Origin of the sequence: Scardovia inopinata JCM 12537, from assembly GCF_001042695.1 — a bacterium.
GTDB classification, from domain to species: domain Bacteria; phylum Actinomycetota; class Actinomycetes; order Actinomycetales; family Bifidobacteriaceae; genus Scardovia; species Scardovia inopinata.
The window spans coordinates 57,672-173,014 of record NZ_AP012334.1 but is presented as its reverse complement, the minus strand read 5'-3'; the positions used below and the strand labels follow the sequence as shown (position 1 = coordinate 173,014).

Here is a 115,343-nt window from a genome sequence, read left to right as displayed (position 1 = left end):
CCAACTCTTCCAGAGCCATGCGGAGTTTAGCCGGAGTCATACTTCGGGGAATATCATACTTATGAGTTATTCCCGCGATTTGCGCCAGCCTTTTGGCTCTTCCCTGACGGCGGTTCTGAGACCAGGCAGCGGACGATATGTCTGCTGCCTGATCATCCGAAACCGGCTTATCCGCCATCTGAGCATCCGTCTGCCCGGCATCAGCAGAATCAGAAGGCTGCTGAGAATCTAACTGCTCGGAAGTCATCTTTTACTTATCTGCTCCTGCTGCCTGATCATCAGTAGCAGAGTCATGAGCCTTATCTGTTGTCTTTCCATCAGCTGCCTGACGGCCGGATTCTTTATTGTCGGCAGATTCCTGAGAATCTTTCTTTTTACTCAGATCCACAGCAAGACGGGATACCTTAGCAACATATTCCTGCCGCTCTTGATCACTCATGGCAGCCAGCCGTACCCGCAGAAGGCGATCCTGGGCATCAGAAATAGCATCTGTTGCCTTGTCTTTTGCTTTGCGGGACAGCTCCGTATTCAGATTTTTCCCCTGCTCTACCGTAATTTCACCTTTTTTCACCAGAGCATCAATAATTTCCTTACTCTTGTCCACTCCCGTAGCCGCTAGGCCGACTCCCGCTAAGAAAATATCACGGGCACCCTGAGCGAGGGAATCAAGATTCACGTCTGCCATAATTGCCTCCTTCGGCTATCATCTTAGGCTTTTTTCCTGCGGGTTTACTCCCCCGCAGACGTATACACGATTCTAGTCCTATAAGTAGAGGACCGGACCAGAAAAGAAGAATTTCGCTTTGTGAGACAAGGACATCGTGGGCATGTTGCATATACAACATAAGTGTTACAGTTATCATTGTACACATCACGACTAGGGAAGGAACCATGTCATTGCCCCCCACAGGCATGCCGGAATACAAGGCATATCCGCCGACTGCCGTTGAGACAAAAACAACCAGTTTTGTCTTTGCGGTTCATGTGCTGAACCATGTCCTTAACCGGACCTTGGATAAAGCAACAGGAGAGGTGTCCGGGGTCAATGCCCGCATCATCCTGTTCATTGCCCATAACAATGAACACGGCTTGGAAACGTACCAGTCAGATATAAAAAGCAAGTTCTCCATCACTCGCTCAACCTGTAGCAGGGTCATCACCCTCATGGAGGAAAAAGGTCTCCTGACCAGGGACAGCGAAACGAGAGACGGGCGCAGCAATGCTCTTCATCTGACAAAAAAATCACAGGCTTTTGTAGCCCATTTCACTGAGGTCGCTCAGGAAATTGAGGATCAGATGATGAAGGGAATTGATGACGGCACCAGCTCTCTGGCAGCGCAAACTATGCAAAAGATGCTTGACAACCTCAAGGAAATAGACAAGAAGAATTAAAAGAGTACACACAAGACAGAGGTGAATTCATGGCAGTCAGCCAGTATGATCCTGCACAAACAGCCCTTGATGAGGCTGAAAAAGCAGATTCAGCAGCCGGCAGCGACGTTCAAGGGCACATGCTCTCACAGAAGCAGCAAGCTGAATACAACGACATTACCCAAACTGAGGAACGGCTGGAAGAGGAAGAGGAACACCGTTATGGTAGCGACGAAGGCGGCTCGCTGAAAGATTTTAAGGTGGTTTTCAGCAGTATTCGGGACTACAAAAAGTACAGTTGGGCAACCCCTCTCCTGGTGGCAGGAGAAGTAGCCATGGAACTGCTCATCCCTACTCTCATGGCCGTTTTGATAGACCGTGGCATTCAGGGAAAAAATATGGGCGAAGTATGGAAATGGGGCTCCTTACTGATAGTTGTAGCCTTGATTTCTCTGACCTTTGGAGTCGGAGCAGGCCGTACCGCAGCCGTGGCATCTTCAGGCCTGGCGAAGAATTTACGTCACGATCTTTTTACCAAGGTGCAGAGTTTCTCCTTCACCAACATCGACCATTTCTCTACCGGCAGCCTGGTCACCAGATTGACTACCGATGTGACCAATGTTCAGAACGCTTACCAAATGTTGATCAGGATAGCCTTCCGAGCTCCTCTGATGATTATTTTTGCCTGGATTTTCGCCTTCCGCATCAGCCACAGCATCTCCTTTATCTTTCTGGTAGTCGCTCCTCTTCTTGGCTTTATACTGATAGCCATTGGACTCACTGTCCACCCCATATTTGTTAAGGTTTTTCACACATATGACAGGCTGAACAGCGATGTGGAAGAAAATCTGTTGGGGGTCAGGGTAGTGAAGTCCTTCACCCGCGAAAACTATGAAGAGACTAAGTTTAAGAGCGTTTCTCAGCGTATCTACAATTATTTTGTTAAAGCTGAGCTGAAACTTGCCTGGAACATGCCGGTCATGCAGCTAGCGATTTACGGGACCGTTCTTCTGCTCAGCTGGATGGCAGCCCACCAGATTGTGGCTTCGGGAAATAATGAAGCACTAGGTTTAACAACCGGAGACCTGACCAGTTTGTTTACCTATACTCTTCAAATCCTGATGGCGCTGATGATGCTGTCTATGATCTTCATCATGGTGGTAATATCTCGTGCTTCAGCCGGCCGTATTGCTGCTGTTCTTAAGGAAGAAAGCACTGTTACCAACCCTGAGAATCCGGTACCTGCTGTAGCAGATGGTTCTATCAGCTTCAACCATGTCACCTTCCGCTATAACAAGGAATCAGAAAAACCTGTTCTTTCCGATATTAACCTGACCATTCCTTCCGGGTCTACACTGGGAATTGTGGGAGGAACAGGTTCATCCAAGTCTTCCCTGGTCCAGCTTATCCCCCGTTTGTACGACTCTTCGGAAGGAAATGTACAGGTAGGCGGAGTAGATGTCAAAGGCTATTCGCTCGATACCCTGAGGAAGGAAGTCGCCATGGTCCTGCAGAAAAATATTCTTTTCAGCGGAACCATTAAAGAAAACCTCAAGTGGGGCAACCCTCAAGCAAGCGATGAAGAGGTCATCCACGCAGCCAAACTGGCTCAAGCCGATGAGTTTATTCAAGGATTCCCCGACAAATACGACACCTATCTGGAACAGGGAGGAAGCAATGTTTCCGGCGGCCAGAAGCAACGCCTGTGCATAGCCCGGGCCCTGCTGAAGAAGCCTAAGATTCTCATTCTTGATGATTCCACTTCAGCTGTGGACACTAAAACAGATGCCCTGATCCGCAAGGCTTTTGCTACAGAAATTCCCGATACCACCATCATTATCATTGCTCAGCGCCTGTCTTCCGTTGAAAATGCAGACAAAATCATCATGATGGAGGGTGGATCCATAGCCGCTCAGGGGTCTCACGAAGAGCTTATGCGCACATCAGACGAATACCGCAGCATCTACAAATCTCAAAATCAGTCCGGGGTGATTGATGATGGAGAATAAAACACATACAAAGACTAATCAAGAAAAGAACGAGAAAAACATGTCAGCTCCTCAAACAAAAGAATTAGGGGAAAAAGCCCCGGGAAGAGGGCGAGTCAAAGTCCGGAAAGGGACTCTGAGCCGTCTTCTCAAGTACGTCTTTGCTTATAACTGGCAAATAATAATGGTGATTGTCTGCATAATCATCAGTGCGGCAGCCAATGCTGCCATGGGTTTGTTCCTCCAGAAACTGATTGATTCTTACATCCTGCCGCTGATTGGCAAAGATCACCCCAACTTCATGCCCCTGGTCCAGGGACTGTCAGTAATGGCTGCCATTTTCCTGGTGGGCGCTTTTTGTACCCTCTTCTATAACCGGATCCTGGTTAAGGTTGAGCAGGGAGTTCTCAAAACTATTCGCGATGATATGTTTACCCATCAGCAGACATTGCCCATCAAATATTTTGACACTCACCTTCACGGTGATGTCATGAGCTTCTACACCAACGATACGGATGCTCTGCGCCAGGCTATTTCCCAGAGCCTGCCCCAAATGTTTTCCTCAATCATGAGCGTAGCAGCTGCCTTTGTTGCCATGTTGATTATCAGCGTTCCCCTCACCGCTTTCGTCGTTCTCTTTGCCCTCCTCCTCCTGGTTGTTATTCGCCAGCTCGCTGTTGCCAGCGGAAAATTCTTCGTCAAACAGCAGCAGGAACTGGGTGATGTTAATGGATTCATTGAGGAAGCAATTAATGGGCAGAAGGTCATCAAGGTCTTTACCCATGAAGAAGCTACTCAAAAAACCTTTGATCAGAAAAATTCAACCCTGTATGATGCCTCATCCCAGGCCAATTACTTTGGCAATATCACTATGCCTGTGGTGGGTAACATGGGGTATCTCCTTTATGTTCTAGTAGCTATTGTGGGAGCAGGGGCAGCCCTGAGCAATTTCCATAATTTCAGTTTGACCGGGTCCTCAGCCCTGACTATTGGAGGAATTGTTTCTTTCCTCACCCTGTCCCGGAGCTTCATCAACCCCATCGGGCAGATTTCCAACCAGTTCTCCTTTGTCCTCATGGCCCTGGCAGGAGCCTCACGAATCTTCGATTTTCTGGATGAAAAGCCTGAGTCCAACTCTGGTGAGGTCACCCTCATCAAAGCTCATGTTGCAGAGGATGGAACTATCACCCAGGCTGCTCACCACACTGATAAGTGGGCCTGGAGAGTTCCTGCGGGAGTCCGTGTCAATAAAGATGTGGCAAATGTTACCGTAGCTGCCAACAAGTCTAGCCGTATCGATGAAGCTCGGGCCAGCTCCATAGCAGCCCTGGCCGGAGGGTCTTCCAGGAAAGAAGCCTCTGCCTACACGTTGCTGCGGGGAGATATTCGCTTTAATGATGTCAGATTCTCCTATGAGCCTGGTCACGAGGTCCTTCATGATATTTCCCTCTACGCCAAACCTGGTCAAAAGGTTGCCCTGGTTGGGGCGACAGGAGCAGGGAAAACAACCATCACTAATCTCATCAATCGTTTCTACGATATTGACAGCGGGTCTATTCTCTATGACGGGATCAATATTAAAGATATCAATAAGCGTGATCTGCGCCAATCTCTGGGGATTGTCCTTCAGGACGTCAATCTTTTTACTGGAACCGTTATAGACAACATTCGGTACGGAAAGCTGGATGCCACCGATGATGAGTGCATTTCTGCGGCTAAACTGGCCAATGCAGATAGCTTTATACGCATGCTCCCTCATGGTTATAATACCGTTCTCCAGGGGGATGGAAGCGGACTGTCTCAAGGGCAGAGACAGCTGATTTCCATTGCTCGTGCAGCGGTTGCCGATCCTCCGGTTATGATTCTGGACGAAGCCACCAGCTCGATTGATACCCGAACTGAACAGATTGTGCAGGCAGGCATGGATGCCCTCATGGAAGGACGGACCGTATTCGTCATTGCCCACCGCCTATCTACCGTTCGTAATTCAGATGTCATTATGGTGATGGATCACGGCAGGATTATTGAACGTGGAACACACGACCAGCTCTTGGAAGAAAAGGGCGAGTACTACCAGCTGTATACCGGTGCCTTTGAGCTGGAGTAAAGGCAGAAGAACGATGGCCGCCGGCCAGCAGCCTAGAAAGAACCTAGTTTTGCCAGCCAGCGGCCATATGCTCAGCGGCCTTATGCACACTTCTCGCCAGGAGATGCTTATGTCAGGAAGTGCTTGTGCTAAGAGATGCCTACTGCCGGCCAGCAATCAGCCGGATAATATTTTCTGTAGTCCTAGACACATTCGTCTTCGCACAGACAAGTGCTTCCTGAAGGGTGCATGCCCCGGGGAGGATTCCAAAAATGGCATCGATCCCCAGGCCATACAACTGGTCGATCCCTTCTCCTACAGAACCAGCAATAGCCACTACCATACAGTCGGGCGAGACCTCTTTTACCGCCTGGGCTGTTCCCATGGGAGTCTTTCCATATTGAGTCTGATAATCAATACCGCCCTCGCCAGTGATGCAGATATCGGCCCCAACTGCCTTATCTTTTAATCGTGTCGCCTCAACAACAATTGCGACTCCTGGCTGCATAACCGCATCAGTAAAAGCCAGGAAACCAGCTCCCAATCCACCGGCAGCTCCAGCCCCAGGAACTGTCTGAACATCCCTGCCCAACTGATCATGAATAATCTGCGCATAATGGCTTAATGCGCGGTCCAGTTGTTCCACCATGTGAGGAGTCGCCCCTTTTTGAGGTCCAAAAACAGCTGAAGCTCCCCGAACCCCGGTCAGAGGGTTGGTCACATCACTGGCCAGTCGAATACGAACATCCTTGAGACGGGGGTCAATACCGGAACAGTCCACCGAAGCTAAATCAGCCAAAGCCGCACCGCCAAAAGGAAGCTCCCTGCCGGCTGCATCCAAGAGGTGGACCCCCAGAGCTTGAGCCATTCCAGCACCACCATCATTGGTCGCCGACCCACCCAGACCTACAATAATTTCTGTGACTCCCCTGTCCAGGGCATCTGTAATCAGTTGGCCAGTCCCGTAGGTCGTGGTAATCAGTGGATTCTTGGTTTCAGAATTTACAAACTGAATACCGCTGGCAGCCGCCATCTCAATCACAGCGCTGGTCCCATCCCCCAGAATGCCATAAGCTGCTTCCGCTTCAACACCCAAGGGATTGGTGACAGGGGCAGTAATAATCTGGCCCCCGGTAGCATCAACCAGGGATTGCACCGTCCCCTCTCCCCCATCTGCCATAGGAACTTTGATAATCTCAGCGTCGGGAAGGGCTTTGCGTACCCCCTCCTCCATAGCATCAGCAGCTTCCTGAGCTGTCATACTCCCCTTAAAAGAATCAGGGGCAATAATGATTTTCATAATAGGTCCTTTATTGTTACTTCATTTACAGCGCATCGTACTTTCTCTGAAAAACAAGCCTTCCAGAGTGATCCTTCTAGATTTTTCAGAAGACGATATACATCAGTGTGGCCACAATAGTCATTGTCAGACCTACCAAGGCTTCAAAAGGAACTACAGACATACGTTCCTTCAAATCCATATTCATCGCATTGCCGGTCACATGGAAGTAGTTGCCCTGGGGAAGCCCATCAATGACAGTCGCTCCGGCCTGCATGGTAATAGCAGCAGCCAGGCGGCTAGTGCCAAAGGAGAGGATAGACCCGCCAAAAGCTTGACTTCCCAGAATGACACCAGTAGAAGTGGAAGCCGTGGCAGCGGCCATGAGAATACCAGCAATGGGGGCAAGCAGGGTACCGGGAACGCCCATGTGGTTGATCAGCCAGACAATCTGCTGGGGGAGGTTGGAATTGGTAATGAGGGCACCAATAGCACCGGCACCAATAAGAATCAGAACTACATCAACCATCCGGCCAAGGCCTGCTTTGGTATAAGCAAGAACGTGCTTGGCCTGACCCATGGCTACCATACCCACCAAGGCCGCAAAGGGAAGAATGTACATGGCATCCACCTGGAATTTTTCCAGCAGAGAGATGTGCAGCAGTGAGCCAACAGGGTTAATCAACAGAAGAACAACGGCAACAATAGGAGCAACCAGGGAGGTACCAATCGAGGGCAGTTTTTCGGCAGAATCGGAAGACTGCGAGCTACCTGCCTGAGAAGTTCCACCTTTGCCGGTTTTCTCCTGAAGATCCGACATCTGCACAATTGTTCCCCTCTTCTTCATCAGGGTTGCCAGAAAAACAGCCATTATTAGGCCGCAGAGGGCAGGCAGCAGGCTCCCTACCATGACTTGAGAAGGCTGAATAGTTACTGATTTTGAGCTGAATCCGGATGCAGCTGCAATGGTGTTAGGGTTGGGAGAGATGATATTCCCAGCTTTACCGCCGCCTGACAGAGCTATCAAAAGAGCCAGCTTGGAAATTCCCAACCGGGAACCGACTTCGATGGCTATGGGAGCCACAATCAAAACAGCTACAGGGATAAAAACACCCACAGCACAAATAATCATGGTTGCGAAAGCCAGGGAAAAAATAGCCAGCTTCTCCCCAAATTTGGAAACAATGGTTCGGGCAATCTGCGTAGCTGCCCCGGATTCCATCATGACACCGGCCAGGACTCCGGCAGCCAGGACGCGAATGATAGTTCCCATCACGCTCTGACCACCCTGGACAACAATGGTGACGGTTCCCGTGAAGCCAGCCCCGCCAATCAAGCAGCCTATTACCGTTCCCAACAGAAGGGAATAGGTGGGATTAAGTTTCATCAAAATGAGGACAATGGCTAGAGCCAGACCTATCAGGGCGGCCCACCAGGCTAAAGTAATGGTCATAGTACATGTACCCTTTCCGCCGAAACATCTTCGAATCGGCACTAGGCGAAAAATCAAGGAAAAGAACGGAAAGAAGAAAATCATTTACAGATTCCTCTGTCTTTTCCTTACAATTATTCCCTTTGCTCTCCTATTATGACTCATGTGGCATGGATCACACAATGTTCCTGAGAACGATAATCTATACCTGGCTCTAGTAAAAATTGTTATGTATACTATTTTTTATGGAAATTGATGCCAGAATAGCCCAGACTATAGTAGAGAATATCAAGGATGCCGTCAGCCACAACATCAACTTTTTCAATACAAACGGGATTTGCATTGCCAGCACTGACCCTTCACGGGTAGGAAGCAAACATGAGGCTGCCCTTCTTGCTGCCAAGGAGAACCGGGCAATAGCGGTTGACGACAATCACCAGTACCGGGGCGCGAGGAATGGGATCAATGTACCTGTCATCTTCAACCAGGAAGTCGTTGCTGTTATTGGTATCACTGGGAAAAGGCAGGAGGTGGAACCGTTTGGGACCGTTCTCAAAAAGATGACTGAAATCCTGGTGATGGAAAATTATGAGCGCCTGGCCAGATACGATCGCCGTCTGCTTATGGCAAGCCTGACAACAGCCATTGTGCAGTCGCCTCCCGATAAGGCTCTAATCACCTATTTGGCCGGTAATCTGAATGTGGATGTGCAGCAAGACTACATCTGCATCCTAGGCCTATGTAGCACGACCGGTTCCAGAAGCCTGCAGGATCAGGCCTTTCAGGCCATTGACCTCTGCTTGTCTCAGGATTTTCCCCATCTGCACAAACAGTATTTTTTTACCTTAGCCGCCCAGGAGTTTGACCTTTTCCTTCAATACCGAGAGGAGGACACGAGCAGCGGTGCGGAGGAGCTTGCTTCAGCCTTGGCAAACCGCCTGAAGCAGGCCCTTCTTCCGGGCGACTCGAGGCCGGTGATTGGCATCAGCCAGCCCTTTTGCGGGCTTGATAACTTCCCTATAGCTTACCGCCAAGCAGAGGATGCAGCACGGTGGGCGCAGTTCAAAGGGCAGGGAAACAGGCTCTGGTATGATCAACTGGATCTGGGCCTGGTAGCTTCCCACCTATCCAGGCGGGAGGCGGATCGTCTGATTAGCCGGGTACTGGGGAATCTCATGCCTGACCGCATTAAGGCAGCCCAGCGCCTGTTTTCAGAATATACTAAAAACAATGGGAGCATTATTCATACTGCGGACAGTCTCTTTCTGCATAAAAATACAGTTCAGAATCAGCTAAACCGTCTAGCCAGATTGACCGGCTATAATCCCCGGAATCTCAACGATTATGCAGTTCTCTATCTGGCTTTCACTCTTCTCCAGTTTAGGGATTCCCAGGGCATAGAGACAGACATATCTGGTCCCAGCAGTATATGAAGTCAATAAGATATGATGGCAATAGATTAACTTTAAGGAGGAATCATGACCGACCCGGCCCCCGACGGACATCAGACCGATTCTGGACAGGAAGACAGCCACCGCCCTTCTGCCCAGCGAACTGTTTTCAGCCTGCCCACGTGGATGTATTATTTTTTCTGGGCTTTCCTCTGGCTTCTGGGCTTTGGCATTCTGGCTTTTTCCACCGATAATTATGGGCACCCGGCAAGTTGGGGATATGTTTTATGCATTATCTGCATTTCCCTGTCGGTTATTTTTTCCATCATTATTGGCTATGGGGTCAGTCAGTCACACAGATTCCGTGACGATCCCCGCCTGGCTCATCATATTATTCATGGATCGAGAATTTGGGCCCTAACCTGGGCAGTGGCCTTCCTTTTCTGCGAGCTCGCATTCAATACAGTAGCAGCCCAGTACAATTTCAACAGCTATGGAACCGGCATAATGAACTGCCTGCTCATCAGCGCCTTAGTGGGAATAATGTATTTGAGCGGAAGCGCTATTTTTGCCGATACCCCCATGTTTATTGTCGGGCTAGTCCTTCTGGTGGAAACCTTAATCATCCCCGCATTCCGAGTGCCCAGGGGGTATTGGATTACAGCTGTGATCAGTGGAGCGGCTCTTCTTATTGCAGGCATTGTGGACTACCTGACTCAAACGAAGACCGGCCACAGGGCAAAAGCTGACTATAAAGGCACCGTTCCTGACTCACAGACCAAGACCCCGTCATCAAAGAAAAAACACCGCTCTTGGGCCGGCTTCTTTAAGAAAAAATCCAAAGGCCAGTCCCCACAATCCCCACAAGATCAGGATTCTGCTCCTTCTCAGCCTGATACGTCGGTCACCACGTCATCTACCTCAGTTCCAAAGTCATCTTCGGCCTCTACCAGATCTACCAGCCGACCGACTTCCCGTACCAGCAACTGGGATTAGAATCGGGGCTAGGGCGAGGAATTAGCTGGGTTAGCGGGGCCGGGCCATGGCTGATTTCCTTGCCTTCTGAGCAAGATTATTCAGTCTTTCCAACTCTTCAGCCTGAGCCTGATCTCCCGATGGCTTGAAAGATCCATATCGATTAATGGCTGCCTGCCGAATGAGGAAATCGGCAACCCGTGGGTTCTTAGGAAGGAGGGATCCATGCAGATAAGTACCAATCACGTTCTTATACCGGGCCCCCTCGGTGCCATCCTCACCATTATTGCCCATGCCTTGTGAATCTACCCGGCCCCAAGCCAGGGAAGGATCATCCAGAATAGTCTGACCCGAATGGTTTTCGTAACCAATAACATCACCAAAATCCTGGGTATGCTCGGTAATATTGCCAATCATACGGACTTTCTGGCCCACAGTGTGAACACCCAGAATACCAATACCCTGAATTCTCTTGCCGTCAGCAGTATCAAAATAATGCCCAAAAAGCTGGTAGAGTCCGCAGATAACCAACATGGGGACCGCCCGGTCGGCCAGGGAATGCAAGGTCTGGTTGATGGAAAACAAGTCCTCTCCCACCCGGATCTGGCCATGATCCTGACCGCCTCCCCCCACTACCAGATCGCATTCCCCTGGCCAGGGATCGCCAACGTTATACATATGGATCTGAGGTTTGTATCCATAAAGGCTGGAGCGCAGCTGGAGAACCTTTAGATTGCCAAAATCCCCATAAATATTCATATCCTTGGGATAAAGGCAGACAATATCCAATGCCTTCCGTTCCTCTGTCATTATCGTCATCCTTTACAGTGATAAGTATTCTCTCGTATAAAGAGTATGTATGCATAATGCACTCTGACTGCCAGCCAGACACGTTCCAGGTCTACAAACGCATCTAGAGGCCAACATCTTCAACCTCAGTTAGAGAAGATAGGGTTTGACGAACCGTAAGCATAGCAGTATAAGTGCAGTAAATATGATGAGGCTTGCCCGGATCCAGACTGACAAATTGTTTTACTGCCTGGCTGATGCCGCTATTAACCTTACCCACAGGAACCTGATCGTAGGCAAGGCGCAGGGCCATGTCGTCCGCACGGATTCCGGAAACCAGGGAGACTCCGTCAGCTTGAAGACTGGAGAAATCTACATCCCAGAGCCAGCTCATATCGCGGCCATCGGCGTATTCATCGTTGATGGCAATCATAGTATCAGCACCCTGGCTGGGGAAGGACTTCAGGGCCAGCCGGAATCCCATAGGATTCTTGACCAGGATCATCTGAACAGGAGTATCTCCCACCATCACGCTTTCCCCCCGGCCAAAGGCTGGAGTAACCTCGGCCAAAGCATTAAGCATATCATCTGTCTGCGTGTGCCTTCCCCGGGCAGCATCCACATCTTTCATGACAGACCGAACCAGGCTGAGGGCAGCGGCACCATTAAAGAGGTTGTAGACTCCTTCCAGCCGGAGACTGCGGGAATAAGAAGAGCCGTCAATCTCATAGTCTGCCCGGTGCCCGTCCACTGCAGTCAGGACTACATCAGCCACCAGTCCATGAGCTTCGGGATGATTGCTATCTTCATCGTGCATGGCATCATCACTGGGGAAAAAGGAAAGAAGGGAATCAGCCAAACCAAAGTAGCGAATTTCCGTCCCCTGGGGAGCAACTAAGGCAAGCCTGGAAATTCTAGGATCTTCCCGGTTGAGGACCAGGACTTTTTCTGTTGCTCTGACAGCCTGGGAAAGCAGACGGGCAGTGGTATCAATCTCACCAAACCTGTCTAACTGATCCCGCATGACATTCAGGAGTAAAGTATACCGAGGCTTCACCTGGTGCACAAAATGAACGGCGTAGGCCTCATCCAGCTCCAAAACTGCAATATCTGCATCCAGGCGGCCGCGGAAATCTACCTTATCGATCAGGGCGGAGACCACTCCCCGGGTAAAATTCGAACCAGTGGGATTGGTGAATACTGTGAGCCCCAGGCTTCCCAGGAGAGAAGCCACTATCCTGGTGGTCGTGGTCTTTCCGTTTGTTCCCGATACCAGCACAACTCCACAAGGCAGCTGGGCCAGAGTATCGGGCAAAAAACGATGGTCGATAGTCTCTACCACTTTGCCAGGGAAAGCAGTGCCCCCACCCCTGATACGGGCCAAGGCCCGAGCGGCTTTCCCCAGGGCAACCGTTAAAACTCGTGAAGCCATGATACTCCTATACTCCTTGCTGATAATCCTTGGGCATATCATTGAACTTGGAATTGGCCCCTAGGAAGGCCAGATGGAAGGTATCTGTCGGACCGTTGCGGTGCTTGGCCATAATGATATCGGCTTCCCCCGGCCTGTCTTCCTTGTTATAAAAATCAGGCCTGTGAACCAGAAAAACTACGTCAGCATCCTGCTCGATTGAGCCGGATTCGCGCAGATCAGCCAGCTGGGGGATTTTATCCTGCCTCATTTCTGATCCACGGTTGAGCTGAGACAGAGCCACCACAGGGACAGCCAGCTCCTTGGCCAACAGTTTCAAAGCACGGGAAAACTCGGAAACTTCCTGCTGGCGGGATTCAACTTTTTTCCCTGAACTCATCAGCTGCAGGTAATCGATGACCACCAACTTCAAATTTTCGGTCTGCTTGAGCCGGCGGCATTTCGCCCTGATTTCCATCAGAGACATATTGGGAGAATCATCAATGAAGAGGGGAGCATCATGCAGTTTGTCAAAGGCATTGTTCAAGGTCCCCCACCGTTCAGGAGTGATTTCATCTGGCTTGCGCAGGGCGCTGAGAGGAATATTGGTTTCAGCAGAGAGAATACGCTGAGCCAGCTCATTGGAATTCATTTCTAAAGAAAAGATCACCGTGGTCAGTCCCTGATGGAGGGCAGCTGACCGGGCAAAATCTACTCCCAAGGTGGATTTGCCCATAGCCGGACGACCAGCAACCACAATCATCTGCCCAGGTTGCAGGCCCTGAGTAAGGTCATCAATATCTTTGAAACCAGTCTTGACTCCCTGAGGAAGATTCCCCTGCTGAATGTCATCCAGCTGTTTCAGGGTTTCATCAGCCACATCGCCAAAAGATCGGTAATCCTGGCGGACATTGCCAGCCCCCAACTCGTAAGCCTGAGCTTGAGCCATGTTGACAATATCTTCTGCCTGGGAACCGTCAGCCGAATACCCCAGCTGGGTAATTTTTGTCCCAGTTTGAATAACTTCCCTCAGTATGGCCTGCTCATGAATAATTGTTGCATAAAAAGTGGCATTGGCAGCCGTTGGCACCGATTCTACCAAATGATGCACATACTCAGATCCGCCTACTTTTTCGATTTGCCCGTTCCGGGTCAATTCGTTGACTGTCATAATAACATCGGTAGGCTGGGACGAACCATAAAGACTGATAATCGTATCAAAAATGGTCTGATTTTTAGGCTCATAGAAGTCTTCAGAAGTAATCAGCTCAGAAACTTCCCCAACAGCTTCCTTGCTCAGCAGCATTCCGCCCAGAACGGCCATTTCTGCATCAGAATCGTGAGGAGGCACGCGGTCAAAAAGGGACTGATTGCTTCCCACCCCCTCGGCTCCCGGTGCCGGCGATGGGGTCTTATAGGCAGCATAATTTGGGTAATTAGGATTCTGAGGCATACCTTGATTGTAATAGGCAGACAGTAAGAAAGAGGACAAAAAGAAGAATTCCTCTTCCCCATTCCCGAGTCAAGCCTGTGGAAACATACATGGATAATATTTTTTCTTATTCACATTTCAAGGCTAAGCTCGTGCATAATTTTCAGAGTTTTCCACATTTCGTGGATAAGTAGGTGGAAAACCTGTGTACAGAGCAGAAAAAAATAAGAACGACCCGAGAAAGAGAAAAATTCTGTCCATACGTTTTGCAATGCGAAGAAAAGAAAATAGTAAAGTTGCCCTTTAGCCTGAGAGTAGGCTGGATATCTGTATTCCTATTCATCTATTCATTTTTTCTTCCATCATGTGGACAGCTTCGGTAAATGCAGAGCCGTATAATGGAGGGTGTTCACCCACTCGGGGGCTTTGGGCCTGGAACGGCTGGCACCAATAATCGGGCAAGAGGTCCGTGAAGCTGGCAGACAGGCAACCCCACGAATCAGCGAAGGGAGCACCATAGCGATGAACATAGATAATAAAGAAAATGCAGAGAATGCAGACAGCAATGACGGCCAGGAAAAGACGGACGATACTCGCACTTTCGTAGCCATCAGTGCCAAACAGGTCGCTGAAGAAACTGCTTTGCCCCAGCCTCTCCAGGAAGATATGGACCTGGTCCTTAACATGTTGCGGGAAATTCTGAAGGAATATAACCCTAACATTCTACAAAAATTCGATTCCCTGCGCGAAGACGTGATTGTTGCCAGCGAAGAACAGCTGCACGTCAATGATACCGATTCCCAGGAACTCAGCCAGCTGCACACCGCTGCCCAGCGGGGTCTGCAGGAAGCGGTCAAGATGATCGACGATACCCCTATTGATGATGCTCAGGCCCTGGCACGAGCCTTTACCACCTACTTCCACCTAGCCAACCTCTGCGAAGAGAATTACCGGGTATCTGTTCTCACAAACCGCGAGAATGCGGCGGATTCTACAGCTCCGGTAGATCAAATGAATGCCCTGTCAGTAGCGTACAAACAGCTGCTGGATGAAGTCGGTCCTGCAGGAGCACAGGAGCTCCTAAACAAACTGGAGTTTCACCCGGTTTTCACCGCCCATCCTACCGAAGCTCGTCGCAAGGCAGTAGAAGGCAAAATCCGCAGAATATCCGATCTATTGGCTGGCCGCCGTCAGACGGGCGGCCCCCTGCGCCAGGAAACAGACCGCAAACTTTATAATGAGATAGATTCCCTCTACCGCACCTCCCCTATAGCTGTCAAGAAGCCGACCCCTGTGGAGGAAGCTGACACCATCCTGGATATTTTTGATAACACTCTTTTTCAGATGATTCCCCGGGTCTACCGCCGATTCGACAACTGGATCCTAGGAAAGAAATCAGGAACCGTTCCCCCGGCATGCCCAGCTTTTTTCCACCCTGGCAGCTGGATTGGCTCTGACCGAGATGGAAATCCTAATGTTACCGCCAGAGTCAGCAGGAAAGTAGCCAGAAAATTCTATGATCATATGCTGACCACCCTGGCAGAAACTACTCACACAGTTGGCCGGAACCTCACCTTAGGATCAAAAACTACACCCCCTAATGAGAGTCTCAGAGCCCTGTGGAGCAGACAGAAAGAATTGAGCGAAAAACTCACCTCTCATGCAGAAATTATTTCCGACAAAGAACCTCACCGAGCCTGTCTTTTTGTTATAGCCGACCGCCTGAAAGCTACCAGAGAACGCAATGCCGATCTCATGTATGCCAACGCAAACGAATTTCTTCAGGACCTGAAAACTGTCCAGACCTCTCTGGCCCAGGCTGGTGCTGTCCGCAGTGCTTACGGTCCTCTTCAGGATCTGATCTGGCAGGTGGAGACCTTTGGATTCCACATGGTAGAAATGGAATTCCGCCAGCATTCCCTGGTCCATGCCCGCGCCCTGGACGATATCCGAGAGCATGGCCTCCATGGGGAAAGAGGCAGTTTAAACCCCATGACTCAGGAAGTCCTCAGTACCTTCAGAGCCGTTGGAGCTATTCAAAAACACAACGGCCGCAAGGCTGCCGGCCGATATATTATTTCTTTTTGCAAGAGCGCTCAGCATGTAAAAGATGTTTATGAGCTCAACCGCCTGGCCTTCTCTAACCCCGCCGATGCCCCTGTCCTCGACGTCATTCCCCTCTTTGAACAACTGGAAGATTTGGAAAATTCTGTTGACGTCCTGGAGGAGATAATTAAGATTCCCGAAGTCAAGGCCCGCCTAAAGGAAACTGGGAATCATATGGAGGTCATGCTGGGGTATTCTGATTCCTCTAAGGATGCAGGCCCTACCTCAGCTACCTTGGCGCTGCATCGGGCTCAGGGACGAATTGCCCAATGGGCTCAAGATCATGACATTGTTCTTACTCTCTTCCACGGCCGTGGCGGGGCTGTAGGAAGAGGTGGCGGCCCAGCCAACAGGGCAGTTCTCGCACAGCCTGCAGGTTCAGTGAACTGTCGCTTCAAGGTTACCGAACAGGGAGAGATCATCTTTGCCCGCTACGGCAACCCTATCCTGGCTGCACGCCATGTGGAGGCTATAGCTTCTGCCACCCTTCTCCAGTCGGCTCCCAGTATGGAAAAAATCAACACTCAAATGACCCAGAAGTATTCTTCCATGGCAGACACTCTGGATGAGACTTCCCGTCAGAAATATGTTGACCTGCTGAATACCGAAGATTTCACTCCCTGGTTCTCCATCGTTACCCCTCTGACAGAAATCGGACTCCTGCCTATAGGCTCTCGTCCGGCCAAGAGAGGGCTGGGAGCTAAGTCTCTAGATGATCTGCGCACCATCCCCTGGGTCTTTTCCTGGGCTCAAGCACGGATTAATTTGGCTGCCTGGTATGGTCTGGGGACGGCATGCGAAAAATTCGGAGATTTGGCACAGCTCCAGGCTGCCTACAAAGAATGGCCCCTCTTCACGACCTTCATTGACAACATAGAAATGTCTCTCGCTAAAACAGATGAACGGATTGCCCTCATGTATTTGGACCTGGGCGATAGGGAGGATCTGAAAAAGCTGGTTCTCGATGAAATGCGCCTGACCCGAAGCTGGGTTCTCAGAATCGTTGGCGATCAGTGGCCTCTGGAGCATAGGCACATTCTCGGCCAGGCTATCCGAATCCGCTCCCCTTATGTGGACGCCCTATCCCTGACTCAGGTACGAGCTCTGCGCAAAATCCGCTGGCTCAATGATACATCGGAACTGAGCACCTCTCAGACGGCTGATTATATTTATTTGATTTTATGCACCGTCTCCGGGGTAGCTGCCGGCCTGCAGAATACGGGCTGAGCTTCCCTCTTCTGCATGCTGCTCCTTACCGCATAATCCTACAGCATGCTCCCACTCCCACTATATGTTCCTTATCTTACTGCCTACTCCTGGCTGAGCGGACAGTAAGATAAGGGTATGAAAATAGTTATTCAAAAAGTCACTTCCGCTCAGGTCAGATTATCTCAGGACGTCCCAGCCCAAGACAATCCTCGCACTCCGGAATCTGCTGTTGCTTCTTCAGACAGCAGAAGGATCAGTCTGGGCTTTGTTCTACTGGTTGCTGTTGCAGATTCGGATGGAAGGGCAGAAGCAGCTTGGGCAGCAAAGAAAATCGCCCACCTGAGAGTTTTTGAAGATAATCACGGAAAGATGAATCTCAGTATCCTCGACGTTGTTGGCCAGATTCTTTCTATTTCACAGTTTACCCTTTTTGCCGATATAAGTCGGGGAAACCGTCCCAGTTTTGTTAAAGCTGGTCATAAAGAACATGCTGAAAAAATGTGGCAGGAAGTGAATCAGATCTTGCAGTCAGACTACCACATACCCGTAAAAACTGGATGGTTTGGGGCTCATATGGAGGTGGATCTGGTCAATGATGGGCCGGTGACTATTCTTCTGGATACCGAGCAGGATATGCCCCACTAAGATAGGCCCAACCTGGTCATATCTGGCAATGCAATTCCTGCGCTTTTCTGCCCTATTCATGCCCCACTTCTGCCCTATTCGGGCCTTACTTCTGCCTTGCTGTTTGTGCGATAGCTCTCTGAGCTGGCTGAAAAATCAGAGAGCCAAAAGCAGGCAGCAGGAAAAACAGAGGGATTGCATACCATATCAATGAAGCTGGCGACAGGTAGAGCTGGAGAAGAAAAAGACCCGCGAACGACCAGGAAGCAAGGGCTGCCCATCGCCGGCGCAGTAAGAGGAAGAGTCCCAGTGCCAGAGGAATCAGGGTTACGGTTATTCCCATTGATCTGCTCAGACTATCCAATACCTGCAACGGGCCTAGGCGCCGGGGCAGTTTCTCTGCAGGACCAGCCTGGCACAGCACCTTAATCGTGGCATCCGATAGTCCCTTGACCGGCTGTCTTTTGAGATGATATTCTGTATCCACTCTTTCTTCCTGATCTCTTCTGGCTTTCATCTGGTTCCCCTGCTCCTGAATGCAGCTCCTTATCCGCTTTCTGGATTGATCTTTTTCAGAATCAGCCACATCTTCCCTGTAATCCTTGACAAGTTCCCTGCATGCAACCAGCTTCTCAGTCAGATTTCTCCCTCCTCTGCTCATCTGATCTGCAGTCCCCCAGGAAGTAGCTCCAGCCGCCAGACACACTTCTACTTTCCTTGCCCTCTCTTCCGCCTGCCTGCGTTCTTTCAGACCTCCCGCTACCTGGCTGGCCCAGAAGGTCCTGCTTTCCATTCCCCTGTAGATTCCAGCCCTCAGGTGGGCAGTTGATAAGAAAGCTTTATCTGGTCCTTCTACTTCTCTCCCCCACTGTTGCATGTAAGATGGAGTGAATATATATGCAGATTCTGTTGGATATCCCTCATCATTCTGAAGGGAAAACCAGCCCCTCCAGACAGACAGATAGGCCTTCAGGTACTGGCTGGAGTTAGCCCTGCTGCTCAGCCCAATCTTAGCCCAAAGTTTAATGAAATCCACTATTTTTCCAGAGAGGACCCGACGGCGGGACGTATACATGGTTTCGTCCATCCTGCTAGGGTTATAAGCCTCAGCAGCTATAGAAAGATCCATGTATCTGTTGATTTCTTTGCGCTGGCCGGCAGACACAGATTGAGGATTCGCCTTATAAAGCCTTGCCAGAGGTTGGGTGAAAAGTCCGTAAAATTCTACCGGTTCCCAGCTGGAAGCCTGGACAGCTTTAATTGACAAAGGATTCCAGATTCCCGCGGTCACCAGGGCAGGCAGAAGAAAGGCAAGAAGGACCCTGGCCGCAAGCAGGATCTTGCCCCGGGTGGTCCGAACAGCTGATTGTCTGCCGGAAAAAACCACCAAGAGAAAGAGGAAGAAGCCAGAGGCAAGCACCAGTATCTGTCCCGTTCGCTTGATTGTCATCACCAAAAAGGCCAGAATGATGAAGGAAATCAAGACTGGCCTCCGCTTCAGGATCCGCCCCCTGGTTTGGCAGGCTTCAATAAAAATCAAGGCAAAGGGAGTCATCACAATGGCCCAGAGAGAATCTTTACTCATGGTAGGCACGGCAGCAGAAGTCTGATAGGAAGCCGCAAAATACAGAAGAGACAGCCAGATGAAGAAGAGAGGAGTTCCACATTTGCGCATATAAGACAGGACCAGGGCAGAGCACAAAGACAAGGCCACAGCCTGCACGATTATATAGAAAACAAGACCTAGGGTAATATTCCCCAACGCTTCTCCTGCTTTCCAGAAGAGCCCAAAAATAAAAGTTCCCATCAGGGGATGACGGGTATAGTACCCTCGGACGTTCTGTGACTGAAAGAACTGGGCCAAGGTGTCATCTCTCAGAGCGCCAGGCCAGGCAGTCATGAGAACAGGAACCCAGGAAATTAGGATTGACAGCCAGAAAATCCAGCCATACCGTCTGAAAGCTCTGCCAAAGGTCATGGGAGAACTGGGGCCGAAAATAAAAGACAGTTTAGATGACCGCGACCTATTGCTGAGCCGATCGGTATTACTGGTGCTTCCGGGATTTCTGGGCCGGAAAGGTCGGCTGACTCTGCCGGCCCACAGAAGAACAACCATAGTCAGGACAAAAGCAACGATACCAGCCTGCAGGCCTGTCCGCCTCAAATAGGCAATCAAGGCTGGAGGCAAACCGAAGAGCCGTCCAAAACCCAATCCCGACTCCTGTAAAGCTCCAATATCAATAACCCCAGAGGCAATAACCGCCAGAGCGGCGACCAAAGCAATCACCAGGCTTGTTATCAGGGCAGGGAGCACAGCAGGAGCTGAGGATAATTTCCCCTTTCCTCCTGTTATCTCTTCAGATTTCATCTCGCGCCTTCCTTCTTTATCCTTTAATTCTATCCTCAGTACTTTATCTCTTATTTTTTGTTTCCTGCTCTTCTATCTTTTCCATCATACCTTCTCCGTCAGCAGCATCTCAGATCAATTCTTATTATCCTCGACCGCTGGGTTTGCTGCAAAGATCTTTTCCCAGACATCACACGATGCCATATCATAATTCCTATAAAGTCTCGAGAGTTTCTTCCAGTTTTTCATAATGGTGACAGTCAGTCGAGCATTTTCAGTCATTCCTCGCCTGGCCAGATCATCATCTCTTTTTACCCAGGAAACTCCCTGCCCGTCAGGGGTTGTCATCAATGCTGAGTTCAGTTTACTTAGAACAATGCCCGACCAGGAAGCATCTTTCGCCGGGACAGCTATATCAGGCCGACTTACAGCTGCCTGCTTGTGCGCATCGTGCGCCGGAGCCGCATCTGCTCCTCCCTTTTTTCTCCTTAACGGCATTGTTATGCGTCGGCCAAGAACCCCACCAGCAGCTTTAATTCCGCTGACTGCGCACCGGCCCATGAGACCTACTACTGCCCGATAGTAATCTTTCATGGTCAGATCTTCCCGAGCTTTGCCCGCCTCAGACATCTGCCGGGATGGTTGAGGGAAGTCCTCAAAACTCGCCTGGGCCTGGGCATCGCTGAAAGTAGAGCGGAAGGCGCGGATCTGAGCTAATTTAGTGGGCAAGGAGTCCACAATATACTGCGGCCCTTTAAGGATATCTTTCAGAGCTATGGTATGCAGAGCCAGAGCCGAGTAGAGAAAACGAAGATTGACGCTGGCATCCCACCGTAGATTCTCCAACCACATCCGGGGCGGTTGGTCGGGATAAGTTAGAAGGGCAGAAATCCACCGATTCCTCTGGATGAAGTATTCTTCCCACCCTCGGGTTGGATCCTTGTCGTGCCAAGCCTGATGCCAAACAGCAACCCCGGGCAAGCAGACCGTGGGATACCCGTGCTTCCCCGCCCTGAGACAAAATTCCATGTCATCAAACTTAATGAAGAAGGGCTGGGAAAGGCCAATCGTTCTTATGACTTCCAGGGGAATCAGGCACATCCACCAGCCGTTGTAATCGCTGTCAACTCGTTGATGACGCTCAGGTGTATCTCTCAAAGTTTGAACGGCAAAATCAAAATTATAATCTAAGCCCAAAGCTGGAGTATTCCACATTCGACGGGGATCCATCCGTTCTCCCTGAGTATAGAGCATGGTGCGATTGTCCAGATGAAGCATTGCCCCTCCTACCAGGATGGGCTTAATAGCATAATCCTCAAATTGCAGGGCTCTAAGGATAGCTTCAGGTTCGCAGATGGCATCATCGTCCAAAAGGAGCAGGTAGTCACTTTTGCCAGCCTTAACTGCCTCGTACATACCGCGTGAGTAGCCGCCGGATCCACCCAGGTTCCCTTGACGCACATAGGTCAGCTGACTACCCAGACTGGCTGAGACAGAAGGAAAGTCGGGCTGATGACTGACCAGATCCGTCCCCTGATCTACGCAGTAGATAGTATCAATCCGCTGACGGAGATCATCAGCCTGGGCCAGTATTTTCAACTGATTCATGCAGTAAGAAGCCCGATTGAAAGTCGTCATAGCAAAAGACATATGCGACTGGGTTGGAGATTTCCTTCCAGATGGCACTTGCGATACGGCTGGAACTGACCAGGCAGCATTGCTGATAACTAGGTCAGATTCTGCCGCAGCCTGGGCATCAAACCAGAAATAACCCCCATCCATAAGCCCCTCAAAGGGAACCAGGCAGTTGATAATCTGCTCTCCGTCATAATCAGTACCGGCGGTATCGGCGGTATCGCCACTATCGGCAGTATCTCCGGTATCGGCAGCTGTGTCAATGGGAATATCAGCCCCTGCCTGGTAGATCAATCCACGGCCGGTAGACCTAAAAACCCTCAAAGTCCCCTTCCCCTTCACTCCCACAGTCAGCCGGGCAGAAGTGACTTGGGTCCAGCGACGCCAATAAGAAGCAGGGAAAGCGTTAAAGAAAGTACAGAGAGATATATGTCCACCGGGGATAATCCTGATGCTAGTCCTCGATTCCACAGTAAAATCCTGGCAGGTAACCGGCTTCGGCGCCGCCTGGGAAATCAGTTCCTTGAACTGTCCCCTATCCATACCTGACAAAGTAACCTTGGGCAAAATACCCGATGTTGCTACAGCAGCCTCGCTAACCCTGGGACGGGTCCAGTCGATGGCATAGAGGGGCATGACCTGCTCTGCATCAGACAGGGGGAAAACTATGCGGAAGACGGGCTCCCATTCATCTCTTTCTGCCATTATCGGCCCCTACTTTCTGTCGATATACTCTATTTGACTGGGATCAAGAGGAAGGATGCGAATTGCCCTTTGGCTCAGGAGGGCATAGTCGCTGTTGCGGTCATCTCTGACAACAAAATCACAGGCATTATCATCAATAGCAACGGCAACAAATTCGGCCTTCCCATCCGAATCCGGGGATTCCTTCCATAAAGAAGTTACCAGACGAAACTCGCCGTTATTGAAAATGTTCAAAGGCAGGCTGAACCTGGCTGTGTGCCGGCCATGCTGCAGGACTTTCATATTCCTGTTGCCGGTGTCGAAAGAGATTCCTCCCCGTCGAATATCATGCAGGGCTATAGCCAGGTAAAAATCTCCAGGCTCATCAAACTGGTAATCGACATCGAAAATAAAAGAGTCTGAGCTGGAACAAACCTGAGAAGAAACCGACGTGGTCTTAAGCACCGGACAGCGTTCATTGAGGCCGTTGGGATAGCCTCCATTCTCCTCTTGCCTGCGTCTGGCCTCCGCTTTTTCAGCTTCCAGATTGGCCAAGGTATACTGCTTGGAGACTGACTCGGGATCACCAATTGCCTGGATTTTACCGCCGGCAATCATCATGGCCCTGGTGCAGTATTTAGTTACCGAAGCCATATCATGAGTGACTAGGATGACCGTCTTGGTGGGATCCTGCTTGATTTGAGTAAAGAAGTCGTCGCACTTGCGCTGGAAAGCCTCATCTCCCACGGCCAGGACTTCATCCAGAACCAAAATATCACCCTGAGCTTTAATGGCAACAGAGAAAGCCAGGCGGACCTGCATACCGGAAGAATAGTTTTTTAGTTTTTGATCCATGAAGTCTTCCAGTTCAGCAAAGTCCACGATGTCGTCATACATAGCATCGACTTCTTCCTTGGAAAACCCCAGGAGGGCACCATTCAGATAGACATTTTCCCGACCGGTCAGCTCAGGATTGAAACCAACTCCGAGTTCAATAAAAGGGACCAGCTTCCCCTTAACAGACACCTGTCCGGTTTCCGGATAATAGATTTGGGAAATAATCTTCAGGAGGGTTGATTTTCCCCCTCCATTGCGGCCAACAATCCCAAAGAATTCACCCTGATGAACATCAAAAGTAATGTCCTGGAGTACTTTCTGCTCAGTATAACCTTTAATCCCCCGGGTCCAGTTGATAAAAGCCTGCTTGAGACCGGTCGCCTGCTCAGTGGGCAGGCGGAAGGATTTGGAAACATGATGAGCAGAGAGAACTACCGGAGCATCCTCAAAATTTCGCTTTTTTACTATCACATTGCGGTCCTGCCCCAACATATTTGTCATTACATCACCTCCGCAAAGCGGCGGCTGTTGCGTCTGAACAGCCAGATAGCAAACCAGAGAATCAATCCGGTCAAAACAATGGGTAAAAGTTTGCCGCACCAACCTTTGAAAGAGTTCCCATAAAGATTCCAGACTGTAGGCTGAGTTTCAGGTGCAATCAGATTATGCCGAATATCCTGAATCGCCTGGGCAAAAGGATTAAGCAGTTCCAATTTGCCCAACTTAGAAATCAAACCTCCCCGCTGCAGAACAAAGGACAGGGGGTAAATAATGGGCATGGCGTAAAAAATGACTTGGGAGAGCACTTCCCAAATATGGGCAATATCTCGAAAGTAAGCATACATGGTGGCCATAATCATAGTAAGAGCCAAAGTAATGGCATAGAGTTCAATGATGTTGACCGGAAGCCACAAAACTCGCCAGGTAAAGTTGACATGAGAAACGAAGGCAAAAACCAGAACCACTAACAGGTTGATCCCGTAACTGATTAAGGCTCCAACTGTAGCTGAGACCACCACAATATAGTTGGGGAAGTGAATTTTTCTCAGCAGATCCCCCCTGTCCACTATGGACCTCAAACCGGAATTAGTTGATTCCATTACGAATTGCCAGGAACAGGTTCCCAGCAGGAGGACAACCGGGTAAGTGGGGGTACCGTCAGTCATGCGCAGAAAGCGGGCAAAGACCAGGTACATGACCACAAAAAGCATCAGCGGCTTAAGTACCGACCACATAATACCCAGGAATGACCCCTGATAGCGCAGCTTAAAATCTGTTTTTACCAGTCCCTTCAGGACCGTCCAGGCATAGCCGTAGCGGGATTTGAGCTTGGTTTCCACTTGATTCACTCTGCCATTCTAGCAAAGCACCTACCAACAGCAGCAGTCCGGCAGCAATAAAGGCAGTCACGGTACTGCGACTGCCCCAATCTGTCTCCTAATCCATCTTCAAATAATTCTTCCAGAAGCTCAGAGACGTTACCTTTTTGCGTGAAGCGGCATACTCATAGCGCAGGCGATTAATGTTGGCCTTGTAGTAACGCAGATCCCTCTTGTAACGCTTCATAATCTGGTCGTACCGCTTGCTGTCTTTGACCCTGATAGCCCCCTTGCGGTTGTACCAGTCAATGGCAACCAGCTTCTTTTTGCCACGAATAACACCGGCCGGGTAAACCCATCCTGCCAGAGGAATAACAGCATAGCCGGAACCCTCACGCTTAATGAAACGCTGCCAGTTATCCGTGGTCACATCTTCAGCCCTGTCAATAAAACTGCGAGGCTTGTCTCCATCGATCAGCTGACGGTCAATATGGGAAATCTTGAGGCCAACCAAATCAGGATCAGCATCAATCTGCTTCTGCAAAGTCTTAAAATCGACCAACTTTTCCTTGTCTTTATTAGCTTTCATGAAGGTTTCTTCAGCGATGCCGGGCCTGCTGTAAAAATCTGGGCCTTTCATGAAATCCTCGAAAGCATCCAGGCAGAGCTCAGCATCAGCATAACCGAATTTTTTCAGCTCCAACTTCATATTTTTATGCATTTCCTTAAAAGGATCTGTATCAGGAGCAAGGCCGGATGTCATCTGGGCAATCATGGTATTACGAGTAGCCTGGTATCGTTCCACGGCTGAGTTATAGCGAACGTGGAAAGACATATGCCAGACGCAGAGGCTGTTCATGGTGATGAAGTCGGTCTTGCAGCGGATGCCGTATTCCACATCATCACAACGGACAAAATAGGGCAGGGGAAGGCCGTTCTTCTGGATCACAGAAATAGGAATGCAGCAGTACCACCAGGCTGCATACATGTTTTTCTTCATCCTCTTCGTGGGACGGAACACCTCGTTGTAGACTAGGTCTTCAAAGTGAGTAAGGTGCAGAGGAGGCTTGCAGGCAACAAAATTGCTGCCCGGATCAACAAAACCAATGTCTTCCCACTGATCTTCCCCAACTTCGTACGACAGCATGGCACCGCTGATAATTGATTCAGAATAAGCCGGCTTTACAATCCGCAGAAGGTTGTAGGTTCGCTTAATGCTTTCGGGAGAAACTGCCACGTCGTCATCCATGAGAAGGATGTTGGTGGCCTGTGGTGTCTGCTCCATGGCGTTAATCATGGCATGGGTAAAGCCGCCGGCTCCGCCCACATTGTCGTTGGGAACAACGGTCACTCGCCGGCTGCTAAGGGCTTGCGGGTCCAGGGTTCGGCCGTTGTCAATGACATACATGTGGAAATGACCGGCTATATCATCATCAGAATCAATAATATTCTTTTTTACCAGGTCCACATTATTGATGATGAAACTTTCTTTCTTAAAAGTGGTCGTTCCCAGGGCAAGCTCAACATTTCTGAGAGAACCCTCATAATCCAGGGCATAATAGCTGTTGCGGATGGCTACCCGACCCTGGGTACTGATGGTAAAACCAACAATAATCATGTCTTTGGTGACCGTCAGAGGAATGTCCACAACCTGCCAGTCATCAGATGCTCCAAGGTCAACTTTAACCTGGTCAAGGGGAAGAGGATGAGCGGCAAAGGCATCTCCATATGTCTCCTGGATGGTAGCAGCGGCTCCTTTGAGTTCCAGGTGAAGAGTGAAGCCTGAAGCGATAGTATATTTTCTCAACTTTATTACAGACAGAGAGTTGAAGTAGGTAGCGAAATCATAGTCGCCGGCAGCATACATCTGCCAGTCACCACTGTCGGGATCATGCACCACCGGCTGGTCTGACCGGCAATACAAGCCAGGATAAGCCACAGACCGGGGATTCGTCTCCAACAAAATATTCGCAAACTTCATGGTTGGCATAATCAGATACCTCTGCAATCACACAATTTAACTAGTCGGTTTTATTCTAGCAATACGCATGAAAAAGAAGTCATTACAGGAAACAGATGGCGCCATGCAACAGGAGTTGCCCCTTTTCTGCGGCCCGGCACTATAACTATAGGAGTGTTGTGGTTATTGTCGGGGGCTCAGACATATACAATGCTTTTAGAAGCACCAGTGAATATGAACGTTACGATATAGGCAGCCATGAACAACAAAACATCAGATAGATCCAGCCGGCAGATTCAGTTTATGAAGCAGCATCACCGGGGCGCGGTCATTTTCCTTCTTGGCTTGCTCATAGCCTTGCTGGTTGAGATCTTCCTTTTCAATGCTCCCTACTGGCAGTCCCGACAGGCACACACTCAACTGGTGGATTCTTCTTCTATCAGCCTGGGGTCTGGCCTGGAGCCTCAGAGCCCTTCTTCCGACAAACAAACACCATCTTTTATCATCAGGAATCAGCAGGAGGCCTTTATTCAGTATGTAGGGAAGGAACCAATCAACTATCTTCAGCTTATTCCCTCTGACTCGACAAAGGATCAGGTAATTAATTTTTCCGTTCTGGAGAAAACGATTGAGGGAGTCTGGTATACCAGATCTGGGAACGCGGCAATTTATGGTCCCAGCAAAGATTCTCAGCTGTTACATGTGGGATCAAACTACACCTGCGTTCGCTTTCTTTTCCTTGATCCGCCAGGAACACCCCTCCCCAATTTTTCTTTGATTCTCAATCCTCGAATCCCCCTGACTATAAGCGGAACCAGGCTGATGATCATGCTGCTGATTGCCCTCTTTCTGGCTTTACTCAGGCCAGGTTCCAGCCTCTACCGCCTTAAGCTGACCACAGGAAACCGAAGTCAGGCTTGGGGCCTTGTAGCTTTGACAGTTCTGCAACTGCTGGTGATCGCGGCCATTGGCCAGCTGACAGTCTCAAATTCTAAGGGGACTCCTTTTACCGGTTTGTATAACCGCTGGGAGTGGATAGATTATGATCTTTATGGCCGTCTTGGCGATGCCCTTCTTCATGGACATTTATGGTTGGATCTGCCTGTTCCCGAAGAATTAAAAAATCTGAAGAATGTATATAATCCTCAAGCTCGATATGATCTGATTCGTAACCATCAAACTCAAATCTTTTTTGATCATGTTTTCTACCATGGCAAGTATTACAGCTATTTTGGAGTTGTCCCTGCCATCCTTCTTTTTATTCCTTACCAGCTGGTCACTCACCAATGGCTACCTTCGCAAAATGCAGCCATTCTCCTGGGACTGATCATCACTGTCATGATTACCCTTTGCGCCGTGAGATTTGCCAAAACCTTCTTCCCCAAGACGGCAAGTTACGGCATGGTTGTCCTGGTCATCATCTGTGGAAACCTGGCTGCCTCCTACTATAGCGAGGTTATGCTGGGCTATTACTACTCCATTCCTCCTCTCAGTGCTCTGGCCTTCACCCTGGGCGGCCTCTACTGCTGGATGAGAGCCAAGGATGCTATGCATAAACGACCTATTAGAACAGTTCACTCCGCAGGAGCAGCCGAACCGGGCCATCTACAGGAACAGAAAGGAACACGACGATTTATGCATGGCCGGATTCTCGGCAGCCGGCAGACAAGTAGCGCCTTCGACAGTGTCAAAAGACTTATTTTTGCCGGTTGGACTCAAAGCACTACGGACGAATTCCCCCGGATTATGAGTAAAGTTCCCCATCCAGGAGCCCACAGCCGGGGAATAGGGTCTGAGGCAACCGCCCGCTCTGGAGGCCACCATAAATCTGTGTCCGGCCCTGCAGCTGGCTCTCGATCTTCAAGCAGGAAGTGGCTGGCTGCCGGATCTGTTTGTATGGCCCTCACCCTGGGCTGTCGTCCTCCCTTTATTGTGGCTTGTCTTTTGGCTGTTCCGCTTTTTTGGAAAGAGCTAGCTGAAGACCACCTCTTTCTGTCGAAGAAGGGACTGCCAAACGTGTGTGCTCTTATTCTTCCCTTCATCCTGGTCTTCATCCCCCTGCTCTGGTATAACTATGCACGCTTTGGTTCTGTCTGGAATTTCGGTCAAGATTACAATCTGACTGTAGTCAATATGACCGAGCCTGCCACTACCTGGTGGACCGTCCCTCAGCAGCTTTACTACTACTTCCTCCAGCCGCCGAATATTTTTGCTACTTTCCCCTTTGTAGGCTCTACCACAATCAGGACCTCAGTCTACTACTGGGCTGAACCTTTGTCAGGAGGCCTCTTCTTTACCATTCCCTTCCTCCTCATCCTGTTTGTTATGCATAATATCCTCAGCGTCAAGGCCGCAAATTGTGCAGCAGGCCAGCCTCTGTCTGCCAGCAGAATGTTAGCTATAAGACTTTCCCTTCGTCTCAGCATGATTTTCTGCCTGGCTGTTACCAGCTTGGCTGTTGTCTTGATGGCAATAGAAGGGCATAAAGCGGGCATTGGTTTCCGCTATCCAACGGATGTGGCCTACCTGCTGATGATCGTCGCCGTTTTCCTTCTCATGGTTATTGATTCCATCCGCATCCCCCTGGCTGAAGATCCTGGAGCCGCCCCCTCAGCAGGTCATCTGCAACCTTTTACTCAGTACAGTCGGCTGATGGTCCTCTTCCTCCTTATCTGCATATGTATTACTATTTTTATACAGTTCTTCTCTTTGATTACTCCTTTCAGAGCCAGCCGCAATCTGATAACGGTCAATCCTATGACCTATTTCGAGCTTTCCCGCTGGTTCCTCTTTATCTAGAACCCGCTATCCGGAGCTTACTGCCTACCTCTGCCTATCTTTCTGTTCTTTCTGTTTACTTTGGCAACTTGCAGATAGTATGTAGATTTTTTAGTGAAAGGCACCTTTCTTAACTTTCTTAATGAGGCTTGAGGACCGTGTTTTCTCTCGTAGGCGGATAGGATGAAAAGGAAGTTCATTTCTCTTTAAAATACAGGAGGACTCGGCTGTGGGGCATATATAAGCCTGCACAGGAGCTTCCTTATCTGCTCTGTGATTAATACGCTGCATTGCATTGTTGCTTACCGTGAGCACAACATTGTGACCCTTATCATCAATTCCTTCTAAACAAGGATAGCTGAAATAAGATTCGTAGGAAACCCACGGATATCTGACTTCCACTGTGGATGGAGTACTTAAATGCGGTAAATCCGCTAGGATCATCGGTCCGGGCGTAGCAGCAACGAGAAAGAATAAAGACAAACCAACAAACATGAAAACCAGCTTCCCTCGGCTTAATTTCTGGTTTTCTTCTTTCGCCTTCTTTACCTCCTCAAGCTGGTGTGAACCCAGTCGGCAGGCAATGCTGTGTCTGCGGAAAACCCACAGAAGAAGAATAAGCAAGAAAGGATTCACAATAAGAACCCATGTACACAGATCTTTAAGAAAAAAGAGGTAGGGATAATTTCCATAATCAGCCATGACATCTATAGCAACCATGGCTGCAATCAAAATCACAGCGAGGAGAATAACCCCCTTAATCAGCCAGTTGATACGATTTTTATTGTCATCCTTCATTAATTACACCCCCATGTGCTCTCGGATGCTGCTCATCTTTTCTGGAGACCACTTTTGGCCAGGAAAACAACGATTACGGCGATTCTTTAAATAATCTTAATGCTAGAATATCTTTATATATATTCCCAGCAATTGTAGGTGGAAATATACAAGATTTACACAGGAAAGAGGAAACGATGACTAATCCATCACACTCATCACAGAACCATAAAATACGAAATCTGCTCTGGGGAATCGTTGCTGTTCTCAGCTTGATTATCCCCGTATCGCAGGCTGCACTGGCACCCACAAGCTTAAGCGATACAGCTGCCGTATCTGCTACTCCTACCGCAAGCCAGCAGAAAGTAAAAGTATCGTCCTCTGCTCAGACCGATCAGATTGCAGCAACATCCACCAGGAATGAAAATACTGGATATCGTCTCGTGACCGTAGCAGCTCGCAGGCGGGTAGCGAGAAGAGTTACCCGAAGGGCCCCAGTTAGGCGCTCCAGGGTCAGGCGCTCCAGGGTCAGGCGTGCCCCAAGGCGTGCTCCAGTTCGCAGAACTCCTGTCCGCAGACCAGCTTCAAACAAACTGCGTCGCGAAGGATATTTCCACGGTGAATACTGCAGAGCAAGCCGCAGGGGAACCAAAACTATTGATGCCAAGAATGGTAATATTATTACTTGCAAAGTTGCTAGGGACGGCCGTCTCCGCTGGACTAAATAAAAATTCACCCCTTATTCATATTTTTTCCAAGGCCTGATTATCAAGGAAAAAATCAAGAGCATTAATCTGTTTATACCCTCGATCAAGCGCAGTATAAGGGTTATCATCCATGGTAATTAATATTTTTTTGTAGCCATCGTCAAGCAGATTAAAAGCCGACAGCTCTCTATCCCGAGTTTTTTCATCGATTACTGTATAAGAAACCTGTATGTAAAAATCCGTCTGCCCGTTAGAGACAAGAAAATCTATCTCCTTGTCTCTGTTTTTTCCAATGTCGACAATGTACCCTCTGCGGACAAGCTCGATATATACAAGATTTTCCAAGGAGTGAGTAATTTCTAATTGCCGAAAATTGAGCCTACTGTTACGAATCCCCAGATCTGTTACATAATATTTATTAAGGGTCTTTAAATACGCTTTCCCACGAATATCGTAACGCTGAGCTTTATACAGAAGAAAAGAATCACAGAAATATTCAAGATAATTGCCAATTGTCTCTGCGGAAACATGAGAATACCCATTACTTTTTAAGGTATTAGCAACTTTATTTGCACTGACATACGACCCAATCTGTGAACACAGTAAATCAAACACCGCTTTCAACAGATTTTCATTCCTGACCTTGTACCGATCGATAATATCTCGGAAAAGAACCAGATTACAAATATCATTAAGATAGGCATGTTTCTCTGGCATGGAAGGCAACGTAACCGAATACGGCATCCCCCCTTCTACCAGGTAATCGTTAAATATTTTTCTCGTATCAAGAAAGGCATTTCTGCCGGCTGGAGCACCGGTTACATTCTGTTCCTGCCGGTAAGAAAAATATTCTTGGAAAGAAAGCGGGAACGTCCTGATCTCAACACTTCTTCCCCTAAAACGGGTATTGATATCTTTCGACAGAAGCTGAGCATTGGATCCAGTTATATAGACATCGCAATTATCATCAATCCGCAGGCCATTGACAAGATCCTCAAAATTCGGAACCATCTGGATCTCATCCAGAAAAACATACGTTTTTTTGCTGCGGTCATATATTAAATTAGTGATATAAGAATATAATTTTTGAGCATCCCTATACTGCGCATTCTTTTGAGTCTCCAGATCAATTGCGATAATTCGATCTTCGGGAATACCCTGTTTTATTAGGTAGTCCCGAAAAATTGTGAATAGCAAAAATGATTTACCGGACCTTCATATTCCTGTAATAACTTTTGCCATATCACGGTCTTTTTCAGTTATTAATCGTTGAAGCAATAAGGGCCGTTGAATATATTCCTGAGAAGTCATACCAGTTACCTCCATCCTCTATTATACAAGATTTTCCTGCGGAAAATCTTGTACTTGAAAAACTTCAAAAAATAAGAAGTTTTACAGTTAGAAAGCCTCCTGGCAAAAAGTAAACTTATTAAGCAATATCCTTGTAATTACTAGGATTCTGAGGTGTAGCAATGAGACCCATATTTTTATTAAAAATCCTACTTGAAAAACTTCAAAAAATAGGAAGTTTTACGGTTAGAAAACCACCGTGGTATTTTTCTTAGTATTTCTTCATCGCCCACCACTGCTGAGCTTTCGTTCCATTAGCAGCCCAGAGCTGAACATTAGACTTGCCAGCAGCCACCCCATTGCGAACATCCAAAACTCGGCTTGCAGGAGACGAACCCGACGGATTAACAGCCGAATAAAGCGTGAAACTTCCATTAGAGTTTCTGACTGCAATCCATTTCTGAGCTGCAGCATTGTTAGCGCTCCACTGCCGAACATTGGTCCCTTTAGCAGAAGAACCAGCCTGAACATCCAACCGAAGCCCTGACTGGACATTAGTCAGATGAATATACCCATGAGAATCGTGTGTGACCATCCACCTTTGCGGCATCATATTGTTGGATTTCCAAAGCTGAACATTAGCTCCGGCCTTTCTGGATCCGCCGCTCACATCCATCTTATAGGAGGAGTTGATTCCGGATCCAAAGGTATAGGTCCCGTCAGGCAGATCAGCACGATGATTATAGGACAAGGCATCAGTCGTTTGTGCTTGAGACAGGGTCCACTGTTGAGCACTTGTCCCCGTACTCTGCCAGATCTGCAGCTTAGCTAAATTTACGGCTTTTCCCGAGGGAAGATCCAGGAACTTCCCCGACCCTGATCCCACAAATGAATAGCGGACAGCAGGAGAGTAAGGGGTGCTGGAAGTAGAAGAACCAGTTCCGGACACTCTGACCTGCCAATGCTGGGCTTGGCTTCCGGTCGCCTGGTACTGCTGGACTTCAGCTCCGTTGGAGAAACTGTTTCCTGAAACATCAATCAGCCTGCCGGAGTTGATGTTCGTAATGGTATATACTCCATTTCCTACTTGAGCCAAGGTAAACAGCTGAGCCGAGCCGCCCAGCCACTTATAGAGCTCCAGCCGGGCTGAATTATTTTTTGAACCCCCGGGAATATCCAAAACCTGAGAAGGATTCACAGCGCTGGATATGCGAAGTGCAGTGCCCATAGGTAATGTCGCCACAGAAGCAAGCTGAAATCTCTGCGCATTGGTTCCGTTAGGGGTAAAAAGTCTGACCGAGGTACAATTCTTGACTGATCCATTGGCCATATCCAAAACCCAATTGCCCAAGGCTGATTGAAGGTAATAGCCATCACCAGAGCTGCGGATGAACCACTTCTGAGCCTTAGCCCCATTACGGCTCCACTGCTGTATTTTGGTCTTGTCCGCAGTGCGGGAACCACTGACATCTATAGCCTTGCCGGAATTAACATTGGTAATAACATAGCTGCGGTCTGCCTGTCTGGTAAAAATAAATTGCTGAGCTGTAGAATTATTCCACTGATAGATTTGCAGAGCCTGACCGTTACGAAGACTGCCCCCATTGATATCCAAAGACATGGTATCGGCATGTTTGACATTAATATAATATCTGCCATTGGGAATAGTTACCAGGGGGAGTTTAGATAGGTTGATTCCCCTGTTATAGTTGCTATTTGTGGAATTATCCTTGGTGGTCTTTGTGTCCTTCTTTGGCGAAGAAGACGAGGAGGACCCGCCGGCAGAATTTACTCTTGTCTTATATCCAAAAGCATTCAAATCAACAGTCCCGCTGATCCCACTAATACTTCCCTGGGATGTATATTGCCAGCCGCGGAAATTGGAAGTCCAGTTGGTAAAGCCCATATTTCCGCTGTATTGCGCCACCCAGGAAGTTTTCTGATGAATGCTGGCATCATTAAGACTGGTGTTGAGATAAGACGTGTATGAATATACACCCAGTTTGCTGCGGCTGAAGCCGGCAGCCTCCATGGAAGAATACCAGGAATTAACAATAGACTGATACACTGCGGGCGAAGTTGGGCGAGTATGGCCAGTCCAGGACCAGGCTTCCAAATCATAATAAACCGGATAGGTCAGATCTTTGGCACTTACCCCATATTTTTTCAGCAAGTTAGCAACTGATGTCCCCTCGTTGTAAGCGAAGGTTGTATTGTATGCATAAGAATAAATATACAAACCGAAAGGAATTCCCAACCGCTTGCATTCAGAAATATTGTACAAAGCCTTACTATCGGCGTTGCCTACCCCATATCCAATGCGAATGATAGCACCCTCTACCCCAGCCTTCTTAACTGCAGCCCAATTGATTGAGCCCTGCCACTGAGATACATCGACAACGCCTTTAGCCTGCTGGGCAAAGAGGGACCCGGTTCTGCCATAGAAGGCAGGCGACCCCTGATAGGTTCCCCAGTGAGCCCCGTAAGAGTTTCCCGGGAGGGAAACGGTATGAACATGTGAAGCTTGCGTTTGGGGCGTGCGGACCGCCAGCGCAGATGTTACAGTTCCCCTGGAAGATGAGCTTGACTGGTTGACAGACCCAGGTGCAAACTGAGAAGTGTCATGGGAATCCTTCTTCTCTTCCTGCCTCAAAACAGCAATAGAGATGGGTTTGAAAGACTGTCCGCCGGTCTTGGCCAGGGGGTCAGCAGGTCTTGCAGCTGTCCCAAAATAGGCAGGTGCAGTCACCTTTTTGCCAGTCATCACATTGTAGACAGTTCCGTTAGGAGCAGCAGCCAGCTTGGGCGATACCAGCACCGCATTATTGGGAACAGTTTTGGCGATTGACCGGGGAAGTGTTTGTCCTCGATAATTCCGGGAGCCTGAAAAATCACGGGAAGAAGAGGTGGATGAATTGCCCTCATTAGTTTTGTTGTTTTGCCCAGTATTTGCCCCACTGCTGCTGCTGCCCTTGCGAGAATTCTGCTGCTGCTTGTGTTTTTTCTGCCTGCTGGATTTTTTCTTATTTTCTGCTGATTCCCGGTTGAAAGCCTTAGATACGCGAGCAGCTGAGGAGGGCTCCAAATCGGCTGCCTGAGAAGAGAGGTTGACAGAATTTGTAGACAAAGCGAGAGAAATGATCATGGCAAGTACAACAGCCATGGTGATGACAACCGTCATAAGAATACGGACAGTTTTTTCTGCTTTTCTTCTGCGCACAAAAGCAGGCATCGTCCCCCGCTGTGAATTTTCCCCGGCAGATAATCCTGCATATTTATCTAAGTTATCCCCAAGTCCGTATGGCTCCCGCATATGTAACACCTCACCTAAGTTCCTGTACCTGTTTACACTAGCCTGAATCAGACAAAAATATGCAGTATTATTCCTAATTCCAACAATTCCTTACAATTTGAAGGCTACATCATCAGATTCTGGAGATAGGCTGGAGGGAAAAGGGAAAAAAGGGAAAAATTAGATTTTATAAAAATCGCGAACGTTCGCCCTTATCTGCTCAGAATACCGATCAGGGCTTGTGGCATCGCTAAAGCCTTCACCTGGCTGAGGAATATCTTTCCCAAGTACAGCATGCGACCACCTGGACCCCATGCGTAGAACTGCTGCATGTTTAACCCCATAATATCGATCATCAACAGTGATAAAAGAACCTCTGGCTCCACAAGCCGCAGCTAAGATATGAGGATGGAAACGAGTAGTTAGCCACCTCTGACCAGGACGAGCAGGAAAACCCTGCTCCAGTAGGAAAGCAGTGGGAAAGAACTGAACAGTGTATCCCTGATTCTTTAAAACTTCAACAATTGGGTAATCAACATAAGGGTTGCATTCCACAACTCCAATGGGATCATTCCTTCCAATATTCCAAACTTTTAGTGTCTCCAGGACATGGTGATATATCGCATCAGGATCAGTAACTAAATCTGTTTGAATACACACCATCGTATCTGGCAAAAATGGCTGATCGGATTCAGAAACATAACTGTCAGCAAGTCCATTAATAAAACAATCATCAGGCATTAGCTCAATGTTCCCAGCACCTTCATTATCTCGAGTCAACATATCAAATGATTCCTGATCTCGCACGGAAAAGTGATTGAAATTTTGTGCAACCTGTCGTGTATAAGTTGCAGTCTTTTCAATCATGGGCATAAGGCCAACGCCAGTAGCAATAACAGGAATAGAATGGTGGTGACACCACCTGCCTAGCTCCAACCGAGCGAGATTGGGAATCCATCGGCCATTCATATATCCGCCGCCTAAAAAGTGAACCCCTTCAACTTCAGATTTTATAAGCTGCAAACCAGACGAATAGCGGGCTGCGGCGCCTTCATCTTCAAATGCCTGCTCAATGAAATCTGTAATACCAGTAATGTTGCCAGCATCACCTTCTGCCACATATTTATTCTCAAAAGTAAGACGAGAAAGAGTATCAACTACCCGCAGATGAGGATGATAGTTACGCAAAATTGATGCGGCCGGGCCTGGCCTCGTACAGTCAAGGTATACGGGGGTATCTGGCGCAATTTTTGCCAGGTATTTCAGCCATTCCCGGGCAATAAGCTCATCTCCGTAATTCGGATAGCCTGGCTCGGCAACAAGATAGTAAGCACGCTGTTTTGCTGCCTTATCATGGTGCAGAGCATCCAGCTTGGCGTCCAGCTGATCCAGCCGAGATGTGAGCTCCTCTGCTTTTCTATCGAAAGCTCTGTTGCTGACCGGAACAATTTTGCGTAACCACTTTTTAGGATTCATTTTCATCGTAATTAGTTATTGCCATTTCTAGTTACTGTTATTTCTTCGGACGAACTTCACAAGCTATTCCATCATTATCTCGATCCAACTCTTTGGTATACCCAGGCTCACCTCTTCTAAGGGGTTTCTTGTGAATCCTCCATACTTCTGTACAGTCTTTATACTTTGGAGCTGGCTGCGGCGCGGGTTTGGGATTCGGTGCAACATAAATCCATCCTGTGCTGATTTTCTCCAGAGTCAGCCAATAGATGTCTCTCGCATGCGGAGTGGATTCGTTGACATCAACATAACGATTCCTAACCCATTTATTATCATTTTCTGGGCTGGCTGGAGAACCTGCAAGCCTGTATAAGAAAGCAGCCATATCCTGACGTTTTACAGCCTGACTACCACGGAATGTTCTACTTCCGTCTGGCTCAATCCATCCTTGGCTGACGCCTTTATTAGCAAGCCAGGTAATATCTTCTTGATGAGGAGTATAGATATCAACATCAGCAAATACATTCTCAGTTGAAGAAACACCAGCATCTCCAACAAGCCGATGCATAAAAGCCGCCATATCCTGACGAGTCACTGATGCCATTCCACGGAAGCTATATGTACCATTCTCTTCCTGCCACCCCGTGCTAATTCCTTCCCTTGCCAGCCACCAGATTTCTTTAGCATGCGGGGTTGCAAAAGAAACATCAACGAATCTCTCTGTATCTTGGGTTGAAGGTGAGTATGCTGGTGACCCCGCCCACCGATAAAGAAAAGCTGCCATATCCTGACGAGTCACATCTGCCATTCCACGATACTCGTACTTTTCCCCATCATTCTGGAGAACTCCGGCGTCTTTCCAGGCATATGGAGTCTCCGCATGAGCAATTTGGGGCAAACCGACAGCCATGAGAATGGAAAGTCCTGAGATAAATATTTTCTTCTTAAGACTCAACATTGTCCTCTCCTTTTCAGATTTAACTTGGACTAAATAATAACTAAATTTTACTACAGAGCCAGATAAAACTCGTAAACCTCAATTCCAGTAAAATATACCAGATCAGTAGAAACACAAGAATACCCGAGGAAGAGATACTTCCAGTCAATGGAGGTAACTCCTTTACCGGGATGCACGTGCAATGTTGTACAGGTAAAAGAGGAACTGCTGCTTAAACCTATCCCGGTCCACAGTCAGGGCGACCTTGGTATTCTTGGGCTCAGCCAGAAGACGAGAAGGGTCACCAATTGTCCGGCCACGTCCAGGTCCTTCCGTTTCACACATAAGATTGATGGGGAAAGTCTCCACCAAGGTAGGATCAATAGCTACGGCAACAGATAGAGGATCATGTAGGTTGCAACCGCCCTGATAAGCCGGGTCATTCTCTTTGCTGACACGCAGATAATAATCCAGCATTCCGGCAAGGAAGTGAGCGGTCTCAGTGTCAATGCCCTTCAGCTCGTTGACCTCCTCTTCGGTCAGCAAAGCCTGCATAGTTACATCAAGCCCAACCATAGTGATGTCAGCATTAGTGGAATACATGTAGTTGGTAGCCTCAGGATCAGTGAAAGCGTTGGCTTCCGCGAATGGTGAAGCATTGCCGGGCTGAGTCAGAGACCCGCCCATGGTCACAATCTTAATTTTATCCACAATATCCGGAGCCTTCTTTAGCGCTGCGGCGATATTGGTTGAGGCGCCGGTGGGAACAACGACCACCTCACCTGCCGGATATCTGCGAACTGAATCGATGATGAAATCTACAGCACTTTCCTGCTCACATTGACGAGAAGCAGTTGCTGGGATTTTCATCTCCCCTACCCCATTGTGGCCATGCCAGAGGGCATGCTCAAACCAGGTGGGCTGATAAACCTCCTCACTAGTCGACACATGGTCAATCCCCCTGTACACAGGAACTGTTTCCCGGCCGAACATGGCTAAAATATCCAGATCATTCTTGATTCCCAGGTCCATGGATACATTGCCAATAGTCCCGGTAATGCCAAGCAGATCAGCATCGGGGGTAGCAAGAGCGTAGATAATGGCAAGGGTATCATCGATGCCGGTATCGAGGTCAAGGATAAGCTTGGTTTTGGAGGTTGACCCCTCGTCTGAAAAATTTAGCGTTCCAGATGTCATAATATCTGCTCCTTTGCAGTAGGTAGGTAAGTAGGAAGGAGAAGTTCTTGCAGGACATGTGCCCTGTAATGGTTTCTATTTTACTCCGCTGTAAGCATACAAAGACGCAGTCGTGTTCACTCAGGAATTTTATTTATTACCATCAGTCTATTATGAATAGTATTGCCTCGACAGATTCTTACAAATCCAGGTACCTGGTATTACATCACGGAAGAGGACGAATCTTATGGAAGAAAATGAGTTCAACCGGCTGCCTAAAGAGGATAAGCCGGTGCTGGCAATCTGCTACGACTTCGACAAAACACTGTCTCCCACGGATATGCAGGCTCAAGGCTTCATACAGAAGGTCATGGATGCAAATGCAAAAGCAAAAAATAATGCAGTTGAAAACCCGGATTTCAAAGAGGAAGCCAAAGAAAACTCCGACGACAACACTGCGCCTTCATCCCCGGCAACCAGTATCAAGGAATTCTGGAACAAGTCCAATCAACTGGCAAAAGACCACCAGATGGATCAAAATCTGGCCTGGATGTATCAGATGAGACAGATGGCCCACGGGAAAATGCTTTTTACTCGGCAGGAGCTACAAGATTATGGCAGTAAAGTAGATCTCTTTCCCGGCGTCAGGGATTGGTTTAGCCGCATCCGTCAGTATGGGAAAGAGCGCGGAATAATTGTGGAACATTACATCATCTCATCTGGTCTGAGGGAGATGATAGAAGGAACCCCTATTTTTAACGAGTTTACAGCCGTATTCGCCAGCGCTTTTTATTACGATGCCGATGGAGTTGCAGTTTGGCCAGCTCAGGTCATCAACTTTACCAACAAAACTCAGTTCCTGTTCAGGATTGAGAAAGGCGTAATAGACGTCAATGATCCTGCGGTGAATGATCACACCGCTCAGAAGGATATCCGAGTTCCCTTCCGCAACATGATTTACATTGGTGACAGCGATACTGACGTCCCCTGTATGCGGGTGATCAATTCTTCCGGCGGCCATTCCATTGGGGTTTATCAGGTACAAGACGGTGAGAATGAATCCGAAGCAAAGCAAAAAGTTTACAAGATGATGAGGGACGAACGAATCCGCTACTTTGCTGAGGCAGATTATGAAGATGGCAGCGAACTGGATCACCTGGTCAAGGCAATTATTGACCGGACCAAGGCGAACGAAGTCCTTGAATCTCAGACTGTAGAAGATCAGCAGGATGCCGACGATTACTACGCCAGGACTGAGGATGAGGTTGAGGAAAGACAGGATCTGATTAACGCTCTGGAAGACAGCAGGAATTTCAGAACGACACATTTCCTGATCAGAAATATGAATAAATATTCAAGCTGGTCATCTCAGGAGCTGATGCATTTATTGGAAATTGCCAGTGAAAATTTCCAAGTTCAGTTCATCCTTAACGATTCTGACGTTCAGGAGTTTTACCAGACAAGTATTGGGCGCCTGCAGGAACAATTGAGCGATCTGGGCGATCAAGCTCAGGCCAAGGCCAAGAAACTCATTTCCGCCGTTGAGCAGCAGTGGGCCAGTGGACAAGATGATAATACTGAGGATGGCAACCAGCAACAGGCAAACCAGCGTCCCAGTCCAGATACAACCACCGTCAGCGAGTTTTAATAGCTCCCCTCTAGAGAAGCCACCCAACAAAGACCAATTGAGGCGACGCCGCAATTTGATTCGGATTCGTCCCTGGCTGTCCAACCGGAACAGATATACCCAAATCGGCAAAGTAATCCTGCCAGTAGGCAGAAACCGAAGCACTGTCTTTGCCGCTCCCGTCATCAAAACGCATGGGGATCATGTCAAAAATCGGCAGAATAGTGGCTATAAACTGGGAACAATATAATCCCTGTCCATCAGGTAAGAAAGTGCGGTTGTAGGGCTGGCCCAGGAGATTCTCCGCCTGCCGCCGAACAGAAACAGCGTCAATCTGGGGGTATCGGTATACCGCGCATAGTCGGTGCTCAGCTTGAAAATGATCTACTCCTCCAACCTGATTCGAATCCACTTGATCGGGTATTCCCGAGCATTCAAAAAATCTGGTGGCTCCGGTAACTCCAGTTATTCCGGCGGTCCCGGTTTTTCCGTCAGCTCCAAAGATTTCAGCAGCCTCAGTTATTCCGGCAAATTCTGCAAGAAAATCTTTGATACGGTCCTTAACAACACCCCGCCGACTGGCTGCATGATAGACATATCCCTTGAAATATATAACCACATGGCTGAACTGCCCGGTTGACTTCTGAACAGCCTGTCCCATCCCGCTCGGGTCAGCAACAAAAAGCAGGTCGCCATCATTCAGATCAGCCAGCTGTACTGTCTGCCAGCGCCCAGCTGAAGTATCTTCGCCTAAACAAGGCGCTTTTGCGGTCGAGTTGCTCATAGTGTTACCTCGCATAACCTCACTATCATCTGCAGCAAAAGACTGCCTTATATCGAATAAATTTACCATTAAGGCAAATATAATTATAATATTAAGTGATAAAGATGAGAAATGAAGGAGGTGTACAAATTGAATACTGACAATAAAAATAAGCCACAATATGCAAAGCTCCCTCAAACGGTATCTGCAGCAAAATCACGGGGACTCGTAACCTCATTATTCCTTACAGCACTGTCCGCCAGTCTTGGCTACATTGCAAGAATCATAATTGATAATTTTCCTAGCTATTCTAATTCTATTTCATTCATTCCGCACTCACAGAAAACTGCGAACATTAATCAACTTCCCAGCCTTTTCGTTGCCATTTTAGCCATACTTGTAGGTATCCTTATCGCAATTGTCTTTAATGGCAAAGAGAACCCTTATTCACACGATTACCTGTCATTCCTGTTTTGGGGAGATTCTTTTGCCGCTTTCTTTATGGGTTTTGTACTGTTTGACCTTCTCTCCTGTTTCGACTATCCCACAAGCATTGTTTACTGTGGTGGGCTTTGTTGTGCATTTTCAGCGATATTTTATTTTTCATTACAGATTAATTTTTCACGCACTCCCTTAGACAACTGCGAACAGAGAAGAGAAGATTATGCAGCCTTCTATAAGAAATCGGTATTAGAAGGAGATAGTGAAGTTAATAGACGAAAATATCTTTCACCCAATACTTGGGCAATACTAAAAGTTATTGCATTGCTTTTTCTTTATTTATTTTTCACACTTCTGCCAGAAATAATTTTTTCTTTTCAATATCAGATTTCTCTACTGAGCAACCTGCCATACATTATAGTAGTGGGAATCTTCATTCTGTTCATTCTAGGCAACTTTATGGACTTAACTATATTAAATAATTGGCAAAATAGAGCTCTCTCAAAACCTAATCGGGCAGAAACCATCATACAAGTAGTTATGCTACTCGCCGTTGTGATACCTGTAGATCTTCTTTCTCAATGGGTACTTATAATCAGTGAATCATCATACGCAAAAGTTACAGCAGAACCTGCGCAAAGAAAATATATAATCCTTACCATAGTTGGAACTATTATTCATCTGATCATTTATATTCTTATCTATAAGACACTTCAAGCAGCAAGAAGAGTCCACGATTCATGGGCTCTGTTAGAAAGAGAACAGAAGCAGCTGGAAGAATCCCATGCCCTTTTCTTCCTACGTTGGCTAGAGCAGGCGGGCTTGCAGGATAAGGCTGATGCTTTGTATACACAAATCAAGAATTGTGCTCTTGTAGTGCCTAATACTACTCCCAGCTTGATTAGTAAGCCCGTTGAGCTTCTTTATCGGCCCAAAGAAACAGCGAAGAAACACGGTATCAGAGCCATCCCTCTGATAGCTTTCTCTTCTCAAGAACTGATGGCTTTTCTATCAGAGAAAGAGGAAAATGGAAGAGCCACTCGGCAGAAAAACCAAACTTATTTTGTCAGCAATCAAGAAGACCAGCTACAGCTCTGTGATTTTTTGGCTCTCCTGGAAAATCTTGACATAAACCCTTCTTATCGATCTCGATATGACGAGATGTGTAAACGTTATTTGAGTTTTATCTTCAATGATCCCGCATATTTAACAATCAAACGGAGACATTAATTCAGTCAAACTCAAGCCAGAAGCAGAGAACAGCGGGAGCTACAACAATAATTAATAACCCTGAATAATTAACCTTGAAAAGTGCTGAAGCACTGGCTAAATCTAAAGTTGGATCACCGACCCTGGAAGTATGAGACTACCGCCGTTGAGGACCAAGATGTCTCTGGCGATGCATAATTATTACCTTGCGCCGCCAGAGACATCTATCTCAAGAACCAATGAGAGGCATCTAAGGTATCTGTTTGTTAGAACCTGAAATAGTTTGAGACAGTTTCAGCCTCCGTATACCGTTGCCTCTTTACTCTTTCATCAATCTATTTTTAATCCTTAATCACAGAATCAAGAGCGTCAGCCGCACGGAGAGCATGAGCAACATCAATCGGTTCAACTGCGAAGGGCATATTAGCCATGGTATCGTTAGGACCGCAAGCAAGCTCTCCGACCTGCAGGAGCTGCTGATCGGAAACATCTGTAATACCAATGCCTTTGAAGTTAGTTGGCAGACCAACTGCACGGAAGAAGCGGTAGACTTCTGTTAATTCATCCAGGGATCGATCTTCCATGATCATTTGTGCCAAGGTCCCAAAGGCGACTTTTTCTCCATGCAGGTAAGAGTGTGTTTCCGGAAGAGCAGTAAGACCATCGTGAATCGAGTGTGCTGCCGCAAGGCCGCAGGACTCAAAGCCCAAACCCGAGAGCAAAGTATTGGTCTCGATAATGTTTTCGACTGCCTTAGTCCTCAGGCCTGCTTTTACTGCAGACACAGCCTTGACTCCATCTGCCAGAAGATTATCGTGGCAGAGGGTAGCCAGCGCAAAAGCAGCATTGGTCGCGTGACCGCCGGTCATCGTAATAGCGCTGGATTGAACACAAGCCGCAGCCTCATAGTAGGTCGCAAAAGCATCACCAATGCCAGAAATGAGAAAGCGGGCTGGTGCCTTGGAAATTAAATCTGTATCCATCAGCACCATCGCCGGATTCTGCGGCAGCGGAAGGTAGTGATCAAACTGACTGTCATCTGTATAGACAACAGACAACCGGGAGCAAGGGGCATCGCTGGAAGCAGCCGTGGGAACGATTATTGCCTGACGCTTGCCGTAGTAACCAACAGCTTTTGCAGTGTCCAGCGTTTTGCCGCCGCCAATTCCGATGACCGTATCCGCATCTTCCAGCTGTGCTACATGCTTCTGAATCTCAGCATCAGAGCACTCACCGCCAAAAAGAACCAGCTTATACTTGACATGCGTGGCTTGACCGTCATCTGACCCGGAAGTAAAACTGGACACAATATCATCATGATAGAGTCCATCAATTACCGAATCCACGATGATATAAGCCCCGTTCCTGCCTTCAGATGGACTGACGGCTGCATACTCAGCAGCCAGAGTTTTGATGGCCCCCTCCTGCTGAACATATGTTCCGGGTGAGCATAAAACTGTGCGCATGATTTTCCTCCTTGAAAGCGAACATAAATGGTGGAGAAACAACGATAGTCAAGCCTTAATAACTGATTTTCGGCAACTTCGGTATTGCGTCGAAATTTCAGTGATAAAACCCGAAGATCGATGTTTCCCACCAGTTTTTAACGATCAATGCTTTTTTAATGTATTTATTGACCACTTCCATTGTACATAGGCCGATAACCATTGGTCTCGGAGACATGCTTCTTTCTCCAAAGAAATTTGCAGAAATTAAGCTACTGCTTAAATATACTGGAAATTGACAAGTTTATGAACAGGTACTATACTGCAAAGTATGAAACCTAAAAGTAATGGAGCTTTGAATTCACCGAGTAGAATCATTGATTCTGATTCACTTATCGAAAATTCGATCCGGCCAGTTTCCCAGAATGCATCTGGGCACCGAAAATTACAATCCCAGCGAATTGCAGAAGACATAGGGCAGCAAATACTAAAAGGAATACTCCAAGATGGCGATCGTTTGGACTCTGAACTCGATTTAGCTCACAAACATGGAGTTGCTCGAGGAACTATGCGCAATGCATTGGATATCCTCAAAGAAAAAGGATTGGTCGTTACCAAGCCCGGAGTTGGAAGCTTTGTTTCATACCACGGTCATAGCATGGAGAATCCGCAAGGTTGGGCAGAAGCAAGCGCACAGGCTGGATCTCCTACTGTGGCAGAAGTTATATCTTGTACACGCGAACCTGCGTCGGAAGAGCTGCAACGCGCATATGGCGTCGAAAATGATGTCTATCGCATTGTCCGAAGAAGAATAATCAAGAGAAATAAGACTCCATATTCAGCACAAAAGATCATCCCCGTTTCTATTGAGATCTCTGTTTTACCAGTAAACAGAATTCTTGATCTGATCATGGAACATGGATTATTAGGAGATTCTATTTCACTTACTATGCAAGCTGCAGGAATGGTCCCAGTGAGTGGAGTACAGGATGCACATGTTGGGCTTGCTCCAGAAGAATACAGACAACAGTTGGAAGCAAGCGATAAAGATAATTTTCTTATTGTTAGTAAAGCAAGTTTTAATGAAAATGAGGATCTTGTCGAATACGTTGTTTCTTACCTCAACCCTCAGCATTTTTCCCTACACACCGAATTTAGGAGAGATAATGACACCATCAATTAAGGATCGAGCAATCGGCGCACTGACAGGCCTTGCTTTAGGCGATGCACTGGGAATGCCGACTCAAAGTATGAGCAATAGTGACATAATAAAAGCATATGGAGCTATACACGGGCTTAATAAAGCTGTCCCCTACCAACCTATTGCCCCTTCTACTCCAGCAGGATCCATAACAGACGATACAGAGCAGGCTATTCTTATTAGCCAACTAATAATTACCGGTAAGGGTCACATTGATCCCCTATCTCTTGCTACGACTCTCCTTAAATGGGAAGATGATATGAGAGCAAAAGGATCACTTGATTTACTCGGACCTTCCACAAAGTTAGCTCTTGAACAAGTGCGCAATGGGGGAGATATTACAAAAACAGGCAAGACGGGTACCACCAACGGTGCAGCTATGCGCGTTACGCCTGTAGGCATTGCAAATTCTCTAAAAAATCTAGAACAGTTTGCAGATAGAGTATACGAATCTTGCAGAGTCACTCACGATACAACTAATGGATTCTGTAGTGCAGCTTTAATCGCAACTGCAGTGAGCTATGGAATTGAAGGTGGTGCTGTTCATAACAATCTTTCGGAAAGCCTAGAAACAGTTGACTCTTTCCCTGAAAGAGGAGCATGGACTCCAAAAGCGAATGTCCTTGCTCGTACAAAAGTTGCTCTCACGCACGCTGCCAAGGATTCAGATTCTGCTTTTTTTGACTTCTTGCATAATGAATGTGGAACTTCCGTTGAAGCTAATGAATCCATACCTGCGGCATTCGCGCTCACCTGGAGATATGCTGACGAACCTGCAACTGCCCTGTATACTGCTGCTGGATTGGGCGGAGATACAGATACCATTGCTGCAATGTCCGGAGCAATGCTTGGCTCTTGTTTGGGCGACCAGGCCTTTCCAAAAGATAGTGTCCAAACTGTTAAGGAGGTGTCACAACTCAACTTTGAACCATTAGCTATTGCTTTATTAAAGCTAAGAAAATAATACTTCTTTAAAAAATATTTTCACTTTTTCACACTCTTAATAACTTAAACATGATCTGACAATAATCAAAGGAGATATTATGCCAACGAAGAGTGGTGGGATTCTTTCCCGTGTTGAGCAACGAGGCATTGAGCCAGTTCCGAGGGATCAACGCAATGGCAATCCTGCACAGTTATTCTGGGTATGGTTTGCTGCAAATATTTCTATTCTTGGGATACCCCTTGGCGCAACATTAGTCGCCCTTGGTCTTAATGTTTGGCAAGCTTTACTTGCGGCAATTCTAGGATCATTCGGCTCTTTCGCGCTTGTTGGACTCATCTCTGTCGCGGGTAAACATGGCGGGGCACCATCTCTCACCTTATCTCGCGCAATCTTTGGTGTACGAGGCAATATTGGCCCAACCTTGGTTGCTTTGCTTTCACGCCTTGGATGGGAAACTGTCAATACAATGACTGGTGCATTCGCACTTTTGTCACTAAGCGCAATAATTTTTGGAACTCCTGCAGAAGCAAAGAAGATACCAGTACTAACTTTCTTCTGCATTGTAATTTTTGTTGCGCTGACGGTTATTGTCTCAGTTGCAGGACATGCATTTATACTAACAGTACAGAAATGGGCTACATATATTTTTGGAGCTCTCACTCTGATTGTTGCAATATACCTCTCTACTACAGTAAATTGGGCATCGTTTATAAGCAATAAACCTGGATCGTTGAGTGCTTTCTTAATTGCAATCGGTACAATCGCCGCCGGTACAGGTATAGGTTGGGTTAATTCTGGTGCTGACATGGCACGATACCAAAAAACATCTGTCTCATCTCACTCATTGATTCTTGTTGCTGCCACTGGAGCAGGGATTCCCCTAACCATAATCATTGGTCTTGGAATTATTCTCACCGCAGGAAACTCATCAATTGCGACTGCATCAGATCCTGTCGCTGCAGTACGCATGGCGCTGCCGGCATGGGTTTCAATACCCTATCTCATAGCAGCTTTCGCAGGATTATTGATGTCTAATAACCTTTCAGTTTATTCAGCGGGATTAACTACAATTACTTTAGGTTTCAGAATTCCTCGTGTTTATGCTGTTATCCTTGATGTTGTAGTAACTACCAGCGGAGCTTTGTACTTCACCCTCGGCTCAAGTGGATTCTATGGTCCTTTTGTAACCTTTATTTCTCTCTTAGCCGTTCCGTTGAGCGCTTGGACAGGAATATTCCTGACTGATATGATCCGACGAAAGCAATACGACCCTGATGGCTTGCTTGATCTTACTCCTACATCATCGTATTGGTATTGGCACGGAATCAATTTACCAGCATTTATCAGTTGGTTGGCCGCAATTATCGTTGGTTTCCTTTTTGTAACGGCACAAGTTTCAAAAAATGAGATTTGGTTTTCTGGACCACTAGCTTCAACCACAATTGGGAAAAATGGTCTTGCCTGGATAGTTTCCCTACTCCTCTCAGGCATTCTTTACGCCGCACTGGGCGGATTAAAACAAACAAGTCAAACAATTAAGGATTAGTGGTTACTCATGAATTCTTTAACTCATGATGCTCCATTACAGCCAAGTGCTGCACAAGCTGTTCCCTCTCCGCACGCTCCTTGCGTATTTCACTTAGGACAGGTAATCGTAGATCTGACTCTTCACATTGATCATCTGCCAGAAAGAGGCGGGGATATCTTTGCAACTAGTAACGATATAAGTGTTGGCGGCGGTTACAATGTACTCACTGCCATACGGCGGTTCCACGCGCCTGCGGTATATATGGGTGCTTTGGGAACGGGACCAATGGCTGACAAGGCTGTCGAAGCCCTAAATAAAATCGGAGTAAAAACGTTAGGGCCAACTCTGCCCAATATAGATACAGGCTATTGCGTAGCCATGACTGAACCTTCTGGCGAACGTACTTTTGTCTCGACTCGCGGGGCAGAAACTATGGTTCCTCCTGAAACATATGAATCAATTAATCTGTCTGAAGGTGATGTAGTGTATCTTAGCGGATATTCATTCTCTCACAAGAGCAACCGTGAAGCTATCGAGCGTTTTGCCAGAAAAAATAAAGGCTGGGCTGGTACCACCCTGTTTGATGTTGGTCCAATGGTCGCAGATATCGAGGACTCTTGCATAGAGACTCTTCAAAACCTTAAACTTCTTTGGTCAGTGAACGAAAGAGAGGCAACAATCTTGTGCAAACGATTTAGTATTAATCTTTCTCCGGCAGAAGATGATAATCGTTTCTATTCCCACCAATGCTCAGCTCTTTCCCGTTACCTTAATACACCAGTAATTCTTAGAGCAGGAGCAAAGGGTGCTTGGTACTGCGGCGCAGCTATGGCTTCTGAGTCGAGTGTCCAGTTTATTCCAACTCTTCAGGTAAAACCAATCGACACAAATGGCGCTGGAGATGCTCATTCTGGAGCACTCTGCGCTTCAATTCTTCTTGGAAGACCGTTATATGAGAGTTTAGTGTTAGCAAACTGTGCAGGTGCTTTATCCACCACGATGGATGGCCCCGCAACCTGTCCAAGCCTTGAAGTGTGTCAGGAGGCAGCACAATCCCTAATGAAAACAAAATAGCCATTCAGAAATAATGTCCTACTTATAAAACAATACGGTGGTTGGCACCAGGTATCTCTAGATATCTCTAACTCAGCCACCTTATTTTTATGTCTCTTTTCTATGTCTCTTTGCTCCAACACTTGCCTTATACGCCTACCTTATACAACAAATCTTTCTGCCGGGTCACTGCATATCAACCGAAACGAAATTACCGGTGTAACAATATATGAGCTTGATAAGCCATACTTTTCCTAACTGATTGCAACAATCTCCCACGAAACGGGTGAATAACACGATTGACTCATCAACTGCAGAGAGAAGAACCCAGGAGGAAAAGCTTTCATGCTTAAAGGAAGAATTTAACTCTTGACGCTTGTATTTCTTACGAATGATCTAGCCAGAATGCCGAAGTAGCCACGAGTAGACTGCTGCGGTCAGGCGATAAATTAGACAGCTTATTTTTGGGGTATCTGGAAGAAAAGTGTGTCTTTATTTCGGGTGTGTTTAGCCTACGTGTCCTTTTCTGATAGAGATTCCGGGTAGGTAGTCCGTGTGGGTGAGGTCTATTCCGGTGTCAATATGTGCTGGTCCGGTTTCTGGTTCTATGGTTTCTTGTTTCTTGTGTAGTTTTAGATCTGTTTGGTGGATGAGGCTGATTGGGTCTTGGGGATTCGGTGAGTGCAGATAGCACCACCATTCCACCGCTCGTCTCATATGATCTTCAGACAGCCCACGGTGGTATCGTACGAGATTCTTGATTTGCGCGTTCACTCCACCCTCAAGAGCATTTGTTGTTGAAGCGAGATTCTCGTGAGTTTGTGCGATGAGCTCAGGATCGAGAAAGGTAAAGAGGGTTCCTTCCTACGCCAAGTTTTTCCAGGGTTTTATACGCTCGTCGAGCGTTGTAGTGAGTCCACCACCATTCTTGGGTGGATTTCACCCAGTGAGCAATATCACCGGGAAGAGTATTCCTGCGCCATGTTTTCTCGTTCAACCATGGAGCAAACTGTTCATAAAACTTGTGCAGAAGAGTTAACCAGTAGGTCGATTCTTCAATCGTACGAACAGTAACAAGCTGTTTAGCTAAACCCCAGAGTGCTTGTGTTGCAGGCAGTTGTGGGTGCATGCTCGTGCAGGTTCGAATGGTACGTTTAACGTGCACGAGACAGCGTTGAACACGAGTATCCGGCCAACAGTTACTGATTTGACTTAGTGCTGCAGCATGCCCATCCGTAACCACCATAAGAGGGTTGGCAAGCCTGGAAAAAAGAGCGTGGTACGCGTTCTTGTTTTCTTTATCACACCACTGCCACGCGATAACCTTGCCCTGGGCTAGAGCAACCAGAAGACACCAGCCATACGGTAAAGAGGTTCCATCAATCTGGACTTGATTATAAATTTCCCCGGTCATAGAAATACGAGGCTTCACCTGCCAGCACCAGCTTATTCGTGTTCTAAACGTCCGTTCTGTAAAAGAAGAACTAACCTGAGGTTGACAGTTTCCCCATGAGCCAGTCAAGAAAACTTGTGAACACGGCTTTCTGACTGACATCTGGCCTGTGACGACTACTCGATGCTCCGCACTGCGTGCACCGCCACCGGATCTTTCCCGAGGATATTACCCCGTTCCTTTTCATCCCAGTTTGCTGACAGATAGGACACTTGCGTGTGCTTTTCTTACGACCCATACACTAAGCAAACCGCAACTAACACAGTCTACCAAGAAAGTCAAACACACCCAAGAACAAGCCTCAAAAGCTTAACTACACCCAGTTTCGCCCGTCATTCCAACCCAAACCCCGAAATAAAGACACACAATTCTTCCGGATACCCAATTTTTGCATAACTAATTCAGTTGCAATCAGTACTCTACGAGCGCTGGCTACTTTCCATGCTCGCGTACCAGACGATATAGCCGATATTGGTTTTGATGGCATCCAAGAAGGTAAATACCTTGGCCCTCCTTCGCAACGATAGAGCCGGATTTGGCAGAATAGAGATAGATCTGGCAGATCTATTTCACATGACAGTTTCCTACATGCGTCCACAGCATTGAAAAAGATGCCAACAATGCAGGAGTCGAGCATTCCACGCCTTAGCGATTGACAGCTTATATAAGTTTTAAAGTGCAGGGGGTGGCTCATCGGTAGGTCACTATAGTAACAATAGGCACTCGCGGCAATAATTGTACTCGCAACAACGATAAACGATAGATCATTGTTAGCTTGCTGGTATAGCCCTTTTTGCATTGGTTGGTTTTGATTGTATGAGCGAGAAGCATTAGGGACAAAAAATGGACTGCACTATAGCCCACGACGTCCTACGCCTGAACTAGACCTTGGCTCCATTCCTGGATACTTCTCTTTGCGTTGCTCCACTTCCTTTTGCTCGTTGGCTGATACAAAGACTCAATATGTTGTGGATCTTTATTGTAAAGAACACAGATTAATTGACGGATTGCCTTTTGAACACTCCTTGTCGACATCGCTTGAGCACCACTGTCCATAAATGAAAGTCCATGCGATAATTCATTTATCAGATTTATGGCATTGATTATTTCATCTTTATTCCATTCTTCTGGAATCAAATATTTTTCTTTTATTTTGTCGTAATTCTTCTGTGTAAAATCAGAAATACCATAATGAGTCCTTGCGTGCGATTCTAAAACGAATCGCATCGGGTTTGCGTATTTTACCGGATTTTCAATTAATTGAATATTTTCCTTCCCATCCAACGCAAATTGCATAACAAAATTGAATTGCTCATGATAATAGTTATTAAACACATCATGCTCGTACCTAGCAATAACGCTATTACCATTTTCATCTTTATATATTCTAAGCCTAGTCTTATTGTCTTTAGAACAGTGAAAAGCATAATCATTAAAGTCAAATGGCGAGTGAGTGAGGATAAACAATTGTTTGTGTTGATCAACTACCTGTTTTGATAATTTATTAATTATCTCTAGTAAAGTAAAACGATTATTAAGGTCAAGACTGGTTACAGGATCATCAATAACAATTGTATCAACTGTTGGAGAAAACTGCTGTAGATTAATTTTTTCTTTTTCGCTATTCCTTATTTTAGTTCCTTCATATAATGAGAGATAAAAATGTAAAAATCCAAGAAGACGTATCTCACCTTCGCTCAAATCATTAGCTGTAATAGGCGCTCTAGTGCTAGATAGCGGATCTTCTTTAGACACAAGTGTGTAACTATGACCCGTATCATCAACTATTATGGAAAAAGGAATCCCCTCTTGCTCGAATACATGATTAACAATTTTTTCAAATTCTCCGAGATTACTTTTCTGCAATTTGTAATTTTGAATATCTCTTTTCAACGAATCAAGTCGTTCAGTTTTCTGAACCAGACAATCGTGACGGTCGATATAGTTATTATAATTATTTACACATACTGCGTCAGAGCTAATAGAACGGCCAATATGCATTTTGGCTAAATCTTCTTGATGCTTTAGCTTATCCTCCCAGTTATCTATATCCCTTTTGATTTTATCTCTGCTTCCAATAATGCCTTCCTGGGTGTTATACAAAGATTTTATGAGCCGCTCTACTCTAGATGAATCACAATTGATTGGCGTCTCCGTGTCCTTTTGTTTTTCACAGAGAGCGTTAAGAAAGAACTCTATCTCCTTTTCCAAAGAGGATTCATCACTATCATTCATCTCTTTTTTTTGAGTAATCGTTGTAAAAGACTTTTTAATGCGCTCTAACGCTTGACTCAAAGAATTTAACTTTTGACAAAACTGTGAATACTCAGCACTGACTGCATTCTCAATTCGTTTAAAAACTTCTCTTGTAATGAACTCATTACCACAGAATTTGCAAGTCTGTCTCTCTACATTTTGGTCATGCAATTCTTTACCACTCGATAACCAATCCAACAAGCTCTGAGTAAACTCCTCGTGTGGTTTAATTACAATACGCGATAGTTGCGTGATTAGTTCTTTTTGGACTAATTCGATATCCTCTTTCTCAAAAGGCTGCGGTGCTTCATTAAATCGTGTTTTCAAAGCATCAATTCTTCGTTCAATATCATCATTACCCGAAATATCCTGATCCTCTGATAAATCTTCACCGTTCTTGGCTTCCTGTTTCCACTTCTCAAATACAACATGAGGTTGTACTTTAAGATTCGGCTTCTGACGAATCTTAATATTGTTAAATTTCTTACTTTCTTTTGTAAAAATTTCTTGAATCCGGTCAGCCAATGAATTTTTCGCATTTTCCATTTCACTTTCAATCCCGGCGATGTCTTTTTTTATTTTGTCTCTTTCTTTTCTTTTTTCTTCAACTTTTTCAGTTTCCTCAATATCACTACCTACAATAAGACGAACTCCATTAATTGAACTACGTACACGAATTTCCCGCTCAACATAATCAGTATTAAAAAGTTGCGTGTCTGTGCGCGATGAATCATAAAGCCATTCCGCAAGTGCAGATTTCCCAGAGCCGTTCATTCCAAATATTACATTCACTGGTTGAAGGTTCAAATCTTTTGATGTATAATTTTTAAAAGATTTTCTAGAGACATTATTAAATTCTTGAATCATTTTAGCGTTCTTCCTCACCGCTGTTTATTACTACTCTATGAACTATAAGAATAGGACGATGGCAAGATTTTTAAATCGATAAGTGTTAGTCTAGCTCATGCCGACCACATCCAGAATCTAGATAAATAATCTTAAGTAACCTTAATCTCATACATTTGGATGTCCTGTCATTGTTCTAACATTCAACGCGCAACTAAAGGCAACACAATTCTAACCTATAAGAGAAAAAATGCCGAATAAGGATAACTCTAATAATAAAGAGTGGATCCATATTTATTGTAATTAGCTCGTGCAATACTTCACTTGTGAGAATCCTATTTTGGAACACCAATAACAACCGGAACATTAACCCATATCTCAGCAGTGTCATAAAAGATCAGCAAATCGATATCATTGTGCTTGCAGAGTATTGTGCAGATAAAGATAATCTTTTTACAAGCATTCGTGCTAACCAAGATTACTTCATTGAGTACATGACACTTGGCTGTAACAGAATTAATATTTGGGGTAATTATCGTAATGTTGAACCAAGAGGACAAAATTCTTATTATTCAATACAGGTAATCAATAATACATATGTACTTTGCGGGTTACATCTCATATCAGATCTGCATGGAGACAACAGCGAAGAACGTTTCGCAAAAATTCGTGAAATAATCAAAGATGTACATGATACCGAAGAAGAAATTAATTCTTTTAAATCGATAATTGTTGGAGATTTCAACGATATGCCCTATTCCAAGGGACTATTAAACGCAGATGGTTTCCACGGATTACCAGCACTTAAAACAACCAAAAAGAAAACCAGAATGGTGTCTGGTACACTATATAGAGAGTATTACAATCCGATGTGGAATTTCTTTGGTGATTTCTCAGCACCACCCGGTACTTACTATTATAATAATTCAAAACTTTATTCCCCTATGTGGTATATTTTGGATCAATTTCTTTTATCAAGAGAGCTTGCTCCAAATTTAGTGATAGACCAGCTTAAAATTATTACTGAGTGCAGCCACGGCACACTCTATGATAAAAATGACAGACCAAATACAAAAATAAGCGATCATTTTCCTATAATGTGTGAAATAGATGATACCTCGAAAGGAAACAATAATGGTAAAAAATAAGTATTCGTTTCAACTGTCCGATAATTTTGCACCGAAGCAAGTAATTGAAAACGAGTTAAAGAAAATTAGTGAAGAAACCCACGGTTATGTTCAAGGAGAAATTTCAGATTACCGCGGTCCAATACGTTCTTATAAAAAGAGTTCTAGAGGTTCTTTCACTACTCTTCTGACCAAGCCATCGAACACATCCAATACAGTAGATGTAGATATACAAGAAGATTTAGGAGAACTGAGTTTTGACCGCTATCGATATGAAGTATATCTGAGAGTAAAAAGGGCTAGATAAATATAAGTATAGAATCATGTTTGTCGAATACAATGAGATTGCCTACCCAACTACTATTGTTTTAGACAAAGACAGTATTTCAGAATATCATGATAAATATTCAGATACTTTAAAAATAAACTCAATGCAAGAGCTTCAGACCTTACTCGACAGGATCCTGAATTCAGATACCATGCATTCTCTTATACAAAGTCTTATCAATGAAGCAATAAGGAGAGAAAATAGTTCTGCACATGAAGTAGAGACTACTCCCAAAAACTGAATAATCAAACAACTTCTATACCTTGTTGTTGCTGGCGCACGAATTATGGTGACTAAATTGCTGCATCTGCCCATCACAGCAAGCAGCACTATTGTTCTCATGATCGTTTTGACACTTGCTGGAGTGCTGATTCCTCTGCTCCTTGACTATTGCGTCCGCAAACTTCGCTGGCAAAAAGCTATTTATGGGAGATAGATTTGCTTGAGAATAAGTAAATCGGCGCTACGAATCCTTATCACCAGAATCACGGCCAGGCATTGGAAATTACATTGTTTTCATAACAATATCACCTTTAGATCTCACCCTCTTTTAGCAAAACGACGAGCAAAACCTTTTACCAGACCACGCTCATAATCATTGGTACTGAGGAAATAAGCAGCAAGGCCAAAAACGAGAGCATAGATGACAATCCCCAAGAGCAGAGTGCCCCAGGAAGGGTTAAGCCGCAGCGCATTCCACGCCCACAGGCCAAGAAGGCAAACACCAATCATAGGAAGAACCTGCCGGAACACACTCTTCCAGTACCCCTTCATATCCAAACCAATCCTCACAGCATAATACCAGTTGAGAATCAAACCGCTGCTGACAAACATAGCAATACCGGATGAAACAGCAGCGCCTATGCTGCCAAAACGCGATGCCAAGAAAATAGTCAGGAATAGTCAGGAAAATATTGCTATTAAAAATCTTGCTGTCTACTTTCATGTGTTCATGAGGAATAAGACATGTACTATCATTAACCCGTGGAAGTACGTCATATACATCATTTAATCTAGAAATAAGATTTGTTCAAGTTCCAAATTCTTCTCTGGCAAATATAAAAGATAATTTTGGACATCCTGCAAAACAACAAATCAAAGCAAAGGATTCAATTATGAAGAAACGGATTCTCTTCTATTCCGAGAGTTGGGGAATAGGTGGGATTGAAACCTTGATTATGGATATCATCAGGAACATTGATCATTCAAAGTATACGATTGATATTTTCTCTACATGGGATTCTAATAGTCTGTTTGATTCAGAGCTCCAGAAATACGATATACATCGCTATACTGTCTTCCACGGGTACAGGCCGAACCTTCTTGTACGCCAAGTTCTTTCAATTATCAAATTTAGAAAATTACTGAATAAGAATCATTACGATATCGTACATATCAATACGATGAATGGGATGGGATTTACATTTTCAGCGGCTGCATTATTAGAGCATGTCAATATTCGAATAGTTCACTCGCACAATGCAAATTTTGGAGAAGGACATTATTTCGCAAAATCATTTGCACATAAATTTGGGAAAACTTTTCTTGGAAATACTGCAAACGTACGGCTTGCGACCAGCTCTGCAGCAGGAAAATATCTTTTTGATTCAAAGCGGTTTATTATACTTCATAATGGAATTGATACAGAAAAATACCGCTATAATTCAGAAGGAAGATCGGTCTTAAGAAGAAAATATCAAATTGCGGATCATACATTAGTTATTGGAGCTATAGGGAGATTGGTGGAGCAAAAAAATCCGCTATTTGTACTGGAGGCTTTTCGCGAACTTCATCAAATTATTCCTGATTCCGCTCTCCTCTTAATTGGTGCAGGAGATCTTGAAGCAGAGATCGATAGCTATATATCTAATAATTCTCTGGACTCTTCTGTGATACGAATTGGGCGGGTATCAAGTTCAGCTCAGTATTATTCCGCATTCGATCTATTTTTCGCTGCTTCTCATTATGAGGGTTTCGGAATAACTGTATTAGAGGCTCAATGTAACGGATTACCTGTTTTCTGCTCGACAGCATTCCCACAAGAAGTATTGATAACACCACTAGTAAATCGAATGGAATTAACATATGGACCGAAATTTTGGGCAAAGCGCGCAATCTCATATCACACTAATTTTGTTGAACATGGCAGAGAAAGAAAAAACTATGCCGATGTCATAAAACGTGAAGGTTATTCTATAATTGATATGATTAAAAACCTAGAACATATATATGAGCGAGGAATTTAGAGTAAACTCAGGGACTGGTCCAAAACCCTTGACGTATAATATCCTTCTCGTATCCTTCGTGACACATCAAGAGTTGCTTGCTGCATTGATTTAATCTTCGCTTCACTCAGCGAATAAATTTCTTTTAACCCAGCACCAATCGAGGAGCAGACCACACCAATGTTATGGTCTTCGACAAATTGCGCCTGTGCAGCCTGCTCCCATATAAGAACTGGCTTCGCAGCAGCAAGGTAAAGAGACATTTTATGCGGATTATTATATTTGAGATAGCTGCCGCTCTCTCCCGTGCAGGAATCAATTGAGGCTCCATCCCATACCAAACCAAATTGTCCATGCATCTGTTCAATAAGCTGAGACGGGGGAAAACTTCCACGGTACCATATTTTCTCTTCCGAGTTCTCGAGAAAGTTCGGTCCATAAAGGTTAAAATGCGCACGAGGAAAGCTTTGGTACAACTTATATATATATCCCGCTTTAGTAGGTGATAGGTTACCGGCAATATCGATACTATGCATTTTTGTTGTATCATCTAATACTATCCTATCTGAAATTAGATAATCAAAAATTTCAATTGAGAGAATTGGAACTGAATATTTCTCTGAAAGATACTGCTTCATGATTCTGTTATGACAAATAATTATATCTGCCAGTCGCAAAAAATGAGTATCCAGATTATTCACGCCAAGATGTAACTCTTCCAGATCATGTATCAGCATCACTAGTTTAATACCTTTTTTCTTCATCTGTTGTAACCAGTGTAGCGATAATATAGAGATCTTTTGAAACGTTGCCAATGGGTATTGCACCAACAAAATACTGTTCGCTGGAACCATGTGGAAGACTTTTCGCCAATCAAAAAAGACTTCATAAGACGCTTTCATCTTTTCGAGTGTTGTATTCTTGAATTGCCTTCGCACATCAATCGGAATCCAACGGTTCATACGCGCAATCTCTTCAATATCTTGGCGTGCCTTCCAACCAGCATGATTTTCAATAACTTCACTAGTTTCTTTAATAAAGTATTTCTTACTATTCATCATACCCCCGTCTTGCAGTAATCCATATTTAATTAGTCTTGTATTGTAAGTGATGCATGCAAAGGAGGTCTATCCTGAGCATCAAATTGACCGCGTATACATGCAGATGTAGTTTTCCCTCGTTGAACCCACGAAGGTGACAAAATAAAAGCGAATAAGATAGGAGTTAATACACCATATCCAAAATCAAGAACATGCCTCTCTGTGAATCCATAACACATATAAAGACAAATTATTAAGCCTAGCTCGTAATTTAGTGATTCTGGCGAAAAACGCAAGGAAAAATGACCATGTTTTTTACTCAAAGATATACCTGCTGAATATAATGCTATAGCTGACAAAAGAATAACAAGTACTAAAGCAGCAATAAAACCATAACCACCAATATAGTAAATAAAAAAACTATCTATCGACTCAGACGCGGCAAAAATGCTTTTTGCATACGTACTGGGCCCAAAAAATTTTGAATTTGCTAGGGCCATATGCCATGATTGAGGTCTCGACGAAAGTAAAATATTTAGCCTACCATTGTTCCAGAATTTAAGACCGATAATAATGCTTAAGATGGCAGTAATAAAGGGTATAAGCGACAAAATATACAAGAGTAATCTCTGAAAAATAGTGTTTCTAACAAACGAAAATACAATAAATAAAAGTCCAAGTACAGCGGAAATCACAGCTGTCCGTGAATCAGTTACCTCCATTATGAAGTAGGTTATCTCTGAACTAATAATAAACACTGAAAACTTTGCAATCCGACTTTGTGTATATATTCCATAACAGATAAAGGGTAAAAGAAAACAAATAGTATAATTGGGGTGATTAAGACCTATTGAAGATCTTATGCTAGATAAACCATTACTTGCCACTCTAACCAATGTAACGTGATCAGATAAATTCCCAGATGCAAAAAGGGCAATATTTATACAAGAAATTATTCCGGCGCTAAGCCCAAAATCGCAGATATACAGATTCAATGACGACTTTGCGATTGCGAAATATATTAATAATCCCAGAAGCAAATCCATACGATGCAAACATAAGTAATAAAGGATTGAAACCGCTAAACAGGTTATTGTTACAAGAGTGAATCTATTCAATCCAAGTATATTCCATGGTTTATTTAATACTATTTTTGAAATTGCAATAATACTTACTATGAATACTCCCAGGTATGTCATCCATGGTGTATAATAATAAACTTGATTGACATATTTTGTGAGTATGCTAATAAACACTAATAGAAAATCTAGAAAACGTAATATATCCTCATGCACTGTTTTCGAATTGCTTGTGCTACACATTGGTGCCTCTGTCAATATAAATAACCATGCTGCTAGTTTATAGCAGCATGCTTCCCGTGATATTTACTATAAAAAATAATTTCTTTGAAAGACCTGCTCAAACTAAGCACTATTTCATATATAGCAACAAGTAATCCCAACTCAAAGATTAGGAAGATCCAAACAGCTAATAGTATCGGAGGAGTACAAGGTCTTGTAGGATATGACGCGCTATCAGTAACTATTAGTTTCATACTATGCGTCTTATTCCATTTATCTACGAGAGCGTTTACAAAAATAAAATTAGATTCTTGCGCAGATTTTGCGCTTCTTGTTGTGACGCTAATCTGTAGCTTAGTAGTCTGATTCTCAAATTCTACTTTTGCGAAAGCGCTAGCATCACAATCAACAGTGCAAGCATTTGACGTATTTGAAATAAATTCTTTTGACTTCGTGATTGCTGGTACTAAGTCAAGCATCTTAATTTGGTCCCAGCCCATTATCTCTTGCGCGGTTCTATTGAATGCGATTAAACTTGAACTTCGAAAATATTTGGATACATGGACGGCACCATATGTAGAAGACAACAGAAGAAAGATAAAAGAAAGAATCATTACCAATAAAATAGACACAGTGTTAGATTTTTTTTTAATTACTTCATTCATAATACTCCCTCAGGTTTACACAGTATAGGAAAGACTCTTAAAATACAACTTCTGTAAATTATGGTTAGTATGAGACGCCCCGGCAATGGCTAAATGATAAATCATATTAGGATCAAGCCAAGATGATATATTTTTAGACCATTTTTGGTTTTCATAGACTACAGTCAACGTCTTAGTGTCACCGGAATATTGCACAATAATTTCAGAAATTCGATCTTTTTGCGGTGAATGGATCTGTGCAGGTGCAGGCTCTTCAACTGTTTGAACATATCCAACAGGGATATTCGTACTCTTGACCCCGCGCGAATCAACGCCTTGCGTATTAACGAAAGCGCCGAAAGCATTTCTAGAGAATTTACTTGGGTCTGCGGAATAAAGCTCCTTATCACGCAAACTATCATAATATGTATCAAGTTTGAAGCCAAAAGCGACTGGTAGACCCCCGAGCCCCAATGCTCCGCCACACTTTCCAAGTGATAATAAGTTCCCAGAAAACAAGAAAAACGACATACCATCTCCCCCGCCGTTTTCAGCATTCTTATCACCAAGGGAGACTAAACCTTTTAGAGTGAAACTACTTGTTGCATAGAGGTCCATATTAAATACTGCATTCCCACATTGTAATGGGGAATCTTGGGTAAGGTTTATTTCTCCAGGATTATTTGTAGTAATCGAAGCGGAACCGTTAAGGGTGATATTCCTCGAAAGTGATGTTTGCGTCACTGTACCTCTACGAATTTGGCTCGTCGAAATTCCATTGTCTTTAAAGGACGCAGTGGCAAGAATTAAAGTTACAACAGTAATAACCTCTATCGCAACAGTAAATAGGTTGCGATAGCGCATCTTCCTACTATCTGGAAATTGAGAAGTATCTTTATCCATATTCCATTTCACCCCCGTATAACCATGCTCGAGCCTAAGAAAACTCCATATTAATAAACAAAATTCTCTTCATATTTCCTGTTGTAATCTTGGTCAATAATGTATCCCCATACAGTAGGACTCCCATCTCTTGTCCTCACAGGATACTGATCTTTCCAAGAAAGTTTATATGCCCAAGTCGAATTTTTGGCAAAAAAATCCAACGCTGTCCTTCGGAATGGAATACCCTTAGCGCATACATCTCCAAGAATTTCACATAACTCATTATTATTCGGTACTTTATTGAATTCACTCATTGCACCTGGAATTTCTTCTCTAGCAATTTTTGCAATATAAAAGAGTAGAAAATAATCGACTAATGTATCGTGTTCCTTCCAATATTTCAAGATACACTCATTAAGAAATGAGTATGTAACAGAGTGGGGGCAAGAAGCAATCAAATAGCTTTGATATTGCGTGGAATCAATAACAGCATAGGCATGCTTGAAATTGGGGTTTATCCCCTTGACATTAAATACGGGAAGCTTAAATACGGTTTCAGGAATTTCTTTCGTAACAAGAACTGTTGCGTCTACCCATAGACCACCATATTTTTCTAGAATATTAACTCGTAATATATCTGTGAACTGTTGAGCACTAATAATACCATTTTTATACTTATCAAGTATGTACTTTGGCAATGCACAGTACTGCGGAATGTTTGACCAATCGAGAAGAATAACTTCACGTTGATTTGAATGTTTAGTTATGCTTTTAGTGCAAAGTCTGACTACTTCAGGAGCATTAGAAATGCCTTGAAGCCAACATACCCAAATCTTTTGCGTACTATTCGTTGCTCTCTCAGCAGAATAGTTTTGATATTTTGCAATTTCTTCAGAAAAATACTGCCGACACCAGCATAAAATAAATTTACTTTTCTGATTCAATAAAAAATGCGACATTTTCGCATACGGAATATTCTTCCAACGTATCCTATCAAGAACAACGAGCACTTCAATCAAAGCGTAACGTATTGAGAAAACTCGAGTGTGTCGAATAAAACGATGTATCAATTTGGAGAGCGTACTCACAATAACATTTCCTCCATCAACAGCGGTAATAATAATTTAGCGTTTATTACCATTTGCTATCATCTTGCAACTTCTTACAAGAACTCCTCGAGCTAAGTTAATTCTACGATAACGTATCGGCAGAAGACACTCTGGAACAGTTCTTAACGAGCATGAGATAGATGCGATATAGTAACATGAAAATCGGTTTAAGGAGTGAAATGTCACATAGCCTCAGGAAGAACTTCTTCTACAATTCTGCTTATCAAATACTATTGATGATTACTCCTTTAATTACTACCCCATGGCTTTCAAGAACAATAGGATCATCTGGAAATGGGGTATTTGCTTATACACAGGCAATTGTCAATTATTTTGTTATGTTCTCAACGCTTGGTTTATCTAACTATGGTGTCCGAATAATTGCAGAGTGCGATGGAGACAGAAAAAAACGCTCGCGTGTCTTTTGGGAAGTAATCACCATGAGCGCAGGTATCGGATTACTCGTACTAATTGCATATATTCTTTTCGTTATTGCATTTGGCAGAAGATATACTCAATATTGGATATTGTGGGGTTTTTGGGTTATAGGTTCTATATTAGACACCTCGTGGCTTTTCTTTGGCCTCCAAGAATTCAAAATGCCAACGATCAGGAATTTTATAACGAAACTCATTTCTGTAGTCATGATTCTACTGCTTGTTCGAGATTCCAATGACGTATGGGTTTATATTCTCGCGATTGCAGCATCTTACTTATTAAATAGCCTTCTATTATGGCCGTTTATTCCCAAATATGTAGATTTCATCCGTCCAACGCTGAAGGGAATTTTCTCTCACATCAAACCAAATTTAACGCTTTTTATCCCTGTCATAGCGACAAGCCTCTACACACTCCTAGACCGTGTCATGCTTGGGGCAATGTCAGGTATGGGACAGGCTGGTTATTATGATTACGCAGAAAAAATATCTAAACTTCCGATGGCGGTTATAACAGCTTTGGGAGCTGTGGTTCTTCCTAAAATGACAGCGGTAATCTCAGCCGGACATACAATAGAAGGGAAACATCTAGTACAAAAAACTATGTGGTTCATGCTCTTTTGTGCATATGGGCTGGCCTTCGGGATAGCAAGCATCGCACCAGAATTTGTACCAATTTTTTTTGGTGAAGGCTTTGAAAGTTGCATACCACTTATGCGCATACTCTCACTAGTCATTCCATTAATCTGTATTACAAACGTAATCGGTGTCCAATATCTTCTTCCTACGCACCAGGATAACGCATATACTCTCTCTGTAGTGTTTGGTGCAATCACAAATATCATAATCAATATTTTTGCTATACCACATTTTGGTGCAATGGGAGCAGCATTTGCAACCGTACTTGCTGAATTTATAGTGTTACTCGCACAAGTTCGAGTTACCAGACATGATCTCAAAATTACGAGTAGCATACTTGGAACCATTCCTTTTGCAGTCTTTGGCTTGCTGATGTTCGCGATAGCTAGACTAATCAGCACGATTATTAATTCCACACTTACTAGTTTATTTATAGAGATAGCGGCTGGTGCGTCCTTCTATCTTGTCTTATCTTTAGTTTGGTGTGAATTGACAAAGAATTCCGAATTCTCTGAAATCTTTCCTAGACTCGTTAAATGGAAAGACTAGAGCATCCATTTCAAGATATCCTATTCATACAAAGTCTATTCTGCTCTTATCAGTATTTCACAATTGATATGCACATAAATTACATAACATACATACAATTGTGCAGATGAAATTCTAGTAACGTAATGATATGGATTGTTTTTTGTTTATGCTGTTATTGGTAGTTTACCTGTTTTTTGTTCTTGGTAGGATTCTTGCTCGATTTGGGCTGGTGTTTTATATCCCAGTGCCTCGTGCAAGCGTTTCGTATTCGGCCATGAAACCCATTTTAGTGTTGCCTGTTCCAACGCTTTTACTGTCTGAAACGGGCTGCATATACGGATAAGCTCGGCTTTATACGCGCCATGAACACTCTGTCATGGCATTATCATACGAGTCACCCACCGTACCTGTAGAAGCTGCTATATGAAACCGTTGTACAACACTGTGATACACGCTGCTCATGTAGTGAACACTATGATCACTATGATGAAAGCCGGCTTGTATCCCCATGAGAAACAGCCCAGTGAATACTTTGTTCCAACGCCTTCAACGGTAACTGTGTAGTTTTCATTGTGGAAGATACCGCCCATCCCACGATGCGACGAGAGAACACGCCCGTAACAAACGCCGTATACGCGACAACCCCAGATGTGAGTCTGACATACGTGAATTTCTGCCACGTGCAGCCGGTTAGGTGCATACGCCGTGAAATCACGGTTCACAAGATCGCGTCTGCCTCCTGTTCCTTTCACACTTCTCGTGGTGATAGGGTGTTTACCCCGACACACACCCTGGATACCACGTTCGCGCATCACGCGAGCTACCTGGTCTCTACCCACTATCCACCCCTGGTTGACTAGTTCATGAAATACTGTCCGTGTGCCCCTCAAGCGCGCATATACTCATCAGCATCAAATCTCTCAAATATCTCTTGCAAGCGCTTCATGGCGTCCTCGCATCAGTGACACGCTACGCTTCTTCGCTTGATAGTAAGCGCAAGCAGTGATAAACCCACCAGGAAGACTCGCAGATAATACTGTGCAGATAGGCTCGATACCAATACCGTGACGCGCACACGTCTATGAACTGTATGTCTAACGCCCGTTCTGGTCAATCCTGGAGGCGAAAAAAGCTGACGCCGTCTGCAAAATCTCATTCGCACGCTTCAACTCTCGATTCCCCCTACACAGCCTTTAACCTCGTCCTGGGCTTGCCGGGCAGACAAAAACGGTACAGCGAGCCCGTCCTGGCTTTTACTCCACCGGCGTAGTGTTTCCTGAGCTATTGCTAACGAAGAGGCTACTGTCCTTACTGCTTGTGACTCAAACCTGGCGTTATAGCGTGCTTCTTCAAGAAGCCCTACCGCACGTACCTTGAATTCCTCAGAAATACCATGTTCCGTGACTCATGCTCCTAATATATCCTTTCACCCACATAAAGCGAGAATCTACTAAGAACAAAAACCAAACCACATCAATACGCTGATATGAGTCGTCTTGTATGAATGCACGCTGTTTTCTTACATTTTGTCGTTTCGAACATATTTAAATGCTCTACTTAGTAAAAAGTTCCCGCATTTTTAGTCTTTTCAACTAACTTCTGCATACACTTATTTAAATATTCCAAGGCTCATTTTACTAATACTAAATAAACATATATATTAAATAATGCAATAAGAAAGAGATCTTCCATCGTCTGTATTCCTTCATCCCACTCTGGCGAGCCGAAGCTATTCTCCAAGGTGAGAATTTCATCAGATCGGTAATAAATTGCAGAATATCTTGCAATAGTAGTTACAAACTGGCAGGCCTCTCTGTCGCTACACTTTGCAAAGTTAAACTCTCTACAAGCAGTATTTATAGGTGTAGCAAAAGAATCTGCATTACGAAAAGCATATGAAAGTATATCTGTTAGTCGATCTTCGTATTCATATTCCAAATAAGAAAGAGACTCAGAACCACACCTTTCTAAACAAAATTGGAAATACTTACCATTATCATAAAAGATTTTTTTATCAGAAGGAAATGTCTTTTCAAGCATTTGCGTTAGTTTACCTAAACACACTTCATAAAACTTATCTATGCTTCTCACTCTAAGGTCAAGTCCGCAAGCCTTCAATATCGAATTTTGAATTTCGCTTGTGCAACTACAATATTCTCGATATATATTTCTTGAATAATTCTTACTCCGATCATACATTGATGCTATTGCACATAACGGAATCAGTCTGCGTTCTTGATCATAACGTGAAATGAACGAAGCAGCTTTAGCTTCAACTTCCTGCGCATGCCTGGCATCATCATATATCTTCTGGCTCTTTTCATATTGTTCCATTCTCTGACCTTGTTTAAACTGCATTACGGAAAAGATTATCGGCAGAATAGATAAAAGCGTTGGGAGTACTCGATCAAGATATTGCATTATTTACCTTTCTAGTTAATATTATTTTCATATTTATAATTATATATTCAAAATATAAATTGTCAACTTCTTTTAATTTTATTGTAATTCGTTGCAAAACAACAGATTTTAACGTTTTATTTCCACAAAGCAACTTTGAACTAAATAAAAATATATTATATTTATACTTTGGTATTGCAAGGCTAAAGAATTTTTCTCAGAGGATATTTGCTAATTTAGCGTAATTATGCTAAATTTAGAGATCTAATTTACCGTTAGTAAGTTTAACTGTACTACATACTATTTATTACTGAAACAGTAAAGAAAGGAGCGAAGATGACTCAACAGATGATTCGTCCCGTTTCAGATTTACGAAATAATTTTGCCGATATTTCCAAGACAGTTCACGAAACTAAGGAACCGGTTTTCCTTACTAAAAACGGGTTCGGCGATATGGTCGTCCTAAGTATGGAAGCATATGAAAATCTCCATCTTGACAGCTCTATATTCGCTGCTCTTTTAGAGGCTGAGCGTGAAGAGCAGACTACTGATAAACGCTTTACTTTACAGGAAGTACTTGCATCTGCGCAAAAAAATCTTGACACTATTATGAAAAGTGAAGAAGAACAATAAGCCCATATACGTTTACAGATACATATAAAATGTAAGAAAACTACGGCGAAACTGCCTCCAAGAGATCGGCCTCCCTAAATGCCAAAGCAAGATATTTCTGAAGAGTTTCATATTGTTTTTCTCCCCCAAGCCAATAAAGACATAAATGATGCAGTAACCTATATTGCCAGCGTCCTTCACAATTATAAGGTAACTGCAACATTCCTCAGCAAGCTTCAGAAAGTCACCCAGGATATTAAAATCTTCCCATATGCCAATAAGATTTACTGGCCATTACAAAGACTTTCTCATGACTATAGACGAGTAGCAGTTGGGAATTATCTTTTGTTTTATTGGATTTCTGAGACCGATAAAACAATAACTATTGCACGCATAATCTACGGTAAACGAGATATAAAACGACATCTAAAATAAAATTAGCCTGCTTATGATAGGTATGAATCTTAATAACTAATGTTTACTTGCCTTGTTCACTATCACTGAGGCCTCGGATTCGTGCACCTTTCTCAAGCAGAAAACGCCTTTGGTAGAACACATCGGCATAATCACAAATAGTCACCATCTGTGCAGTGTCAAAAGCGGCGCCTAAAGCAGCACCTACAAACGGGACCATTTTTCCAACACTCTTTTTTGTTAGATGCTTACCTATCTGGGTAAAAGTACTCCGAAATAAACTTTTTTCGAGCCCTTGTTTTCCTGCTTTTTCAAGTGCTTTCTTAGCTGCAGCATTAGCAAGCGCCCTCATCTGGAGAATAAGCAAGCCCACAGCGTTATCAGCAAATTGAACCCATGTTTTTTTACTAAGATCCTTAACAACCTGTACTTCACTCAAAGCGAGCACTTTAGCCAAAGTAGTAGATAAACTTGAAGTACCAGTGGAATCCTGGGGACTCATTGAACTCTTGAAAATCTCATTGGCAATAACCATTTCATCTGGGTCATCTACCGCATCATACCCGTACTGAAGGGCAATGGCTTGAACAGCCCTGTAATAAAGTAAAGTACTAACTGCAATGCTTAGCGGTATGCCTACAAAGTTCATCGCTCCAAAGGCACCGCCTTCAACTGCAGCTAGTGCTAGATGCTGGTTCTTCTGTGAAGCATTCACCTTGGACAGGTCATAGCTTCTTATTAAGCAAAACTCTTCTAAGCTATGGATATTATTCTTACCAGAGACCTTATTAACTTCGCCAATGATTCAGTCTTTCTTGATAGTATATTTACTAACTTCCTGTTGCACAATGCCGAAACTCTTCGTTATGACTTCCAGAGTCTTCGCAACAAGCTGCTGCTCTACTACTCCGTTTACCGCATCGCCTGCCTTGTCTTTGATGAAATTAGCTCCATCTTTCACCTGTTGGGGAACTATTTTAACAAGTCCATTCCCGACATTCCCAAAGACCTGTTGGACTTTATTTGGTGAAGTCATTTTCTTATACCTGTCATTGAGTTGCGCCATCTTATCCAGTTCTCGTTGATTAAGAATAGGATCAGGAATATTATATTTTGCTTGTTCAGTTATTTCACACACTGTTTTCCACTTTCTGCTAGTTCTACTAGATTTTGATTTTTACTTTAATCATTTAGTAAGCACAGTTTAGCACTTATGTTTAGTATGCTCCACTTCCGGAGAAGACGGTTTTAATGGTCTTGATGGCGATAATGAAGTCGCCGGTCAGGGACCAGTTCTCAACGTAAGAGACATCCAGGTATTCGGCATCCTGCGGATTCAAGTCGCTGCGGCCGGATACCTGCCACATGCCGCTGATCCCAGGCTTAACCAGGAGGCGGGTGGAATAGAGGGTGCCATACTGGGCAACCTCATAACTCTGCTGAGGACGCGGGCCTATCAAGCTCATATCCCCCTTAAAAACGTTCCAAAACTGTGGAAGCTCATCGATGGACGTCTTGCGGATAAACTTGCCAACCTTGGTGATGCGCGGGTCATCCTTCATCTTAAAGAGAACCCCGTGCTCCTTGCCGCTAGCCGCAGCCAGGGCAGCATCACGCTTATCTGCATCCACATACATAGATCTGAATTTATACATAATGAAGGGCTTGCCATAGAGGCCAATCCGCTTCTGTTTATAAATAGCCGGGCCCTTGTCTTCCATCCGAATGGCAATAGCCGTGATCAGCATAATGGGTGACGTCAGAATGAGCGCAGCTCCAGACAGGAGAATATCGAAAATCCGCTTAATAGCGCGGGTTAAACCAGAATACTGAGGCAGCTGAGCTGTCAGAATGGGGACCTCGGTGTTGTGGCGCAGATGAAGAGTGCTGCTGGCGATGTCTGCGGTAGACGCCTCAATAGCCAACTCCAGTCCCTGGGATTCGGTAGCCAGAGCCAAGGACCGCATAACCTCAGATTCGCGATCAATCACATCGGCAATCAGCAAGGTATAAGCGCCGGCCCGCATAGCATTCTGAGGCAGGTGAAGGTTGAAAGGAATGACCAGGAGATTTTCTTCCTCCTGTGAGGCAGGAACAAAAGTATCAGAATAGATCATTCCCGATCCCTGATCCACATAAATCGGGCAAACACCAAGAGCCTTGTAACCAACGCCCGGGGAAGACTTGAGTTTGCTGACCATCTGGCGAATTCCCCTCTGGGAACCCACAATAATCGTTGGGTAGAAATGATGCCCATGCCGGCGGCGGCCATGCAGGTAACGCCGCATCAGCCAGCGTTCCACCAGAGTAAGAACATAAGCCAAAACTACTGTGCTGATTGCCAGGCCGCGGGGCGGCTGCCAGCGAAGCAGGAAGAGCATGGAGCCCATCATAAGAGAAGCAACAATGGCACCGTTGGTAATGCTGGAATAGAGCTCCATTCCTTCATCCATAGTATGAGTGGAATAGGCTTTCGCCGCCCCCATGCCCACAACCCAGGTGATGCACATGATCAGCAGTACAACATATGCCAAGGGCTGACGAGCCAGAGGATTGTTGAGAGAGTCAGGGTTAATCAGGTGAGTCAGGCCAAAACAGATGACAAAACTGACCAAAATCATAAGGGTATCAAGCAAACCCACACCTAAAATATAAAAGGTGTGCCAGCGGCCAGAAGGCAGACTACCTTTGGTGTCGCGACTGGTGGCAAAGCTCATAGGCCTGGCTGAACGGCGGCGAGAAGAACGGGGCGACCGGGCAGGACGAGTAGCAGGGCGAGTAGTTGAGGAAAAGACGCGGTGAGAAGAATCAGTTCCTGCATTAGTCCTGGAACCAGACTCAGCAATCCTGGGATCAGGTTCGGCAGGCATATGCATGGCTACGGAGGGGAATGATTCAGACACATCTGTAATTTCAGTGATCTCATTCAGATCGGCCTGGGACGCAGAAAAACCAGAGTATTGGGTAGGTTGCGGAGATGAAGACGCAGGTGGGAAAGAAACTGTGGGCGTTTCTGCCTGATCAGTTTTCTTGATGCTGAACGTATTGGTATTGCGAAAATCAACGATGGGGATGTCCGAGGTTGACAAGAAGGACCCATCGAAATAGCTCTGTTGGCGCTGCTGGCGCTGCTGACGGGCAGGGGGGGGCTGAGAGTGAGGACTAGTCGAAGGACGGGAATGGGCCTGCGATCTATCTGCATCATCTGCATCCATCTGCCCCTCCCCATTCTGAGAGTTGAGAGGCTGCGAAGTATCTGCGGATGGCTTATCCTCACCTTTCAACATTATCCTTATACCTTTCCGTCTGGAGCCTGAACTGGTGAAAGTCAAACCCCGCACGCCATAGTTCTGAATCACCAACGAATACCGTTGCAGAACCACCGCAGGCTAACTGGCTAACCATACTGTGATTCTGTACCTTGATTCTATAGGCAATAATCGATATCTATAAACAAAACTCTTATCTCGTTGCCTAGAAGCTGCTCCCATACTTTTTGCCGGTGAACTTCGCAGTCAAAAAAGCGGTTCCTTTCTTCCACCAATTGACTGGCTCAGGGCTCATGACAGGAAGTTCTGCATAACTATATCGGTGAGTTTTCAGCCATACGTCCAGGAGCCGTTCGCTGACCCGTCCCACATACCGGGCATGAAAACCATCATACTGAGCTGGATCCAGCCGGGACTCAAGCTCAAAAAGAATAGGGAATAAGAATGCACAATATTCATCAAATTTATCTGCACGCATAATAAACATGTTGAACAGATGAGCACTACGGGCATTCATAACCTGATCAAAGGCGGGGACAAAAGTGGGATACTTCTCTACAAGAATTGCCCTGGTCTCGTCTAGCTGCTCCACATACATGGTGTGAGAATAGTGAGAGCGGATAGTTTCTATGTAATAGTGCCGTTTTTTAGGCAGGATGATGTCAGTCGTATCCAGAAGCCGACTCACCTCTTGCCTGCCGACTATTCGCGAAAAGCGGTCAGAAGATGGTCCAGAAGCAAAAGTTGAAGAGAGCTGCCGATGCTGCCGATGCTGCCACTGCTGCCGCTCGTGATGCAAGATGCCTGCCCCCCTCTGGCTCTTACTAGCAAAGTGGCGGCGATAATGAGCCAGGCCTTTATACTTATTGTGGCAATTTTTCCACATCCAGTAGAGGGCGGTCAGCTCACTGAAGTAAGCATTTTGATCAGAAATATTATCGCCACTGTTATCAGGCGTAAATTGCGGGCCAAGATTCACATCCGGGTGAAGGGCCTTGCCTACCTGCATAGGCATATACATGGGATCTGTTGGCATACGGTAGGGTTTGTGGGCCGCTACGGCAATGCAGATATCTTTGATATCTTTACGGGGGCGGCCTGGTTTCCGCTCATTCAGACGATGCTGCTCACTGTCCGGTCCTTGCCCGCTTATACCGCCATCAGCTTGGCGGCCATGAGCCAGGCCCCTATCAGTCTGATCTTCTGTTGACATCTGCATCACTTTTACCATTTATATTATTTATTTATATTTACTTTTATTTACTTATTTCTTAAATAAGAAATAAGTATCAATATTTATCCACTACTAATCTATCAATATTCAGTATTTATACGTTACCTGCGGATCCTCAATACCCATCGGAGACTGATCCAAGATAAGATTATCAGCCCCCGCCGGTGCCGTCACATCATAGCTGACAGTAACCGCAGCCCCCGGAAGAAGATCAACAACATCGCTGCGGAAAATTGTTCTTCCCTGTAGAGAAAAAGGCTGCGTACCAGTTCCGGACGATAGGGACAGATTGCTAACTGCCCCTCCCTTTGGTGGATAAATATACAGACGAAGCCGGGACTTGCCAGTAAAATCAGGGGTGATGTATTTGGGGAGTCGGGCAGCTGTGGACGAATCCAGAGTATTGCGGATCACTGATGTGACCCGATAAGTAGTGCCGCCGCTGGCGGTCGTCCCTGTCTTTGTAACAGTAGTGGATCGGCGAATGTACCAATCCATTTTGGAAGGAACCATTTCTTCATTGTAAATGCCTGTCGTTGATGAAGCTTTATCGCCATCAACTTCCCCAGTAACTCCAGCTTGGCGGAGGGTGGCCTGATCTTCCTTCTGAAAAGACCATACATACAGATGCCGGTTCCTGCCTGCAGTTGACATTACATCAGCCAGTCGGAGCATTTTCCCAGCTGTCATATTAGTAAAGGCGTTCCTGGTGACTTGGGCGACAACGGCCTCAAAATAAGCATTCTGATACGCAACCGGAATATCAATATAGACTTTATTCAAAAGATATTCAGCGGTATTAGAACCAGTCAACACCTTTCCATTGGGCATTGTCACCTTTCCGGTTACTCTGATAATTTGCTGGAGAGCAACTGGATCCAAAGATATAACTCCGCTGGTGCCGCGAGTGCCAAACCGTTGATACTCCCACATCTGTCTGATAAGAGCAGCAGTATCAGGGAAATTAGGGTTGACCGAAACATCATTGATGTAGTGGCCATACCAGGGATAGCCGTTTGACACCAGGGCTGCTGCCTGCTGCGGAGTGACCAGGTTACTGACAGAACCAGTGTTTGTGAACTCAGTGTTGGCGTGGAAGGACCCCATAGTAATAACCCCGTTGGTGGCATTCATGGTGCCCACAGAGCCGACAAGGCCGCCCCCGGAACGAGCTTCTGACGTTGTTTGTGCTACCACGATGTAATTACGGGCTCCGTTGACACCAAGCAGGTTGGGCAGAGAGTTGATTAACCCTGTGGCCGTGTTGATTTTGCCGCTGAGACTAGTGATTGCCGAAGTAGCCTTGGTATTCGCATTCTTAATCTGCTGGATTGTTGGGGTTGGAAGCTTTTTCAGGGCTTCTACCTGCTTATTCAGGCTGGAATTGACAGCTGTAAGCTTTACGCCTGTGCTGATTACAGGTGCCATATTAAGCTGGCCGTTGCCGGTGGAGAAGGAAGCCCCTTTCAATCCCTGAACGACCGTTGTAAATTGCGGAAGAGTATTCTTTGAAAGATCATAAGCAATGTCCGTCAAACCCTGGACGTTGGCAATGTCGTTGCTGATACCGGGAACTTTTGCGACTATCGTCCATAATCTGCCATGAGCAATATTTTGGGCTGTTTTCGTTTCTTTTTGAGCGATAGCAATCTTCGAGTTCAGATTATCCAAGGAGGCAGAGGAGGAAGAACCATTATCGGAACTAATTAAGCTGCTCACATTCCCATTTCCAGCAACTGACTGAATCGCAGCAATAGCCTTCTGCTCGTGGGCTTGAACCTGTTTGGCCTGGCGATAGAATTTCAACCCGCCTATTGCAGCAAGTGCTAGAAGACCTACAATCAGGAAAAGAAAAATCCAGGCTACATGATGATGCTTACGGCCGACGTCACGGCCACCATCATATCCATCACGATTCCCATGCGCATATCCATGCCTACTGCGTACCTGCCGACCTTCTGCCATGTGAAACTTCACCTTCACTTAATTCATGTACCTTCACATACTTTTTTGATTCTACCCGTACCCTTCCATATGCAAGACTGACTGCCACTTACCTGACTGAAGCCTTCACTAACCGGCTTCTTCCCCAATCGGCTTCTTCAATCGCCTTCCCCAATCGGCTAAAGTCCTCATCACCTGGCTAAAAATATGCCAATCAGGCAGAAACCTGGCGCAAATCATAAGGCACAGGGCAGCCTAATTCATATAAATTTTTATGCATTCCTGAGGCTCCTGTAAAATATTAAGGACTAGCGCTTAGGGCTAGCGGACATAATTCGCTGCGGCATATGAAGGACGAGCTATGACGATTTATCGTAAGAGCGATGAGAATGATGAGGAATCGGCTGTATCAGGCGCCGAGACTCCATCGGAAGATGAGACGACTCAGTCTATTCCGCCGATCGCCGACCCTGTGCTGATTACGCCTGAGGACAAGGAACGGCATAATCATAGTTTGTCAGAGAATCCCACAGCTGAAGGTCAGCACCTGGAAGAAACACAGGCGTTTAATCCCCTTTTGGATGATTTTGATGATGCCGGCAATGCTGCAGGAGGAACCGGAGCAAGGGGAACTTCTGAGGTTGGAAACCAAGAAACTGCACGCTTAGGGGCAGCGAACCCGCAGAATGCAATAAATCCTGAAGATAAGCCGAGTGTACTTCCAAACCCTGATTTCGCTACCTCAACTTTGATCTTCCCACAGACTGCACCCGTGGCCCAAGAGACAACACTGACAGGGACAAGAGAGGAAGAGAGCTCTCCCGATGCCGGCGAAACGACAGAGCAAATTTCACCCGCAGTGCTCGGCGACAATAGTGCTCTGAAAGATGAAGGCTTACCGACCACTGCCATCACCAGCAGGGATGATTATACAAGCATCAGCAGCAACGAAGACAGTGCAGCTGACAAAGAGAGCGAATACAGGGACGACAGCGGCGACAAGGCTACTATCAGTCACCCGGTCGCCACAGCCAATACACCCAACGATGAGCTGAATTCCACCCTGGAACAGTTCGTATCTGATTTTGGGGAAGATACTACCGATTCCAGGAGTGACTTCGGGGCAGCAGGAACCCGAGGGACATCAGATTCGCAGGAGTTGGGAGCAGGCGGGGTGTCAGTCGCCGAGCGCAAGGACGATGAAAACCAACGGCGATTGATCATTGCCACCGTAGTGGCTCTGGTAGCTATTATTCTCACTTTTGCCTTGATTTATGGGGGATTAGCAGTACGTCGGGCCATGCGTACCAGCGAGTACAACAACGCCCTGTCCAACTGCGAATCATCAACGTCCAAAATGCAGAAAGCAGGCAAGGCACTGGGTACGCAACTGACAGAAGCCCAATCTGTTACCTCTTCTGTTACCGCAGATGACGTATCTGATTCTGGCACCGTGACTAGGTTGCAGAACGCTATTTCCAGCGGCAAAAGCACTTCCAACAACATCAGTTCTATCGATTCATGCAGCTCTACGCTTACTCAAACCCGACTGGAAGAAATCACACAGCTCAGTACTAATCTCACCAAGCAGGCTCATAAAAATACATCTTCCATTAAAACCTCCATTGGTGAGGTGCGCAAGAGCGCGGCAGCTAAAGAAAAGTCAGACGCTAAGGACGATCTGCAGGCAGTTGCGGCTCAAGCCCAAACCTTGTATGCCACCACTAAGGGTCAAGTGCAAGATGATCAAACCCGAGTTGATCTGAACAACGAGCTCAAGAAAGCCACTGCCCTCCTGGATAAGAAGGAAAAAGAAGTTACCACTCAGGAGTACACCGATGAAACACAGGCTGTCAAGAACGCCATGACATCGGTCACAAATTCCAAGAATGCCAAAATTGCTGCCGATAAGGCTGCGGCCGAGGAAAAAGCTCGCCAAGACGCACTGAAAAAGCAGCAGGAGGATGCCCGGCGACGGGCTGAACAGCAGAAACAGGACGATCAGAATAATCAGAATCAGGATGATGATAATTCTGATGACAATGGTTCAGACAACGGCAATTCGGACAACAACGACAACTCCAACAGCAATTCCGGAAATAACAGCGGAAATAACTCTGATTCCACCAATAATAAGAGCAACTCCAACTAGTCAGTCAAGTCCAGCAAATCATCCAGTTCGTCAGGAAAGTAAATCAGCATAGTGGAAGATACGGAAAGACAAGACCCAGAAGAAAAAGCAGAGGCTGCCACCAAGCAGTCTACCATCTTGCCAATGCAGGAGAGCCGGCACCTGCATACCGACCTGAAGAACCGTCACATTCAGCTGATTGCCCTGGGCGGAGCCATAGGGACAGGCCTCTTCTACGGATCGGCTGAGTCCATACAACTGGCCGGTCCGTCCATCCTCCTTGCCTACCTGGTTGGTGGATTCATCATTTTCCTGATTATGCGGGCCCTGGGCGAAATGAGTACCTATGATCCGAAAGCCGGTGCCTTCAGCTACTACGCCAGCCGCTACTGGAATCCCCGGGCTGGCTTCATCTCTGGGTGGAATTACTGGGCAAACTACATTCTGGTCTCGATGGTAGAGCTGAGCGTGGTCGGAACTTTTGTCCAGTATTGGTTCCCGCAGATCCCCGCCTGGGTCAGCGCAGCAGTTTTCATGGTCCTGATCACCGGCGCTAACCTCTTGGGAGTCAAGGCTTTTGGAGAATTCGAATTCTGGTTTGCCATCATCAAAATAGTAGCTGTCATAGCCATGATTATTGTTGGCCTGACCCTGATTATTTTCGCTGTCCCCCAGACTAATGGCGTTATTCCCAGCTTCGGAAACCTGGTACACTCCCCTGGAGGTTTCCTCCCCCACGGACTGATAAGTAGTGGCGAGAACGGCCAATTCACAGGCCTCTTGATGGCTTTAGTGGTAGTTATGTTCAGTTTTGGCGGGACCGAGCTCATTGGGATCACGGCAGCAGAAACAGAAAACCCGCAGACCACTATTCCCAAGGCAACCAATCAGATTGTCGGGAGGATTCTTCTTTTCTACGTTGGCGCTCTGGCCATCATTATGGCCGTCGTCCCCTGGAATCAGATTGGGAAAGCCAACTCTCACGGAGTCGTTGTCAGCCCCTTTGTACAGATCTTTGATTCTGCCGGCATTCATATTGCAGCCGGGATCCTCAATTTTGTCTGTCTGACTGCAGTCATCAGCGTCTACAACTCAGGTCTTTACTCCAACTCCCGAATGCTCTATTCCCTGGCAAAGCAAGGGAATGCGCCGCATTATTTGGGTAAACTGAGCAAACGCGGAGTGCCAGTTGCCGGAGTCCTGACCTCAGCAGCTATCACCGTTATTGCTGTAATTGTTGTATTTCTCTGGCCTTCTTTTGCCTTTAATTATCTTATGTCTATTGCTACCTTTGCTGCCCTGCTGAACTGGTCTCTCATTGCCATTACACACATGATGTTCCGCAGGAGACTAAAGAAAGAGGAAGCAGATTTGCAAAAGATCGGAGCGCAGACAGCTTCAGGTAAAGATAAGCTGACCTTTCCCTTGCCCGCAGCCCGAGTTACTCCCTGGCTGATTCTCCTGTGTATGGCCGGACTTTATGCGCTCATGTGGATTTACCCCAGTTACCGGGTTGCCGCAATTTTAGGCCCCTGCTGGGTTGTTGCCCTCCTGATTGGATCCTTCCTGGTCCATCCTGTCAAGGCTTAATGCCTCCCAGCCGCCGTGGAAGCTTCCTGGCGAACAACTTCCAATGCTTTATTGAAAGCATCGGAAGTCCAGCTTGCTCCGGCAACCTTGCTCACCTTCAGGTTTTTCAAAGGTTTCCCTACGATGGCAGACTTGATTTCCTTGACAAAACCAGTCTGATATTTTTTGGAAATCGGCGTTGCCGGATGAGGGGTAACTGTTACCTGAGAAACTTTTTGACCAGAAACGGTGATAGCCACATCAATTTTGTCCTCACCGACAGGACCGTAAGTGGCGATTGAGGTAAAACGGCCATTTGCATAGGTTCCCGTGTCTGGACCGAGTTTTTGCCTGTTTCCTGCTGAAGCAGTGGGCTTGGACGTCCGGCCAGAAGAACCGGATGACGCAGAGGAAGAATCAGATGAGGAAGGCGACGACGAAGACTCGCTGGTTCCGGCATATTCATCATCAGCGGGGACAGCACTGCTGGTACCACAACCAGCGAGGCCAACAGTGGCGACAAGGCTCAAGGCCCCTGCGGCAATCCTCCGAGTCAGATTCTTCTTTTTCGGAAGGTCCTTCCTGGATTTAAGAGGCTGAACACTTTCTGAGGAAAGAGGATTAACTTTAGACGCCTTGGTGGGATTAAGAGCCGGAGCAGAGACTTCATCTGATCCGTGGAGGGCTGGGTGTCCACCCGCATCCAGAAAACGCTGATGGGCCTGATCATCATTCCATTTCTCTCCGACCAGCTGGCCATGATTAAGCATAATCTCCCTCTGGGCACAGGAGGCCACCAGGGCATCATGAGTGACTACAATAATAGTTGTCCCCTGCTCGTTGAGCTCGCGGAAAAGCTGGAGAACAATTTTCTCATTTGCCTCATCGAGGTTGCCTGTTGGTTCATCAGCAAGAATCAGCTCTGGATCGTTGATTAAGGCCCGGGCAATGCAAACTCGCTGTTGCTCCCCACCAGACAGTTCTTTGGGAAGATGATGGGCTCGATCTGCAAGACCAACCTTAGCCAGGGCATCCAGGGCCTGCCTCTCATCTACCACTGAGTGGTAGTACTGGGCAACCATCACATTTTCCACAGCGGTCAGATGGGGAACCAGATAGAACTTTTGGAAAACTAAGCCAATGACATTTTTGCGGACATCAGCCAGCTGAGACTGATTAAGATCATCTAAACTCTGTCCGTCAAGAATTACTGATCCACGGGAAGCTTGGTCGAGACAGCCAATAATATTCATCAGGGTAGTTTTCCCCGAACCTGAAGAGCCAACGACCGCCAACCACTCGCCGCGGGAAACTTCCAAACTCAAATCGTCCAGAGCATGGAGATCTCCGTATATTTTAGAAATATGGTCTAACTGTAAAAGCATGGAATTATGCGAATTGTCGGTCATTTTCCGCTCCTATCTGCGAGTGCGTCTGATATGAGAGTGTGTCTGATATATCGTGTCTGTATATACTACATATTTATTCATCACTGAGTACCACTGCCGGATCTATAGTCACCGCCTGCCTGACTGGGCCAATGGAGGCGAAGACAGCAACGACAAGACTGATGATTAAACACGCTACAGCCAGAAGAGGGTTAAAAGACAGGGATCTCTGAAAAACTCCCCTGGTCAGAGCCTGAGAAACCGCATAACCCAAACCCAGGCCAATAATTCCCCCGAAAAATCCATACACAGCGGATTCAGCAAAAAACTCGATGGCTATACCCCTGGACGAAGCACCCAAGGCCTTTCGCAAACCAATTTCGCTGCGGCGCTGGGCAACAATCGAAGTCATAGTGGTAGAAACCCCCACCATAGTCAGAGCCACGATTACCAGCGAAATAATCCAAAAGAGAGTGGTCAGCATAGTAATAATGGAAGCATTGGCTGTGGAGATTTTCGCAACTTTCTGTGCGGTTACGCTCATAACAGTCATGGTGTTGATGGACTGGACTAACCTGTCCAGATCGGCCCCCTGAGCTGAAGAAGCATATTCAACAACATCGGCACCGCGCTTGACGCCGGTCAGGCGGTCGACTGCCTGATTTGTCATGTAAATCATGGAATCTTCAGCACCTCCCGTATCCACAATGCCAGCAACGCTGAAGGATCTGCCTGAGGTATCGAGGATGCCAGATGCCCTGTAACCAATAGTTATACTGTTGCCAACAGAAAGGTTCAAAGCCTGAGCCAGATCGGTGCCGATCAGGATTTGATTTTCCTTGACTGGCCAGGAACCCTGAATATTCCAAAAACGATTAAGTTTCCGGGTCTGGGCGACGTTTATACCGGCAACCTGGTAAGGAGCCGAATGAATGCGTACATTTTCATAACGGTATGATGCCCATTGAGCACTATCCCCGTGGGCAGTCAGCATAGAGGTCGTGTGGTTAATGAGAGCCGAGCTGATACCTGACCTAGTTTTTCCGGATCCGTTGGACTTTACTATCAGATTAGCCCCGTATGACTGCATTTCTTCCGTCATCTGGCGGGGAACCACCAAACACACTGAGATTAAGCAGAAAAGGGTGGCTGACCCAACCAAGGATGCAATAATGGCCATCAATGCCCTGGATTTCCGGCGGAAAATAGCGCTGGACAGCATAATCCAAAACATGCGGATGTTTGCAGCAGGCTGAGATCGCAACCCAGCCTCTGCCAGGGCAGGATTCTTCTGTCTGAAGTGATTCGCAGACTCAGCCATAGCCTTGTCCTCTTTCTTATCTGATTTTCTCATGCCTTTCCCCTTACCGTCCATGCAGAACTTGAGCTGGTTGGAGTTTAAGAATCTGTCTGATAGAAGAGACAGATGCAGCGAGGACTGTCAGAGTCAACAAAACAAAAACCAGGACAAAAACCATGGGCCTCATGGTAATGGATGAGTGAAAAACAACTCTGCTGACAATCTGAGCCAAACCTACCCCCAGAAGAGACCCGGTCATGGCCCCCAAGGCGGCTATCAGAGCTGTCTCAGAAATAATCAGTCGGAAGATCTGACTGTTCCTGGCTCCTAAAGCCTTGAGAAGGGCCAGCTGCGAAGCACGCTCCCCCAAAGCGGCGGACATGAGGTTAGCCACAGCAATAGTGGCTGCAATAAGCGTCAGAGCGGTCATCACAATCATAACAGACCGGGTTTTGGCCAAAACATTGCCTTCCAAAGCCGCAACCTGCCGGACCTGTTTAGCCACGGCGTTAGGTAACACTTCCTGAATCTGGTAGGCAATAGAAGAGGGATAAGCCGTGCAATACCAGGTCTCCCATTCCTCCTGAGAGAGGGCGTCGGGATTCTTTGCCGCTTTGCGGGCCAGATCGTTTTCCGGAGTTGTCAGAGCCTTAACCTCTACATAATCCACCTTATCTTGCAGACCAGAAACAGCCTGGGCGCAGGACGTGGATGTATACAGAGCCTGATCGTCATCATCATGTGAGCTGTAAATCCCCACAACTTTCAAGTTATGGGAAGTAGTCGAACTGCCGTTGACCGAATCAGAGCCGCTGTCATGAGATCCTGTAAGTCCTGTAGATTCTGTGGATCCTGTAGATCTTGTAGATTCTGATTTGCCCACTCTCCCTGAGAGTTTTTTCTGACTGGAAATTGTGACCCTATCCCCTACTGAAATCCCGAGTTTAGCTGCCAAAGCAGAGCCAACCATGGCTTCAGACTGAGAATCTTTAGGCCAGGAGCCCTGGATTTTCCACCAGGGCCGCATTTTTTGCACTCCCACAAGCGTGGTTTCCCCTGTTGACACATGCACTTGCTTGTTGAACCAGGTTCCGACAACAGGAATCCGTCTTTCTTTGATGCCGGTTTTGTGATTCTGCACAGTCAGCCGCACATTGAGTTGAGGGGCAAAATTGGTGATGTTGTAAGCCCAGAAGATAGTTTTGATTTTCTGAAGATTAGACTCTTTGATAAAAGAAGAAGGGTCTACAGTTGATGAGCTGGGAGTATTGGAGGAGCTGGATCCGTAAAGCTCTGAAATCAGAGCATCTGATTTGGGACGGACTGTAATGTTGGATCCATATGCAGACAGCTCATTGGTCAGCTTGTCACCCACATCATAAACAATTCCCAGCATAGCTATGCTGACTGCTGCCGCTAGGGCTACAGTCAAAGAAATCAGAAGCCGGCGCCGAGCCTGACGGGTCACTGACTTACCAATCAATCGCAGGAAAAACATGATAATCACCTGGCCTTATGAGATGGCAAAATGGCCGGATAGGGCGTCCAGATCGGCGGTTTTTATGGTAATTTTTCCTCCTGAGGACTGGTAAGGCAGGGGGATGGGATTGCATCCTCCCTTAAAGCCAATAGTTGCCAGGTTAATGGCTACATCGCACTTTTTGCAGACGATTTTTCCATCCTTCTCGTAATAACCGGCATCTCCGCAATTTTCGCAGGCATCCAGGCCTACTCCATAGGAGCCTCCGCTCTTTTTGATAATAATAAATCTCATAACAGTCCCGTCTTTAGCCTTGTACTGGAAGCGGTGAAGATGTCCATCGGCCAACTGAGAGTACGGAATGGTAGCTGTTGTTTTTGTCAACTGATACTTCTCGGGAGCAGACAGGGTCACCTCCTGGGTGGTCAAGGCCACTCCAGAGGTCAGACTTAGACTGACAAAAAGAACAGCAAGTAGAGACCAAACCGTGGCCGCATAGGCATGGCGGCGGAACTTGCGCAGGGATCGCTGACGGGCCCCGGAGGAAGCGGCAGAAACCTCTGGCCCCATTTTCATGCCAGCAATCAGAGCAGCCGCGGCCGGTAGAAGAAAAACAGCCGTCTGAGCAATAATCAGGCTGTTATTATGGTTGATCAGACTTACCAGGAGGGAAAATTCAGCATCGGTAAGTTCCAGAACAGCTGTATTAACCAAAATCTGAGTCAGGGCAGTCACCTGTTGAACCAGGACCAGGAGCAGAAAGAGAAGTGACGTGATCATAAGGAGCACCGGGGATATGCTGGTCTTCAAAGTCCTGAAAATGGCCGCAACTGTCATGGCAGCACCAACACCCAAGAGAAAGCCTACGGCCCGGGTCAACATGGCAGAGGTAAAAGCAGATTCGCCTGTTTCCACAAAATTTGCCAACTGAATAATCACATCGGGAATAAAGCAGACGATCGTCGACGCTATAGCAATAGCACCGGCAAGATTAGTAAAAAGAACAAGACCTGGGTTTGTTTCACGTGAAACGAGCCTTTGCTCTCTTGCCTTTTCTATATTTCCTCTATTCTCTGCCTTCTCCCCCTTGTCTAGCTCTACCGCTTTTCCTGTCTGATCTATCGTTCCATTCTTTTTTGTATCCTTCTTCCCCATGCCACTCAGGAAAGTGAAGATTAATCCAAGAACTGTCAGGGTCAGGGAAATAATATTGACCCACAGGGCCGGGCGCAAGATCGGGGTTTGTTGACTGACTACTGCCATCGAGCGCAGCAGCGCAAAGACAAGAGCCACCGCAAGGCCAAGAATCAGGCCAAAAAGACGGCAGATACGACTGACCTTACCCGTGACCTTACCTGACTGTGCTTTTCTTGAAGGCAGGGCCAGAGACAGAAGCATATATAAGAGCGCAGGGGTCAGAGTTCCTGACAATGCGGTGATGAATTGTTTTAACACAAAATTGTCCTCGGTATTTTTCTCGCTGTATTCTGTATTCTCTTGTTTATCTTGATTCTCTTGCTTATCTTCTTCTGGGCACTCGTACTGGCAATACTGTCGCCCCTGACTTTGTTACCACTTGTGAGGGGTATAGTTCCAATTAAAGCTGACCTTAAGAGGAGTCGTCCAAAAACGGCCGGTGACACCTGTCTCTTTGTCTACATGCAAAGCCCACCCCTTTTCTGCAGGGGAGTGAATAGTAAGGGTAAGTGTGTACTGACCTGCTTTGTCTAGCTTCACATTGCCGCCATAGTGAGGACCATCAGCTGCATTCATCTGCATAAAGGTACCCGACGCGGCAGTTTTCCCGCTTGCCCGGTCCACAATGGCATACTGCACGGTTAGATCAGGGACATATTCTCCCTTGGAATAACCCAGCTTGTTGTTAGCAAGGGCGTGTATATCTGCCTCCAGATGGAAGCTGGATTCAGCAGCAGACAAACCAGTCCCAGCAGGCTCCATATCTACCGGCTGAAAATAGACCATGGCAACATTCAAGGGTCCGATTTCCTGATCATGACCAATGGGATATTCTTCAAATCCTTTAGTCCCCCCTGCCTGGCTGGAAGAAAGTGTCGAGCTGTTTCCGGCAGATCCGGATGCCCTGTTCCCTCCCTGCGATACTCCACAGGCGGCCACAGTAACAGTGAGGACAGCAGCACAGATCAGAGACGTTGCAGCAGTCAAAGTTTTCTTTAGCCCCGAAACCAGTCGGTTTTTCTTATCTTCTTTCATAGGTGTTTCCATTCTTTGTTAGTGATTGTTGCTTGCGCTTGTTGGTAGTTATTGTTGGCAGTAATATGAATAATTTTTCCTTTCTCTTATATAGGGTCATAGCTTCTTTCCTTCGCCCTGCGCTTCCGCCTGACCTCCCTGATCAGCAAAAGCAGCAGAATCCATCTGAACAGTTTGACTCTCACTATTTTCCCGACCTTGTTTAAGCTGTTTAGTCACAGAAAGCACAGTAAGGAAAACCACAACAACGGCTATCAATATCTGGAAAACCACAGTCTCTGTATAGGGATAAATCCCCAGGAAATCATTGGTCATCCAAGAATTGTGATAGGAACCATCAATAATGTCCGCTTCAATAAGCTCGTGTAGACCAGAACCTGCAAAAATCACGACCATGATAGACATGAGTCCGCTGGTAATAGCGAAGAAGGGACGGATGGGGATTTTTACCGACGTGAAACGGATCAGGAGGAAGACGATAATCAGAATGACCGCGGCCAGGCTGGCCCCACCATATAAAGCTCTGTAATCATTATCGGATACCATCCCAATCAGAGCCTGATAGAAGAGCACCGTTTCAGCGCCCTCCCTGAAAACCGCCAGAAATGATAGCGAGGCCAGGGAGACAACACTTCCATGGGAAATGCTGCGTTCGGTCTGATTTTTTATATAAGAATTCCAGCCTGCAACTGACGATTTATTAAGCATCCAATTGCTGGTAAACAGGAGCATAACCATGGCAATCAAGGCGGTAAACCCTTCGATCATTTCCTGGTTGGAGCCACTGGCCCCATAGAAAAGATTGAGTATTACAGCCATCAGACCAGAAGCCGCCAACCCCAGGAATACTCCTGCATAAATAAAAGCAAGTTTGTTTTTATAGCCAGCTTTCACCAGGTAAGCAATAATGGCTGCCACGACCAGAATGGCTTCCAGCCCTTCCCTGATAAGAATAATAAAGGCTTGGCCAAAGGCTGAGCTGAAAAAGCTGGTCAGGGGATTAATATGGGCCGCTGCACCACTGCTGCCCTCCGAGCCTGTGCCGTCGAGAATCCCGGCATCCGTAAGCAGCATGCTTTTAAGCTGGTTAATATCATTATTAATGACTGTCTGACTCTTGCCAGCCATCATGTCTTTACGAGCTTGCTTGAACTGATATTCCACAGCCGAAACTCGGGAACCAGAGATAGCGCTCATGACCGTTTTTTCAAAGCCCAGTTTTTCATAGTATTTGTAATAGGCTTCATTGACCAGAGCAGCTCCCTTTTCCGCATTATTCTGCGAAACTGCCGCCTTGTACGCCCGATCAAGAAGGATGGTCATTTCCTTGGCTATTGACGTCCATGTTCGGCTCCCCTTCCCCTGATTTTTGTGTACCATAGCAGCATCAAGCTTCCGGCGCTCTTTTGTAGTTTGATCCTGCAATCTGCGGCCATATGCACGGGGAGAGCCCAGCGAAGAAGCGTCCAGTTTCCTGGCCGAAAGGTCCAGATCTGATGTCAAGGAGGAAATTTTTTGGTGAAGAGAGTCCTCCCTCGTTTTGGTGGCTGCTTGATAGGTGATGGATGAGATATCTGCAAAGACTGCCGTTTGACGACTGCTTTTTGTCTGACCTTCATGGTCGCGGACGGCCCGAATCATATTAGTCGCTACATACCCGGTATTGTAAGCACGATTAGCCAAGGCTGCAGCAGTTGCAGTGTCTGCATTTTTATACGCTTTGTCAGCAGCAGACAAATCCTCTGATATCTTTTTTGATACCGCTTTCCAGGAAGAATAGTTATATGCAGAAGAAGCTGAGGAACTAGAGGCGAAAGCAACTGCCTGCCAGAGGGCTGAAGAGACAACAGACAGTACAAGCAGAACAACAACTATCGCGCAGGCTGCAGCCAGCTTTACTGCTGCCGGTAGCCAATTTACACCATATGTACTGCCTTTGCCTGGCTGTTTCTGGGGGGACCTGTGTCTTATGCTCCTCACGAATCTCCTAACGTTGAACCCGCTTACTCCAAAATAAAACATAAAAATCTATTTGTAAAGACTTTTTTGAAAAATTTTCTATTCCGGGAGCACCTCACTTCTTTTTCACTGCTGTTTTATCCGTTTTATAATGACTAGTTTTATAATAAGTAACGATGACAGCGCCAACAGATCCTTTTTCACCCCTGACCGCAACGGGCGAACCTTATATTTTCCCCATTCCCGGAGCTCTAGGGACAGGAATAATTATTAGCAGCAGCCGTGAAATCAGCCAAGAGAATCAAACTTCTATAAAAAATTTTATTCATTCTTTTGAAGGGGTTCTTTCCCGTTTTCTCCCTCAGTCACTAGTTTCCCACCTTTCTGACCCGGGTTTTCTTGATCGGAATGGGGGAATAATTACTTTTCCTGATTATCTCAGTCCCCTATTCACCATATGTGATGATCTTTATACAGCAACTGATGGTGCTTTCGACCCATGCGTTGGCGAAGACCTAGTCCGTCTGGGTTATTCTCAGTCTTTTGAATTAATAAAAGCAGAAGAACCTATAAAAATTTATGCAGACTTAAGTGGAGAAGGAAGTACCAGGGGAAAAACTCCTGGAGAAAGAAACCCTGAGGGAAGAAACCCCAAGGAAAGAAAAAAGCGCAAAAAAATTCATCGTCTACAGTGGGAGTCTCTGCGACAAGCTGGGCCAGGAAGCACTCTGACTGTCAGTCAGCCGGTTACCGTGGATTTCGGTGCTGTGGGCAAGGGATTCCTGGTCGATGTAATAGCCGACAAACTCCTGTCAACAAACTGTGGATCTTTCACCATTAATGCCGGCGGTGATTTATATTTCTCCCACGCTGGGGCAGCGAAAGCTTTTTCAAAGACTCTGCCGGCCAATAGGGCCTTCTGCCCGGACGGGGAAAGCCAAGCGGCAGCAAACCAAGTTGCTCTGGAAGATCCGGAAGATAGCAAGAAGGCTTTAGGAATCGTGACCGTCGATCGCTCGCATGAATTCGGCTGCTCCCTGTGCGCCTCTTCCACCAGCCGCCGTCACTGGCTGGTGGAAGATCAAAAGCAATCGGTTATCCGCATGAATCACATTGTCAATGCTATCAATGCAGCTGCGGCAGACAACGTCATCGCGACCTGGGCCTTGGTTGAAAATCAGCAATTTTCTACCGCCTGGGCAGATGGGGTGGCAACTGCTTTATTTCTGTGTAATCCACAGAAGCTTTATGCAAAACTACCCCATCTAGAATTCGAGTTTTTCCAATTTTTCACCGATAGGTCGGCTGCTTTCTCCCCTGGCTTTCCTGCGACGATCATGGATATGGCACCAGGTGCTAAAAAATACTAGCCAGATCAGACCCGCAATGGCCAGCCAGACAGTATCGGGAGCCAAAAAGAGGGTCAGGTAGACCGCTGCGAAAAAAATGATTGCCAAGGAATCTAAAACCTTATAGGCAGGAAGGAGGAAGCCATCTGGGCTGAAGTCCTTGCTCTGCCGGTACTTCCAGTGAGCAACGATGGTCAAAGTATAAATTACGATGATTACTGAGCTGGACGCGCTGGAAAACCAGGTAAAGGCTTGGGTTATTGCGGGGAAAAGACTGACAGCCGGAGAAATCAGTATAAATAATGCTGAAAAGATTATGGCCCTGGCCGGGACTTTATGCGAAGAAACCTGTTCCAGGCTGAAGAAGCGAAGGAAAGAATTTTGATCTGACTCATTGGCCACCTGGTAAAGATGACGGCCGGCAGAGAAAAGTAGAGAATTCAGAGAGGAACTGGCTGCAGTAATCACCACAAAGAAAACAAGGGCAGCAGCCCAATCCAATCCTGCATATTTAAAGACCATGATGAAGGGGGAAACGAATTCTCCTGCCTTGTCAGGCACAAAATTACGCCAGGGAACAATAGTCATGATGGCGATAAGAGCACCAACATAAAAAATCAGAATCCGGTAAATAATCTGGTTTGTGGCCTTTTTCAGAACCGGTCGAGGGTTTTTGGTTTCCGACACTGTTACCCCCACGAATTCAATCTGCTGATAGGCAAAGAAAACCATGGGAAAGGCAATGACCAGATTACGCCAGCCGTTGGGAGCCAAAGAAAAATCTCGGAAAATATTCGCAAAGGTCACCTGCCCCGCCGGGGATTTAATAACAGAACCGGTTGTGGGAATAGTTACCGCCGAATAGTGATAATGGGCGATGAGCATAACAATAGCAGTAACTATCATACCTATTATCAAGGTTATCTTAATCATGGAGAACCAAAACTCTGCTTCTCCAAAAAATTTGACAGCTATCAGATTCACCAGGACCAGAGTTGCAAGGAAACCGATTTCTATCAACCATTTCCAGGCAGTCAGATCTATATTGTAGGTTTTGAAAAACTCAACAAAATAACGAGAAACAGCCGTTAATTCGGTCATGCCGATCAGAACAAGAACAATCCAATACGACCATTGACAGAAATCTCCCCAATCTCTACCAACATAGCGGGTAATAAAATTTATGAAAGTATGCTGGCTGGGATCCTGGTACATCATCTCACCGATAGCTCGCATGAGAATAAACATGATCAAGCCCACAGCAATATACACCAGGACGATAGAGGGCCCAGTCAGGGCGATGGACTTGCCGGATCCCAGAAAGAGGCCAGTCCCAATGGTTCCACCTATGGCAATGAACTGCACATGACGGTTGCTGAGGCCTCTTTCCAGGCTGTTATGGGTATCCAGGTCCAGGTCCTTGACTGAATGCAAGGAATCAGGCTGCTTGTGAGGGTGAGACTGGCCATCGCCTGAACTGTGACTCTGAGAAGAGAGCTGCTGATTTGCCAGCTTGCCTTGACTGTCTTGATCGTAGCTTTGGCGATTCATATTCTTTGCCATTTATCCACCACCCCCAAATTCGTCTCCGCCTGCGTCATCACGGTCAGGATTTGTCTCTGATAACGCTGTTTCGCGGGCTGTTATGATGCATTATTTTACTTCTAAATAATCTATGCTAATAATGCCAGGTGAATAATGGCTATTTTCTGCAGAATTTCCCTCATTTGTGCACAATATTGGGGACCATGGAAGGCTGATGGACTTGCATAAACCGGGGGCAGGGAAGCCAATCGCGCTCATCCCAATCGCACACATACCAATTGCGCCCATCCGTTTAGCGGGGGAATCGCCCTGTTCCCTTTTTCTACTTGACCTTCTTAATCTGCATAATCAGAACAGCAGCGATCAGCACCAGAACAATGGACACAACGAAGACCGAGGCATAGGCTTGAACAGAGTAGCCGGAGGACTGATGCATAATCCAGCGAGCAACAATGGTCAAAACTGCTGAAGTGAACAGGGAGCCAATGACCTGAGAGAGTGTATTGGCCAGGTTGAGAATACCCAAATCCTTGCCAGCTTCTTCAGGATTAGGCAGAACAGCAACATTCAGAGCCTGATCAATAGCATTGTAAATACCATAACCCAGACCGGCAATGCTAGCGAAAAGATACATCCCAACAGGACTGCGGAAAAACAGGGGCATGGCAGCGCCAAGGGCAAAGAGGCAAGAGGCGAGTGCGACAGGCAACTTACGCATGTGGATCTTATCAGTAATGGGACCGGCAGTAACAGCAGCAATCAGCGAAACAACAAGGGTAATAACAGCCATAACCGCTATAACATCGGCAGCCTTGCTCTTAGCTTTAGGAACGCCTGCGTAGATGTAGTACTGACAGATATAAAGCTGATACGAGTTGATCATCCAGTAGCCGCCCATCATAACTGTGCGGCCGATCAGAGCAAAGTAGAAATCCGGAGCGTGAAGAGGCGGAGTGAAAGACTTCAGAATCATCTTCATGGAGAACTTATCACGAGGCTGGTCCAGGTTGGACTTGTCTGCAGGCCAAATTGCAACGGTGACAACACCAATTATGCAGAAGACAGCGTAACCCATCATCCAACCGGCAAAAATGCCGGAGTTACCCAGCTTAATCAGGCGAGCACCAATATAATTACCGAGAGTCTGCCCAACAGCAATTCCAGCACCATAAAAGCCAGACACCGTACCCCGAACCTTGTCGGGAACACGGTCAGACATGGTGGCAACAAAGGGGGCGAGCATGATATTGTATCCCAGCTGAGCCATAGCCCAGAGAAATACAATCAATCCAAAAGACCTGGTCAGACCAATCAGACCAACATTAATACCAGCAATAAAACCGCCAGAAATAATCCACCAGAAACGCTTGCCGCGACTGGATCGGGTCAAATCTGACAGAGTTCCGAAAATTATATTAGCCAGCAAGGCAACCACAGCGCCAACCGAGTTGATAGTTCCCAGCAGTGTGGCATAATTTCCAGGACTAATCTGGTTCAGCACTCGGGGAAGAATGACGGAGTTCAAAGCTACCCAGGGAATGGCGCAGATCACAGCATTGATGGTAAACCCAATTCCCAGACGTACTATCTCAGTTTTTGAAGGCACATGACCGGAAGCATCAGCCATAGGGTTGCGCATATCATTCAAGGCGGAGTCCAGATTCAGAGCCTGAGCCTCAGGTACATCAGCCAAGACAACGGCAGGAGCAGAGGACTCTGCACTCATGCGAACATTCTGCACATCAGGATTCCGCATTGTTTCCGGTTGGGCAGGTTGAGCTTCCGGGATCGGCTCGGCTAATCTTTCTATGTTCTGTTTCTGTTCCGGACTCAAAGCCTCGTTCAAATCTGGCCGGTCGTCAATGCCGGGGCGAACGAAATCGTTGAAATTCATACCAAATCCAGTAGGGTTCGAACTGCCTCCATTTTCCTCATCAGAAGTCATCAGTCTCCTTTCAATTATCAAATTATCAACTTACTCTGTAACTTTTATATTTATTATTTTATTATATTTATATTTAATATTTATGATTGGTACCGATGATTGGTACCGAAACCTGCTGGGCCGGGTACCTGGTCTAGCACCTGGTCCAGCAATCCACACAACTAGGCCACTACTGAACTAGGCCACTACTGGAGGATTCGCAATAATATCATCCGTAAAGTGCTGACCTGCAGAATCAGTCCAGGAGATGGTGCAGACAGGCGCATTCTGACGGTCAACCCCTTCCCCTGGAGTGAAGGTCAATGTGGTGCTGGTATTTTGACCGGTCCAGGTCATAGTCAGCGACAACCCATCTTCTGCAAAGGAGAACTCTCCATCAAAGGCATCGAGGGTATTGCGGAAGCGCCCCAAGGCATTCAAAGCCTGGACGACAGGACGCTTCATATTCTGGTCGATCTCTTCAACCGTGTAATAATGACGGTTAATATCACGGCCCACATTGGTCCGCCTGAGCAAATCCATATCGTTCTTGCCGGCCAGAGCGCCAACATAGTAAACCTGAGGCACGCCAGGCATGTAGAACTGAACGGCTCGGGAAGCGATATACTTCTGATCGTCACAGCCCAGGGCAGAACAGTAGGTGCAGTTAATCTGGTACAAATCCAGGTTGGAGGCAGCGGCGCCGGTTGCGGCTGCTGACTCACCATTGGAGTTCTTCTTAATGGTCTCTACCAGCTGATCAACCTCTTCATCCGGAACCAGTCCCTTCATAGACCGATCCATCTGGTCTGAACCTACATCGATCACCCCAATGCCATCATGAGTGTCAAGCACATTCACAGCATTGGTCGGCCGAACGCCCAGCCAATGAGCCAGGGGGCCGATCTTGCCTGTACTCAGCGCATGGAGCAGGAGAGCTGGAATGGCAAAATCATAAACACGGTCTACCTTGTTGGCAATCTCCACCTGTTTCTTGTAATAAGAATGAACTTCAATCAGGGTTTCCATCCCGCGCTTGGCTGATTCTTCCTTAATCCGGCCAATCAGATCAAAAGTATCGGGAGTCATAAAGCAGCTGGTCTTGGCTTTCTTTGCCCCATATCCAACTGCATCCAGACGGATAAAGGACACATGAGACTGGGACATCTGGTCAAGAATAGACATGAGATAAGCCCATCCTTCATCGGAAGCAGTATTGATATCAACCTGCTGTGGAGTAAAAGTGGTCCAAACCAGTCGAGTTTTGTCTCCCCAAGTATAGTGAGTAAAGGGCAGACCTGGTCGCGGGCGATAAATTCCAGCCAAATCCTCTTCAGTAGCCCCGTCCGGGAAGACGGCAGACATAGTCAGAAACATAGAATAATAGGGTGATTTCTCGCCATTGCGCATGACATCCTGGAATTGCTTTGACTTCCATGACATATGGTTGACAATGGCATCCACCATAATGTCGTGAGTCTTGGAAAGCTCAGCTACATCATCCCAGGTTCCCAGCCGAGGATCAACAGCCGTGTGATCAATGGGATCAAAGCCAGCATCAGCTCCATCGAAAGGAGTAAAGAAGGGAAGGATGTGAACTCCTTCATAGACACCATTGAAACGGGTACGAAGTACCTCGGTCAATGATTTGATGGTTCCCTCGCCTAAGCGATCGGCGTAGGTAATGAGTTGGACTTTATTCTTCATCAGACCTCCTTGCCTGAGTTTTTGCAAAAATTATTACCTGCAGCAGTCGATTTTTGCTTTATTGATAACCACCTAGAACAGCCTCAGACTATAAGTCGCACCGGGAGTGCAGAAGCCCCCCCGCAATTCAAATAACAACATGAGACTTAATCTAAGTATGAAGTTGTGCTATATACTACTCTAACACTTATTTTCTATCCTAAAGAAAGAAACACGCCAATATGATCTTTTCACTTCAGAAGTCTTCCGGGTCTGACAGCAAAATCACTGATAAAGGTGTTATTCGGAAGCTGATTGCATACGCCCTTAACCCGGATTCTTTTCATTTCTTTTCCAGTCTTCAGATTAATGAAGTAAAGAAGAAGATCTCCATCTGGCACTCCCCTGGTAATGACCATTGTATGGCCAATAATAGCAATGCGACATGTATGGTCTGTAAAATCTATCCGCTGATTATAGAACGTCTTATTTATTACCCTGGTTATTCCGGTTCTCGTATCAGTTTTGAGAATACGGCTATCCCCATGAAGCCAATAAAGAGTGCTGCCAATTAAAGAATTTTGCACCTGCTTCGAATAGTCAAACCCTTCTCGGGGAGAGGTAAAATAAGATCCATCAGGATTGATCAGCGGTATAGATTCCCGCTTTCCTGTTCGAATATTAATGACCTCCACGGTTTCAGTGAACCTTCCTCCTTCTTTGTGCGCCTGCTGAGCGGCAAGCAGCCGTTTGGTCACCGCATTCTTCTTGATTGCCAGTCCTTCGACAGCAGTATGCATACCCAGATAAACAAAGGTATTGTTTCTGCATGATCCGTCAGACACACCCCCCTCATCCCCCAGAGGATCTTCCCACTGCTTGACATGCGAAAAAACAAACTTTTGATCTTCTGCCAGGTTATCAAGCCTGCTGAAACCAAAGCCGTTTGAGCCTATGTCACTAGTTATACCGTAAGCTCTGTTCCTGCAGGCAATAACCATTCCATACTGATTGTGAAAACGGAGCCTGCGGGAACGACCCTTGTTAGAGATAACAACTTGTTCGTTATAACCTTTTCCACCATGAGTATAGCCTCCATTGTAAACACCAACTCTGGTGCCGCTATCCTCCAAAGTTGCTATTCCATCCTGGGTATTTGGTTTGCGTGAATATATCTTGTAATTCTTACCCCTGTCTGAAAGCCAGTAATCATATTTCTGGTCTGCATAAAAAATTCCATCCTTCGTCCACGAGAGCTTCCCACTGTCCAATATATCGTGCTTATGGATGGCATAATCTCCATTTCGGGTAATAAAAATCGTTAATCCCCGAGAAAGAAATGTTTTTCTTGTCCAATCAGGACTGGCATAAAAGGCAAATTGATAACGTTCAAGTTTAATGTCTGAAAAATCTACTTCATGTGAGGAGTTCTTCAGCCTCACACTGCAGGCTTGAGAGCAGCCAAGAACGAGAGCCAGGGCGAGAAAACAAATAAGATATCGCCCCAGCTCTCGGACAAACCTTGCTAAAAGATTACTTTTCATTAGGTATTAACTACTTAAGGGTTCTGTAAGTTCTTACAAGTGGAGAATCTCGAATATCGGATGGATAGACGCCGGTGCCTCCATGCAGGCATGCTCACATGCTTCCTTATGCTAATCATGGCACTATCGCCATCCTTTCCGTCCCTCATATGCACCATCGCATACGATCTTAAGGACTACACCTAGTATAATCGCACAAGAAACAGAAAGCAAACTGGAATCAGTACCAGAATAAACCGTGTTGATTGTATGAAAAGAAGAGACACGATCTGAGTGATCGGTATCCGTCTGCTATTCTGGAGATAATCTCAAAGAAAGATATGAGTAAGCTTGAGTAAAAGGAAGGGACGTGCACATGTTCACTCAGGCAGTTAAATTTGCAGGACGCAGGGGCTTAATTCTGACTGCTGCAGTTCTGTTTGCCGTAACCGTCATCCTCCCCCTGGTGGTTTCCCTTATTTCTTTCTCTTACAACCCCTATACCGAACCCGGGATTGTCTATCTGGGATATACAGCTGTCACAGCACTGACGGCCTGCATAATATGTATTAAGTATCCACGACTGCGCATGGCTGGCTTTATAGGAGCGGTAACAGCCGCAGGCATTCTACTGGCAGGGATCGTTTTGACGATAGTTCTCGCCTGGGGCCTTCGCGATTTTCTTTTTTATCTTCTCTTCGATTTGGGGGCGAATCTTCTTGCCTTGCTCATGGGCAGTGGCCTGGGCTGCCTCATACGTTTCGCAGCTGCAGATGCTTCAGCAGTTAACCCTCCTTACCGCACAAATATCAGCCACCTCGCCGTCTGGGCTTTAACAGGGAAAGATTTGTCTGCTCAGGAATATGCTCACTGCGACAGTAGGCTGAAGTCTTGGGGAAAAATCCTTCGCCAGAAACTGCAAAAAATCAGGCCCCTTCACGCTTTAATTCTGATAATTGGGCTCCTGCTTCTCTACCCTGGCTCCGCTCTGCTAGGGCTTCATAATTCAGCATTAATACGAAACAATATCTGGCGTATCCTCGTCCTTACTGCCTGCCTGGTCCTCTTCATTTTTTTCTTTATGGGACTCAAAAAACACACTCTCAGACCCTACATTATTCTTCTCTTCTTCAACGCCCTGGCCAGCAGCATCACCTACCTCTACCCCAGTGGAGGAGAGCCCTTTTTCGCGGGGAGCATCGCAGTGCTTTTTGGGACTTTTGGTCTGGCGATGGGACTTACCGTTGTTGCCCTGGCCAAGCAGCAACGGTAAGTGGGAGGACAGGATTTACCGCTGTGCCGCCTGCATTGGCTGCCACCGGCGCACCGGCTGTCCGCCCTGTGCTGCCTGTTCTACCTGCTTTCTTGACTGGGAACGCTTGATCAAAGAGCGGATTCCCAGACCAATTACCGTGCCTATTACTGCGGCAGCGATGGTGGAGCAGGGAACTGAGCAAGGCTCTCCGCCAAGAGGAACGATGTAGGTAAGAAGAGAGACACAAGCGCTGATGGCCATCAAATTGAAGCAGACCCTCAGGCGGCCGCTTATTCCGGCTACCAGGGCAAAAATAATCACAGCTGCTGGAAGCACAAAATACAAAACCGGCTGCTGATATCCATATTCACGGAGATTTTCATTGTTGACAGCAATCAGCAGAATACCGGGGTAAAACACCAGCAGGAGCACTGTCGTAAGAATTGCAGGCCCAGGCTTGATCTGTGAAAAAGCCTGATCCAGCACTGACTTCTTATCAGAGCCGGTAGCCTGCTGAGAATATTCCTGAGCAGACAGGTTCTTGCCAGTGAGCATGAACACGGTCAAATGCCTAATATCCTCCTCACGGGGAGGATTCTCCTTATTCACATGCGCTCCCAGAGCCCGCATTGCTGCACCCAGTCCGGCTCCAAGGAGCAGAAATCCTAAATATAGCCCCAATGTTGTCATGAAATACCCAAAGGGAGCAAGATAGGGAAGGAAGATGAGCCAAACGATCTCATCTATAATGATGCCGGCCAAGCAGGCCAGACACATTAAGCCTACAGTAGACCAGTGAGGGTATTTGACGGTAATAATTATACCGGCCACCAGCTGGGGAAGAACATAGAGGGCTATAACAATAGTCGGAATAGGGTTAATTTCAACCGCATTGTCAATAAAAACTGCAATCATGGGCAAAATTGAGGTAAAAACAACGGAGACAGCAATAAGAACCGCACCTTTGCTACCTGCCCGTTTAGTTATATCCGAGAACATTTTTAATCCTCTCTGTTTATAACAACTCGATTATGCATATCTTTGTGCACAACCTGAAGTTTCACCTCCATTGTAGCAGAAAATTAAAGTCTTATTGTCAATTTTTGAGTATATTTATTGAAGTTTCTGAGAATTTACAGGAGGCATGGGGGTCCAGTCAGGGTCGTGAAGAATCTTGTGCTCAGCTGCCCATCCGCGGCAGATTTGGACAAGACCAGAAGAAATGCTCTTGCGGTCTACCGTGACCAGACGAATGATTTCTTTTATAAAAGTTATAAGGTTCCCCAGGAAGAAGGCGGCAGGATAATAATCCCCGTGAACCATGTAGTAGCGGGCCAGGAAGCCCCGGTTCCGCATCAGATAGAATCGCTTAATGTCTGACATGGAATTGATCTGAGGCAGACCAGCAATGTCCAGATTTGCCAGGGTACGGGTTCTGCGAAGAATCTTATCTTTAATGATGATGGGTCTGGTCACCTTGCTGGCCAGATAGCCAAAGTTGGCATCATCCCAGGCAATGAAGAAACGGGGATCGGGGAAGCCAACCTTTTCCACAACAGTTCTCTTGAAAAGACCGCCTTCAAAGCACATGGAATTCATATAGTGAAAACCGGAAGGGCCAAATTTAGGCGGAGAAAAGGGGTTGGGAATACCCAGGGGGACGATGGTCTGGTACTGCCAGTAGAAATCTCCCCCATCAAAGTCATAGCGGCCGCCCTGAATAGCTTCAAACTTACTCATCCAGGGGGAAAGCTTTTCCAGGGCATCGGGCAGGACGGCAACATCATCATCCATAACCCAGAACCACTCAGCCCCCAGTTCATACGCTTTTTTTACTCCCCGGTAAAAGCCTCCCGCTCCGCCGGTATTGGCCTCAACAGGCAAGTAAACCACGGATTGCCCCCTTTTCTTGCTCTGCTGAAGAGCAGCGTTCAACTGATCGGCAATCTGCCGGGTCTGTTCAGAATTCTCGTTATCCACAATCACCACCAGCCAAGGCTTGATGGTGAGATTCTCAATGGATGTGCATAGCTCTTCCAGCAGGTTCTGTCGCTTATAGGTAACAATGACCATAGCCAACCTCTTGGTGGGAAAAGCCCTGCCCTGAGAAGAAGTCGCAGACCCCAGTAAATCTGAAGCTGCTGTGATTACCGGACTCACAGCAGCAGTCAGATTTTTATGGGCACGAGTAAAAAAACGAGATGTCATAACTCCCTATGGTAGCAGGTACCTCTAGAGCAGGTAAACAAAAGCTTCCCAGGCAGACAGCTTGCCGATCAGGAGGGAGGCTGTTGTCTGCTCGGGCTCGTAGGTCGAAATGAGGATATTGTCAACCCCGGCTCGACCGTTGATAAGGCTGCGGGTCTGAGGAGGTATCTTAGCCGAGGACGAAGAAACATTGACCACTACTAGAAGCTGATGTCCTTCAATCCCGGGCAAGCCCTGGGCCTGATCCTGCGGGAGGCTGCGGGTAAAGGCATATACCTGGGGATCATCTTTATCGAGCAGATTCCACTCTCCTGCCGACACCAAAATATTGTCGTGACGGAGCTGAATCAGCTTCTTATAGAAGGAATAGACCGACTGCGGATCTTTCACCTGATCCCTGGCGTTAATAACATCCTTATTAGGATTTACTGAAATCCAAGGCTCATGTGGGGCATAGTCAGCAGTAAAACCTGCAAATTTGCTGGAATCCCACTGCATGGGAGTGCGGGAATTATCCCGGCTCATGGCGGCCAGGCCCTGCATCATCTCTTCCCTGGTAGCCACCTTAGCCTGGTCTACCCGCTGATGATAAAGATTGATTGATTCCAGATCCCGGTACTGGCTGAGGCTGGTGAAGCCAGCATTGGTCATGCCCAGCTCCTCACCCTGGTAGATGTAGGGGGTTCCCCTATGCAAGTGCATCAGGAGAGCCAAGGCTTTGGCAGAGCGAATTCTGAGCTCATCAGTACTGGTATCTCCCCAGCGGGAAACAGACCTGGGCTGATCATGATTATTGAAGAAAAGGCTTGCCCAGCCAGCCCTTCTGACCGCATCCTGCTGGGCGCCAAGGGCCTTCTTCAAATCAGTCAATTTCCAGGGGACAAGGGACCACTTGCCATCGGGGCCGTGATCTATGTCAGTATGGTCAAAAATAAAGAGCATATCAAGCTCGCGGTGAACCGGATCGGTGATGAACTGATCTCGCCCGGGGCTGATTCCCGGCGCCTCTCCCACAGTCAGATAACCGTGGCGGGAATCGAAAACTTCCCGATGCATTTCTGCCAGGAACTCATCCAGCCGGGGGCCATCCTGGCAGAAAGGAGCAGGGCTGGAATAGCCTTCAGGCCCAACGTCACCATCAGACAGGAAGGAATCATCTACACCGGGAAGCTGCCCATAAGCGTCTACCTGTTTAGAAATCAGGGTGATGACATCCATGCGGAAACCGTCTATCCCTCGGTCCATCCACCAATTCATCATGTCATACACAGCCTTCCTGACCTCAGGATTCTCCCAGTTAAGATCAGGCTGCTTCTTGGAAAACTGATGAAAATAATACTGACCCCGCTGAGGATCAAACTCCCAGGCAGAGCCTCCAAAATATGACCCCCACCGGTTAGGTTCTGCTCCAGCAGTTCCCGGATCATGCCCGGACCGGGCCGGCCGCCACCAATACCAGTCGGCGTGGGGATCATTCTTGTTCCTGGAGGCCTGGAACCAGGGATGCTCGTCAGAAGTATGATTGACGACCAGATCCATGACGATCTTAAGACCCTTCTGGTGGGCCTGAGAAATAAGCTCATCCATGTCGTCCACAGTGCCAAACATAGGGTCTATATCCTGATAATCAACAATATCGTAGCCGTTGTCGTCCTGAGGAGATTTGTATACCGGGGAAAGCCAGATCACGTCCACCCCTAAATCAACCAGATAATCCAACCGGGATGTTATTCCCCTCAGATCGCCAAAACCATCGCCATTGGAATCCTGAAAAGATCGGGGATACACCTGGTAAACTACGGCATTTGACCACCAAGGATTAGGAGAAGCCCCATTAGTGCGGACTTGCTGAGGAATAAAATTTGTCATCATCAATCCATTACGAAAGAAAAATCACAATCCTACTTGACAGCTCCGCGCATAACACCGGAAACGACCCAGCGCTGAGCGAAGATGTAGACAATCAGTACCGGAGCCATGGCCATCAAATAGGAAGCAAAGGCAACCGGATAGTTGGTGCTGAACTGAGAGGAGAACACATACTGTGACAGCTGAATAGTCGAGTTGGACTGATCAGTCAGGATAATCAAGGGGAGCATGAAGTCATTCCAGACCCACAGGACGGTCATAATGGCAATAGTGGCATTAATCGGTCCCATCAGGGGGAAGATAATGGTCCAGAAGACTCTCCATGTGGAAGCACCATCCATACGGGCAGCTTCCTCCAGGGAAATGGGGATGGAGCGGATGAATCCAATCCCAATAAAGAGATTGGTCCCCAGGCCCAGAACGGTGTAGAGGATGATTAGACCCAGCTGGTTATCCAGGTGGAGAACCCCCATCTGCCTTGCCAGGGGCAGCATGATAACTGTGAAGGGAACGAACATGGCAGCTACGAAGAAGTAGTACATGAACTTAAAGAAGGGACGGTCCATGTTCCTGGCAATGGCGTAAGCCACGAAGGTATTGGACAGGAGGGTCAAAACCGTGGCGCAGACCGTGATTATCAAGGTAGTCCAGGCGGCATGAGGATAGTTTACCAGATTCCAGGCTTGACCATAATTGGACCAGTTCCATACCTTGGGCAACTCAAAGCCGCCGATAGTGGCGTTTGTCTTGACCGAAGAGATAAAGGCAAAGTAAAGGGGAACCAAAATAGTCAAGGAAAGGACGGCCGTCAGAATAGTCAAAGGCCAGCTGACCCTGTTCTGCTTGGAAAGCTTCATCTTTTCCTTAGTTGGGTCGTAGCGCTTGCCTGCAGCTACATTCCGCCCTTGCCGGCCCATGGATCCCAGCTGTGATTTTTGCGTCTGAGCGCTTGATTGTGCATTACTCATCAGATCTGCTCCCTGTTCGAGAAGAACTTCAACTGGATGAAGGCGATTATTGCCAGAAGGATGAAGTAGATAACCGCATCCGCCGTCTGATAGGCATATTCGCCGCCAGTAAGACCGTTGTTATAAATCAAATAGGAGACCGTTTCCGTTGCGGAATCAGGACCGCCGGCGGTCAGGGCCACAATCTGGTCGAAGGCGCCAAGGGTATTCTTGAGCGACAGCACAGCATTGATGGTCACGAAGGGTCCCAGGAGGGGAAAAGTGATCTGCCAGAATCCTTGCCAGGCATTGGCTCCATCAATCTCAGCTGCCTCATAGATCTCCTGATCAATAGTTTGAAGGCCAGCCAAATAAAGGAGAGTGTTGTAAGCAACCGACTGCCAGACAGTCAGGAAGACAATGGGAATCCAGGCAAGCTGGGCATTGGTAATCATAGATGTACTCAGCCAGTCAATATGGAGAGCCTGGCCCAGGGCAGGCAGGGGAACCATGAAGATGTACTTGAACACATAACCAATAACCAGGACGGCTAAGGTGTAGGGGATGAAGAAAATAGCCCTGAAACCATTCTTAAAAGCGATCCGTGAATTAAGAAGAACCGCCAGGAACATGGCAATCAGGTTGATGAGGATGGAGCAGACAAGGGCAATGAAGATGGAAAAGCCATACGCATGCCACACCCGGTCATCCTGGAAGAGGGCCTTGTAATTGCTCAGACCAATCCACTTATACTTTCCGAAACCTTGGGAATTTGTAAAAGAGTACAAAATGCCCTGAATGAAGGGAACATAGAGGAAGAAAGCAAAGATAATCGCTGCCGGAACAGTCATCCAGTAGTAGGTACGATCAAACTTCAATTTCTTCCCGGGGGCAGCAGCCCTGGGGACTGCGCGCGCAGATGATGCAGATGACATAACGTTACCTCCTAGTTGAAGTTCCTGGCCTGGACCTTATTCCATTCCTTCTGCATGGAATCGGTGAATCGCTGGGAATTTCCGGTGGAAACCAGAGTCTGAAGGAAGCCAGCGAGGTTAATAGAAGAGGGAATCTGATGATCACAGAAATCAACAATTCGATTGGACTTGAAGAAGGGCAGAACGGAGGCAATTTCTTTGCCGCCGGCCTGAGTTTCTTTCAGGGGCGTGAAGGCATACTGAGCTTTGGCATATTCCATTACGTTCTTCTTTTCCAAAAGGAACTCAATGAACATACGGGCTTCTTTTTCGTGCTTGGTGGTGGCCCCCATGGTCAGAACCACGTCATCGCCGGCAGTCAGCTTTTGGGCAGAAGCCTGGTTGTTGGCCGGCATATTGGCAAAGCGCAGCTTGATCTTCTTGTTGACAGAGGTGATCTGCGGAATAGCATAGGTTCCCAGGGGAAGAATGGCAGCCCTGCCATTAGCAAAATCCTGAGTAGCCTGCTGGTAGGTCACTCCCTTGTTAGACTGAGCGTAGGTGAAGAGGGTGTATTCCTTCTTGGCTGTCTCAGTCCAAAGCTTGGCAAAATTAGTGGTCCCCTTTTTCAGATCGGTATATTTGCTGAGGGGAACAAGGGTGCCATTTAATGAAGCCAAGGGTGCCTGCAGAGTCCAGGTATCGGCCCAGGACGCTTCTACCGGAGTGATTCCTGCAGCTTTGATTTTTTTCAGTGCGGCAATAAAATCATTCCAGGTCTGAGGAGGTTTGGCTGGATTGAGACCAGCTTTCTTCCATAAATCAACATTGATAATGTAACCGGAAGCATTGCCCGCATAAGGCAAAGCATACAGCTTCTTCTGGGAAGGATCGGTAGTTTGCACTAAATCGCGGGAAATTTGAAGCATACCTTTGTTAAGCTTCTTGGTAATGGGGTCTCCCTCCCAATTGTGGTAGACACCGGAAGCCGCAAACATACCGTAAGAGATGTCTCCATTGAGGGTGATGACATCGGGAACACGGCCCTTAACCAGGCGGGTGCGCATATCTGTCTGCGCGTTGGCTGTGTTGTTGACATTAATTTTAATGTTCGTATGCAGCTTCTCAAATTCACGGGCCTTGGCCGTAAACCAGGAAGCAGCTTCTGCCTTAAACTGGAAAAAATCAAGGGTGACCGTGCCTGAGCTAGAGGTTCCGCAGGCACCAAGCAAGGAGCCAGTCAGCGATACAACAGCTGCAAGCGCAATGAGTCGACTGATGAATTTTTTCGTTTTAAGGGTGCCATTCTTCATAATGACTCCTTTTGTCAAGTTATGGCAAGCTGGCCATAACTAACTGATATACTTTTTCTATTTTAATTTCTTTAAATAAGTTTTCTAGCTCCGGCATGTTTGCGCGCAAAAGAAAGTAAAAAATGATATTTTATAATTTATGGAAAAAAATAGGATCCCTTTATGGTTCTCCCTGTCGGACAATACCCACGACATTGTTGTGGATATTATGCGAAACGGCCCTGTCTCCCGGTCTAAGCTGGCCCGGGACCACCGTCTTTCTGCCGGTACCCTGTCAAAAATCACCAGCGAGCTGATCTATCAGAAAATTATTGATGAGCAAAAGACGCCACAGGAAGACAGGAAAAACGCAGATCAGGAAGAGGGAAGTAAAGAGAGAATTAAAAAGGGAATTGACTATACAGAAGAGTTGGAAAGACAGGTGGCAAGGGACGGTGCAAACGGCCGCGGCCGTCCTCAGGTGGGGCTGATGATTCATGCTGAATCCAGAACCTATATTGGCATTAATGTTCATACCTTTGAATCCGTCATGATGCTGACTGACGCCATGTGCCACCCCCTGACTGATCCGTTGATTGTTTCCTACACAGATACCAGACCCACAGCGATAGTCGACGCCCTGTCAGGAGGCATTAGGCAGCTGATTCAGAAAGCTGAACAGGCAGGGCTCAGCAAGCCCAGCGCAGTGGGAATCACCGTGGGCGGCCACATTGTGGAGGATAATACTGTTACCTATGCCCCTTTTCTGCGGTGGAATGGACCAGTCAAGCTGGGAGATATGATTCAGGATCGATGCCAGATTCCCACGGCAATTTTCAATGATTTGGATTCCCTGCTGGTCTACGAAAGCTGGTTTGGATCCGGCCGGGGAATGCAGCGTTTTGCCCTGGTGACTATTGGTCTGGGCATTGGATACGCCCTCTGCGAAGGCGGGCAATCAGTTGATTATCCGGATAAGAGTTATGGTCTGGCCGGGCATGTGCTGGTGGATCCTGACGGCCCTACCTGTTCAGCCGGCCACAAAGGCTGCTCTCAATGTCTGACCTCTCCTTCCCTGGCCATGGAGTACTCCCAACTCATGGGTCAGCCCATGAGTTTTGATGATTTTGCCGCCAACGTGGAAGCGGGGAAACCCATTGCCAGGCATCTGATTGAGAACTCCTGCTACCGCCTGGGGGTACTTCTGTCCACAATTGCCAACATGGCCATGCCAGAGAAAATTCTCATCGGCGGAGAAGCCGCCCATCTGGCTACCACCGCCATGGAATCAATACGAACAGGAATCACCCGTTACAGGCACAGCCAGGCTCAGCCAGTTGCATTTGAAATTCTCAGCTATGAATGGGAGCAGTGGGCCCTGGGAGGAGCTTCCCGGGTAATAGCCCTGTCCATCCTCAAGTAAGGTTCAAAAGCAGAACCTGCTTGCTGTCCAGCAGCAGAAGACAGGAGTTTACCCCTCGTCTACACTGTGCGAGCAGAAAAAACTACAGCCTGAGCCGGATGCAACTGAGGAGGCCTCACTCCATACGTCTGCAGGGCTTCCCCGTTGACTGTCAGGCCCTGCTGAGACCACCAGGAAAGAGGGGTCTGTCCATTGCCAATCTGGCTTAAATCCTGGCTGACCGGCAGGGGGCAAATCCGGTAAAGAGCCTGAGGATCCAAACCAGGCAGACGGATAGGAGCAGCAGGATAATTCACTGACGTGGTTACCTGGGTAAAGCGGAAAAGGGCCTGAGTTTTATCCGCAGAAACCAGGCCATCCAAGCGGACAGATGGATCAGGGCTATCGGCGTGAACAAGCTGAGCCTGTCCATCCGCAACCAGGAGACGTGACTGTTTATAAACAGCAATCCAATCACGAAGCTGCTCCAGCTGATCCTGACTGACCGTATTCAGATTCCATTCCACCCCCAGGTGTCCCAACAGAGACATTGCAGCCCTCAGGGGCAGGGAGGTTACTCGAGCTGTGGAATGAGCGGGAGAATCACCGATATGCTCCCCCATCATTTCGGGAGCAACCAGAAGGGACGTGTAAGGCTGAATAGTTGCTCTTTCTACCGGATCCACGCAGTCTGAAACCCAAATGCGGTCGCAGCGGGTAAGAATACCCATATCTACTCTGCCGCCTCCTGAACTGCAGGACTCAATCTCCAGGCCAGGATGCCGCAGTTTAAGAGCATCAATAATAGCATAGACAGCCTCTGTCTGTCTGTGCACGGCAGGCAGACCAGTCAGGCGGGAAACTGGCTCAGACACCAGCTTATTGTGGTCCCATTTGATGTAATCGATCCCAATCTGCTCGACCAGGGAATCCATGGCAGAAAAAACATAATCCAGGACCTCAGGGTTAGTCAGATCAATGACCTGCTGGTACCGTCCCTGGACAGCAGACCTATGGACCGTTGGCGACAGGATCCAGTCAGGATGGGCTCGTGCTGTGTCAGAATCAAGATTAATCATCTCCGGTTCAAACCAGAGGCCAAATTCCATATCTTTATTATGCACATAATCAGCCAGAGGCTTCAGACCCTGAGGCCAGACTTCAGGAGAAACCTGCCAGTCCCCCAGGCCGGAATGGTCACTGCGGCGGGATCCAAACCAGCCATCATCAACCACAAAACGCTCCACTCCACAGTCAGCCGCTTTGTCTGCCAAAGACCGAAGGGTAGGAAAAGAATGTTGAAAATACACGGCTTCCCAGGTATTCAGGATTACCGGCCGTGGTTTGGCAGCCAGATTGGGATGCAGCTGCCTGAGAAGATCATGGAAGCGATGGGACACCTGGTTGAGACCGTGGCCATAACTGCCGTATACCCAAGGACTGGTGTATTCCTCTGATTCCCCCAGGTCAGCCTCACCTCCAAACAGAAGTTCTCCCCCGCCCAGGACCGGGCTGGCAAAGGGGATAGCTTCCACGCTGACTGTGCTGTTCCCGCTGCAACCCACATGAACGCTGTAAATCTCACCCTGTTCAAAACCAAAACCGCGGGTACCAACATTCATCAGAAGGGTGGCATCAAAATCAGGCCGGCCCATCAAAGAATTCTTTTCCAGACGACCCTTGACCAACTCCTGCCGCTGAGGAGACCGCTCACGCAGATGATGCCCGGTTGTGGTCAGGACTTCGCTGACCACCGAGGGCAGATTGTAACCCAACTCAACGGTTTGAACAGACAGGAGGTCTGACTGACTATTGACAACTTTTACCCTCTGCCGAACCAGGCCGGAGTCCAGAAGCTGCAGCTCCCAGTACAGGCAGACCCCCTGTTCAGCGTCTTCAGCCTGAACAATCACATGAGGAACATTTTCCTGCCGGGGATAGGTAGGGCTTGACTTCATAGCCTGCTCCAGCTGAGAAGGCTTGTAGGAGATCAACTGTGTAGCAAGAGGAGACAGGGGGTCAACCAGCTTGCCCTCCTGATCTGCCGTCAGAGAGGTAACAGAAAAACGACAGAAGAGTTCCACCCCATGGCGGCGAACTACAAACCGGCTCCTTCCCGACCATGACTCAGCCTGGGTAGGAATGATGCTGGGGAAGAGGGTACCATCCAGATTTCCCGAAACATTCTGCGGAGCCAAGGCATCATACAGATTGGAGGCCGACTGAGGATCAGCCAGGGGGCGACCCCAGTGAACAATCCAGGGAAGCCCGTCGCAGGGGAAAGCCAGGGCAAGACCAACCGAGCCATTTTCCAGGTAGACAGTGGTCAAATTACTTCCCCGAATTGTCGTTGTGGTGAAGGTACGAACCAGTCGCTGATTATGTGCCGTAACAGTCATGGGTAATGTTCTCCTCTGTTGAGTTCAAGTTCAATAAGTTAAGTAAATCCTGGCTGTTCCCATATCATAACTATATATCGGCAGGTGAAAGCAGGAGGATTATTTTCCCTGCCCGGGCGTGGCTAAATCATATAGAAAATAAATTAAACAACTTGAGAGCTACCAGGCAAGCTGAGGCGGCGCTCGCACTGCAGGAGACCTGCCTATTCGTTCTGAGAACGAGTTTTCTGGAAGAAATGAGATAAAAGACGAGAACAGTCCTGTCGGAGAATTCCTCCCACAACTTCAGGCTGAGAACCAACATGCGGATCGCGGGGAATATCCCAGACCGACCCGCAGGCCCCCATTTTAGGGTCCCAGGTTCCAAAAACAATTCTGCCCAGATGAACACTTACCGCTGCCCCGGCACACATAGGGCACGGTTCCATAGTGACAATCAGGCTGCAACCGGCAAGATTCCAGTCGCCCTTGACCTGACCTGCCGCTCTGAGCGCTTCTATTTCCGCATGCGACAGAGGATCTGCCCGGGCCTGACGTTGATTGTACCCCTGGGAAATCAGCCGGCCCCGATTATCAAGCAGAACAGCCCCCACGGGAACATCACCAGCCTGCGCAGCCCTGACAGCATTTTTCAGGGCCAAGGCCATGGCCTGCTCATCAGACAGGCTCTCCTCAGGTAAGCCATCACCAGACAAGCCATCGTCAGACAAGCCGTCCTCCGACGAGCCTTGCGCAGATACCTTGCCTATTCCTACTGTCATACCCTGATTATCTCATCCCTTCCCTACTGGTCCGCCACAAGCGACCTATCCGCCCATGCTGGGGGGTATCATAAAAGTTATGACTATGCATCTTACAGTTCTCGATCATCCCCTAGTAGACCACAAGCTCACTGTTTTAAGGGATAAGGGTACCCCATCTAATATTTTCCGTGACCTGATCAGCGAACTGGTCACTCTGGAGGCATACGAGGCAACGCGGGATCTGGCCGTTGAAGACCGCCCTATTGAAACACCGGTTGCTCCCACAGTAGGCAAGTATCTGGCCGGCCCCAAGCCCATGGTTGTGCCCATCCTCCGCGCCGGTCTAGGTATGCTGGATGGAATGACCCGCCTTCTGCCCACAGCCGAAGTAGGTTTTCTGGGAATGAAGAGAGATGAAAACACCCTTGATATTATTACCTATGCCAACCGTTTACCTGATGATCTGACCAACCGTCAATGCTTTCTCCTGGACCCCATGCTGGCAACCGGAGGTACTCTGGTAGCCGCTATCCAGTATTTGAAGGAACGCGGAGCTAAAGATATTACTGCTATTGACATCCTCGCTGCCCCCGAAGGCTTGAGCAGGCTGGAAAAGGAAGTCGATCCTGCTATTGATTTCAAGGTTGTGGTCTGCGCTGTGGACGACAAATTAAACGACAAAGCATATATTGTTCCCGGGTTGGGTGACGCCGGAGACCGCTTGTATGGCCTGGTGGATTAAGCGGGTTAAGAGGATTAAGAAGACTAAGAAGATTAAAACCAGCTTGTAGTCTGCTTTACAAAAAGTACAGCATGACAATGGGAATTTACCACTCCGTAAAATTATCACTCCATAAAAGGGGAAGCGAATCGCGCCTATGCTCAGTATTTTTGATATGTTCACTATCGGTATTGGTCCTTCTTCCTCCCACACCGTTGGCCCCATGCGGGCAGGGAAAGCTTTCGCCCGCAGCCTTGAAAATAAAGGCCTGCTAAATCAAATCAGCAGAATTCATGTCACCCTGTATGGATCCCTGTCGCGCACAGGGAAAGGCCACGGAACAGACAGGGCAGTAGCTGCCGGCTTGGAAGGCTGCGATCCGGAAACAGCAGACACAAATCATGTTCTGACTGTCCTGGATGAATGCGACCGTCAAGGGAAGCTGACACTTGCTGGATCAAGAAAAATTCCCTTCTCCTCTTCTGACATTGAGTTTGATTTCTGGACCACCCTCCCCTACCATCCCAACGGGATGAAGCTGGAAGCCTATGGGCAGAACGGCCAGGTTGTGTTCACCGATACCGTCTACTCGGTAGGCGGAGGTTTTATTGTACATCAGGCAGATATTGACAATCAAACTCAGCAGCAGACCTGTGAGACAGCAGTTCCCTATCCCTTCACCAGTGCGACTGATCTAGTTGACATCTGCAGGAAGGAATCACAATCCATAGCTGACATTGTCTGGGCCAACGAACTTGCTCTGCGGCCGGAAAGTCAGATCAGAGAGTATGCGGACACCCTGTGGACCATCATGCAGGAATGTGTAAAATCCGGCTGCCACAGCCAGCAGAAAATTCTGCCCGGGGGCCTAAATGTGCGCCGGAGGGCACCTGGTCTCTACACAATGCTGAAAGAAACCCAGTGCAAGGGGAAAAGCCTGATCCATCCCATGGAATGGGTTGACCTTTACGCCTTAGCAGTCAATGAAGAGAACGCTTCAGGAGGACGAATCGTCACTGCTCCCACTAATGGGGCAGCCGGAATCGTTCCGGCTGTTCTTCATTATTATTGGAACTTTGTGGAGGGGGCAAATTCGGGGGGAGTAATGACCTTCCTGCTGACCGCCTGCGCTATTGGATATCTTTTCAAAACCAACGCCTCCATATCTGGAGCTGAAGTGGGTTGCCAGGGGGAGGTAGGATCTGCCTGCTCCATGGCGGCAGCAGGCCTCTGCGCCGTTATGGGCGGAAGCCCCCAGCAAGTAGAAAACGCAGCTGAAATTGGGATTGAGCACAACTTAGGCCTCACCTGTGATCCCGTGGGAGGACTGGTACAAATCCCTTGCATTGAACGTAACGCCATGGCTGCCAACACTGCCATCAACGCAGCCCACATGGCTTTGCTCAGCGATGGCTCCCACCTGGTCTCCCTGGATTCAGCCATAGAAACCATGAAGCAAACTGGTCATGACATGATGGCCAAGTATAAGGAAACCTCCCAGGGAGGGCTGGCCGTTAACGTCGTGGAGTGCTAGCTTAAACCACCTGCAGGTTGTACTTATCTGCCAAGGAGTAGATATGGGGAACCCCATATTTTTTCACTATCTGAAGCCATCGTTCCTCATTATCTTTCCCGAATCGGGCCGATCGGTGCTGGTAATTCTCAGCAGAAACAAAGGTGAGCGGGTCTGATTTACTGTTGAATTTGTCCGCATACATGACGATTTCCTGCTCGGGAGTTTGAGGAAGATAATCATCAGGAGGAAGATCCAGACCCTGATCATGAACGGCTTTCCTGCTCAGGCCTAGGCCAGTATGGTTACGGGCAAAGGCAGCTAAAGATTCGTCGGCTCCAACCTCCAGAAGATAGCGATATCCCAGAATCCCATGCTGAATATAATTATGGTGGAAGGTGACCTTCCTTCCCTCCTCCTCAGCTTGTTTTCCAGTCAGTCCGGGGGCATAGGAACCGGGATCGTCAACCAGCTGATAGGTTCCAATGTCGTGAATCAGGCTTCCGGCAACGGCCAGTCTGGCATTTAAACTGTTCCCGGCAGGATCGGTCTGGCAGAGTTCCTGGGCAAGGAAAGCAACTATAGCGCAGTGAGAGGCAATCAGGTAGAAAGCCCGCGGGCTGGGAGCCTGATCTTTATGCAGGCCCAGGGCCCAGTTGATGGTTTCATCCGGAAGATCAAGCCGGGGAAGAAGATCATCCAGAATCCGCGAGCGCCAGGGATCGGCTTCGAATTCGAGAGCAAATTCAGTTTCAGTCACATCTGGTCCGGTCATATTTTCATCATAGGACTGATAATCGAACGTTTCTTGCAGGATGAAAGAAAAGGTGGAAAAGGAGGAGCGTGAGAGGGTATGAGGAGCGCGAGGGAGTATGAGGGAATATGCGGGAGATAATGACTGCGCAGTATAATAAAAACAATGATGAATCTGATGAAGCCCTTCCTCTCTTTGTGGCATCGTCTGCGCTGCCGTATTTCCAAGGATCAGGCAGTCCTCCTCTTGGCTGTTCTTGTAGCTGTCTGCATCGTAGGCGGGGCCTTGCTGGGACCGGCTCTCACAGGAAGTCCCACTTCCAAGGGGAAGAATCAGACAGCCGGGCTGGTGCAATCAGGAAGTCAGACTCAAGAGAGCAGTACCAAGAGGAAAGCGAAGAAGTCCAGGCATCTTCCCCGCCAAAAGGGCGAAAGCTCTGCCACTACTTTATCAACCACAGCTATAGACTGGGCCAAACCCACCGGCGGACCCTACCCCCAGTTAAGCAAACAATCAGCGATTTCTTTAGAAGTAGATCTGGCCCGGCAAAGAGTGTACATTAAGGCAGATGGGAAAACCATCTACACGATGGTGGCAAGCACAGGACTGGACGGAAGCACTCCCCGAGGGAACTTTACCATCGGCGGAAATACTGACATTACCAGGGGAGAATCCTTTTACAATCCCAGCGAAAAAATGGGTGCTAAAAACTGGGTCAGAATAACCGGGTCTATTCTTTTCCATTCGGTTCCGACAGACAATAAGGGGAACTTCATCACCAGTGAGGCGCAGAAGCTGGGATCTCCAGCCTCTCACGGCTGCGTGCGCCTGAGCGTTCCCGATAGCAAATGGATTTATGACAATATCAGAACCAGCACCCCTGTTCGAATTTTTTAAGCCTAGGCGGCGAAAAGGGCAAAAGAAAAAATATTCCCAAAATCGTTCTCCACTGTGCGAGATAAAGGGCTGTTCGCAGCCGTTTTCATCCAGGAAAGAAGTAGGATGGAACCATGACTACAGATTTTTCAGAAAAGACTGAGTGGTCCAACCCGCTGCGCGATCCCAGGGATTTAAGGCTGCAGAGGATTGCCGGCCCCTGCTCCCTGGTCCTCTTTGGCGTTACCGGTGACTTGTCAAAGAAAAAGCTGCTGCCAGCCGTATACGATCTCGCCAACCGGGGACTGCTGCCAGCCGGCTTTGGCTTAGTAGGATTTGGCCGCCGCGATTGGTCTCATGATGACTTTGCCAACTTTGTCAAAGAGAATGTTCAGGCTCACTGCCGCACTCCCTTCAATGAATCCACCTGGAAGCACCTGAGCGACGGCCTGCGTTTTGTCCAGGGAACCTTTGACGATCATGATGCTTTTGTCCGCCTGAGTGACACCGTGGCTGAACTTGACCGGGTCAGGGGAACCGAAGGGAATCATGCCTTCTACATGTCTATTCCTCCCCGGGCGTTCCCGGTGGTAGCTCAGCAGCTGGCTGATTCCGGTCTGGCTAAGTCTACCGAAGAAGCCTGGAGGCGGGTCATCATTGAAAAGCCTTTTGGGCGCGATTTAACCAGCTCCCGTCAGTTGGATACAGTCGTGGCTGAAGTCTTTGACCCGAATTCCATTTTCCGCATTGATCACTACTTAGGCAAAGAGACCGTTCAGAACCTTCTTGCCCTGCGCTTTGCCAACATGATGTTTGAACCTATCTGGAACTCGCATTATGTCAGCCATGTGGAAATCACTATGGCTGAAGACATTGGGATTGGAGGCCGGGCCGGATATTATGACGGAATTGGTGCTGCCCGCGATGTGATTCAAAATCATCTTCTTCAACTGATGGCCCTGACCGCCATGGAGGAGCCTGCCAGCTTTACGGCTAAGGATCTGGCTATTGAAAAACTGAAGGTTTTGTCCAGCGTGCGTCTGCCGGATGATCTTGCTGCTCACACTGCCCGCGGGCAGTACGCAGCTGGCTGGCAGGGTTCTCAGAAAGTAGTAGGCTATCTGGATGAAAAGGGCATCAGCCCGGACTCCACGACAGAAACTTATGCTGCTGTCCGCCTGGATATTGATAACCGCCGCTGGGCAGGCGTTCCCTTCTATCTGCGAACCGGTAAGCGCCTGGGCAAAAGGGTAACGGAGATTGCCGTTAATTTCAGGAAAGCTCCTCACCTGCCTTTTGAATCCAGCGCCACCCAAGATCTGGGAGAAAATGCGATTGTGATTCGCGTTCAGCCTGATGAAGGCATCACCCTGCGTTTTGGATCCAAAGTACCGGGAACTGCCATGGAAGTTCGGGATGTCAATATGGACTTCACCTATGGAAATTCCTTCACTGAAGCTTCCCCTGAGGCCTACGAGCGCCTGATTCTGGATGTTCTGCTGGGAGATCCGCCCCTCTTCCCTACTTCTGAAGAGATTGATTTGTCCTGGAAGATTCTTGACCCGATTGAGCATTTCTGGGAGGCTCAAGGCCAGCCCCAGCCATACCGGGCAGGTACGTGGGGACCGGCCGAGGCTGATCAGATGCTGGCAAGGGACGGACACAGCTGGAGAATCCCTTAAAAAACCTGGTGCCATGTTTGCGCCCGAACCATATCCTGAACCCATATATACACGATAGATACACGATAGATATATACAAGCCCTACAAAAAGAAACAGCCATGAAACTTAAACTGAGCAACTGCACAACATCGCAGATAACCAATAAAATCAATGATCTGCACGAAGAACGTGGGGAAGCTGCCGAAGGCCGGGTCTTCACCATGCTTATCAGAACTACCGAGGATGAGCTAGAGGACTCTTTGGCTGCTGCCAATGTGGCTAGCCGGGAACATCCCTGCAGGATTATTTCCATTGCTACCTGTCCCCATGCCGATCCCTCCATCCCCCTGGACGCTGAAATCCGTTTTGGGGCTGACGCCGGGGCTGGAGAAATTATTGTCCTCTATCCCACAGGCGGCCTTTTAAGGCACTTGGACACCCTGATTATCCCCCTTCTGGTTCCTGATGCGCCTGTTTTGGCCTGGTGGCCAACAGATGCACCGGAGAATCCAGCCTCTGACCAGATTGGCCGCATGGCCCGCAGCCGTATTACCGACGCACAGAGGACCGCCAATCCGGAAAAAACCTTTGAAACCCTACGCAATAACTGGACAAAGGAGGACACTGACCTGTCCTGGACTCGCCTGACCGTTTGGCGGGGACAGATTGCAGCCCTGGTTGATCAGCCTCCTCACACACCCATCACGTCAGTTCGCATCAGGGGCGGCAAGAATTCCCTTCCCCTGGATCTGCTGGGTTCCTGGCTGGCCTGGGCGCTGAAGGTGCCCGTCTCGATTGAGCGCGAGGCTGACACCAGCACTATTGCCGGAGTCTATATTGAACGCAGCAACGGCGCTGCCAGCCTGGTGCGGACGGGGGCAGAGGAAGTGCAGGTTCAGGAGCCTGGCCGCGCCCCACAGACTGTATCTATGCCGCACCGCACGCTGACCGACTGCATCAATGAAGAAATGCGGCGCCTGGACCCCGACGCCATTTATTCAGCAGTCATTAAAGAAGGCTGGGATCTTGTCTCCCACAGCTGAGGTTCTGATTCGGAGCAGACCGATTACCTTTTTCGGATCAAAACACTTACACTGGAAATATGACTGTACATACTCACGAATTTGGTTCCAAAACCGCCCTGATATACCCCAGCCGAGATGACGCTCTCGCCTCTGTCACCGCCGCAATGCTGAAGCGGACTGCCCAGCTTTTGGATAAGCAAAATCGGGTTGATATTGCCCTCACCGGTGGTACCGACGGGATTGCCCTCCTGAAACTTGCCCGAACCGTTGTCGACGGCAAAGATAGCGGAGATTCCCTCTCCTGTCTGGTGGCATCCCTAGATTTTTCCCGTATCCATTTTTGGTGGGGGGATGAGCGTTTTGTTCCTCAGAATGACCAGAACCGAAATGCCCTCCAGGCGAGGAAGGCCTGGCTTGATAATCTCACCAACCATCATGGGCTGCCGGAAGCTAATATTCATGAGATGCCTGCCGAACCCCGCGATCCTGAAAAAATCCAAGCTGACAGAAACGATACTGATGCCAATCTGGCTGTTTTGAAGACGGCAGCCTCAACTTATCAAGATGAGTTACTTAACCAACTAGGAGATAAAGGTCACCTGGATATTGCCCTCTTTGGCATGGGACCGGATGGCCATTTTGCCTCTCTTTTCCCCGGCTATCCACAGATTTTTGTACAGGACAACAACACTCTGGTTTTACCAGTGGTGGACTCTCCCAAACTTCCCCCTTTGAGACTGACACTGACAGCGCCATTTATTCAATCCACACCTTATGTATGGGTTGTTACCACAGGGACAAGCAAGGCCACAGCTGCAGCCCGAGCCCTTCGGGAACCAAACAATGGAGATTTCCCCAGTTCTTTTGCCCAGGGAACAGAGGAAACCCTCTGGTTCCTGGACAAAGATTCTGCCTGTGAGCTCAGCTGAGCTCACAGTTCTGCCTTGTGCTTATTCCTCCTGCGACCTGAGCACATCTTCTATAGACAGGGGGGCATGACCGGTAACCAGCTCAATATCATGCGTCACCCCAGACAGGCGGCCAGAGGCAATGGCCGTGTAGCTTGATACCCAAGCATCCAATTCCCATTGAGGAACCTGGTATGCCTCCCGCCGACTGGCGTAGGCCTCTTCCAGGGTCTCGTTCTTGTAGGTGGTCTTCCTGCCAGCTTTGGTAAGGCGGTCAGCAAACTCCTGCAGAGTAAAAGCTTCGGGTCCAGTCAAAGTATAGGTCCGACCAGAGTGAAGACGGGGGTTGCGCAGAACAGCTGCTGCCACAGCAGCTACATCTTTCTGAGAGACCGCAGACACCTTTCCGTCGCCAGCCGGTCCTGCGATGGTTCCGGGCTGGGCCCAACTGATCAGAGCTTCCAGATAAAAGTTATCCCTGAGGAAGGTGTAGTCAAGACCAGACTTTTTGATGTATTCTTCGGTAGCATAATGATCCCGCCCCAGGGTGAAATCAGCATCATCAGATGCAGCA

General features: G+C 47.1%; 89 protein-coding genes and 4 pseudogenes (2 of these 93 cut by a window edge). 35 read left to right on the top strand and 58 right to left on the bottom strand.

From position 1 onward, the window contains the following. Both SCIP_RS00650 and SCIP_RS00645 read right to left on the bottom strand, forming a co-directional pair. On the bottom strand, positions 1-247 hold the 5' portion of the coding sequence (locus SCIP_RS00650) for an ABC1 kinase family protein (protein ID WP_006292563.1). Its footprint begins 1,502 nt before the window's first position; only the first 247 of its 1,749 coding nucleotides appear in the window; the start codon lies at positions 245-247; its stop codon lies beyond the left edge, outside the window. A gap of 3 nt (positions 248-250) precedes the next feature. Next, positions 251-685 (bottom strand): hypothetical protein, encoded by a 435-nt coding sequence (locus SCIP_RS00645; RefSeq protein WP_006292562.1) that lies wholly within the window; start codon positions 683-685, stop codon positions 251-253. A 206-nt stretch (positions 686-891) separates the two neighbouring features. Here SCIP_RS00645 and SCIP_RS00640 point away from each other — a divergent pair, with 206 nt between their 5' ends. From SCIP_RS00640 to SCIP_RS00630, 3 genes are read left to right on the top strand one after another with little or no spacing between them, the layout of a single operon-like run. Then, positions 892-1,392, top strand: a complete 501-nt coding sequence (locus tag SCIP_RS00640; RefSeq protein WP_006292561.1) for a MarR family winged helix-turn-helix transcriptional regulator — start codon at positions 892-894, stop codon at positions 1,390-1,392. Between the two features lie 29 nt (positions 1,393-1,421). Beyond that, entirely contained in the window at positions 1,422-3,380 is a 1,959-nt protein-coding gene (locus SCIP_RS00635; RefSeq protein WP_006292560.1) for an ABC transporter ATP-binding protein, read from the top strand. A 40-nt stretch (positions 3,381-3,420) separates the two neighbouring features. Then, a complete protein-coding gene (locus SCIP_RS00630; RefSeq protein WP_171821046.1) occupies positions 3,421-5,466 on the top strand; it encodes an ABC transporter ATP-binding protein in 2,046 nt (681 codons plus the stop codon). A 139-nt stretch (positions 5,467-5,605) separates the two neighbouring features. On the opposite strand, the gene SCIP_RS00625 is transcribed toward SCIP_RS00630, so the two are convergent. Together SCIP_RS00625 and SCIP_RS00620 are read right to left on the bottom strand one after the other, a co-directional pair. Further along, positions 5,606-6,745, bottom strand: coding sequence for a glycerate kinase (locus SCIP_RS00625; RefSeq protein WP_006292558.1), 1,140 nt, complete (start codon positions 6,743-6,745; stop codon positions 5,606-5,608). 85 nt (positions 6,746-6,830) lie between these two features. Next, positions 6,831-8,177, bottom strand: a complete 1,347-nt coding sequence (locus SCIP_RS00620; RefSeq protein ID WP_006292557.1) for a GntP family permease — start codon at positions 8,175-8,177, stop codon at positions 6,831-6,833. Between the two features lie 224 nt (positions 8,178-8,401). Here SCIP_RS00620 and SCIP_RS00615 point away from each other — a divergent pair, with 224 nt between their 5' ends. Both SCIP_RS00615 and SCIP_RS00610 read left to right on the top strand, forming a co-directional pair. Further along, positions 8,402-9,589 (top strand): CdaR family transcriptional regulator, encoded by a 1,188-nt coding sequence (locus SCIP_RS00615; RefSeq protein WP_048349243.1) that lies wholly within the window; start codon positions 8,402-8,404, stop codon positions 9,587-9,589. Positions 9,590-9,634: 45 nt separating this feature from the next. Then, positions 9,635-10,543, top strand: coding sequence for a hypothetical protein (locus SCIP_RS00610; protein WP_006292555.1), 909 nt, complete (start codon positions 9,635-9,637; stop codon positions 10,541-10,543). A 30-nt stretch (positions 10,544-10,573) separates the two neighbouring features. Here SCIP_RS00610 and SCIP_RS00605 read toward each other — a convergent pair whose 3' ends face one another. The 3 genes from SCIP_RS00605 to dnaB all read right to left on the bottom strand — a co-directional run bounded on the left by SCIP_RS00605 (position 10,574) and on the right by dnaB (position 14,175). After that, positions 10,574-11,332 carry a type 1 glutamine amidotransferase gene (locus SCIP_RS00605; RefSeq protein ID WP_006292554.1) on the bottom strand — a complete coding sequence of 253 codons (759 nt, stop codon included), beginning with the start codon at positions 11,330-11,332 and terminating at the stop codon, positions 10,574-10,576. Positions 11,333-11,435: 103 nt separating this feature from the next. Then, a complete protein-coding gene (locus tag SCIP_RS00600; RefSeq protein WP_040590396.1) occupies positions 11,436-12,743 on the bottom strand; it encodes a Mur ligase family protein in 1,308 nt (435 codons plus the stop codon). A 7-nt stretch (positions 12,744-12,750) separates the two neighbouring features. Further along, a complete protein-coding gene (dnaB, locus tag SCIP_RS00595; RefSeq protein WP_006292552.1) occupies positions 12,751-14,175 on the bottom strand; it encodes a replicative DNA helicase in 1,425 nt (474 codons plus the stop codon). Between the two features lie 501 nt (positions 14,176-14,676). Here dnaB and SCIP_RS00590 point away from each other — a divergent pair. Then, positions 14,677-17,487, top strand: coding sequence for a phosphoenolpyruvate carboxylase (locus SCIP_RS00590; protein WP_006292551.1), 2,811 nt, complete (start codon positions 14,677-14,679; stop codon positions 17,485-17,487). Between the two features lie 117 nt (positions 17,488-17,604). After that, positions 17,605-18,114, top strand: a complete 510-nt coding sequence (gene dtd, locus SCIP_RS00585) for a D-aminoacyl-tRNA deacylase (protein WP_006292550.1) — start codon at positions 17,605-17,607, stop codon at positions 18,112-18,114. 85 nt (positions 18,115-18,199) lie between these two features. Here dtd and SCIP_RS00580 read toward each other — a convergent pair whose 3' ends face one another. The 5 genes from SCIP_RS00580 to SCIP_RS00560 form a co-directional block, all read right to left on the bottom strand. Next, positions 18,200-20,461, bottom strand: a complete 2,262-nt coding sequence (locus SCIP_RS00580; protein ID WP_050752355.1) for a DUF6020 family protein — start codon at positions 20,459-20,461, stop codon at positions 18,200-18,202. Between the two features lie 114 nt (positions 20,462-20,575). Beyond that, positions 20,576-22,780 carry a glycosyltransferase gene (locus tag SCIP_RS00575; RefSeq protein ID WP_006292548.1) on the bottom strand — a complete coding sequence of 735 codons (2,205 nt, stop codon included), beginning with the start codon at positions 22,778-22,780 and terminating at the stop codon, positions 20,576-20,578. 9 nt (positions 22,781-22,789) lie between these two features. Next, positions 22,790-24,097 (bottom strand): ABC transporter ATP-binding protein, encoded by a 1,308-nt coding sequence (locus tag SCIP_RS00570; protein WP_040590393.1) that lies wholly within the window; start codon positions 24,095-24,097, stop codon positions 22,790-22,792. Continuing rightward, complete coding sequence (locus tag SCIP_RS00565) at positions 24,097-24,945, bottom strand: ABC transporter permease (RefSeq protein WP_006292546.1); 849 nt, start codon at positions 24,943-24,945, stop codon at positions 24,097-24,099. Before SCIP_RS00565 ends, SCIP_RS00570 begins: the two co-directional genes overlap by 1 nt. Positions 24,946-25,033: 88 nt before the next feature. Then, positions 25,034-26,905 carry a glycosyltransferase family protein gene (locus SCIP_RS00560; protein ID WP_006292545.1) on the bottom strand — a complete coding sequence of 624 codons (1,872 nt, stop codon included), beginning with the start codon at positions 26,903-26,905 and terminating at the stop codon, positions 25,034-25,036. Positions 26,906-27,133: 228 nt separating this feature from the next. On the opposite strand from SCIP_RS00560, the gene SCIP_RS00555 reads away from it, so the two are divergent. Next, positions 27,134-29,674, top strand: a complete 2,541-nt coding sequence (locus SCIP_RS00555) for a hypothetical protein (RefSeq protein WP_006292544.1) — start codon at positions 27,134-27,136, stop codon at positions 29,672-29,674. Between the two features lie 90 nt (positions 29,675-29,764). On the opposite strand, the gene SCIP_RS00550 is transcribed toward SCIP_RS00555, so the two are convergent. Further along, positions 29,765-30,451: a hypothetical protein gene (locus SCIP_RS00550; RefSeq protein WP_006292543.1), complete on the bottom strand. Its 687-nt coding sequence runs from the start codon at positions 30,449-30,451 to the stop codon at positions 29,765-29,767. A gap of 176 nt (positions 30,452-30,627) precedes the next feature. On the opposite strand from SCIP_RS00550, the gene SCIP_RS00545 reads away from it, so the two are divergent. Further along, positions 30,628-31,158, top strand: coding sequence for a hypothetical protein (locus SCIP_RS00545; protein WP_006292542.1), 531 nt, complete (start codon positions 30,628-30,630; stop codon positions 31,156-31,158). A gap of 15 nt (positions 31,159-31,173) precedes the next feature. On the opposite strand, the gene SCIP_RS08400 is transcribed toward SCIP_RS00545, so the two are convergent. The 6 genes and pseudogenes from SCIP_RS08400 to SCIP_RS00520 form a co-directional block, all read right to left on the bottom strand. Continuing rightward, positions 31,174-32,016, bottom strand: a complete 843-nt coding sequence (locus tag SCIP_RS08400) for an ATP-binding protein (protein WP_407695029.1) — start codon at positions 32,014-32,016, stop codon at positions 31,174-31,176. Beyond that, positions 31,996-32,340, bottom strand: a pseudogene (locus SCIP_RS08395) (ATP-binding protein); the annotation flags it as partial. The gene SCIP_RS08400 and the pseudogene SCIP_RS08395, both read right to left, overlap by 21 nt. A 358-nt stretch (positions 32,341-32,698) precedes the next feature. Further along, the gene (locus tag SCIP_RS00535; protein ID WP_006292539.1) at positions 32,699-35,572 is read right to left on the bottom strand and encodes an RICIN domain-containing protein; all 2,874 of its coding nucleotides are present in this window, start codon (positions 35,570-35,572) and stop codon (positions 32,699-32,701) included. Between the two features lie 327 nt (positions 35,573-35,899). After that, complete coding sequence (locus SCIP_RS00530; protein ID WP_115672859.1) at positions 35,900-37,201, bottom strand: polysaccharide pyruvyl transferase family protein; 1,302 nt, start codon at positions 37,199-37,201, stop codon at positions 35,900-35,902. 31 nt (positions 37,202-37,232) lie between these two features. Further along, on the bottom strand, positions 37,233-38,132 hold the full coding sequence (locus SCIP_RS07470) for an excalibur calcium-binding domain-containing protein (RefSeq protein ID WP_006292537.1): 900 nt from the start codon (positions 38,130-38,132) through the stop codon (positions 37,233-37,235). Between the two features lie 162 nt (positions 38,133-38,294). Beyond that, on the bottom strand, positions 38,295-39,308 hold the full coding sequence (locus SCIP_RS00520; protein WP_006292535.1) for a nucleoside hydrolase: 1,014 nt from the start codon (positions 39,306-39,308) through the stop codon (positions 38,295-38,297). A 226-nt stretch (positions 39,309-39,534) separates the two neighbouring features. On the opposite strand from SCIP_RS00520, the gene SCIP_RS00515 reads away from it, so the two are divergent. After that, entirely contained in the window at positions 39,535-40,935 is a 1,401-nt protein-coding gene (locus SCIP_RS00515) for an HAD family hydrolase (protein ID WP_081442787.1), read from the top strand. A 10-nt stretch (positions 40,936-40,945) separates the two neighbouring features. Here the strand turns inward: SCIP_RS00515 and SCIP_RS07465 are convergent, their stop codons facing one another. Further along, positions 40,946-41,698, bottom strand: coding sequence for a C40 family peptidase (locus tag SCIP_RS07465; protein WP_050752354.1), 753 nt, complete (start codon positions 41,696-41,698; stop codon positions 40,946-40,948). A gap of 129 nt (positions 41,699-41,827) precedes the next feature. Here SCIP_RS07465 and SCIP_RS00500 point away from each other — a divergent pair, with 129 nt between their 5' ends. Next, entirely contained in the window at positions 41,828-43,348 is a 1,521-nt protein-coding gene (locus SCIP_RS00500; protein WP_144427343.1) for a hypothetical protein, read from the top strand. Between the two features lie 320 nt (positions 43,349-43,668). On the opposite strand, the gene SCIP_RS00495 is transcribed toward SCIP_RS00500, so the two are convergent. Further along, the gene (locus tag SCIP_RS00495; protein ID WP_006292531.1) at positions 43,669-44,793 is read right to left on the bottom strand and encodes a glycerol dehydrogenase; all 1,125 of its coding nucleotides are present in this window, start codon (positions 44,791-44,793) and stop codon (positions 43,669-43,671) included. A gap of 310 nt (positions 44,794-45,103) precedes the next feature. On the opposite strand from SCIP_RS00495, the gene SCIP_RS00490 reads away from it, so the two are divergent. The 4 genes from SCIP_RS00490 (at position 45,104) to SCIP_RS00475 (ending at position 49,521) form a co-directional block, all read left to right on the top strand. Further along, entirely contained in the window at positions 45,104-45,955 is an 852-nt protein-coding gene (locus tag SCIP_RS00490) for a GntR family transcriptional regulator (RefSeq protein WP_040590390.1), read from the top strand. Next, positions 45,939-46,937 carry an ADP-ribosylglycohydrolase family protein gene (locus SCIP_RS00485; protein ID WP_006292529.1) on the top strand — a complete coding sequence of 333 codons (999 nt, stop codon included), beginning with the start codon at positions 45,939-45,941 and terminating at the stop codon, positions 46,935-46,937. Before SCIP_RS00490 ends, SCIP_RS00485 begins: the two co-directional genes overlap by 17 nt. Before the next feature lie 79 nt (positions 46,938-47,016). Further along, positions 47,017-48,465, top strand: coding sequence for a purine-cytosine permease family protein (locus tag SCIP_RS00480; protein WP_040590388.1), 1,449 nt, complete (start codon positions 47,017-47,019; stop codon positions 48,463-48,465). 9 nt (positions 48,466-48,474) lie between these two features. Next, entirely contained in the window at positions 48,475-49,521 is a 1,047-nt protein-coding gene (locus tag SCIP_RS00475; RefSeq protein WP_006292527.1) for a PfkB family carbohydrate kinase, read from the top strand. Between the two features lie 486 nt (positions 49,522-50,007). On the opposite strand, the pseudogene SCIP_RS07460 reads toward SCIP_RS00475, so the two are convergent. Further along, a pseudogene (locus SCIP_RS07460) lies at positions 50,008-51,191 on the bottom strand (IS1249 family transposase). Positions 51,192-51,823: 632 nt separating this feature from the next. Further along, positions 51,824-54,076 carry an AAA family ATPase gene (locus SCIP_RS00465; RefSeq protein WP_040590386.1) on the bottom strand — a complete coding sequence of 751 codons (2,253 nt, stop codon included), beginning with the start codon at positions 54,074-54,076 and terminating at the stop codon, positions 51,824-51,826. A gap of 305 nt (positions 54,077-54,381) precedes the next feature. Between SCIP_RS00465 and SCIP_RS00460 the strand changes: the two genes are divergently transcribed. From SCIP_RS00460 to SCIP_RS08015, 4 genes are read left to right on the top strand one after another with little or no spacing between them, the layout of a single operon-like run. After that, positions 54,382-55,203, top strand: coding sequence for an endonuclease/exonuclease/phosphatase (locus SCIP_RS00460; protein WP_006292524.1), 822 nt, complete (start codon positions 54,382-54,384; stop codon positions 55,201-55,203). Next, a complete protein-coding gene (locus SCIP_RS00455; RefSeq protein WP_040590384.1) occupies positions 55,190-55,489 on the top strand; it encodes a hypothetical protein in 300 nt (99 codons plus the stop codon). The genes SCIP_RS00460 and SCIP_RS00455 overlap by 14 nt, the downstream gene beginning before the upstream one ends. A 16-nt stretch (positions 55,490-55,505) precedes the next feature. Continuing rightward, positions 55,506-55,751 (top strand): hypothetical protein, encoded by a 246-nt coding sequence (locus tag SCIP_RS00450; protein ID WP_040590383.1) that lies wholly within the window; start codon positions 55,506-55,508, stop codon positions 55,749-55,751. Positions 55,752-55,796: 45 nt separating this feature from the next. Further along, on the top strand, positions 55,797-55,946 hold the full coding sequence (locus SCIP_RS08015) for a hypothetical protein (protein WP_006292523.1): 150 nt from the start codon (positions 55,797-55,799) through the stop codon (positions 55,944-55,946). A gap of 104 nt (positions 55,947-56,050) precedes the next feature. Here the strand turns inward: SCIP_RS08015 and SCIP_RS00445 are convergent, their stop codons facing one another. Next, positions 56,051-56,395, bottom strand: a complete 345-nt coding sequence (locus tag SCIP_RS00445) for a hypothetical protein (RefSeq protein ID WP_144427342.1) — start codon at positions 56,393-56,395, stop codon at positions 56,051-56,053. A gap of 230 nt (positions 56,396-56,625) precedes the next feature. On the opposite strand from SCIP_RS00445, the gene SCIP_RS00440 reads away from it, so the two are divergent. After that, positions 56,626-57,756, top strand: a complete 1,131-nt coding sequence (locus tag SCIP_RS00440) for a glycosyltransferase (protein WP_006292521.1) — start codon at positions 56,626-56,628, stop codon at positions 57,754-57,756. Here the strand turns inward: SCIP_RS00440 and SCIP_RS00435 are convergent. The 5 genes from SCIP_RS00435 to SCIP_RS00415 all read right to left on the bottom strand — a co-directional run bounded on the left by SCIP_RS00435 (position 57,753) and on the right by SCIP_RS00415 (position 62,693). Beyond that, positions 57,753-58,796 carry a hypothetical protein gene (locus SCIP_RS00435; RefSeq protein WP_040590382.1) on the bottom strand — a complete coding sequence of 348 codons (1,044 nt, stop codon included), beginning with the start codon at positions 58,794-58,796 and terminating at the stop codon, positions 57,753-57,755. The two genes, SCIP_RS00440 and SCIP_RS00435, sit on opposite strands and share 4 nt — an antisense overlap. 29 nt (positions 58,797-58,825) lie before the next feature. Next, entirely contained in the window at positions 58,826-59,275 is a 450-nt protein-coding gene (locus SCIP_RS00430; RefSeq protein WP_147290548.1) for a hypothetical protein, read from the bottom strand. An 854-nt stretch (positions 59,276-60,129) separates the two neighbouring features. Further along, positions 60,130-60,741: a hypothetical protein gene (locus SCIP_RS00425; RefSeq protein WP_040590380.1), complete on the bottom strand. Its 612-nt coding sequence runs from the start codon at positions 60,739-60,741 to the stop codon at positions 60,130-60,132. A gap of 15 nt (positions 60,742-60,756) precedes the next feature. After that, the gene (locus tag SCIP_RS00420; RefSeq protein WP_040590379.1) at positions 60,757-61,623 is read right to left on the bottom strand and encodes a lectin-like domain-containing protein; all 867 of its coding nucleotides are present in this window, start codon (positions 61,621-61,623) and stop codon (positions 60,757-60,759) included. Positions 61,624-61,673: 50 nt separating this feature from the next. Continuing rightward, positions 61,674-62,693 (bottom strand): capsular polysaccharide synthesis protein, encoded by a 1,020-nt coding sequence (locus tag SCIP_RS00415; RefSeq protein WP_006292516.1) that lies wholly within the window; start codon positions 62,691-62,693, stop codon positions 61,674-61,676. Between the two features lie 200 nt (positions 62,694-62,893). Between SCIP_RS00415 and SCIP_RS00410 the strand changes: the two genes are divergently transcribed. Next, positions 62,894-64,339: a flippase gene (locus SCIP_RS00410; protein ID WP_050752353.1), complete on the top strand. Its 1,446-nt coding sequence runs from the start codon at positions 62,894-62,896 to the stop codon at positions 64,337-64,339. Positions 64,340-64,485: 146 nt separating this feature from the next. Here the strand turns inward: SCIP_RS00410 and SCIP_RS08460 are convergent. Both SCIP_RS08460 and SCIP_RS08455 read right to left on the bottom strand, forming a co-directional pair. Continuing rightward, a pseudogene (locus tag SCIP_RS08460) lies at positions 64,486-64,680 on the bottom strand (IS3 family transposase); the annotation flags it as partial. Positions 64,681-64,779: 99 nt separating this feature from the next. Beyond that, positions 64,780-65,211, bottom strand: coding sequence for an IS3 family transposase (locus tag SCIP_RS08455; protein ID WP_081442784.1), 432 nt, complete (start codon positions 65,209-65,211; stop codon positions 64,780-64,782). A 200-nt stretch (positions 65,212-65,411) separates the two neighbouring features. On the opposite strand from SCIP_RS08455, the gene SCIP_RS07910 reads away from it, so the two are divergent. After that, positions 65,412-65,591, top strand: a complete 180-nt coding sequence (locus SCIP_RS07910; RefSeq protein WP_144427340.1) for a hypothetical protein — start codon at positions 65,412-65,414, stop codon at positions 65,589-65,591. 359 nt (positions 65,592-65,950) lie between these two features. Here SCIP_RS07910 and SCIP_RS00405 read toward each other — a convergent pair whose 3' ends face one another. Then, positions 65,951-66,655 carry a hypothetical protein gene (locus tag SCIP_RS00405; protein WP_144427339.1) on the bottom strand — a complete coding sequence of 235 codons (705 nt, stop codon included), beginning with the start codon at positions 66,653-66,655 and terminating at the stop codon, positions 65,951-65,953. Between the two features lie 402 nt (positions 66,656-67,057). Between SCIP_RS00405 and SCIP_RS00400 the strand changes: the two genes are divergently transcribed. Beyond that, on the top strand, positions 67,058-67,354 hold the full coding sequence (locus tag SCIP_RS00400) for a type II toxin-antitoxin system Phd/YefM family antitoxin (protein ID WP_006292513.1): 297 nt from the start codon (positions 67,058-67,060) through the stop codon (positions 67,352-67,354). A 78-nt stretch (positions 67,355-67,432) separates the two neighbouring features. After that, a complete protein-coding gene (locus tag SCIP_RS00395; protein WP_006292512.1) occupies positions 67,433-67,768 on the top strand; it encodes a type II toxin-antitoxin system RelE/ParE family toxin in 336 nt (111 codons plus the stop codon). 43 nt (positions 67,769-67,811) lie between these two features. Here the strand turns inward: SCIP_RS00395 and SCIP_RS07455 are convergent, their stop codons facing one another. From SCIP_RS07455 to SCIP_RS00375, 5 genes are all read right to left on the bottom strand, one after another. Next, positions 67,812-68,462, bottom strand: coding sequence for an EcsC family protein (locus SCIP_RS07455; RefSeq protein WP_006292511.1), 651 nt, complete (start codon positions 68,460-68,462; stop codon positions 67,812-67,814). 90 nt (positions 68,463-68,552) lie between these two features. After that, a complete protein-coding gene (locus tag SCIP_RS07450; RefSeq protein ID WP_006292510.1) occupies positions 68,553-68,885 on the bottom strand; it encodes a hypothetical protein in 333 nt (110 codons plus the stop codon). Between the two features lie 79 nt (positions 68,886-68,964). Continuing rightward, a complete protein-coding gene (locus SCIP_RS00385; RefSeq protein WP_231287940.1) occupies positions 68,965-71,034 on the bottom strand; it encodes a sugar transferase in 2,070 nt (689 codons plus the stop codon). 187 nt (positions 71,035-71,221) lie between these two features. Continuing rightward, positions 71,222-72,229: a DUF4422 domain-containing protein gene (locus SCIP_RS00380; RefSeq protein WP_006292508.1), complete on the bottom strand. Its 1,008-nt coding sequence runs from the start codon at positions 72,227-72,229 to the stop codon at positions 71,222-71,224. Positions 72,230-72,337: 108 nt separating this feature from the next. Further along, positions 72,338-74,215 (bottom strand): DUF4012 domain-containing protein, encoded by a 1,878-nt coding sequence (locus SCIP_RS00375; RefSeq protein WP_081442782.1) that lies wholly within the window; start codon positions 74,213-74,215, stop codon positions 72,338-72,340. 340 nt (positions 74,216-74,555) lie between these two features. Between SCIP_RS00375 and SCIP_RS00370 the strand changes: the two genes are divergently transcribed. Further along, a complete protein-coding gene (locus SCIP_RS00370; protein ID WP_048349241.1) occupies positions 74,556-76,346 on the top strand; it encodes a hypothetical protein in 1,791 nt (596 codons plus the stop codon). A 123-nt stretch (positions 76,347-76,469) separates the two neighbouring features. After that, complete coding sequence (locus SCIP_RS00365) at positions 76,470-77,915, top strand: amino acid permease (RefSeq protein WP_040590378.1); 1,446 nt, start codon at positions 76,470-76,472, stop codon at positions 77,913-77,915. Here the strand turns inward: SCIP_RS00365 and SCIP_RS08450 are convergent. From SCIP_RS08450 to SCIP_RS00335, 7 genes and pseudogenes are all read right to left on the bottom strand, one after another. Continuing rightward, complete coding sequence (locus tag SCIP_RS08450) at positions 77,912-78,154, bottom strand: FMN-binding protein (protein WP_331270607.1); 243 nt, start codon at positions 78,152-78,154, stop codon at positions 77,912-77,914. The two genes, SCIP_RS00365 and SCIP_RS08450, sit on opposite strands and share 4 nt — an antisense overlap. 458 nt (positions 78,155-78,612) lie before the next feature. Beyond that, a pseudogene (locus SCIP_RS07905) lies at positions 78,613-79,279 on the bottom strand (ABC transporter ATP-binding protein); the annotation flags it as partial. A gap of 97 nt (positions 79,280-79,376) precedes the next feature. Continuing rightward, positions 79,377-80,516 (bottom strand): ABC transporter permease, encoded by a 1,140-nt coding sequence (locus tag SCIP_RS00355; protein WP_040590777.1) that lies wholly within the window; start codon positions 80,514-80,516, stop codon positions 79,377-79,379. A gap of 130 nt (positions 80,517-80,646) precedes the next feature. Continuing rightward, on the bottom strand, positions 80,647-82,080 hold the full coding sequence (locus SCIP_RS00350; RefSeq protein WP_040590377.1) for an ABC transporter permease: 1,434 nt from the start codon (positions 82,078-82,080) through the stop codon (positions 80,647-80,649). A gap of 15 nt (positions 82,081-82,095) precedes the next feature. After that, on the bottom strand, positions 82,096-83,517 hold the full coding sequence (locus tag SCIP_RS00345) for a DUF2318 domain-containing protein (protein WP_040590376.1): 1,422 nt from the start codon (positions 83,515-83,517) through the stop codon (positions 82,096-82,098). A 114-nt stretch (positions 83,518-83,631) separates the two neighbouring features. Then, entirely contained in the window at positions 83,632-84,294 is a 663-nt protein-coding gene (locus tag SCIP_RS00340) for an iron transporter (RefSeq protein ID WP_006292500.1), read from the bottom strand. 96 nt (positions 84,295-84,390) lie between these two features. After that, positions 84,391-86,148, bottom strand: a complete 1,758-nt coding sequence (locus SCIP_RS00335) for an FTR1 family iron permease (RefSeq protein WP_006292499.1) — start codon at positions 86,146-86,148, stop codon at positions 84,391-84,393. Positions 86,149-86,429: 281 nt separating this feature from the next. Here SCIP_RS00335 and SCIP_RS00330 point away from each other — a divergent pair, with 281 nt between their 5' ends. Continuing rightward, complete coding sequence (locus SCIP_RS00330) at positions 86,430-87,623, top strand: FAD:protein FMN transferase (protein WP_006292498.1); 1,194 nt, start codon at positions 86,430-86,432, stop codon at positions 87,621-87,623. On the opposite strand, the gene SCIP_RS00325 is transcribed toward SCIP_RS00330, so the two are convergent. The 4 genes from SCIP_RS00325 to SCIP_RS07445 all read right to left on the bottom strand — a co-directional run bounded on the left by SCIP_RS00325 (position 87,519) and on the right by SCIP_RS07445 (position 94,199). Next, complete coding sequence (locus tag SCIP_RS00325; RefSeq protein ID WP_006292497.1) at positions 87,519-89,153, bottom strand: amino acid permease; 1,635 nt, start codon at positions 89,151-89,153, stop codon at positions 87,519-87,521. The genes SCIP_RS00330 and SCIP_RS00325 overlap by 105 nt on opposite strands. A 316-nt stretch (positions 89,154-89,469) precedes the next feature. Further along, positions 89,470-91,041, bottom strand: a complete 1,572-nt coding sequence (locus SCIP_RS00320; RefSeq protein ID WP_006292496.1) for an MFS transporter — start codon at positions 91,039-91,041, stop codon at positions 89,470-89,472. Positions 91,042-91,269: 228 nt separating this feature from the next. After that, positions 91,270-92,778: a sucrose phosphorylase gene (gene gtfA, locus SCIP_RS00315; RefSeq protein WP_040590373.1), complete on the bottom strand. Its 1,509-nt coding sequence runs from the start codon at positions 92,776-92,778 to the stop codon at positions 91,270-91,272. 230 nt (positions 92,779-93,008) lie between these two features. Then, complete coding sequence (locus SCIP_RS07445; protein WP_144427338.1) at positions 93,009-94,199, bottom strand: hypothetical protein; 1,191 nt, start codon at positions 94,197-94,199, stop codon at positions 93,009-93,011. Between the two features lie 457 nt (positions 94,200-94,656). On the opposite strand from SCIP_RS07445, the gene SCIP_RS00305 reads away from it, so the two are divergent. Continuing rightward, entirely contained in the window at positions 94,657-95,553 is an 897-nt protein-coding gene (locus tag SCIP_RS00305; RefSeq protein ID WP_040590372.1) for a hypothetical protein, read from the top strand. Positions 95,554-95,568: 15 nt separating this feature from the next. On the opposite strand, the gene SCIP_RS00300 is transcribed toward SCIP_RS00305, so the two are convergent. From SCIP_RS00300 to SCIP_RS00275, 6 genes are all read right to left on the bottom strand, one after another. Next, positions 95,569-96,534 (bottom strand): hypothetical protein, encoded by a 966-nt coding sequence (locus SCIP_RS00300; protein WP_006292492.1) that lies wholly within the window; start codon positions 96,532-96,534, stop codon positions 95,569-95,571. A 114-nt stretch (positions 96,535-96,648) separates the two neighbouring features. Beyond that, positions 96,649-97,743: a glycosyltransferase gene (locus tag SCIP_RS00295; protein WP_081442781.1), complete on the bottom strand. Its 1,095-nt coding sequence runs from the start codon at positions 97,741-97,743 to the stop codon at positions 96,649-96,651. Between the two features lie 24 nt (positions 97,744-97,767). After that, positions 97,768-99,612 (bottom strand): alpha-glucosidase, encoded by a 1,845-nt coding sequence (locus SCIP_RS00290; protein WP_006292490.1) that lies wholly within the window; start codon positions 99,610-99,612, stop codon positions 97,768-97,770. Between the two features lie 32 nt (positions 99,613-99,644). Then, the gene (locus SCIP_RS00285; RefSeq protein ID WP_171821043.1) at positions 99,645-100,469 is read right to left on the bottom strand and encodes a carbohydrate ABC transporter permease; all 825 of its coding nucleotides are present in this window, start codon (positions 100,467-100,469) and stop codon (positions 99,645-99,647) included. Positions 100,470-100,579: 110 nt separating this feature from the next. Next, a complete protein-coding gene (locus SCIP_RS00280; protein ID WP_006292488.1) occupies positions 100,580-101,494 on the bottom strand; it encodes a carbohydrate ABC transporter permease in 915 nt (304 codons plus the stop codon). An 11-nt stretch (positions 101,495-101,505) separates the two neighbouring features. Continuing rightward, positions 101,506-102,786, bottom strand: coding sequence for an ABC transporter substrate-binding protein (locus tag SCIP_RS00275; protein ID WP_006292487.1), 1,281 nt, complete (start codon positions 102,784-102,786; stop codon positions 101,506-101,508). Positions 102,787-102,925: 139 nt separating this feature from the next. Here SCIP_RS00275 and SCIP_RS00270 point away from each other — a divergent pair, with 139 nt between their 5' ends. Further along, the gene (locus SCIP_RS00270) at positions 102,926-104,188 is read left to right on the top strand and encodes an ROK family protein (protein ID WP_006292486.1); all 1,263 of its coding nucleotides are present in this window, start codon (positions 102,926-102,928) and stop codon (positions 104,186-104,188) included. A gap of 59 nt (positions 104,189-104,247) precedes the next feature. Here the strand turns inward: SCIP_RS00270 and SCIP_RS00265 are convergent, their stop codons facing one another. Both SCIP_RS00265 and SCIP_RS00260 read right to left on the bottom strand, forming a co-directional pair. Then, complete coding sequence (locus tag SCIP_RS00265; RefSeq protein WP_006292485.1) at positions 104,248-106,566, bottom strand: alpha-galactosidase; 2,319 nt, start codon at positions 106,564-106,566, stop codon at positions 104,248-104,250. A gap of 203 nt (positions 106,567-106,769) precedes the next feature. Continuing rightward, entirely contained in the window at positions 106,770-107,231 is a 462-nt protein-coding gene (locus SCIP_RS00260) for a nucleoside deaminase (RefSeq protein WP_040590760.1), read from the bottom strand. A 181-nt stretch (positions 107,232-107,412) separates the two neighbouring features. Here SCIP_RS00260 and upp point away from each other — a divergent pair, with 181 nt between their 5' ends. Both upp and SCIP_RS00250 read left to right on the top strand, forming a co-directional pair. Then, a complete protein-coding gene (upp, locus tag SCIP_RS00255; protein WP_040590757.1) occupies positions 107,413-108,051 on the top strand; it encodes a uracil phosphoribosyltransferase in 639 nt (212 codons plus the stop codon). Positions 108,052-108,187: 136 nt separating this feature from the next. Then, positions 108,188-109,564, top strand: coding sequence for an L-serine ammonia-lyase (locus SCIP_RS00250; RefSeq protein ID WP_006292482.1), 1,377 nt, complete (start codon positions 108,188-108,190; stop codon positions 109,562-109,564). Position 109,565: 1 nt separating this feature from the next. Here SCIP_RS00250 and SCIP_RS00245 read toward each other — a convergent pair whose 3' ends face one another. Continuing rightward, on the bottom strand, positions 109,566-110,318 hold the full coding sequence (locus SCIP_RS00245; RefSeq protein ID WP_048349240.1) for an HD domain-containing protein: 753 nt from the start codon (positions 110,316-110,318) through the stop codon (positions 109,566-109,568). A gap of 144 nt (positions 110,319-110,462) precedes the next feature. Here SCIP_RS00245 and SCIP_RS00240 point away from each other — a divergent pair, with 144 nt between their 5' ends. From SCIP_RS00240 to pgl, 4 genes are all read left to right on the top strand, one after another. Next, positions 110,463-111,194, top strand: coding sequence for a L,D-transpeptidase (locus tag SCIP_RS00240; protein WP_115672857.1), 732 nt, complete (start codon positions 110,463-110,465; stop codon positions 111,192-111,194). 113 nt (positions 111,195-111,307) lie between these two features. Beyond that, entirely contained in the window at positions 111,308-112,855 is a 1,548-nt protein-coding gene (gene zwf / locus SCIP_RS00235) for a glucose-6-phosphate dehydrogenase (protein ID WP_006292479.1), read from the top strand. Between the two features lie 100 nt (positions 112,856-112,955). Next, positions 112,956-113,879 (top strand): glucose-6-phosphate dehydrogenase assembly protein OpcA, encoded by a 924-nt coding sequence (locus SCIP_RS00230; protein ID WP_006292478.1) that lies wholly within the window; start codon positions 112,956-112,958, stop codon positions 113,877-113,879. A 59-nt stretch (positions 113,880-113,938) separates the two neighbouring features. Beyond that, positions 113,939-114,790, top strand: coding sequence for a 6-phosphogluconolactonase (gene pgl, locus SCIP_RS00225; protein WP_006292477.1), 852 nt, complete (start codon positions 113,939-113,941; stop codon positions 114,788-114,790). 21 nt (positions 114,791-114,811) lie between these two features. On the opposite strand, the gene SCIP_RS00220 is transcribed toward pgl, so the two are convergent. Beyond that, positions 114,812-115,343: the 3' portion of an SDR family oxidoreductase gene (locus SCIP_RS00220; protein ID WP_006292476.1), read on the bottom strand. Its footprint extends 329 nt past the window's final position; only the last 532 of its 861 coding nucleotides appear in the window; its start codon lies beyond the right edge, outside the window; it ends in the stop codon at positions 114,812-114,814.

Bases quoted from the DNA above. Each gene is read 5' to 3' on its own strand.
- SCIP_RS00490 (WP_040590390.1), top strand. From the start codon at position 45,104: ATGAAACCTAAAAGTAATGGAGCTTTGAATTCACCGAGTAGAATCATT.
- SCIP_RS00575 (WP_006292548.1), bottom strand. From the start codon at position 22,780: ATGGCAGAAAGAGATGAATGGGAGCCCGTCTTCCGCATAGTTTTCCCC.
- SCIP_RS00475 (WP_006292527.1), top strand. From the start codon at position 48,475: ATGAATTCTTTAACTCATGATGCTCCATTACAGCCAAGTGCTGCACAA.
- SCIP_RS00395 (WP_006292512.1), top strand. From the start codon at position 67,433: ATGCCAAAGCAAGATATTTCTGAAGAGTTTCATATTGTTTTTCTCCCC.
- SCIP_RS00545 (WP_006292542.1), top strand. From the start codon at position 30,628: ATGACTAATCCATCACACTCATCACAGAACCATAAAATACGAAATCTG.
- SCIP_RS00535 (WP_006292539.1), bottom strand. From the start codon at position 35,572: ATGATCATTTCTCTCGCTTTGTCTACAAATTCTGTCAACCTCTCTTCT.
- SCIP_RS00630 (WP_171821046.1), top strand. From the start codon at position 3,421: ATGTCAGCTCCTCAAACAAAAGAATTAGGGGAAAAAGCCCCGGGAAGA.
- SCIP_RS00605 (WP_006292554.1), bottom strand. From the start codon at position 11,332: ATGACAGAGGAACGGAAGGCATTGGATATTGTCTGCCTTTATCCCAAG.
- dtd (WP_006292550.1), top strand. From the start codon at position 17,605: ATGAAAATAGTTATTCAAAAAGTCACTTCCGCTCAGGTCAGATTATCT.
- SCIP_RS00365 (WP_040590378.1), top strand. From the start codon at position 76,470: ATGCAGGAGAGCCGGCACCTGCATACCGACCTGAAGAACCGTCACATT.
- SCIP_RS00455 (WP_040590384.1), top strand. From the start codon at position 55,190: ATGGTAAAAAATAAGTATTCGTTTCAACTGTCCGATAATTTTGCACCG.
- SCIP_RS00290 (WP_006292490.1), bottom strand. From the start codon at position 99,612: ATGACAAATTTTATTCCTCAGCAAGTCCGCACTAATGGGGCTTCTCCT.
- SCIP_RS00270 (WP_006292486.1), top strand. From the start codon at position 102,926: ATGGAAAAAAATAGGATCCCTTTATGGTTCTCCCTGTCGGACAATACC.
- SCIP_RS00370 (WP_048349241.1), top strand. From the start codon at position 74,556: ATGACGATTTATCGTAAGAGCGATGAGAATGATGAGGAATCGGCTGTA.
- SCIP_RS00230 (WP_006292478.1), top strand. From the start codon at position 112,956: ATGAAACTTAAACTGAGCAACTGCACAACATCGCAGATAACCAATAAA.
- SCIP_RS00320 (WP_006292496.1), bottom strand. From the start codon at position 91,041: ATGAATTTCAACGATTTCGTTCGCCCCGGCATTGACGACCGGCCAGAT.
- SCIP_RS00375 (WP_081442782.1), bottom strand. From the start codon at position 74,215: ATGGCAGAAGGTCGGCAGGTACGCAGTAGGCATGGATATGCGCATGGG.
- SCIP_RS00570 (WP_040590393.1), bottom strand. From the start codon at position 24,097: ATGACAAATATGTTGGGGCAGGACCGCAATGTGATAGTAAAAAAGCGA.
- pgl (WP_006292477.1), top strand. From the start codon at position 113,939: ATGACTGTACATACTCACGAATTTGGTTCCAAAACCGCCCTGATATAC.
- SCIP_RS00550 (WP_006292543.1), bottom strand. From the start codon at position 30,451: ATGAAGGATGACAATAAAAATCGTATCAACTGGCTGATTAAGGGGGTT.
- SCIP_RS00625 (WP_006292558.1), bottom strand. From the start codon at position 6,745: ATGAAAATCATTATTGCCCCTGATTCTTTTAAGGGGAGTATGACAGCT.
- SCIP_RS00640 (WP_006292561.1), top strand. From the start codon at position 892: ATGTCATTGCCCCCCACAGGCATGCCGGAATACAAGGCATATCCGCCG.
- SCIP_RS00495 (WP_006292531.1), bottom strand. From the start codon at position 44,793: ATGCGCACAGTTTTATGCTCACCCGGAACATATGTTCAGCAGGAGGGG.
- SCIP_RS00450 (WP_040590383.1), top strand. From the start codon at position 55,506: ATGTTTGTCGAATACAATGAGATTGCCTACCCAACTACTATTGTTTTA.
- SCIP_RS07910 (WP_144427340.1), top strand. From the start codon at position 65,412: ATGTCTAACGCCCGTTCTGGTCAATCCTGGAGGCGAAAAAAGCTGACG.
- SCIP_RS00485 (WP_006292529.1), top strand. From the start codon at position 45,939: ATGACACCATCAATTAAGGATCGAGCAATCGGCGCACTGACAGGCCTT.
- SCIP_RS00300 (WP_006292492.1), bottom strand. From the start codon at position 96,534: ATGTTCTCGGATATAACTAAACGGGCAGGTAGCAAAGGTGCGGTTCTT.
- upp (WP_040590757.1), top strand. From the start codon at position 107,413: ATGCATCTTACAGTTCTCGATCATCCCCTAGTAGACCACAAGCTCACT.
- SCIP_RS07465 (WP_050752354.1), bottom strand. From the start codon at position 41,698: ATGAGCAACTCGACCGCAAAAGCGCCTTGTTTAGGCGAAGATACTTCA.
- SCIP_RS00520 (WP_006292535.1), bottom strand. From the start codon at position 39,308: ATGACATCTGGAACGCTAAATTTTTCAGACGAGGGGTCAACCTCCAAA.
- SCIP_RS00330 (WP_006292498.1), top strand. From the start codon at position 86,430: ATGACAGCGCCAACAGATCCTTTTTCACCCCTGACCGCAACGGGCGAA.
- SCIP_RS00480 (WP_040590388.1), top strand. From the start codon at position 47,017: ATGCCAACGAAGAGTGGTGGGATTCTTTCCCGTGTTGAGCAACGAGGC.
- SCIP_RS00515 (WP_081442787.1), top strand. From the start codon at position 39,535: ATGGAAGAAAATGAGTTCAACCGGCTGCCTAAAGAGGATAAGCCGGTG.
- SCIP_RS00580 (WP_050752355.1), bottom strand. From the start codon at position 20,461: ATGAAATCTGAAGAGATAACAGGAGGAAAGGGGAAATTATCCTCAGCT.
- SCIP_RS00560 (WP_006292545.1), bottom strand. From the start codon at position 26,905: ATGCCAACCATGAAGTTTGCGAATATTTTGTTGGAGACGAATCCCCGG.
- SCIP_RS00240 (WP_115672857.1), top strand. From the start codon at position 110,463: ATGATGAATCTGATGAAGCCCTTCCTCTCTTTGTGGCATCGTCTGCGC.
- zwf (WP_006292479.1), top strand. From the start codon at position 111,308: ATGACTACAGATTTTTCAGAAAAGACTGAGTGGTCCAACCCGCTGCGC.
- SCIP_RS00295 (WP_081442781.1), bottom strand. From the start codon at position 97,743: ATGACATCTCGTTTTTTTACTCGTGCCCATAAAAATCTGACTGCTGCT.
- SCIP_RS00325 (WP_006292497.1), bottom strand. From the start codon at position 89,153: ATGAATCGCCAAAGCTACGATCAAGACAGTCAAGGCAAGCTGGCAAAT.
- SCIP_RS00275 (WP_006292487.1), bottom strand. From the start codon at position 102,786: ATGAAGAATGGCACCCTTAAAACGAAAAAATTCATCAGTCGACTCATT.
- SCIP_RS00350 (WP_040590377.1), bottom strand. From the start codon at position 82,080: ATGTTTTTCCTGCGATTGATTGGTAAGTCAGTGACCCGTCAGGCTCGG.
- SCIP_RS00305 (WP_040590372.1), top strand. From the start codon at position 94,657: ATGTTCACTCAGGCAGTTAAATTTGCAGGACGCAGGGGCTTAATTCTG.
- SCIP_RS00440 (WP_006292521.1), top strand. From the start codon at position 56,626: ATGAAGAAACGGATTCTCTTCTATTCCGAGAGTTGGGGAATAGGTGGG.
- SCIP_RS00465 (WP_040590386.1), bottom strand. From the start codon at position 54,076: ATGATTCAAGAATTTAATAATGTCTCTAGAAAATCTTTTAAAAATTAT.
- SCIP_RS00380 (WP_006292508.1), bottom strand. From the start codon at position 72,229: ATGTCAACAGAAGATCAGACTGATAGGGGCCTGGCTCATGGCCGCCAA.
- SCIP_RS00400 (WP_006292513.1), top strand. From the start codon at position 67,058: ATGACTCAACAGATGATTCGTCCCGTTTCAGATTTACGAAATAATTTT.
- SCIP_RS00425 (WP_040590380.1), bottom strand. From the start codon at position 60,741: ATGAATGAAGTAATTAAAAAAAAATCTAACACTGTGTCTATTTTATTG.
- dnaB (WP_006292552.1), bottom strand. From the start codon at position 14,175: ATGCCTCAGAATCCTAATTACCCAAATTATGCTGCCTATAAGACCCCA.
- SCIP_RS00280 (WP_006292488.1), bottom strand. From the start codon at position 101,494: ATGTCATCTGCATCATCTGCGCGCGCAGTCCCCAGGGCTGCTGCCCCC.
- SCIP_RS00410 (WP_050752353.1), top strand. From the start codon at position 62,894: ATGTCACATAGCCTCAGGAAGAACTTCTTCTACAATTCTGCTTATCAA.
- SCIP_RS00245 (WP_048349240.1), bottom strand. From the start codon at position 110,318: ATGACCGGACCAGATGTGACTGAAACTGAATTTGCTCTCGAATTCGAA.
- SCIP_RS00355 (WP_040590777.1), bottom strand. From the start codon at position 80,516: ATGTTTTGGATTATGCTGTCCAGCGCTATTTTCCGCCGGAAATCCAGG.
- SCIP_RS00420 (WP_040590379.1), bottom strand. From the start codon at position 61,623: ATGGATAAAGATACTTCTCAATTTCCAGATAGTAGGAAGATGCGCTAT.
- SCIP_RS00610 (WP_006292555.1), top strand. From the start codon at position 9,635: ATGACCGACCCGGCCCCCGACGGACATCAGACCGATTCTGGACAGGAA.
- SCIP_RS08015 (WP_006292523.1), top strand. From the start codon at position 55,797: ATGGTGACTAAATTGCTGCATCTGCCCATCACAGCAAGCAGCACTATT.
- SCIP_RS07470 (WP_006292537.1), bottom strand. From the start codon at position 38,132: ATGTTGAGTCTTAAGAAGAAAATATTTATCTCAGGACTTTCCATTCTC.
- SCIP_RS00430 (WP_147290548.1), bottom strand. From the start codon at position 59,275: ATGGCCCTAGCAAATTCAAAATTTTTTGGGCCCAGTACGTATGCAAAA.
- SCIP_RS00645 (WP_006292562.1), bottom strand. From the start codon at position 685: ATGGCAGACGTGAATCTTGATTCCCTCGCTCAGGGTGCCCGTGATATT.
- SCIP_RS00285 (WP_171821043.1), bottom strand. From the start codon at position 100,469: ATGAAGCTTTCCAAGCAGAACAGGGTCAGCTGGCCTTTGACTATTCTG.
- SCIP_RS00435 (WP_040590382.1), bottom strand. From the start codon at position 58,796: ATGATGAATAGTAAGAAATACTTTATTAAAGAAACTAGTGAAGTTATT.
- SCIP_RS00620 (WP_006292557.1), bottom strand. From the start codon at position 8,177: ATGACCATTACTTTAGCCTGGTGGGCCGCCCTGATAGGTCTGGCTCTA.
- SCIP_RS00265 (WP_006292485.1), bottom strand. From the start codon at position 106,566: ATGACTGTTACGGCACATAATCAGCGACTGGTTCGTACCTTCACCACA.
- SCIP_RS00555 (WP_006292544.1), top strand. From the start codon at position 27,134: ATGAACAACAAAACATCAGATAGATCCAGCCGGCAGATTCAGTTTATG.
- SCIP_RS00250 (WP_006292482.1), top strand. From the start codon at position 108,188: ATGCTCAGTATTTTTGATATGTTCACTATCGGTATTGGTCCTTCTTCC.
- SCIP_RS00405 (WP_144427339.1), bottom strand. From the start codon at position 66,655: ATGGAACAATATGAAAAGAGCCAGAAGATATATGATGATGCCAGGCAT.
- SCIP_RS00385 (WP_231287940.1), bottom strand. From the start codon at position 71,034: ATGTTGAAAGGTGAGGATAAGCCATCCGCAGATACTTCGCAGCCTCTC.
- SCIP_RS00340 (WP_006292500.1), bottom strand. From the start codon at position 84,294: ATGAAAGAAGATAAGAAAAACCGACTGGTTTCGGGGCTAAAGAAAACT.
- SCIP_RS00635 (WP_006292560.1), top strand. From the start codon at position 1,422: ATGGCAGTCAGCCAGTATGATCCTGCACAAACAGCCCTTGATGAGGCT.
- gtfA (WP_040590373.1), bottom strand. From the start codon at position 92,778: ATGAAGAATAAAGTCCAACTCATTACCTACGCCGATCGCTTAGGCGAG.
- SCIP_RS00590 (WP_006292551.1), top strand. From the start codon at position 14,677: ATGAACATAGATAATAAAGAAAATGCAGAGAATGCAGACAGCAATGAC.
- SCIP_RS00615 (WP_048349243.1), top strand. From the start codon at position 8,402: ATGGAAATTGATGCCAGAATAGCCCAGACTATAGTAGAGAATATCAAG.
- SCIP_RS00530 (WP_115672859.1), bottom strand. From the start codon at position 37,201: ATGAAAATGAATCCTAAAAAGTGGTTACGCAAAATTGTTCCGGTCAGC.
- SCIP_RS00600 (WP_040590396.1), bottom strand. From the start codon at position 12,743: ATGGCTTCACGAGTTTTAACGGTTGCCCTGGGGAAAGCCGCTCGGGCC.